The 111591-nt window shown below is 73.2% G+C and carries 105 protein-coding genes and 2 riboswitches (2 of these 107 cut by a window edge); of the genes, 53 read left to right on the plus strand and 52 right to left on the minus strand.

Annotation, left to right across the window (positions count from 1 at the left end):
- From K7472_RS15380 to K7472_RS15395, 4 genes are all read right to left on the minus strand, one after another.
- Positions 1-705: the 5' portion of an NlpC/P60 family protein gene (locus tag K7472_RS15380; RefSeq protein ID WP_222978254.1), read on the minus strand. The gene continues 336 nt to the left of window position 1, outside the view; the window shows 705 of its 1041 coding nt (coding positions 1-705); the start codon lies at positions 703-705; its stop codon lies beyond the left edge, outside the window.
- A gap of 215 nt (positions 706-920) precedes the next feature.
- Positions 921-1928: a C40 family peptidase gene (locus K7472_RS15385; RefSeq protein WP_222978255.1), complete on the minus strand. Its 1008-nt coding sequence runs from the start codon at positions 1926-1928 to the stop codon at positions 921-923.
- 11 nt (positions 1929-1939) lie between these two features.
- A riboswitch (cyclic di-AMP (ydaO/yuaA leader) is annotated at positions 1940-2114 on the minus strand.
- A gap of 366 nt (positions 2115-2480) precedes the next feature.
- Positions 2481-3782 carry an NYN domain-containing protein gene (locus tag K7472_RS15390; RefSeq protein ID WP_222978512.1) on the minus strand — a complete coding sequence of 434 codons (1302 nt, stop codon included), beginning with the start codon at positions 3780-3782 and terminating at the stop codon, positions 2481-2483.
- Between the two features lie 284 nt (positions 3783-4066).
- Positions 4067-4321 carry a hypothetical protein gene (locus tag K7472_RS15395; protein ID WP_222978263.1) on the minus strand — a complete coding sequence of 85 codons (255 nt, stop codon included), beginning with the start codon at positions 4319-4321 and terminating at the stop codon, positions 4067-4069.
- Positions 4322-4483: 162 nt separating this feature from the next.
- Here K7472_RS15395 and K7472_RS15400 point away from each other — a divergent pair, with 162 nt between their 5' ends.
- Both K7472_RS15400 and K7472_RS15405 read left to right on the plus strand, forming a co-directional pair.
- Positions 4484-5350, plus strand: coding sequence for a rhomboid family intramembrane serine protease (locus K7472_RS15400; RefSeq protein ID WP_222978265.1), 867 nt, complete (start codon positions 4484-4486; stop codon positions 5348-5350).
- Positions 5347-5628, plus strand: a complete 282-nt coding sequence (locus K7472_RS15405) for an Lrp/AsnC family transcriptional regulator (protein WP_222978267.1) — start codon at positions 5347-5349, stop codon at positions 5626-5628. The genes K7472_RS15400 and K7472_RS15405 overlap by 4 nt, the downstream gene beginning before the upstream one ends.
- 24 nt (positions 5629-5652) lie before the next feature.
- Here the strand turns inward: K7472_RS15405 and K7472_RS15410 are convergent, their stop codons facing one another.
- The 6 genes from K7472_RS15410 to ctaE all read right to left on the minus strand — a co-directional run bounded on the left by K7472_RS15410 (position 5653) and on the right by ctaE (position 12959).
- A complete protein-coding gene (locus K7472_RS15410; protein WP_222978269.1) occupies positions 5653-7047 on the minus strand; it encodes an aminotransferase class V-fold PLP-dependent enzyme in 1395 nt (464 codons plus the stop codon).
- Positions 7048-7345: 298 nt separating this feature from the next.
- Positions 7346-7462, minus strand: a riboswitch (SAM riboswitch).
- Between the two features lie 50 nt (positions 7463-7512).
- Positions 7513-8577, minus strand: a complete 1065-nt coding sequence (gene trpD, locus K7472_RS15415) for an anthranilate phosphoribosyltransferase (RefSeq protein WP_222978271.1) — start codon at positions 8575-8577, stop codon at positions 7513-7515.
- Between the two features lie 164 nt (positions 8578-8741).
- Complete coding sequence (gene qcrB / locus K7472_RS15420) at positions 8742-10388, minus strand: cytochrome bc1 complex cytochrome b subunit (RefSeq protein ID WP_222978273.1); 1647 nt, start codon at positions 10386-10388, stop codon at positions 8742-8744.
- The gene (qcrA, locus tag K7472_RS15425; protein ID WP_222978275.1) at positions 10385-11455 is read right to left on the minus strand and encodes a cytochrome bc1 complex Rieske iron-sulfur subunit; all 1071 of its coding nucleotides are present in this window, start codon (positions 11453-11455) and stop codon (positions 10385-10387) included. Before qcrA ends, qcrB begins: the two co-directional genes overlap by 4 nt.
- On the minus strand, positions 11452-12258 hold the full coding sequence (qcrC, locus tag K7472_RS15430) for a cytochrome bc1 complex diheme cytochrome c subunit (protein ID WP_222978277.1): 807 nt from the start codon (positions 12256-12258) through the stop codon (positions 11452-11454). Before qcrC ends, qcrA begins: the two co-directional genes overlap by 4 nt.
- Before the next feature lie 80 nt (positions 12259-12338).
- On the minus strand, positions 12339-12959 hold the full coding sequence (gene ctaE, locus K7472_RS15435) for an aa3-type cytochrome oxidase subunit III (RefSeq protein WP_109450595.1): 621 nt from the start codon (positions 12957-12959) through the stop codon (positions 12339-12341).
- A gap of 304 nt (positions 12960-13263) precedes the next feature.
- Between ctaE and K7472_RS15440 the strand changes: the two genes are divergently transcribed.
- Complete coding sequence (locus tag K7472_RS15440) at positions 13264-13671, plus strand: hypothetical protein (protein ID WP_222978279.1); 408 nt, start codon at positions 13264-13266, stop codon at positions 13669-13671.
- A gap of 80 nt (positions 13672-13751) precedes the next feature.
- On the opposite strand, the gene K7472_RS15445 is transcribed toward K7472_RS15440, so the two are convergent.
- From K7472_RS15445 to ctaC, 4 genes are all read right to left on the minus strand, one after another.
- Positions 13752-15026 carry a L,D-transpeptidase gene (locus K7472_RS15445; protein ID WP_222978281.1) on the minus strand — a complete coding sequence of 425 codons (1275 nt, stop codon included), beginning with the start codon at positions 15024-15026 and terminating at the stop codon, positions 13752-13754.
- A 218-nt stretch (positions 15027-15244) separates the two neighbouring features.
- The gene (locus K7472_RS15450) at positions 15245-15643 is read right to left on the minus strand and encodes a cytochrome c oxidase subunit 4 (protein WP_222978283.1); all 399 of its coding nucleotides are present in this window, start codon (positions 15641-15643) and stop codon (positions 15245-15247) included.
- On the minus strand, positions 15640-17370 hold the full coding sequence (gene ctaD / locus K7472_RS15455) for an aa3-type cytochrome oxidase subunit I (protein WP_222978285.1): 1731 nt from the start codon (positions 17368-17370) through the stop codon (positions 15640-15642). Before ctaD ends, K7472_RS15450 begins: the two co-directional genes overlap by 4 nt.
- Entirely contained in the window at positions 17367-18365 is a 999-nt protein-coding gene (gene ctaC, locus K7472_RS15460) for an aa3-type cytochrome oxidase subunit II (RefSeq protein ID WP_222978287.1), read from the minus strand. Before ctaC ends, ctaD begins: the two co-directional genes overlap by 4 nt.
- 245 nt (positions 18366-18610) lie before the next feature.
- On the opposite strand from ctaC, the gene K7472_RS15465 reads away from it, so the two are divergent.
- Positions 18611-19999, plus strand: a complete 1389-nt coding sequence (locus K7472_RS15465; RefSeq protein ID WP_222978289.1) for a cysteine desulfurase/sulfurtransferase TusA family protein — start codon at positions 18611-18613, stop codon at positions 19997-19999.
- Between the two features lie 67 nt (positions 20000-20066).
- Here K7472_RS15465 and K7472_RS15470 read toward each other — a convergent pair whose 3' ends face one another.
- Positions 20067-21041, minus strand: a complete 975-nt coding sequence (locus K7472_RS15470; RefSeq protein WP_222978291.1) for a carbohydrate kinase family protein — start codon at positions 21039-21041, stop codon at positions 20067-20069.
- 278 nt (positions 21042-21319) lie between these two features.
- Between K7472_RS15470 and K7472_RS15475 the strand changes: the two genes are divergently transcribed.
- Together K7472_RS15475 and K7472_RS15480 are read left to right on the plus strand one after the other, a co-directional pair.
- Positions 21320-21598 carry a hypothetical protein gene (locus tag K7472_RS15475; RefSeq protein WP_222978530.1) on the plus strand — a complete coding sequence of 93 codons (279 nt, stop codon included), beginning with the start codon at positions 21320-21322 and terminating at the stop codon, positions 21596-21598.
- Between the two features lie 168 nt (positions 21599-21766).
- On the plus strand, positions 21767-23350 hold the full coding sequence (locus K7472_RS15480; protein WP_222978298.1) for a hypothetical protein: 1584 nt from the start codon (positions 21767-21769) through the stop codon (positions 23348-23350).
- A gap of 100 nt (positions 23351-23450) precedes the next feature.
- Here K7472_RS15480 and K7472_RS15485 read toward each other — a convergent pair whose 3' ends face one another.
- The gene (locus K7472_RS15485) at positions 23451-23816 is read right to left on the minus strand and encodes a HesB/IscA family protein (RefSeq protein WP_109453012.1); all 366 of its coding nucleotides are present in this window, start codon (positions 23814-23816) and stop codon (positions 23451-23453) included.
- 360 nt (positions 23817-24176) lie between these two features.
- On the opposite strand from K7472_RS15485, the gene nadA reads away from it, so the two are divergent.
- On the plus strand, positions 24177-25349 hold the full coding sequence (nadA, locus tag K7472_RS15490) for a quinolinate synthase NadA (protein WP_222978301.1): 1173 nt from the start codon (positions 24177-24179) through the stop codon (positions 25347-25349).
- Between the two features lie 87 nt (positions 25350-25436).
- On the plus strand, positions 25437-26315 hold the full coding sequence (locus tag K7472_RS15495) for a GNAT family N-acetyltransferase (protein ID WP_222978302.1): 879 nt from the start codon (positions 25437-25439) through the stop codon (positions 26313-26315).
- A 21-nt stretch (positions 26316-26336) separates the two neighbouring features.
- On the opposite strand, the gene K7472_RS15500 is transcribed toward K7472_RS15495, so the two are convergent.
- The 4 genes from K7472_RS15500 to K7472_RS15515 form a co-directional block, all read right to left on the minus strand.
- Positions 26337-27041: a response regulator gene (locus K7472_RS15500; RefSeq protein WP_222978305.1), complete on the minus strand. Its 705-nt coding sequence runs from the start codon at positions 27039-27041 to the stop codon at positions 26337-26339.
- On the minus strand, positions 27038-28285 hold the full coding sequence (locus tag K7472_RS15505) for a sensor histidine kinase (protein WP_222978307.1): 1248 nt from the start codon (positions 28283-28285) through the stop codon (positions 27038-27040). The genes K7472_RS15500 and K7472_RS15505 overlap by 4 nt, the downstream gene beginning before the upstream one ends.
- Before the next feature lie 115 nt (positions 28286-28400).
- Entirely contained in the window at positions 28401-28679 is a 279-nt protein-coding gene (gene pspAA / locus K7472_RS15510; protein ID WP_222978309.1) for a PspA-associated protein PspAA, read from the minus strand.
- A gap of 61 nt (positions 28680-28740) precedes the next feature.
- Positions 28741-29544: a PspA/IM30 family protein gene (locus K7472_RS15515; protein ID WP_222978311.1), complete on the minus strand. Its 804-nt coding sequence runs from the start codon at positions 29542-29544 to the stop codon at positions 28741-28743.
- A 327-nt stretch (positions 29545-29871) separates the two neighbouring features.
- On the opposite strand from K7472_RS15515, the gene K7472_RS15520 reads away from it, so the two are divergent.
- The 3 genes from K7472_RS15520 to K7472_RS15530 all read left to right on the plus strand — a co-directional run bounded on the left by K7472_RS15520 (position 29872) and on the right by K7472_RS15530 (position 32494).
- Positions 29872-30465 (plus strand): DUF3043 domain-containing protein, encoded by a 594-nt coding sequence (locus K7472_RS15520; RefSeq protein WP_222978313.1) that lies wholly within the window; start codon positions 29872-29874, stop codon positions 30463-30465.
- Between the two features lie 95 nt (positions 30466-30560).
- Positions 30561-31313, plus strand: a complete 753-nt coding sequence (locus K7472_RS15525) for a class I SAM-dependent methyltransferase (RefSeq protein WP_222978513.1) — start codon at positions 30561-30563, stop codon at positions 31311-31313.
- A gap of 71 nt (positions 31314-31384) precedes the next feature.
- Positions 31385-32494 (plus strand): S1C family serine protease, encoded by a 1110-nt coding sequence (locus tag K7472_RS15530; RefSeq protein WP_222978314.1) that lies wholly within the window; start codon positions 31385-31387, stop codon positions 32492-32494.
- Positions 32495-32647: 153 nt separating this feature from the next.
- On the opposite strand, the gene K7472_RS15535 is transcribed toward K7472_RS15530, so the two are convergent.
- Positions 32648-32854 carry a hypothetical protein gene (locus K7472_RS15535; RefSeq protein WP_222978316.1) on the minus strand — a complete coding sequence of 69 codons (207 nt, stop codon included), beginning with the start codon at positions 32852-32854 and terminating at the stop codon, positions 32648-32650.
- Positions 32855-33027: 173 nt separating this feature from the next.
- Between K7472_RS15535 and K7472_RS15540 the strand changes: the two genes are divergently transcribed.
- The 11 genes from K7472_RS15540 to K7472_RS15590 all read left to right on the plus strand — a co-directional run bounded on the left by K7472_RS15540 (position 33028) and on the right by K7472_RS15590 (position 47439).
- Positions 33028-34233, plus strand: coding sequence for a bifunctional adenosylcobinamide kinase/adenosylcobinamide-phosphate guanylyltransferase (locus K7472_RS15540; RefSeq protein WP_222978318.1), 1206 nt, complete (start codon positions 33028-33030; stop codon positions 34231-34233).
- Between the two features lie 79 nt (positions 34234-34312).
- Positions 34313-35365: a nicotinate-nucleotide--dimethylbenzimidazole phosphoribosyltransferase gene (cobT, locus tag K7472_RS15545; protein WP_222978320.1), complete on the plus strand. Its 1053-nt coding sequence runs from the start codon at positions 34313-34315 to the stop codon at positions 35363-35365.
- Between the two features lie 101 nt (positions 35366-35466).
- Entirely contained in the window at positions 35467-37320 is a 1854-nt protein-coding gene (locus K7472_RS15550; protein WP_222978322.1) for a phosphatidylglycerol lysyltransferase domain-containing protein, read from the plus strand.
- Complete coding sequence (locus K7472_RS15555; RefSeq protein WP_308013929.1) at positions 37317-38039, plus strand: hypothetical protein; 723 nt, start codon at positions 37317-37319, stop codon at positions 38037-38039. Before K7472_RS15550 ends, K7472_RS15555 begins: the two co-directional genes overlap by 4 nt.
- Before the next feature lie 86 nt (positions 38040-38125).
- Positions 38126-38965 carry an adenosylcobinamide-GDP ribazoletransferase gene (locus tag K7472_RS15560; RefSeq protein WP_222978328.1) on the plus strand — a complete coding sequence of 280 codons (840 nt, stop codon included), beginning with the start codon at positions 38126-38128 and terminating at the stop codon, positions 38963-38965.
- Between the two features lie 188 nt (positions 38966-39153).
- The gene (locus K7472_RS15565) at positions 39154-40677 is read left to right on the plus strand and encodes a leucyl aminopeptidase (RefSeq protein WP_222978329.1); all 1524 of its coding nucleotides are present in this window, start codon (positions 39154-39156) and stop codon (positions 40675-40677) included.
- Between the two features lie 343 nt (positions 40678-41020).
- The gene (gene lpdA / locus K7472_RS15570; RefSeq protein WP_222978330.1) at positions 41021-42409 is read left to right on the plus strand and encodes a dihydrolipoyl dehydrogenase; all 1389 of its coding nucleotides are present in this window, start codon (positions 41021-41023) and stop codon (positions 42407-42409) included.
- A 51-nt stretch (positions 42410-42460) separates the two neighbouring features.
- Positions 42461-44287: a 2-oxoglutarate dehydrogenase, E2 component, dihydrolipoamide succinyltransferase gene (gene sucB, locus K7472_RS15575; protein ID WP_222978331.1), complete on the plus strand. Its 1827-nt coding sequence runs from the start codon at positions 42461-42463 to the stop codon at positions 44285-44287.
- Between the two features lie 182 nt (positions 44288-44469).
- On the plus strand, positions 44470-44979 hold the full coding sequence (locus tag K7472_RS15580) for a DUF4240 domain-containing protein (protein WP_222978515.1): 510 nt from the start codon (positions 44470-44472) through the stop codon (positions 44977-44979).
- 89 nt (positions 44980-45068) lie between these two features.
- Entirely contained in the window at positions 45069-45953 is an 885-nt protein-coding gene (locus K7472_RS15585) for a TIGR01777 family oxidoreductase (RefSeq protein ID WP_222978332.1), read from the plus strand.
- 184 nt (positions 45954-46137) lie between these two features.
- Positions 46138-47439, plus strand: coding sequence for an NAD(P)/FAD-dependent oxidoreductase (locus K7472_RS15590; protein WP_308013930.1), 1302 nt, complete (start codon positions 46138-46140; stop codon positions 47437-47439).
- A 41-nt stretch (positions 47440-47480) separates the two neighbouring features.
- On the opposite strand, the gene K7472_RS15595 is transcribed toward K7472_RS15590, so the two are convergent.
- Positions 47481-48944: an NsdA family TPR-like regulatory protein gene (locus K7472_RS15595; RefSeq protein ID WP_222978334.1), complete on the minus strand. Its 1464-nt coding sequence runs from the start codon at positions 48942-48944 to the stop codon at positions 47481-47483.
- A gap of 344 nt (positions 48945-49288) precedes the next feature.
- On the opposite strand from K7472_RS15595, the gene lipB reads away from it, so the two are divergent.
- The 4 genes from lipB to K7472_RS15615 all read left to right on the plus strand — a co-directional run bounded on the left by lipB (position 49289) and on the right by K7472_RS15615 (position 52353).
- Positions 49289-50071: a lipoyl(octanoyl) transferase LipB gene (gene lipB / locus K7472_RS15600; protein ID WP_222978335.1), complete on the plus strand. Its 783-nt coding sequence runs from the start codon at positions 49289-49291 to the stop codon at positions 50069-50071.
- Positions 50072-50245: 174 nt separating this feature from the next.
- On the plus strand, positions 50246-51214 hold the full coding sequence (gene lipA, locus K7472_RS15605) for a lipoyl synthase (RefSeq protein ID WP_222978336.1): 969 nt from the start codon (positions 50246-50248) through the stop codon (positions 51212-51214).
- A gap of 138 nt (positions 51215-51352) precedes the next feature.
- Entirely contained in the window at positions 51353-51613 is a 261-nt protein-coding gene (locus tag K7472_RS15610) for an SCO2195 family GlnR-regulated protein (protein ID WP_222978337.1), read from the plus strand.
- A gap of 47 nt (positions 51614-51660) precedes the next feature.
- Positions 51661-52353: a DUF4191 domain-containing protein gene (locus K7472_RS15615; protein ID WP_222978338.1), complete on the plus strand. Its 693-nt coding sequence runs from the start codon at positions 51661-51663 to the stop codon at positions 52351-52353.
- Between the two features lie 116 nt (positions 52354-52469).
- Here K7472_RS15615 and K7472_RS15620 read toward each other — a convergent pair whose 3' ends face one another.
- On the minus strand, positions 52470-52937 hold the full coding sequence (locus K7472_RS15620; RefSeq protein ID WP_222978339.1) for an RDD family protein: 468 nt from the start codon (positions 52935-52937) through the stop codon (positions 52470-52472).
- Between the two features lie 210 nt (positions 52938-53147).
- On the opposite strand from K7472_RS15620, the gene glnA reads away from it, so the two are divergent.
- From glnA to K7472_RS15635, 3 genes are all read left to right on the plus strand, one after another.
- Positions 53148-54557 carry a type I glutamate--ammonia ligase gene (glnA, locus tag K7472_RS15625; protein ID WP_222978340.1) on the plus strand — a complete coding sequence of 470 codons (1410 nt, stop codon included), beginning with the start codon at positions 53148-53150 and terminating at the stop codon, positions 54555-54557.
- Between the two features lie 295 nt (positions 54558-54852).
- Positions 54853-55110: a type II toxin-antitoxin system Phd/YefM family antitoxin gene (locus K7472_RS15630; protein WP_222978342.1), complete on the plus strand. Its 258-nt coding sequence runs from the start codon at positions 54853-54855 to the stop codon at positions 55108-55110.
- The gene (locus tag K7472_RS15635) at positions 55107-55364 is read left to right on the plus strand and encodes a Txe/YoeB family addiction module toxin (RefSeq protein WP_222978344.1); all 258 of its coding nucleotides are present in this window, start codon (positions 55107-55109) and stop codon (positions 55362-55364) included. The genes K7472_RS15630 and K7472_RS15635 overlap by 4 nt, the downstream gene beginning before the upstream one ends.
- Positions 55365-55400: 36 nt before the next feature.
- On the opposite strand, the gene K7472_RS15640 is transcribed toward K7472_RS15635, so the two are convergent.
- Positions 55401-55829: a MarR family winged helix-turn-helix transcriptional regulator gene (locus tag K7472_RS15640; RefSeq protein WP_222978352.1), complete on the minus strand. Its 429-nt coding sequence runs from the start codon at positions 55827-55829 to the stop codon at positions 55401-55403.
- 103 nt (positions 55830-55932) lie between these two features.
- On the opposite strand from K7472_RS15640, the gene K7472_RS15645 reads away from it, so the two are divergent.
- Positions 55933-56889 (plus strand): quinone oxidoreductase family protein, encoded by a 957-nt coding sequence (locus tag K7472_RS15645; RefSeq protein WP_222978354.1) that lies wholly within the window; start codon positions 55933-55935, stop codon positions 56887-56889.
- A 74-nt stretch (positions 56890-56963) separates the two neighbouring features.
- Here the strand turns inward: K7472_RS15645 and K7472_RS15650 are convergent, their stop codons facing one another.
- From K7472_RS15650 to K7472_RS15685, 8 genes are all read right to left on the minus strand, one after another.
- Positions 56964-58214 (minus strand): MBL fold metallo-hydrolase, encoded by a 1251-nt coding sequence (locus K7472_RS15650; RefSeq protein ID WP_222978356.1) that lies wholly within the window; start codon positions 58212-58214, stop codon positions 56964-56966.
- A complete protein-coding gene (locus K7472_RS15655; RefSeq protein ID WP_222978358.1) occupies positions 58205-59044 on the minus strand; it encodes an HAD family hydrolase in 840 nt (279 codons plus the stop codon). The genes K7472_RS15650 and K7472_RS15655 overlap by 10 nt, the downstream gene beginning before the upstream one ends.
- Complete coding sequence (locus K7472_RS15660; protein ID WP_222978360.1) at positions 59037-59822, minus strand: carbohydrate ABC transporter permease; 786 nt, start codon at positions 59820-59822, stop codon at positions 59037-59039. Before K7472_RS15660 ends, K7472_RS15655 begins: the two co-directional genes overlap by 8 nt.
- Before the next feature lie 206 nt (positions 59823-60028).
- The gene (locus K7472_RS15665) at positions 60029-61342 is read right to left on the minus strand and encodes an extracellular solute-binding protein (RefSeq protein WP_222978362.1); all 1314 of its coding nucleotides are present in this window, start codon (positions 61340-61342) and stop codon (positions 60029-60031) included.
- 110 nt (positions 61343-61452) lie between these two features.
- Positions 61453-62313: a carbohydrate ABC transporter permease gene (locus K7472_RS15670; protein ID WP_222978364.1), complete on the minus strand. Its 861-nt coding sequence runs from the start codon at positions 62311-62313 to the stop codon at positions 61453-61455.
- A gap of 689 nt (positions 62314-63002) precedes the next feature.
- Positions 63003-64367, minus strand: coding sequence for a phenylacetate--CoA ligase PaaK (gene paaK, locus K7472_RS15675; RefSeq protein WP_222978375.1), 1365 nt, complete (start codon positions 64365-64367; stop codon positions 63003-63005).
- Entirely contained in the window at positions 64364-64786 is a 423-nt protein-coding gene (gene paaI / locus K7472_RS15680; RefSeq protein WP_222978376.1) for a hydroxyphenylacetyl-CoA thioesterase PaaI, read from the minus strand. Before paaI ends, paaK begins: the two co-directional genes overlap by 4 nt.
- A 274-nt stretch (positions 64787-65060) precedes the next feature.
- A complete protein-coding gene (locus tag K7472_RS15685) occupies positions 65061-65510 on the minus strand; it encodes an SPW repeat protein (protein WP_222978377.1) in 450 nt (149 codons plus the stop codon).
- Positions 65511-65777: 267 nt separating this feature from the next.
- Between K7472_RS15685 and K7472_RS15690 the strand changes: the two genes are divergently transcribed.
- Positions 65778-66092, plus strand: coding sequence for a putative quinol monooxygenase (locus K7472_RS15690; protein WP_109450518.1), 315 nt, complete (start codon positions 65778-65780; stop codon positions 66090-66092).
- Between the two features lie 46 nt (positions 66093-66138).
- On the opposite strand, the gene K7472_RS15695 is transcribed toward K7472_RS15690, so the two are convergent.
- On the minus strand, positions 66139-67239 hold the full coding sequence (locus K7472_RS15695; protein WP_222978378.1) for a hypothetical protein: 1101 nt from the start codon (positions 67237-67239) through the stop codon (positions 66139-66141).
- 227 nt (positions 67240-67466) lie between these two features.
- Between K7472_RS15695 and K7472_RS15700 the strand changes: the two genes are divergently transcribed.
- From K7472_RS15700 to K7472_RS15710, 3 genes are all read left to right on the plus strand, one after another.
- Positions 67467-69365: a hypothetical protein gene (locus K7472_RS15700; RefSeq protein ID WP_308013931.1), complete on the plus strand. Its 1899-nt coding sequence runs from the start codon at positions 67467-67469 to the stop codon at positions 69363-69365.
- 170 nt (positions 69366-69535) lie between these two features.
- Positions 69536-71215: a glycoside hydrolase family 13 protein gene (locus K7472_RS15705; protein ID WP_222978380.1), complete on the plus strand. Its 1680-nt coding sequence runs from the start codon at positions 69536-69538 to the stop codon at positions 71213-71215.
- Positions 71216-71515: 300 nt separating this feature from the next.
- Positions 71516-72427, plus strand: a complete 912-nt coding sequence (locus K7472_RS15710) for a phosphatase PAP2 family protein (protein WP_222978381.1) — start codon at positions 71516-71518, stop codon at positions 72425-72427.
- A gap of 49 nt (positions 72428-72476) precedes the next feature.
- On the opposite strand, the gene K7472_RS15715 is transcribed toward K7472_RS15710, so the two are convergent.
- Positions 72477-75503, minus strand: coding sequence for a bifunctional [glutamine synthetase] adenylyltransferase/[glutamine synthetase]-adenylyl-L-tyrosine phosphorylase (locus K7472_RS15715; RefSeq protein ID WP_222978382.1), 3027 nt, complete (start codon positions 75501-75503; stop codon positions 72477-72479).
- A gap of 253 nt (positions 75504-75756) precedes the next feature.
- Positions 75757-77118, minus strand: a complete 1362-nt coding sequence (gene glnA2, locus K7472_RS15720; RefSeq protein ID WP_222978387.1) for a gamma-glutamylpolyamine synthetase GlnA2 — start codon at positions 77116-77118, stop codon at positions 75757-75759.
- A gap of 251 nt (positions 77119-77369) precedes the next feature.
- Between glnA2 and K7472_RS15725 the strand changes: the two genes are divergently transcribed.
- The 3 genes from K7472_RS15725 to K7472_RS15735 all read left to right on the plus strand — a co-directional run bounded on the left by K7472_RS15725 (position 77370) and on the right by K7472_RS15735 (position 81453).
- The gene (locus K7472_RS15725; protein ID WP_222978388.1) at positions 77370-77819 is read left to right on the plus strand and encodes a hypothetical protein; all 450 of its coding nucleotides are present in this window, start codon (positions 77370-77372) and stop codon (positions 77817-77819) included.
- Positions 77820-77896: 77 nt separating this feature from the next.
- Entirely contained in the window at positions 77897-79597 is a 1701-nt protein-coding gene (locus K7472_RS15730; protein WP_222978389.1) for a multicopper oxidase family protein, read from the plus strand.
- A gap of 104 nt (positions 79598-79701) precedes the next feature.
- Complete coding sequence (locus K7472_RS15735) at positions 79702-81453, plus strand: NAD+ synthase (RefSeq protein ID WP_222978390.1); 1752 nt, start codon at positions 79702-79704, stop codon at positions 81451-81453.
- 97 nt (positions 81454-81550) lie between these two features.
- On the opposite strand, the gene K7472_RS15740 is transcribed toward K7472_RS15735, so the two are convergent.
- Together K7472_RS15740 and K7472_RS15745 are read right to left on the minus strand one after the other, a co-directional pair.
- Complete coding sequence (locus tag K7472_RS15740; protein ID WP_222978391.1) at positions 81551-82786, minus strand: MFS transporter; 1236 nt, start codon at positions 82784-82786, stop codon at positions 81551-81553.
- Between the two features lie 206 nt (positions 82787-82992).
- Positions 82993-83919, minus strand: a complete 927-nt coding sequence (locus tag K7472_RS15745) for an endonuclease/exonuclease/phosphatase family protein (protein ID WP_372457975.1) — start codon at positions 83917-83919, stop codon at positions 82993-82995.
- Positions 83920-84398: 479 nt separating this feature from the next.
- On the opposite strand from K7472_RS15745, the gene panB reads away from it, so the two are divergent.
- The 6 genes from panB (at position 84399) to K7472_RS15770 (ending at position 88814) form a co-directional block, all read left to right on the plus strand.
- Positions 84399-85265, plus strand: coding sequence for a 3-methyl-2-oxobutanoate hydroxymethyltransferase (gene panB / locus K7472_RS15750; protein ID WP_222978393.1), 867 nt, complete (start codon positions 84399-84401; stop codon positions 85263-85265).
- Between the two features lie 126 nt (positions 85266-85391).
- Complete coding sequence (locus K7472_RS32660; protein WP_252395649.1) at positions 85392-85541, plus strand: hypothetical protein; 150 nt, start codon at positions 85392-85394, stop codon at positions 85539-85541.
- A 58-nt stretch (positions 85542-85599) separates the two neighbouring features.
- Positions 85600-86133, plus strand: coding sequence for a sigma-70 family RNA polymerase sigma factor (locus K7472_RS15755; RefSeq protein ID WP_308013932.1), 534 nt, complete (start codon positions 85600-85602; stop codon positions 86131-86133).
- Positions 86130-86816 carry an anti-sigma factor family protein gene (locus K7472_RS15760; protein WP_308013933.1) on the plus strand — a complete coding sequence of 229 codons (687 nt, stop codon included), beginning with the start codon at positions 86130-86132 and terminating at the stop codon, positions 86814-86816. Before K7472_RS15755 ends, K7472_RS15760 begins: the two co-directional genes overlap by 4 nt.
- Positions 86817-86937: 121 nt before the next feature.
- A complete protein-coding gene (locus K7472_RS15765; RefSeq protein ID WP_222978395.1) occupies positions 86938-87990 on the plus strand; it encodes an ATP-binding cassette domain-containing protein in 1053 nt (350 codons plus the stop codon).
- The gene (locus K7472_RS15770) at positions 87987-88814 is read left to right on the plus strand and encodes an ABC transporter permease (protein ID WP_222978396.1); all 828 of its coding nucleotides are present in this window, start codon (positions 87987-87989) and stop codon (positions 88812-88814) included. The genes K7472_RS15765 and K7472_RS15770 overlap by 4 nt, the downstream gene beginning before the upstream one ends.
- Positions 88815-88837: 23 nt before the next feature.
- Here K7472_RS15770 and K7472_RS15775 read toward each other — a convergent pair whose 3' ends face one another.
- Entirely contained in the window at positions 88838-92248 is a 3411-nt protein-coding gene (locus K7472_RS15775; protein WP_222978397.1) for an AfsR/SARP family transcriptional regulator, read from the minus strand.
- Between the two features lie 84 nt (positions 92249-92332).
- Here K7472_RS15775 and K7472_RS15780 point away from each other — a divergent pair, with 84 nt between their 5' ends.
- Positions 92333-93139, plus strand: a complete 807-nt coding sequence (locus tag K7472_RS15780; RefSeq protein WP_222978398.1) for a site-2 protease family protein — start codon at positions 92333-92335, stop codon at positions 93137-93139.
- A 52-nt stretch (positions 93140-93191) separates the two neighbouring features.
- On the opposite strand, the gene K7472_RS15785 is transcribed toward K7472_RS15780, so the two are convergent.
- The 3 genes from K7472_RS15785 to K7472_RS15795 all read right to left on the minus strand — a co-directional run bounded on the left by K7472_RS15785 (position 93192) and on the right by K7472_RS15795 (position 94524).
- On the minus strand, positions 93192-93374 hold the full coding sequence (locus K7472_RS15785; RefSeq protein ID WP_222978399.1) for a hypothetical protein: 183 nt from the start codon (positions 93372-93374) through the stop codon (positions 93192-93194).
- Positions 93375-93461: 87 nt separating this feature from the next.
- Positions 93462-94193 carry an NADPH-dependent F420 reductase gene (gene npdG / locus K7472_RS15790; protein ID WP_222978401.1) on the minus strand — a complete coding sequence of 244 codons (732 nt, stop codon included), beginning with the start codon at positions 94191-94193 and terminating at the stop codon, positions 93462-93464.
- 136 nt (positions 94194-94329) lie between these two features.
- The gene (locus K7472_RS15795) at positions 94330-94524 is read right to left on the minus strand and encodes a hypothetical protein (protein ID WP_222978403.1); all 195 of its coding nucleotides are present in this window, start codon (positions 94522-94524) and stop codon (positions 94330-94332) included.
- Between the two features lie 94 nt (positions 94525-94618).
- Between K7472_RS15795 and map the strand changes: the two genes are divergently transcribed.
- Positions 94619-95476, plus strand: coding sequence for a type I methionyl aminopeptidase (gene map, locus K7472_RS15800; protein ID WP_222978405.1), 858 nt, complete (start codon positions 94619-94621; stop codon positions 95474-95476).
- A gap of 78 nt (positions 95477-95554) precedes the next feature.
- Positions 95555-96643, plus strand: coding sequence for an SCO2278 family lipoprotein (locus K7472_RS15805; RefSeq protein WP_252395650.1), 1089 nt, complete (start codon positions 95555-95557; stop codon positions 96641-96643).
- 43 nt (positions 96644-96686) lie between these two features.
- On the opposite strand, the gene K7472_RS15810 is transcribed toward K7472_RS15805, so the two are convergent.
- Complete coding sequence (locus K7472_RS15810; RefSeq protein WP_222978406.1) at positions 96687-97403, minus strand: bifunctional DNA primase/polymerase; 717 nt, start codon at positions 97401-97403, stop codon at positions 96687-96689.
- A gap of 325 nt (positions 97404-97728) precedes the next feature.
- Here K7472_RS15810 and ddaH point away from each other — a divergent pair, with 325 nt between their 5' ends.
- Together ddaH and K7472_RS15820 are read left to right on the plus strand one after the other, a co-directional pair.
- On the plus strand, positions 97729-98544 hold the full coding sequence (gene ddaH, locus K7472_RS15815; RefSeq protein WP_372457972.1) for a dimethylargininase: 816 nt from the start codon (positions 97729-97731) through the stop codon (positions 98542-98544).
- A gap of 126 nt (positions 98545-98670) precedes the next feature.
- A complete protein-coding gene (locus tag K7472_RS15820; RefSeq protein ID WP_222978408.1) occupies positions 98671-100218 on the plus strand; it encodes a phytoene desaturase family protein in 1548 nt (515 codons plus the stop codon).
- Here K7472_RS15820 and K7472_RS15825 read toward each other — a convergent pair.
- The 3 genes from K7472_RS15825 to rpmB form a co-directional block, all read right to left on the minus strand.
- The gene (locus K7472_RS15825) at positions 100201-101214 is read right to left on the minus strand and encodes a small ribosomal subunit Rsm22 family protein (RefSeq protein WP_222978409.1); all 1014 of its coding nucleotides are present in this window, start codon (positions 101212-101214) and stop codon (positions 100201-100203) included. The two genes, K7472_RS15820 and K7472_RS15825, sit on opposite strands and share 18 nt — an antisense overlap.
- A gap of 188 nt (positions 101215-101402) precedes the next feature.
- Positions 101403-101708, minus strand: coding sequence for a 30S ribosomal protein S14 (rpsN, locus tag K7472_RS15830; protein ID WP_222978410.1), 306 nt, complete (start codon positions 101706-101708; stop codon positions 101403-101405).
- Positions 101708-101944 (minus strand): 50S ribosomal protein L28, encoded by a 237-nt coding sequence (gene rpmB / locus K7472_RS15835; RefSeq protein WP_222978412.1) that lies wholly within the window; start codon positions 101942-101944, stop codon positions 101708-101710. Before rpmB ends, rpsN begins: the two co-directional genes overlap by 1 nt.
- Before the next feature lie 87 nt (positions 101945-102031).
- Between rpmB and rpmG the strand changes: the two genes are divergently transcribed.
- The 5 genes from rpmG to K7472_RS15860 all read left to right on the plus strand — a co-directional run bounded on the left by rpmG (position 102032) and on the right by K7472_RS15860 (position 104747).
- Entirely contained in the window at positions 102032-102196 is a 165-nt protein-coding gene (gene rpmG, locus K7472_RS15840; protein WP_109450421.1) for a 50S ribosomal protein L33, read from the plus strand.
- On the plus strand, positions 102193-103344 hold the full coding sequence (locus K7472_RS15845) for a CobW family GTP-binding protein (RefSeq protein ID WP_222978414.1): 1152 nt from the start codon (positions 102193-102195) through the stop codon (positions 103342-103344). The genes rpmG and K7472_RS15845 overlap by 4 nt, the downstream gene beginning before the upstream one ends.
- Positions 103345-103411: 67 nt before the next feature.
- Positions 103412-103651: a 30S ribosomal protein S18 gene (rpsR, locus tag K7472_RS15850; RefSeq protein WP_222978416.1), complete on the plus strand. Its 240-nt coding sequence runs from the start codon at positions 103412-103414 to the stop codon at positions 103649-103651.
- 122 nt (positions 103652-103773) lie between these two features.
- Positions 103774-104409 (plus strand): hypothetical protein, encoded by a 636-nt coding sequence (locus K7472_RS15855; RefSeq protein ID WP_222978418.1) that lies wholly within the window; start codon positions 103774-103776, stop codon positions 104407-104409.
- Between the two features lie 71 nt (positions 104410-104480).
- Positions 104481-104747, plus strand: coding sequence for a transcriptional regulator (locus K7472_RS15860; RefSeq protein WP_222978523.1), 267 nt, complete (start codon positions 104481-104483; stop codon positions 104745-104747).
- 103 nt (positions 104748-104850) lie between these two features.
- On the opposite strand, the gene K7472_RS15865 is transcribed toward K7472_RS15860, so the two are convergent.
- The 7 genes from K7472_RS15865 to K7472_RS15895 all read right to left on the minus strand — a co-directional run.
- A complete protein-coding gene (locus K7472_RS15865) occupies positions 104851-105714 on the minus strand; it encodes a metal ABC transporter permease (protein ID WP_222978420.1) in 864 nt (287 codons plus the stop codon).
- Positions 105711-106661, minus strand: a complete 951-nt coding sequence (locus K7472_RS15870) for a metal ABC transporter permease (RefSeq protein ID WP_222978422.1) — start codon at positions 106659-106661, stop codon at positions 105711-105713. The genes K7472_RS15865 and K7472_RS15870 overlap by 4 nt, the downstream gene beginning before the upstream one ends.
- Complete coding sequence (locus K7472_RS15875) at positions 106648-107586, minus strand: metal ABC transporter ATP-binding protein (RefSeq protein WP_222978430.1); 939 nt, start codon at positions 107584-107586, stop codon at positions 106648-106650. The genes K7472_RS15870 and K7472_RS15875 overlap by 14 nt, the downstream gene beginning before the upstream one ends.
- 32 nt (positions 107587-107618) lie before the next feature.
- Positions 107619-108668 (minus strand): metal ABC transporter solute-binding protein, Zn/Mn family, encoded by a 1050-nt coding sequence (locus K7472_RS15880; protein ID WP_222978432.1) that lies wholly within the window; start codon positions 108666-108668, stop codon positions 107619-107621.
- A 79-nt stretch (positions 108669-108747) separates the two neighbouring features.
- Entirely contained in the window at positions 108748-109992 is a 1245-nt protein-coding gene (locus K7472_RS15885) for a serine hydrolase domain-containing protein (protein ID WP_222978434.1), read from the minus strand.
- The gene (locus K7472_RS15890) at positions 109989-111314 is read right to left on the minus strand and encodes a multidrug effflux MFS transporter (protein WP_372457973.1); all 1326 of its coding nucleotides are present in this window, start codon (positions 111312-111314) and stop codon (positions 109989-109991) included. The genes K7472_RS15885 and K7472_RS15890 overlap by 4 nt, the downstream gene beginning before the upstream one ends.
- Before the next feature lie 103 nt (positions 111315-111417).
- Positions 111418-111591: the 3' portion of a 4a-hydroxytetrahydrobiopterin dehydratase gene (locus tag K7472_RS15895; RefSeq protein WP_222978438.1), read on the minus strand. It continues 138 nt past the right edge of the window; the window shows 174 of its 312 coding nt (coding positions 139-312); its start codon lies off the right edge, out of view; it ends in the stop codon at positions 111418-111420.

Below are 111591 nucleotides of genomic sequence, written 5' to 3' on the forward strand. Positions count from 1 at the left end.
GGCCCGCCCGGACGCGGCGGGCAGGTCGGGCAGGTCCGGCACGGCACCGCCGAACGCGGTGCGGCCGTCGTCGGCGCGGCCCAGGCCCACCGACGCCTGCTGGGCGGCGGTCAGGGTGCCCAGCAGGCGTCGGGCCTCGCCGAGCTTGCCCAGCACGGTCCGCTTGTGGGCGCCGAGTTCGGTCCTGGTCCGGGTCAGCTCGGCGAGCTTGCCCGCCGCCTCCCGGCGCTCCTGGTCCAGCACCCGCTGGGCGGCGCGCAGTTGGCGCAGCTGCCCGGCGCGTTCTGAGGCGATGCGGTCGAGGTCTGCGGCGCGGTCGAGGTAGCCGCCGGGGTCCGAGGTGAGCAGCAGGGCGAGGGTGGGGTCGATGCCGCCGTCGCGGTACTGCTCGCCCGCGACCCGGCCGAGGCTGTCGCGCAGGTCGTTGACCTTCTGCTGGGTGCGCGCCGACTCGCCGCGCAGGGCGTCGAGTTCGCCGCGCAGCCGGGCCTCCGCCTCGCGGGCGGCGTCGAACTGCTGGGTGGCCTGCTCGGCCTGCTCGTACAGCCCCTCGACCTTGGACCTGACGTCGGCCGGGCTGTCGTGGGACGCGGCGCCGGCCGGCAGCGCGCTGGTGACGGCGGCGGCGGCCGCGGCGGCGGAGAGCACCGTGACACGGCCGGCCCGGACCAGACCCGGCTGCGGGGGACGGCGATGGGATGCCATGGGGGCGCACCTCCTTACTGTGCGGAGGCGACAGTAGCCGTACGGTCACGCACAGTTCAAAACACCGCGAGCCACCCGTAATCGGCGTGTTCCGGCAATCCCCAGGTCACGGCCCCCGCGCGTCAGCACCCCCCGCCGCACGTCACCCGGACGGCGCACACGCCGACGACCCGCGGCGTTCACGCCACGGGTCGTCGGGGGAAAGTCGGGGGGCGTCAGCCGACGCGCACGCCGAAGTCGAACGGCATGTCGCTGAGCGGCTCGTAGCGCACGGAGGCGCCGGTGTGCGGGGCGTGCAGGATGATGCCGTTGCCCGCGTACAGGCCGACGTGGTCGCCGCCGTACATGATGACCAGGTCGCCCGGCTGCAACTCGCTCTCCGTCAGGTGCTGGCCGACGTCCTCCTGCTCCTGCGAGGTGCGCGGCAGCGAGATGCCGGCCTGTGCGTAGGCCCACTGGGTCAGGCCCGAGCAGTCGAACGAGCCGGGGCCGGTGGCGCCGTAGACGTACGGGTCGCCGATGCGGGTCTTCGCGGCGTCGAGCGCGGCCTGGGCGCGGGCCGAGGCGGCCTTGGAGTCACCGAGGCTGGGGTCGCTGACCGAGCCGCCGTTCTCGATGGAGGCGCGCTGGGAGGCGGTCAGGGTGTTGAGCAGGTTCTGTGCCTTGGACAGCTTGTTCTGGACGTCCTGCTTGTTCTGCTGGAGCGCCTTGCGGGTGCTGTCGAGCTGCGCGAGCTTCGCGGAGGCCTCGGCGCGCTCCTGGTCGAGCACGCGCTTCTGCGCCTCGATCTGCTTCAGCTCGTCGGCCTGGGTGCCGCTGAGCTGGTCGAGCATGGTGGCCTTGTCCAGGTAGCTGTCGGGGTCCGAGGACAGGAACAGCTGGAGGGACGGGTCTATCCCGCCGGTGCGGTACTGCGCGCTGGCGAGTTCGCCGAAGTTGTCGGCCAGCTTGTTGAGGCTCGCCTGCTCGCGGGCCACCTTGTTCTGGAGGTCGTTGACCTGCTGCTGGAGCTGGCTCTGCTTCTCCTGGGCGCCGTCGTACTTCTCGGTGGCCTGCTCGGCCTGCTGGTTGAGGCTGTCCACCTGGGACTTGACGTCGCTGACGCTCGGCTTGGGGTCGGCGTTGGCGGCCTGCGTCGACAGGGCGACGGCAGCGGCGGCGGTCGCGGTCAGGACGGTCACGCGGGTACGACTGGCTGGCTTCGGACGACGGTGGGACGCCACGGGAGGCAAGCTCCTTCTTCCTACGACCGCCTACCGGGTGAGCTGTCGGATTCGGGCCGGAAGAAGCCCTACGGAGTCTCACGCGCCCTGGCCGGCGCGTCCTGACCCCGATTCACCCCGGGAACGTTGGTTCCCCGGCTCCGCGCGTCGGTGCCCCCCATGCTGCTGAACCGGCGCGTCGAACTCGGCGGGAGCCCCCACTGTCATCCGGGCGGACGATCGACTACGCGGGGGTTCGAGGGATGACCCTAGTAACCAACTTGTGATCGGTTCAAATCCTTGCGGGAAAAAAGTTGGCGGGCATGCGAGTTCTTTACGCACACCGCACCACCCGTGACGGTGATTTGACGCTACGTCCACCGAACTCCCCTGCTGGGGGCGCATACCACAGCCCCGTGTGGCGCGTATCACAGTCCGAATCAGTCGCCACTCACGGGCCAACTCGACGGCGGAAAAGGCGCGATGAATCATTCCGGGGAGTAAAACGGACTTCCATGGCGCAATTGGCGGCTACGGGGTGATCATGCCGAAGTCGCCCCGCGCGGCGGGAGTTCAGCCGCGCGACAGCCGCCGCAGCAGCAGCGTCGAGGCGACCGGGCGGGCGCCCGCGCGGGCCACGCCGTCGGCGACCTCGCGGTCCGCGGAGACCACGACCACCGGGCGGCCCGGCGGTTCGGCCCGCACCAGCCGCCGGATCAGCTCGTCGGCGGTCTCCCCCGGCTTGCTGAACAGCACCCGCACCCCGCGCGGCGGCGCCAGCAGCACCGGCGCCGCCAGTTCCGCGCCGTCGAAGACACAGGTGACCTCGGCGCCCGACTGCGCGGCCAGCACCGCGAGCCCGCCGAGCAGCCGCAGCCGCTGCTTCTCCAACGGCATCGTGGGATAGCCGGTCTTGGTCACGTTGTAGCCGTCGACCACCAGGTGCGCCTGGGGCAGCGCCAGCAACTGGTCGAGCAGCGCCGGGTCGTCCTCCGACAGGGCGCGGCGCGCGATGTCCTTGGGGTTGATGGTGCCCGGCGCCACCGCCTCGACCGCGTCGGCGGGCCGCTCGGTCACCGGAGGCAGCGCCAGCTCCCTGCGCAGGCCCTGCGCGGCCTCCAGCACGGTGTCCAGCAGCAGCCGCAGCCGCATGTCCTCCAGGCTGCGTCCCTCCCGCACCGCGCGGCGCCCCGCCTCCAGGGCGGACTCGGACTCCGCGAGCCGGGCCCGCAGCCTGCGCGCCTCGCCCTCGGCGGCGGCCAGTTCCGTGCCGTGCGCGGCCCGTACGCGTTCCAGCTCGGCCTGGAGCTTGCGCACCGCTGCCTCGCCGCGCCGCAGGTCGCTGGTGGCGCTGCGCAGCTTGCGGTGCAGGGAGTCCGACTCCTTGCGGACCGTGTCCAGTTCGGCCCGCGCGGCCTGCGCCTCCTCGTGGGCGGCGGCCCGGACCTGGGTGAGTTCGGCGCGCAGGCGGCCGAGTTCGCGGGCGGTCTCCTCGCCGACCTGGTCGGCGTGGGCGCGCTGGGCCTCCTCGCCGGCGGCGGCCACCAGCTTCGGCCACCCGGCGGGGCGCAGCAGGTACGCGGCGGCCGCCACGTCCAGCGGATCGGCGGCGGGCGGCGGCGTGCCGGCGTCGAGCGCGGCGGTCAGCTCGCCCTGGGTCTCGCGCAGCCGGGCGGCGATGCGCTGCCGGAAGACGGGGTCGGTCTCCAGCGCGGCGGCCAGTGCGTTGGCGGCGAACTTCGCGCGGCGTGACGGGGTGAACCGGGCGTACTGCCGCAACTGGGCGGGAAGTTCCGCGGTCGTCAGCGAGCCGAAGGCGTCGGCCGCGAAGGCGACGACCCGGTGCCGCACCCCTTCGGGCAGCGGGCGGTCCAGGCACTCGCCCTGCGCTGTGGCACCGCTGGCCTCGTCGCCGCCCGCGTCGTCGTCGCCCGCCGCGGCGTCGCCCGCTTCGTCGCCCCGCGCGTCATCGCTGTGCGCGTCGTCGCCGGGCGGTGGATCGGTGGGGTGGTCGGGGCCCTGGTCGAGCGGCGGCTCGTCGGATCCGCCGGCGCCTTCCGGTACCGCCCGCGGATTGCCGTCCGTACGCTCCACCAGTCACTCCCGTCGCTCTCCCCTTGGCCGTCCGTACACCCCCCATTGTCCCCGCCGTACGCGGGTCAGGCCCGCCCAGGTTCCTGGTCCGAACCGGGCCGGTCCACCAGTTCGATCCGGTCCACCGCGTTGCACCAGCGGCAGCGCACCGACTCCACGTCCTCGCTCAGCACCTCGCGCTCCTCCACCTTCGGCTCGCCCGCCAGATCGAGGTGGACGTACTCCACGACCCGCGTCGAGCGCGTCACGTCGAACCGGGTGAGGTTGCCGCACAGTGTGCAGCGCCAACGGGTGGTGTCGGTCGGCTGGGGCACCGGCATCGTGTCGTCCTCGTCCTGTGCGTGGGGCGGCGACGGTGTACGCCGCATGGCCGAAAGGAATCGCATGCGCTCGGTCAACCCTACGGCCTGCCGCGCTCCGCGTGCAGAGGGTGTCCGGCGAGGCAGCCCGGCCGGGCCCGCGCGGTCCGCCATGATCGGCTCATGCCGCCGCCACGCCGTCAGGGGGAGCCCGGGTTCACGTCCCGGCTCAGCACGTATCGCGGGCCGACCGTACGGACCGCGCGCGCCGTCGTCCGGGGCCTGGTCCCGGCGCGGCGCCCCGGGGTCAGGCCGCCGCTGGTCACGTACTGCCTGATCGGCCTGTGCGTCCTGGTCTTCCTGGTCTCGCCGCTGTCCGGCCTCGACCCGGCGTACGGCACCGGCCACGCGCAACTGTGCGCCCAGGCGCGGTACTTCGACCGCTGGGGGGTGATCCCGGTGGAACTGTGGCACGGCACGCTCGCGCCCGCCTCGCTGGGGCTGCCGTCCGGCTGCCCGGTGCCCGCCCGGATGGTGAAGGTGCCGTTCCTGTCGGTGTTGACCTCACTCTTCGTGCACGGAGGGTGGGCGCACCTGCTGGGCAACATGCTCTTCCTGTACGTCTTCGGCGCGGGCGTGGAGGAGCGGATGGGCCGGGCCCGCTTCGCCGTCTTCTACGTGGTGACCGGCTACGTCGCCACCTACGGCTACGCGCTGGGCCACCAGGGCTCGACGCAGACCCTGGTGGGCGCCTCGGGGGCGATCTCCGGGGTGCTGGGCGCGTACCTGTTCCTGCATCCGTCGGCCCGGGTGACCAGCCTCTTCCCGTTCCTGCTCTTCCTGCCGCTGCGCTTCCCGGCGTGGGTGGTGCTGGCGTTCTGGTTCGGGTTGCAGTGGATCGCGGCCCGTACCGAGCAGGCCGGGCCCGCGGTGGCGTACCTGGCGCACGTGACCGGCTTCGTGTTCGGGTTCGCGGTGACGGCGGCGCTCTTCCGGCCGCGGTCTAAGCTGGCCCCGCAAGCCGTGACCCGAGGAGAGGGCCAGCCGTGATCACCGCGATCGTGCTCATCAAGACCGACGTCGACCGGATTCCCGAGATCGCCGAGTCGATCGCGGCGCTGGAGCACGTCAGCGAGGTCTACTCGGTCACCGGGACGTACGACCTGGTCGCCCTGGTCCGGGTGGCCCGGCACGACGACCTCGCGGACGTCATCCCGGGCCGGATCAGCAAGATCCCCGGCGTCGCGCGCACCGACACGCACGTGGCGTTCCGCACCTACTCGCAGCACGACCTGGAGGCGGCGTTCTCCATCGGCCTGGAGGGCTGAGGGCCCCGCAGCCGCGCGGACCGCTCAGCCCCGCGGGCGACCCGAGCGGTCCGGCACGCAACGGCCGTCCTCAGTGCGGTAGTTCCACGCCGCGCCGTCCCGGACCAGTTCGGCGACCGCGGTCAGGAAGCGGTCGACGTGCTCGTCGGGGGTGCCCGCGCCGAAGCTCACCCGGATCGCGTTGAGCGACCGCTCGCCGGGCGCGGCCTCGGGGGCGCCGCACTCCCCCGGCGCGTCCTGCTCGCCGCCGAGCAGCGTGCGCACCAGCGGGTGCGCACAGAACAGCCCGTCGCGCACGCCGATGCCGTACTCGGCCGACAGGGCGGCGGCGAAGTGCGAGCTGTTCCAGCCGTCGACGACGAACGAGATGACGCCGACCCGCTCGGCGTCCTCGCCGAACAGCGACAGCACCCTGACCCCCGGCACCGCGGCCAGCCCGGTCAGCACGCGTCCGACCAGCTCCCGCTCCCGTGCCACGAGCGCCTCGAAGCCCGCCTCGCGCAGCGTCCGGCAGGCCGAGGCGATGGCGTGGACGCCGATGACGTTGGGCGAACCGGCCTCGTGGCGGGCGGCGGTGGTGTGCCACTCGACGTCCACGCCGCCGTCCGCGCGCCGGGCCACGGTACGGCTGGCGCCACCGCCCGCGAGGTACGGTTCGGCGTCGCGCAGCCAGTCCGCGCGTCCGGCCAGCACGCCGGAGCCGAAGGGCGCGTAGAGCTTGTGGCCGGAGAACGCCACGTAGTCCACGTCGAGGTCGGCGATGTCCACCGGGTGGTGCGGGGCGAGCTGGGCGGCGTCCAGCACGATGCGGGCGCCGTGCGCGTGGGCGGCGGCGGCCAGTTCGCGCACCGGCCACAGCTCACCGGTGACGTTGGACGCGCCGGTGACGCACACCAGCGCCTCCCCGTGCCCGTCCCGCCCGGCCAGCGCCTTCTCCAGCGTCTCGACGGCCTGCGCCGGGGTGCGCGGGGCGCTCAGGTAGGTCACCCGGGCGCGGCGCCAGGGCAGCAGCGAGGCGTGGTGCTCGGTCTCGAAGACGAAGACCTCGGTGCCGTCCGGCACGGCCGCGGCCAGCAGGTTCAGCGAGTCGGTGGTGGACCGGGTGAAGACCAGCTGGTCGTCGGGGCGGCAGCCGAGGAAGGCGGCGACCTCGGCGCGGGCGGCCTCGAACAGGTCGGTCGACAGCTGCGACAGGTAGCCCGCGCCCCGGTGCACGCTCCCGTAGTACGGCGCGTACGCGGCCACGTCGTCCCAGACCCGCTGGAGGGCGGGCGCGCTGGCCGCGTAGTCCAGCGCGGCGTAGGTGACCTCGCCGCCGGTGACCAGCGGGACGAGGACGTCGCGGCCGAGGACGGGCAGCGGGGCGGTGCGGCAGGCGGCGGGCTGGTCGCAAGCGGCGGAGGCAGCGGAGGCGGACATGGCGAACTCCCGTGGAAAGGCAGGCGAATTCGGCCTTCGAGCCGAAGCGAGGCCGAAAGGGCGGAAAGCGTGAATAACGTGAAATACGCAGAGACGACGCACGGCGGCGCGTACCGGAGTGAAGCCGGACGGGCGTCGGACGTGGGACGTGCGGGCCGTTGACCGGAACCCGGCGGATCACCGGGCCGCAAAGGCCCGCGATCCGGAAAGCCGGAAAAAGGGAAGGACCGGTCGGCCCTATCGCATTCGCTTGCTCAAGAGAGTCTCCCGCGACAACCAGGACCCCGGGTTCGCGAGGGGTCCGCGCTTGCCATGAGCCTCGCTGCTCACGGCCTGGTCATCACCCGGGGCACCCCGCCACGGACGGAGGGTTGCCGGACAGCGAGCCGGGGCCTTTGCGCTGTCACTCGTGACCTGCCGGTGAGTGTAGCAGGGGACCGCCGGCCCCCTGCCACACCGTCCGCATCACGCGTTGCTGGCCGCCACCCAGCGGTCCAGCACCGCCCGCGCGGCGCCGGAGTCGATGGCCTCGGCCGCCTTCGCCACTCCGGCCGCCAGCTGCTCCTGGAGCGTCCCCTCACCGGGCGCGAGGGCCACCAGCGCGGCGGCGGAGTTGAGCAGCACCGCCTCGCGCACCGGCCCGGTCTCCCCGGCCAGCAGCCGCCGCGCCACCTCGGCGTTGTGCGCCGCGTCGCCACCGCGCAAGGCCTCCACCGGGACCAGGCCGATGCCGATGTCCCGCGGGTCGAACGGGACCTGGTCGACCTTGCCGTCGCGCACCCACCACACCTGCGAGGTCGCGGTGGTGGTCAGCTCGTCCAGGCCGTCGTCGCCGCGGAACACCAGCGCGGACGAGCCGCGTTCGGCCAGCACGCCCGCCATCAGCGGTGCCATGCGCGCGTTGGCCACGCCGGTGGCCTGCGCGGTGACCCGGGCCGGGTTGGTCAGCGGGCCGAGGAAGTTGAAGACGGTGGGGATGCCCAGCTGCGCCCGGGCGTTGGCGACGTGGCGCAGCGCGGGGTGGAACTTCACCGCGAAGCAGAACGTGATCCCGGCCTCGGCGGCCACCTCCGCGACCCGGCGCGGCGTCAGTTCCAGGTTGACCCCGAGCTTCTCCAGCACGTCGGACGCGCCGCTCGCGGAGGAGGAGGCGCGGTTGCCGTGCTTGACGACCCGGGCGCCGGTGCCGGCCACCACGATCGCGGACATGGTGGAGATGTTGACCGTCCTGGCCATGTCGCCGCCGGTGCCGACGATGTCCACGCTGGGTCCGGCCACCTCGATGAGGTTGGCGTGCGCGTACATCGCGCGCACGATCCCGGCCAGTTCCTCCACCGTCTCGCCCTTGGCCCGCAGCGCCACCGCGAAGCCCGCGATCTGCGGGTCGCTGGCCTCGCCGCGCATGACGCGGTCCATCGCCCAGGCGGTGTCGTCCCCGGTCAGGTCCCGGCCCTCCAGCAGCCGGGTGAGGATCTGCGGCCAGCCGCGGGTCGCCACGCCGTCGCCTCCGACTGGGTTCCGCGCGTTCATGGGCCGCTCCTGGGGGTACGTGACATGCCTCGCGGCAAGCCTATCGAGGCGGCGGGCACGCCGAAGGCCCCGTCCGGACTGTGGCGGTCCGTACGGGGCCTTCGGTGACGCGTCGGGCGGGGGCCCGGGGGCTGGGGTGCCCCCGGGACGTACCGCCGCGGGGATCAGTGGTGGCCGTGGCCGCTGGTGATCTCCGCGTGCTCCTCCGCGGTCGGCTTCGGGATCTGGCTTCCCTCGCCGTACATGCCCTGGGAGAGCTTGGACCGCAGCTTGGTGACCGGGCCGGCCTTGCGGCGCACGCCGTTCTCGTCGACCTCTTCGCCGAGTTCGAACGGCTGGTGCTGGACGTGCTGGGTGAGGGTGTACATCTGGCCCTGGTCCAGCGGCGCGTGCACCTCGACGAACTCACCGTGCGGCAGGCGCTTGATGACACCGGTCTCCCGGCCGTGCAGCACCTTGTCCTTGTCGCGGCGTTGCAGGCCCATGCAGATCCGCTTGGTGGCCACGAAGGTCAGGACCGGGATCACGAAGAACGAGATCCGGACGAACCAGGTCACCGCGTTGATCGACAGGTGGAAGTGGGTCGCGGCGATGTCGTTGCCACCACCGAGCAGCAGCACCATGTACCAGGCCACCCACGCGGCGCCGAACGCGGTGCGCGTCGGGGCGTTGCGCGGACGGTCGGCGAGGTGGTGCTCGCTCTTGTCACCGGTGACCCAGGACTCGATGAACGGCCACAGCGCCATGACGGCCAGGACCACACCGAACAGGACCAGCGGGATGAAGACGCCCAGCTGGAGCGTGTGACCCCAGAAGTTGATCTCCCAGCCCGGCATGGCGCGGATCAGGCCCTCGGCCATGCCCATGTACCAGTCGGGCTGCGCACCGGTGGACACCTGGTCCGGACGGTACGGGCCGAACTCCCAGATCGGGTTGATCGAGGCGACCGCGGCGACCGCCGCGATGACACCGAACACCAGGAAGAAGAAGCCGCCGGCCTTCGCCATGTACACCGGCATGAGCGGCATGCCGACGACGTTCTTCTCGGTCCGGCCGGGGCCGGGGAACTGGGTGTGCTTGTGGTAGAAGACCAGGATCAGGTGGGCCACCAGCAGACCGGCCATGATGCCCGGCAGCAGCAGGATGTGGATGGTGTAGAAGCGGGCCACGAAGTCGTGTCCCGGGAACTGGCCGCCGAACAGGAAGAACGACAGGTAGGTACCGACGATCGGCACCGACAGGATCGCGCCTTCCATGAAGCGCACACCGGTACCGGACAGCAGGTCGTCCGGGAGCGAGTAACCGGTGAAGCCGGTGAACATGCCCAGGACGAACAGCAGGAAGCCGAACATCCAGTTGACCTCACGCGGCTTGCGGAACGCGCCGGTGAAGAACACTCGCATCATGTGGACGAACATGCCCGCGATGAAGACGACCGCCGACCAGTGGTGGATCTGGCGGATCAGCAGACCGCCGCGCACCTCGAAGCTGATGTTCATGGTCGAGTTGAACGCTTCGGACATCCGGATGCCCTGGAGCGGCACGTACGGGCCGCTGTAGGTCACCTCGTTCATGCTCGGGTGGAAGAACAGCGTCAGGTAGACACCCGTCATGATGATGATCATGAAGCTGTACAGGCAGATCTCACCCAGCATGAAGGACCAGTGGTCCGGGAAGATCTTGCGCATGTTGGCCTTGGCCAGGCTGTAGACGCCCAGCCTGCCGTCGGCCCAGTCCGCCAGCCGCTCGCCGGCCGGGGCCTTGCCCCGGGGCGCGCTCGCGTCGTCGGTGGCGTGGTTCGTGGTGCTCATCCGCGCTCCCAGAAGCTCGGGCCGACCGGCTCGGTGAAGTCACCGAGTGCTTCGAGGTAGCCCTTGTCGTTCACGCTGATCCGCAGCTGCGGCAGAGCGTGACCGGCCGGACCGAAGATGACCCGGCCGCCGTCGGAAAGGTCGAACGTCGACTGGTGGCACGGGCACAGCACGTGGTGCGTCTGCTGCTCGTACAGGCTGATCGGGCAGCCGACGTGGGTGCAGATCTTGGAGAACGCCACGATGCCCTCGTGGCCCCAGTCCGCCTCCCGCTTGTCCTTGATGTCCTCCGGCTTCAGGCGGACGATCATCAGCGCCGCCTTGGCGATGACGTCGTCGTAGTCGTCGGAGTTGTCGTTCAGACCCGGGGGCTGGGCGAAGGTGAGCGAACCGACGCCGACGTCCTCGGGACGCAGCGGCAGGTTCGTGTTGACGTTGATCAGCTGCATGCCCTTGCGCCAGGCGGTGTGCCGCAGCGACGTGCCCGGCATCGGGCCCAGGTCGCGCAGCAGCACGACGCCGGCGAGCGGCACCATGGCCAGCGCGCCGAACATGGTGTTGCGGATCAGCTTGCGGCGGCCGAACTGGCTCTCCGAGGCGCCCTGCCGGAAGTCGGCCAGCACCTTCTGCTTGACCTCGGGCTCCGCCTCGATCGGGTGCCGCTCCTGCGGCATCTCGACGTCCGACATCAGGGTGCGGGCCCAGTGGACCGCGCCCGCGCCGATGCAGAACAGCGCCACGCCGAGCGACCAGCCCAGCGAGAAGTTCAGGGCGCTGACGTGACCGAACGGGAAGATGTAGACGATCTTGCTCGGCGGGATCAGCGAGTACGCCGCGATGAAGCCGAGGGTGGCCACCATCGACAGCGTGAACATGAACGCGACGGCACGCTCGGAGCGCCGCGCGGCACGCTCGTCGATGTCCTGACGGCGGGGCTGGTGGGGCGGCAGGCCGGGGTCGGCGAACGGGTCCTCGGCGACGGCCACCGCGCCGTCGTGAGCGTCCGACCGCTCACTCGGCAGGTTTTCTTCTGACATGTCCTCGTGGGATCCAGGGTGGCTACTCATGACTTCCTGGCCTTCGTGGTGTGAGCGGCGACCCAGACGGCGACGGCGATCAGGGTGCCGAGACCGAAGATCCAGCCGAACAGGCCCTCGCTCACCGGGCCGAGGCCACCGAGTTCGAGACCGCCCTCGCTCGGCGTCTTACCGCTGTCCACCTCGCCCAGGTAGGCGATGATGTCCTTCTTGTCCTTCTCCGGCATGGTCGTGTCGGGGAAGTTCGGCATGTTCTGCGGGCCGGTCAGCATGGCCTCGTAGATGTGCTTGGGGGTCACGCCCTGCAGCGTGGGGGCGAACTTGCCGTCCGACAGCGCACCGCCCTTGCCGGACGCGTTGTGGCACTGCGAGCAGTTGGTGCGGAAGAGCTGACCGCCGTTGGCGATGTCCGCCCCGCCCGGGCTGTACTGCGCCTTGGTCGGCACGCTGGGACCGGGGCCGAGCGAGGCGATGTAGGCGGCGAGCTGGTCGATCTGCGCCTGGCTGTAGGCCACCTTCTTGGCCGGGATCTGAGCCCCCGGCTGCTGGGCCGGCATCCGGCCGGTGCCGACCTGGAAGTCCACCGCCGCGGAGCCGACGCCCACGAGGCTGGGGCCGGTCTTGGTGCCCTCCCCGGAGGTGCCGTGGCAGGTGGCGCAGCCCACGGAGTAGAGCTTCTTGCCCTCCTCGATGGCGAGGGACTGGGATGAGTCGGCCTGCGCCTTCTCAGCCGGCGCGAACGCGGCGTACAGCCCCCCGGTGGCCGCGAGCGCGAAGAGTAGGACGACGAGTGCCGCCAGCGGGTGGCGCCGTCGTACGGAGAGCTTTTTCACGGATTACCCCGGTGTCAGGATCTTCTGCGTCGATGCTTGGTGTGGTTCCGGTGCGGAACCGGTGTCCGGTGCTAACCGGGTTACTTGATCAGGTAGATCGTGGCGAAGAGGCCGATCCACACGACATCGACGAAGTGCCAGTAGTAGGACACGACGATGGCCGCGGTGGCCTGTTCGTGGGTGAACTTCTTGGCCGCGTACGTCCTGCCCAGGACCAGCAGGAAGGCGATCAGACCGCCCGTCACGTGCAGTCCGTGGAAGCCCGTGGTCAGGTAGAACACCGAGCCGAAGGGGCTGGACTTCAGGGAGATCCCGTCGTCCCGCACCAGGTCGGTGTACTCGTAGATCTGACCGCCGATGAAGATGGCACCCATCACGAACGTGATCATGAACCACATCCGCAGGCGCTTCACGTCACCGCGCTCGGCGGCGAAGACGCCGAGCTGGCAGGTGAGCGAGGAGAGCACCAGGATCGTGGTGTTGCACGAGGCGAACGGCACGTCCAGATGCTGGTTCTGACTGTGCCAGAAGGCCGTCCCCGTCACCGATCGCAGGGTGAAGTACATCGCGAAGAGGGCCGCGAAGAACATCAGCTCGGAACTCAACCAGATGATGGTTCCCACGCTGACGAGGTTCGGCCGGTTGACCGACGGGTGCGCGTGCCCGGTTTCTACTGCTGTTGCTGTCGCCACGACCGACATTATGTCGGTCGCTTATCTCGCGCTCACTCCGGGGGGTGCCGTTCGGTGTGTCAAGGGCTTCCGGGGTACCCGCGTGGCGTAGCGCGGCTGTCCCTCGAAGGAGGGAAGTCCAGGTCGTTCGGGTGCCGTCGCCCTTGCCTCCGACCGGTACTGACGCCATGTCGGGGTCGCCCGCGGCGGGCGGCGCGGAGGATCGGCGGGACGTCCGGGGTCTCCTCGGGCGTGGCGTCGCGGGAGTAGCATCCGCGTGTCCGCGCCGCGGTCACCGGCCGCGCGGCCACCCTCAGCGAGGAGGCACCGCACCATGCAGCAGACCGCCACGGTGCTCGTCTACAGCGACGACGCGAACACCCGCGAGCAGGTACGCCTGGCCGCCGGACGCAGGCCCGCGCCGGACGTACCGCGGATGGAGTACCTGGAGTGCGCCACGTTGCCGGCCGTCCTGTCCGCGCTGGACAAGGGCGGCGTCGACGTGTGCGTGCTGGACGGCGAGGCGGTGCCGGCCGGCGGCATGGGCGTGTGCCGGCAGCTGAAGGACGAGATCTTCCACTGCCCGCCGGTGCTGGTGCTGATCGGGCGGCCGCAGGACGCGTGGCTGGCGACCTGGAGCCGCGCGGACGCCGCCGTCACCCATCCGGTGGACCCGATGGCCCTCGCGGAGGCCCTGGCGGGCCTGCTGCGCGAGCGCAGGCCGGTCAACTCCGGCTCGTAGCGGCGGGACCACGGGACGACGGCACGCGGACGTCCCGGGGCGCGTACGGCACGCGTCCCGGGACGCCCTGGCTCCGGGGGTCAGACCCGGGGCGAGAGGCGGGCCGGGTCGCCGCGGTGCGTGGTGTCGTCCGCCTGGCTGGCGGAGGCCGCCTTGGTGCCCAGCGCGCTGCCCTGGACCCACTTGTCCCACGGCACGTTCCAGTCACCGAAGCCGTTGCCGAACGGCTCCATGTCGTGGCCCTCGCTGTTGACGACCTGGACGACGTCGCCGGGCTCGACCTGGTCGAAGAACCAGTGCGCGTTCTCCGTGCTCATGCCCGTGCAGCCGTGGCTGGTGTTGGCCACCCCCTGCGATCCCACCGACCAGGGCGCCGCGTGCACGTACTCGCCGCTCCAGGTCACCCGGGTGGCCCAGTAGACCGGCAGGTCGTAGGAGTCGGCGCTGCCCGCCGCGATGCCCACCGTGCTGGACTTCATCTGCACGAAGGACTGCTTCTCCAGCACCACCTTGATGCCGTTGCGGGTGGCGAAGCCGGGCTTGCCGGTGGTCACCGGCACCGTGCGCACCGCGTCGCCGTCGCGGTAGAGCGTCAGCTGGTGGGAGGAGGCGTCGGTGAGGGCGACGACCTTGTCGCCGATGTTCATCGTCACCGACTTGGCCGGGCCGCCGTACAGCCCCTTGCTGACCTGCACGCCGTTCAGGCCGCTGGTGACGCTGACGGTGGCGTGCGCGGGCCAGTACTCCTTGGGACGGTAGTGCAGGGTGCGGCTGTCCACCCAGTACCAGGAGCCGGTGACCGAGGGCGTGGAGGTGACGTGCAGGGAGCGTTCCACGACGGCGCGGGCGGCCGGGTCGGTCACCGGCTTGCTGAGCGCCGCGGTGACCGGCTCGCCGACGCCGTAGGTCCCGGAGTCGGGGCCGAAGGTGACGTCGAGGAGGTTGTTGGCGGCCTTGGTGTCGAAGCCGATGGTCTGCAGCCCCGGCGCGCCGTCGTCGTTCTCGGTGCTCACCCGGACCGTGTAGTGGACGCCTGCGGCCAGCGGAGCGGTGCTGTGCCACTTGGTGCCCTTGGCGTCGAGTTCGCCCCGCACGACGCGTCCTGTGCCGTCCGTGGCGGTCACGTCGGTAATCCGGCTGCCGCCCTTGGAGGTCACCTCCAGCGGCTTGTTGGGGTCCACCTGCTTGCTGCCGTCGGTGTCGCTGAACGCGACCTGCTTGGCGGCGTCGTAGGGCGCAGAGGCCAGCGGGTTCCCCGAGCCCTCGCAGGCGGCGAGCGCGACCGCCAGGGGCGCGAGCAGCGCGAGGTACGGGAGGCGGGATATCGCCGTTCGGCGAGGAGATGTCTGACTCATGGTCACAACGTATGAAAAGTCGCGCCGCTCGGCGCGTTGCGTTCCGGCAAATGGGGGCCACCGGGTATAAGCGGCCTCCGCCGGGCCCTCCGTCCGGGTGCCCCGCGGGTACGGCGGTGGGACGCGGCGCGGGAACGCCGAAGGGCCGGGGCCCGGACACCGTGTGTGCGGTGTCCGGGCCCCGGCCCTGTGCGGTGCCTGCCTGCCGGGTCGGCGGGTCAGTAGCGCTGGTCGGCGCCCCGGTAGTACTCGAAGACCCAGCCGAAGATGGCCACCAGGATCACCGGGCTGGCGAAGTACAGCAGCCACCAGCCGAAGATGATGCCGAGGAAGGCCAGCGCGCCGCCGGAGGCCAGCATCAGCGGCTGCCAGCTGTGCGGGCTGAAGAAGCCCAGCTCACCCGCGTCGTCGGCGACGTCGGCGTCCTCCCGGTCCTGCGCGCCGGTGTCCACCCGGCGGGCGGTGAACGACAGGTAGAAGCCGATCATGCCGCTCAGGCCGAAGGTCAGGAACAGCGCGGTGGTACCCGCCGGCTCCTTGGCCCACAGGCCGTAGACGATGGCCGTGGCCAGCAGGAACACCGCCAGGCCGAAGAACATCTTGCCCTGGAGCTTCACTTGCCGGCCTCCTTGCCACCGGTCAGCTGGGCACCGTGGCCGGCCTCCGCCAGCTCCATGGCCACGATCTCCGGGTGGTGGAGGTCGAACGCCGGGGATTCGGAGCGGATGCGCGGCAGGGTGAGGAAGTTGTGCCGCGGCGGCGGGCAGGAGGTCGCCCACTCCAGCGAGCGGCCGTAACCCCACGGGTCGTCGACCTCGACCTTCTTGCCGTACTTGGCGGTCTTCCACACGTTGTAGAAGAACGGCAGGATCGACATGCCGAGCAGGAACGAGCTGATCGACGAGATGGTGTTCAGCGTGGTGAAGCCGTCCGCCGCGAGGTAGTCCGCGTAACGACGCGGCATGCCCTCGGCGCCCAGCCAGTGCTGCACCAGGAACGTGCCGTGGAAGCCCACGAACAGCGTCCAGAAGGTGATCTTGCCGAGCCGCTCGTCCAGCATCTTGCCGGTCATCTTCGGCCACCAGAAGTGGAAGCCGGAGAACATCGCGAACACCACGGTGCCGAAGACCACGTAGTGGAAGTGGGCCACCACGAAGTACGAGTCGGAGACGTGGAAGTCCATCGGCGGCGAGGCCAGGATGACGCCGGTCAGACCACCGAAGGTGAAGGTGATCAGGAAGCCGATCGCCCAGAGCATCGGGGTCTCGAAACTCAGTGACCCCTTCCACATCGTTCCGATCCAGTTGAAGAACTTCACGCCTGTTGGAACGGCGATCAGGAACGTCATGAAGGAGAAGAACGGGAGCAGTACGCCACCGGTGACGTACATGTGGTGCGCCCACACGGTGACCGACAGGCCCGCGATGGCGATGGTCGCCGCGATCAGGCCCAGGTAGCCGAACATCGGCTTGCGGGAGAAGACCGGGATGACCTCACTGATGATGCCGAAGAACGGCAGCGCGATGATGTACACCTCTGGATGCCCGAAGAACCAGAACAGGTGTTGCCACAGCAACGCACCGCCGTTGGCCGCGTCGAACACATGGGCGCCGAACTTGCGGTCCGCCTCCAGCGCCAGCAGCGCGGCGGCCAGGACCGGGAAGGCCAGCAGGGCGAGCACCGAGGTCAGCAGCACGTTCCAGACGAAGATCGGCATCCGGAACATCGTCATGCCGGGGGCGCGCATGCAGATGATGGTGGTGATGAAGTTGACCGCACCGAGGATGGTGCCGAAGCCGGACAGCGCCAGACCCATGATCCACATGTCCGAGCCGACGCCCGGCGAGCGGACCGCGTCGGACAGCGGGGAGTACGCGAACCAGCCGAAGTCGGCCGCGCCCTGCGGGGTGAGGAAGCCACCGACCGCGATCAGCGAGCCGAACAGGTAGAGCCAGTAGGCGAACATGTTCAGCCGCGGGAACGCCACGTCGGGCGCGCCGATCTGCAGCGGCATGATCCAGTTGGTGAAACCGGCGAACAGCGGCGTCGCGAACATCAGCAGCATGATCGTGCCGTGCATCGTGAACGCCTGGTTGAACTGCTCGTTCGACATGATCTGCAGGCCCGGGCGGGCCAGCTCGGCGCGCATGAGCAGCGCCATGATGCCGCCGATGCAGAAGAACGCGAACGACGTCGACAGGTAGAGCGTGCCGATGGTCTTGTGGTCGGTGGTGCTCAGCCAGCTGACCACCACACTGCCGGGCTTACGGCTGCGGACCGGGACCTCGTCGGCGTACGAGTCGTCCGTTTCGGCCGTGCCCTGGGGTTCGTTGAGGATACTCACTGGTTACTCCCGGTCGTGCTGGAACCCGGCTGACCGTTCGTGGTGGCGTTCTCGGTGTTACCCGTGGTCGGGATGCCCGCCGGGACGTAGCCGGTCTGGCCCGCCTTGGCGAGGTCCTTCAGGTGCTGCTGGTACTGCGCGGGGGTGACGACCTTGACGTTGAACAGCATCCGGGAGTGGTCGACACCGCACAGCTCCGCGCACTTGCCGCGGAAGGTGCCCAGCTTGTCCGGCGTGACCTGGAAGACGTTGGTGTGGCCCGGGATGACGTCCATCTTCATCAGGAACGGAATCACCCAGAAGTCGTGGATGACGTCACGCGAGGTGAGGACGAACTTCACCGACTGGCCCTCGGGCAGCCACAGCGTGGGGCCGGGGCTCGGGTTGCCCTTGGTCCACTCGCCGGGGATGCCCGTCTCGTAGACGCCGTTGGCGTCGGCCGGGGCGCCCTCCAGGGCGCTCGCCGGGATGGAGGCGAGTTCGGAGTTCTTCTGGAGGTCCACCGGGGTCGTCGGCGTGCCGGGCACGTGCTCGACGTAGTTGAAGGCCCAGCTCCACTGGTAGCCGACCACGTTGACGATGTGGTCCGGCTTCTTGGAGACCTTCAGCAGGTCGGACTCGTCGCGTGCGGTGAAGTAGAACAGCACCGCGACGATGACGAGGGGGACGACCGTGTACAGCGCCTCGATGGGCATGTTGTAACGGGTCTGCGGAGGAACCTCGACCTTCGTCCGGCTGCGCCGGTGGAAGATGACGCTCCACAGGATCAGGCCCCAGACGAGCACGCCGGTCGCCAGCGCGGCGGCCCAGGAGCCCTGCCAGAGCGAAAGGATCCGCGGTGCCTGTTCCGTGGCGGGGCTGGGCATGCCGAGGCGGGGGAAGTCCTTGTAGGAGCAACCGGTAGCGGTCACCAGGACCAGGCCCGCGGCCAACGCCTGCGGCAACCGCCGCCGCATCGGGCGCCGCGACTTGCGGTCGGAGCCGTTGGGACTCACGTAGCGCCTTCCCGAGAGTCTCGCCCGCGCGTCCGGGATCCCGGCCGTTTGCGTCGGTCGGCGCCCTGGCGCGGGCAGGGTGTGGATGTTTATGCGGACCAAACCCTACTGGACGCTTTTCCAGGCCACGCGGCCAGGGGTACCAACGCGCCGGACGAGGCCGCGTATGGCCCTCGAAGGGGTGGAAACCCCCGGATGGCCCCCGGTTTGACGAGGGGTGGAAACCCGCCGGATAGCGTGCACGGGTGCCGTACTTCGACGCCGCTTCGACCGCCCCCCTCCATCCTGTCGCGCGACAGGCGTTGCTGTCCGCGCTGGACGACGGATGGGCCGACCCCGCCCGCCTGTACCGCGAGGGCCGCCGCGCCCGGGTGTTGCTCGACGCCGCGCGGGAGGCGGCCGCCGAGGCGGTCGGCTGCCGCCCGGACGAACTGAGTTTCACCCCTTCGGGTACCCACGCCGTCCACTCGGCGGTGGCCGGTGCGCTGGCCGGGCGGCGCCGGACGGGTCGTCATCTCGTCACCTCGGCGGTCGAACACTCCTGCGTGCTGCACGCGGCCGAGACGCACCGGGCGGCCGGGGGCACGGTCACCGAGGTGGGCGTCGACCGGGCGGGGAGGGTGACGGCCGAGGCGTACCGGGCGGCCCTGCGGCCCGACACCGCGCTGGCGTGCCTCCAGTCGGCCAACCACGAAGTCGGCACCACCCAGCCGGTCGAGGAGGTGGCGGCCGACTGCGCGCGGGCGGGCGTGCCGCTGCTGGTGGACGCCGCGCAGTCACTGGGCTGGGGCGCGGTGGACGGCGGCTGGTCGCTGCTCGCCTCGAGCGCCCACAAATGGGGCGGACCGCCCGGAGTCGGACTGCTCGTGGTCAGGAAGGGTGTCCGGTTCGCGCCCCAGGGCCCGTCCGACGAGCGGGAACGCGGCCGTGCCCCGGGCTTCGAGAACCTCCCCGCGATCGTGGCGGCGGCGGCCTCGCTGCGCGCGGTGCGTGCCGAGGCGGCGGCGGAACGGGCCCGGCTGAGCGCGCTCGTGGACCGGATCAGGGAGCGGGTGCCGATGCTGCTGGACGACGTGGAGGTGGTCGGCGACCCGGTGCGCCGCCTGCCCCACCTGGTCACGTTCTCCTGCCTGTACGTGGACGGGGAGGCGCTGCTGGGCGAGTTGGACCGGTTGGGGTTCGCCGTGTCGTCCGGATCGTCCTGTACGTCCAGCACTCTGACGCCCAGCCACGTGCTGCGGGCGATGGGCGTGCTGTCGGAGGGGAACGTCCGCGTGTCGCTGCCGCGTGGCACGACCGAGGGGGACGTGGAGGAGTTCCTGCGGGTGCTGCCCGAGGTCGTCACCCGGGTGCGCGGCTCGCTGGACGTGCCGGCCGCGCCGGTGCGCGAGGAACCCACCCTCGATGAGGCCGGTCTCGTGGTGGACGCGCTGGGCCGCCGCTGCCCGATCCCGGTCATCGAACTGGCCAAGGTCATCGGTGACGTGCCGGTCGGCGCGACGGTCACCGTGCTGTCGGACGACGAGGCGGCCCGGCTCGACATCCCCGCGTGGTGCGGGATGCGCGGGCAGGAGTACGTCGGCGAGCGGGAGGCCGCGCGCGGTGTGGCCTACGTGGTGCGGCGGCTGTCGTAGCGGTACCGGACACGGCCGCCCGGGGCGCCGCGCGGGCCCGGGCGGCCGTGTCCCGGCGCGAGGGGGGTTACGACAGGTGGACGCGGACCTCGCCGGCCGCGTCGTCGCCGTAGGTCTTGGCGAAGCGGTCCATGAAGTTGTTGCGGCGCAGCTGGTACTCCTGGGTGCCGACGGTCTCGATGACCAGCGTCGCCAGCATGCAGCCGACCTGCGCGGCCCGCTCGTGGCCGACGCCCCACGCCAGGCCGGACAGGAAGCCCGCCCGGAAGGCGTCGCCGACGCCGGTGGGGTCGGCCTTGCGCTCCTCCTCCGGGCAGCCGACCTCGATGGCCGGCTCGCCGACCCGCTCGATGCGCACGCCGCGCGAGCCGAGGGTGGTGACCCGGGTGCCGACCTTGGCGAGGATCTCCTCGTCGGTCCAGCCGGTCTTGGACTCGATGAGGCCCTTCTCGTACTCGTTGGAGAACAGGTAGGCCGCGTCCTCCAGCAGTATCCGGATGTTGTCGCCGTCCATCCGGGCGATCTGCTGGGAGAAGTCCGCCGCGAACGGGAGGGAGCGCGAGCGGCACTCCTCGGTGTGGCGCAGCATCGCCTCCGGGTCGTCGGCGCCGATCAGCACCAGGTCGAGCCCGCCGACCCGCTGGGCGACCGCCTGGAGTTCGATGAGCCGGGCCTCGCTCATCGCACCGGTGTAGAAGGAGCCGATCTGGTTGTGGTCGGCGTCCGTGGTGCACACGAAGCGGGCGGTGTGCAGGACCTCGGAGATGCGCACCGACGAGGTGTCGACGCCGTGCCGGTCGAGCCAGGCGCGGTACTCGTCGAAGTCGGCTCCGGCCGCGCCCACCAGCAGCGGCCGCACCCCCAGCTGGCCCATGCCGAAGCAGATGTTGGCGGCGACGCCGCCCCGGCGCACGTCGAGGTTGTCGACGAGGAAGGAGAGCGAGACGGTGTGCAACTGGTCGGCGACCAGCTGGTCGGCGAAACGACCGGGGAAGGTCATCAGGTGGTCGGTGGCGATGGAGCCGGTGACAGCGATACGCACGAGGAGTCTGCTTCCTACGGGGTCGATGGCGGTTCGGTGGCGCTGGCTGGTCCGGTACCGGGTACCGCTACCGGACCAGCCCACGCTACCCGCCCGGCCGCGCGGCACGACACAGTGGAGCGCGCCATCCCGCCGCCGTCCGCCGCACGGCGGGGGCGGCCGGGGCGCGACACCGCGAAATTACCGGAACGTACAGGTATCACCCGGCGCGGCGGGTGCCTAGAGTCGGCAGTGTCAGGGTCCGCCGTACGGGCCCGCACGCCCGACCGGGAGCGATGATGAACACCTCAGACCGAGGGTCCGAGCACCCGCAGTCCCGCCCGCCGTCCGCCGCCGAGCCGCCGGAGTTCCCCGACTTCCCCGGCTACCCCGGTCACGACGGCACGGGTTCCGGCTCGGCGGGGGACCTGCTGGGCGACTGCCGCCGGATCGCGCCGCGTTGGGCCACGCCGCGCGCGCACCCGCACGAGCCCGTGCCGCCCTCCCGCATCCACGGCACGACGGTGCCCGAGGCGTCCCGCCACGCGGTCGCCGGAATGCCCGACTACGGCGGCTGATCCCGGCCGGATTCCCGCCCCTCCGCCCCCGGCGCACGACGCCGGGGGCGTTGCCGTTCCACGCCCCCGGCGCGCCGGTGCGGAACCGCAATGCGCCGCGTTCCGTCCAAACCGCGTCAGCATCGGTTCGGACATCGACCGGACGAACGCCGGGCAAGGGAGCGGATCGTGGACGGCGAACGCGAGCGGGCGGCTGAGGACATGGCGCGCGACGAGCGGGGCGGCGGAGTGCCGCCGCGCCGCCGGCGCCGGGCGGCTCTGACGGTGGCGCTGGTGACCGGGGTGGTCCTGGCGGGCGGTGGCGGCTACTGGGCGGCGGCCTCGTCGCACGGCCCGGCCCGCCCGGCCGCGGGACCCACGCCCCGCACCGGCCCCGCGTCCGCCACCGGCGCCGCGGGCTCCGACGGGCAGGGCGACGGCGCCCCGGCGGCGCAGGCCTACCGGCTCACCGGCCGCCTGCCCGCGGGTCCCGCCTCGGCGCACGTCTACCGGCCGGGCGGCGCGGTCTCCCGCGACCAGGTGACGCGGCTGGCGGCGGCGCTGGGCGTGCCGGGCACGGTGACGGCGGCGGACGGCCTGTGGAAGGCGGGCTCCAGCGGTGCGGGGCCGACCCTCCAGGTGGCGCAGGACTCCCCCGGCGGCTGGGCGTTCGCGCGGGCGGGCGCGGGCACCGGCTGCGCGGCGGCCCGGCGCACCGTCTCCGGCGCCGGGGTCTGCTACGGCGCCTCGGGCACCGGCGGGACCTCCGCGCCGGGCGGTCCTGCGGTCGCGCAGGACGTGGCGCGGCGGGACGCGGCCCCGGTGCTGGCGGCGCTGGGGCTCGGCGGGGCGCGGGTGGACGCCTCCGGGACCTCGGCGGCCTCCGGCGGGCTGCGCACGGTGACGGCCGATCCGGTGGTCGGCGGGCTGCCCACGTACGGGTGGCGCACGACGCTGGTGATCGGTCCTGACGGCCGGGTGGTGAGCGGTTCGGGGCGGCTGGCGCCGTTGACGCGGGGGGCCGCGTACCCGGTGACGAGCGCGGCGGTCGCGCTGGACCAGTTGCGGCGCGCGGCGGCGGCGTCCGGGCCCGGGTTGTGCGGCCGGGAGCACCCGGGCGGCGGTACGGGCACGGCGCGCTCCGGGGCGGCGCCGGGGCCGGTCGACCCGGGTGGCCCCCTGCTGCACTCGTCCACGCCGCCCGCCCGGGGCACGGCGTCCACGGCGCCGGTCCGGGGCAGCGCGCCCTGTCTCGCCTCCACGCCGCCGCTGCTGGTGCGCGGCGCGGTCTTCGGCCTGTCGGCGCGGTTCGCCTCCGGGAGCCCCGGGGCCGAGGAGCTGGTGCCGTCGTGGCTGTTCCAGGTGGCCGCGTCCGGGTCGGCGCCGGTGAGCACGGTCGCGCAGTCCGCGCTGGCGCAGGGCGGGGGCACGCCGCCGCCGGCGCCGGGCCCGTCGGCCTCGTCCAGCCCGTCGCCGGGCCCCAGCGCCCCGGCGGCGTCCGGCACGGGGGCGCCGGTGACCTCGTACACCACGGACGGGCGGGCGCTGGTGCTGCGCTTCTGGGGCGGGCTGTGCGCGGACTACGCCGGGAAGGTGACCGGGCAGAGCGGCAGCGCGGTGCGCGTGGCGGTCACGGCGACGCCGAAGCAGCCGCACCGGGTCTGCCCGATGCTGGCCCGGTCGATGAGCGTACGGGTGACCCTCGCCAGGCCGCTGGGTTCCCGCGCCGTCTACGACTCCTCGGACGGCCGCGCGGTGGCCGCCGCCCGCTGACACGACCCGGCGGAAACGCCCGTGGCGGCGCGCCCCGGTGATCCGGGACGCGCCGCCACGGGGCTGACGCGCTGGGGCCCGCCGTGGCGGGCCCTCGGGCTCAGTGGAAGGAGTCGCCGCAGGCGCAGGAGCCGGTGGCGTTCGGGTTGTCGATGGTGAAGCCCTGCTTCTCGATGGTGTCGACGAAGTCGATGGAGGCGCCGCCCAGGTAGGGGGCGCTCATCCGGTCGGTGACGACCTTGACGCCGCCGAAGTCCTTGACGACGTCGCCGTCGAGCGAGCGCTCGTCGAAGAAGAGCTGGTAGCGCAGACCGGAGCAGCCACCGGGCTGCACGGCGACACGCAGCGCGAGGTCGTCGCGGCCTTCCTGGTCGAGCAGCGACTTGACCTTGGACGCGGCGGCGTCGGACAGGATGATGCCGTCGCTCGCGGTCGTGTTCGCGTTGGTCTCGTCCTGAACCGTCATCTGCTTCACTCCCGGTGGTTTCGCGCTTCGGGTCTGCGCTGGACTTCTGCCTTGTGCCGCCGACTGAAAACCGTCGGCGCCCCGGAGATATTCCCGGGCCGGGCGGCGGGCCTGGTCCGGCTTATCCGCTTCCGTCTGACGTTCATGCTCGCACACCCGGCGCGCTACGGTCACGCGCCCGCCGCCGGGCCGGGCCGGGTCACCGGGCGACGTGCCGCCCACCGGCGGCGGCCCGGCCCCCGGGGGCAGCGGGATGCGTCACATCGACACGATGGCCATCGTCAATCTGACGCGAACGGGCTATCATGAATAACGTCAATTAGACGAGAAGTGTGTGCAGAGAGAAAGGGCGCAACGCCCGTGACCACCACAGAACCGCTGGACGTACAGCCCACGCCGCTCGCTCTGCTGCTCCTCGGTCGCGAGGCCGACCCGCGCAGCGAGCGGGGGGTGGAGTGCCCCGGCGACCTGCCCGCGCCCTCCGACCCCGACCTGGTGGAACGGGCCCGCAAGGCCAAGGCGCGGCTCGGCGACCGGGTCTTCGTCCTCGGTCACCACTACCAGCGCGACGAGGTCATCGAGTTCGCCGACGTGACCGGTGACTCCTTCAAGCTGGCCCGGGACGCGGCGGCCCGGCCGCAGGCGGAGTACATCGTCTTCTGCGGTGTGCACTTCATGGCGGAGAGCGCCGACATCCTCACCGGCGACGACCAGCAGGTGATCCTGCCGGACCTGGCCGCGGGCTGCTCGATGGCCGACATGGCCACCGCCGAGCAGGTCGCCGAGTGCTGGGACGTGCTGACCGACGCGGGGATCGCGGACGTGACGGTGCCCGTCTCGTACATGAACTCCTCCGCCGACATCAAGGCGTTCACCGGGCGCCACGGCGGCACCATCTGCACCTCCAGCAACGCCAAGCGCGCCCTGGAGTGGGCCTTCGAGCAGGGGACGAAGGTGCTGTTCCTGCCGGATCAGCACCTCGGGCGCAACACCGCGGTGCGCGACATGGGCTTCTCGCTCGACGACTGCGTGGTCTACAACCCGCACAAGCCGGGCGGCGGCGTGACACCCGAGCAGCTGCGGGCGGCGCGGATGATCCTGTGGCGCGGCCACTGCTCGGTGCACGGCCGCTTCTCGCTGGAGTCGGTGGAGGACGTGCGCGCCCGCATACCCGGCGTCAACGTGCTGGTGCACCCCGAGTGCAAGCACGAGGTGGTCGCCGCCGCCGACCAGGTCGGGTCGACGGAGTACATCATCAAGGCGCTGGACGCCGCGCCCGCCGGTTCCGCCTGGGCGATCGGCACCGAGCTGAACCTGGTGCGCCGCCTGGCCAAGGCCCACCCCGACAAGCAGATCGTCTTCCTCGACAAGACCGTCTGCTTCTGCTCGACCATGAACCGCATCGACCTGCCGCACCTGGTCTGGGCGCTGGAGTCGCTCGCCGACGGCACGGTGGTCAACCGCATCGAGGTCGACAAGGAGACCGAGCACTACGCGAAGCTGGCGCTGGAACGCATGCTGGCGCTCCCGTAGCCCAACACCCTCGGGCCTGCTGCCCGTCGGCCTCCGCGACGCCCCCGGCATGGTGCCGGGGGCGTCGTGCGCGGCAGGATGTGCGGCATGCTGCTGCGCCCGCTCCGCGACACCCTCGACGACGCGAAGGCCGTGACGCAGGTCGCCGACGAGGCGTTCGCCGCGTCGCGCGCCGACCGCGGCCGACCGCCGCGTACCGTCTCCGAGCGGGAGCGGGCGATGGGCCGGGCGCTGTTCCGGCACCTGGCCCGCACGGACGGCGGCGGGTGCTGGACCGCCTGGGACGACGAGGGGACGCCGGTCGGCGCGGTGCTGTCCACCCGGCGCGAGGGCACCTGGGCGCTGTCCCTGATCGCGGTCGTGCCCCGGCTCCAACGGCAGGGCGTGGCACGGGAGTTGCTGGCCGCGGCGATGACGTACGGGCGGTCCTGCCTGCGCGGCATGATCTGCGCCCCGTCGGATCCGCGTCCCGCGGCGATGTACCGCGCGGCGGGCTTCACGCTGCACCCGACGATGCGGCTGTCGGGCCCGGTCGACCGCGACCGGCTGCCCGCCCCGGACGGCCCGGTGCACGAGGGGACGGTCAAGCACCGCGATCTGATGGACTCGGTCGACCGGCGGCTGCGCGGCGGCGCGCACGGACCGGACCACGACGAACTGCTGCGCCACCACGGCCTGTTGGTCGTCGACGACCTGGCCGGCAGCGGCTACGTCTACCTGCACGAGTCCGGCACCGTCGAGTTGCTGGCCGCGACCTCGCGGCGGCTGGCGAGCAGGCTGCTGACGGCGGCGCTGCTGGCCGTGCCGCGCGGGACCGACGCGCGGGTCGGCTTCCTGACGGCGGATCAGCAGTGGGCGGTGGACGTCGGGCTGGCCGCGGGACTGACACCGGCCAACTCCGGCTATCTGTGCCTGCGCGGCATGCGCCCGCCGGCCCCGTACGTCCCGTCCGGCACTTTCCTGTGAGCCGGGTCCCTCCGGGAGTCCTCAGCCCGGCCGGACCAGCCCCGTCTCGTAGGCGATGACCACCAGTTGGGCGCGGTCGCGGGCGTGCAGCTTGGCCATGGCGCGGTTGACGTGGGTCTTGACGGTGAGCGGGCTGACGCCGAGGCGGTCGGCGATCTCCTCGTTGGACAGCCCCGCCGCCACCTCGCCCAGCACCTCCCGCTCGCGCGAGGTCAGCACGTCGAGCCGGGCCGCGGCCAGCGGATCGGGGCCCGCGCCGGTGCCGAGGAACCGGGTGATCAGGGACTTGGTGGCGGCCGGTGACAGCAGCGCCTCACCGGCGGCCACCGTGCGGATCGCGTCCAGCAGCGCGCCCGGCTCGGCGCCCTTGCCGAGGAACCCGGCGGCCCCGGCGCGCAGCGCCTCGATGACGTACTCGTCCGCCTCGAAGGTGGTCAGGATCAGCACGTGGGTGCCGGACAGGTCCGGGTCGGCGGTGATCTCGCGGGTCGCGGCGAGGCCGTCGGTGCCCGGCATGCGGATGTCCATCAGCACCACGTCGGCCCGCTCCCGCCGGGCCACCGCGACCGCCTCGGCACCGTCGGACGCCTCGCCCACCACCGCCATGTCCGGCTCGGACTCCACCAGCACCCGGAACGCGCTGCGCAGCAGGGCCTGGTCGTCGGCGAGCACCACCCGGACCGGATAGCCCCCGGTGTCCCGCTCCCCCGTGCCGTCCCCGTTCACGCCGTCTCCTCCTCGCGTCCGGCAGCCGCGTACCCGGCCGACGGCAAGCGTACGAAGACCCGGAAGCCGCCTTCGGCGCGGGGCCCGGCGTGGCAGATGCCGCCCAGCGCCGCGGCCCGCTCCCGCATGCCCATCAGCCCGTGCCCGCCGCCCGCCGGTACCGCGTCGGCGGTGCGGCCCTCGCCGGTGCCGTCGTCCTCGACGGTGACCTCCAGGCCCGTCGCGTCGCGCACGATGCGCACCTCGGCCCGCGCCCCGGCCCCGGCGTGCTTGTGGACGTTGGTCAGCGACTCCTGGATCACCCGGTACGCGGTCAGGTCGACGGTGGCGGGCAGCACGCCGGCGCCGCTCTCGTCGCGCACCACCTCGACCGCGAGTCCGGCGTGGGTGAAGCCCTCGACGAGGTGGTCGAGGTCGGCGAGCTTGGGCGCCGGTTCCATCGGCGCCTCCGGGTCGCCCGCCTGACGCAGCAGGCCGACGGTGGCGCGCAGTTCGTCCAGGGCCGAGCGGCTGGCCTCCCGGACGTGGGCGAGGGCCTGGCGGGCCTGGTCGGGACGGCGTTCCATGACGTGGGCGGCGACCCCGGCCTGCACGTTGACCAGCGCGATGTGGTGCGCGACGACGTCGTGCAGTTCGCGGGCGATGCGCATGCGCTCCTCGGCGACCCGGCGCCTGGCCTCCTCCTCCCGGGTGCGCTCGGCCCGCACCGCGCGTTCCTCCACGGCGGCCACGTACGCCCGGCGGCTGCGCACCGCGTCACCGCAGGCGGCGGCCAGCCCGGTCCAGGCGAGGACGGCCAGGTGCTCCTGGGCGTACCAGGGCCCGGAGCCGTACCCCATGGTGACCGCGGTCAGCCCGGCGCAGGTCAGCACACCCACCCGCCAGGTCGTCGGCCGGTCGGTGTACGCGGCGAGGGTGAACAGCGCCAGCACCGCGGTCGCCACGACCGGCACCGACCGGGCACCGCTGTCGTGGATGGTGGCGGCCACCGTCAGCGCGCAGGTGACGGCGAGCACCGCGCGCGGCGCCCGTCTGCGGGCCACCAGCGCGGCGCAGGCGGTCACCGCCAGCGCGACGTTGACGGCGGTCGGCCGGAAGGCGTCACTGGCGGGTCCCAGCGCGCCGCTGAGCAGGATCGACACCAGGACGACCGCGGCGATCGCACAGTCCACGGCGAGCGGGGGCACCCGCGGCGCCAGCCTCGGTCCGGCAAGAGGGTTCACGCCACGACACGGTACGGGCATTCCGCCCCGGACAGCGCCGAACCCCGCCTCCCGGTGCGGGGGGCGGGGTTCGCGGGCCGTTGCGCGAGCGATGGACGCGGTGCGCGGTGGTGCCGTGCCTGCGGGCGACTTCAGGTCAGCCGGGGATCAGGCCGTCGTCCCTGAGCATCGCCTTGACCTCCTCCAGGGAGGCCTCGTGGGACGGCAGGATCAGCTCGGACGGCTCCAGGGAGTCGTCCGGCAGCGGCTCGCCCAGCTCGCGCACGGCGTCGAGCAGCACGCCGAGCGTGGTCCTGAAGGCCGCCTCGTCGCTGGCGTGTATGGCGGCGAGCAACTCGTCGTCCAGCTCGTTCAGCCGGGGCAGCTGGCTGTCCGCCAGTCTGACCTGCCCCTCCCCCATGATCCGTACGATCATGACGGTGGTCTCCCTTCGGGGTGCGAAGCGCGGATGTGAGCGGTCTCGTGCGGCGACCGGGTCAGCTCTTGTCGAAACGCGGCTGGTCCTGCGACTGCTGCTGGGACTGACCGTTCGCGCCCGCCTGGCCGCCCTCGATGGCCTGCCGCGAGTCGCCGCTGCCGCCCGCGAGCTCCGCCTTCATCCGCTCCAGCTCCAGTTCGACGTCGGAGCCGCCGGACACCCGGTCCAGCTCGGCCCCGATGTCGTCCTTGGCGAGCCCGCTCGGGTCGTCGAGCGCGCCGGAGGCGAGCAGCTCGTCGATCGCGCCGGCCCGGGCCTGCATCTGCTGGGTCTTGTCCTCGGCCCGCTGGATCGCGAGGCCGACGTCGCCCATCTCCTCGGAGATACCGGAGAAGGCCTCGCCGATCTTGGTCTGCGCCTGGGCGGCGGTGTAGGTGGCCTTGATGGTCTCCTTCTTGGTGCGGAAGGCGTCCACCTTGGCCTGGAGGCGCTGGGCCGCCAGGGTGAGCTTCTCCTCCTCGCCCTGGAGGGTCTGGTGCTGGGTCTCCAGGTCCGTGACCTGCTGCTGGAGCGCGGCACGGCGGGACAGCGCCTCACGGGCCAGGTCCTCACGGCCCAGCGACAGCGCCTTGCGGCCCTGGTCCTCCAGCTTGGCCGACTGCTGCTGCAGCCCGCTCAGCTGGAGCTCCAGCCGCTTGCGGGACGTCGCCACGTCGGCGACCCCGCGTCGCACCTTCTGCAGCAGTTCCAGCTGCTTCTGGTACGAGTAGTCGAGCGTCTCGCGCGGGTCCTCGGCCCTGTCCAGGGCCTTGTTGGCCTTCGCGCGGAAGATCATCCCCATCCGCTTCATGACACCGCTCATGGGCCTCGCGCGCCCCCTTCATCGACTTGCTCCGGCACCTGACGTTGACCCCTACAGTACGGGCCCAGGTTCCATTACCGCACTGTCCGGCGGCGGATGCGCTCATCCTGAGGGACGATCACGGCGGCGCGGGCTCCCGCCCAGGGAGTAGGTGATCGCCGGAGCCGCGCGACGGACCGGGCGGTTCCCCCTCTTCCACGGTACGGCGGCACGACCCCGGCGGGGGCCTCGCCAGGGGCGCCCGGGAGCCCGTCCCGCGTACCGGCCTCATAACGGCCTGCCGCCTCGGTGCCGGGTCCGCCGCCGCAGCACGTACCCTTGGGCCTTGTGTTCCGACGTCGTACCCAGGATGAGCAGCCCGCGGCCCGCACGGTGACCGTGGAGCGCGACCGCGCCCGTGACCCCCAGGCCCCCAAGGGCCGGCCCACGCCGAAGCGCAACGAGGCCCAGACCCAGCGCCGGGCCCAGGCCACCGTGCCGCGGGACCGCAAGACGGCGGCCAAGCAGGCCCGGGAGGCGCGCCGGGTCGACATGGCCAAGCAGCGCGAGGCGCTGGCCAGCGGCGACGAGCGGTACCTGCCGCCGCGGGACAAGGGTCCGGTGCGCAAGCTGAGCCGGAACTTCGTCGACTCCCGCCGCCACGTCGCGGAGCTGTTCCTGCCGCTCGCGGTGATCATCCTGGTGCTCAGCATGATCCCGAACATGCGCTTCAAGGACATCTCCCTCGTCCTGTGGCTGCTGCTGATCGTGCTGATCATCGGCCAGTCCTTCTTCACCGCGATGCGGCTGAAGAAGGCGCTGCGCGAGCGGCTGCCGAACGAGAACCACCGCGGCGCGGTCGCCTACGGGCTGATGCGCACTCTCCAGATGCGCCGGATGCGGCTGCCGAAGCCGCAGGTCAAGCGCGGGGAGAAGGTTTGACGGCGGTCTCCGGCGAGACGGTCGGGAGCCGAACGGCGACCACCGTCCCCGGTTTCGCCGGTGCGGCGGCGGCCTGGCTCGCGAAGCTCGGCGGCCTGCGCGACACGGTCCGCCAGGAACTCGTGGCCCGCCAGGTCGACGAGCAGATCGCGGCGCGCTTCCCCGTGGGCCGCAGGCTGCGGGTGCTGGACGTCGGCCTCGGCCAGGGCACCCAGGCGCTGCGGCTGGCCCGCGGCGGCCACCAGGTCACCGGTCTGGAGAGCGACCCGGCGATGCTGGCCGCGGCGCGCGAGGAGCTGTCCGCCGAGCCCGAGGGCATACGCGAGCGGGTCCGCCTGATCGAGGGCGACGGGCGGGAGACCGGCCGCCACTTCGAGCCCGGCAGCTTCGACGTGGTGCTCTGCCACGGGGTGCTGATGTACGTGTCCGATCCCGACGCGCTGCTGGCCGGGCTGGCCAGAGTGCTGGCGCCGGGCGGACTGCTGTCGCTGCTGGTGCGCAACGCGGACGCGCTGGCGATGCGGCCGGGGCTGGCCGGCGACTTCGGCCGGGCCCTCGACGCGTTCGACACCGACGCGTACACCAACCGGCTGGGGCTGCGCGCCCGCGCCGACCACCGTGAGGTGCTCGCCGAGACGCTGACCGCGATCGGCACCCCGCTGCACGCCTGGTACGGGGTGCGGGTCTTCACCGACACGGCGGCCGACGACACGCCGGTGCCGGACGAGGCGGGGGCGCTGGAGCGGCTGCTGTCCGCGGAGGACCGCGCCGGGCGCACCGACCCGTACCGCGCGGTGGCGGCGCTGACGCACCTGTTCGGGGTGCGCGGGGCGGGTCAGCAGGCCTGAGTCGGCCGACACGCCCGGGGATCACGGTACGGGTCCTTCCCGCACTCCCCCACAAAAGGGACACTCCGGGCATGGACGGAACACGTAACCGCAGATTCCGGGCCGGGCCGCTGCTGCCGGCCGTCGTCACCGTGTGCGCGGGGGCGCTGCTGGCCGGCTGCTCGGGCTCCGCTTCCAAGGACTCCCCCTCGCCCGCGCCGAGTTCGACGACCGTGACGACCGGCGCCGCGCCCTCGGTGAGCAACCAGCTCCAGGACGACTACGAGCAGGTGGTCAAGAACGTCCTGCCCTCGGTCGTGCAGATCACCACCGACTCGGGCCTGGGCTCGGGCATCGTCTACGACACCAAGGGCGACATCGTCACCAACGCGCACGTGGTGGGCGACTCCACGACCTTCAAGGTCACCCTGGCCACCGGCAAGTCGTCCCTGGACGCCTCCCTGGTGGGCACCTACTCGGCCGACGACCTGGCGGTCATCCGGCTCAAGAACCCGCCGGACCACCTCAAGCCGGCCTCCTTCGGCGACTCCTCGAAGGTCGCGGTCGGCCAGATCACGCTGGCCATGGGCAACCCGCTCGGCCTGTCCAGCAGCGTGACGGAGGGCATCGTCTCGGCGGTCGGCCGCACCGTCAACGAGGGCGGCAGCGGCAACAACGGTGGTGGCGGGGGCGGCGCCACGATCTCCGACATGGTGCAGACCTCGGCGTCGATCAACCCGGGCAACAGCGGCGGCGCGCTGGTCAACCTCTCCAGCCAGGTCATCGGCATCCCCACGCTCGCCGCGACCGACCCCGACCTCGGCAACAGCGCGGCGCCGGGCATCGGCTTCGCCATCCCGGTCTCCACGGTCACCGACATCGCGGGCCAGCTCATCCAGAACGGCAAGGTGACCTCGTCCAACCGGGCGGCGCTCGGGGTGACCGTGCGGACCGTGCTGGGCAGCGACTTCCAGCCGACCGGCGTCGCGGTGGTCGCGGTGACACCCGGTCAGGCGGCGGCCGAGGCGGGCCTGAAGCCGGGCGACATCATCACGAAGCTCGACGGCACCGACGTGACCGACACCGCGTCGCTGTCCACCGCGCTGGCCTCGTTCAAGCCGGGCGACAAGACCACGGTGACGTACGAGCGCGACGGCTCGACGAAGACCGCGAACGTGACGCTGAGCCAGTTGCAGGGCTGAGCCGGGACGTTCGCGCGGGGACCGGCCGTGCTCGCGCGGGCATCCGCTGTGTTCGCCTGGGAATCGGCCGTGTTCGCGCGGGCCGTACGGGGCCGCCCCGGGCGACCCGCGCGAACACTCCGTCAAGCCACCGGCGTCAGGCCACCGGCGCGGTCACTCCGCCGCGCTCAGGCCCATCGGCCCGTAGATCCGCGTGTCGTCCTCGAAGAGCGTCACCTGCTCGACGCCGCCCTCCTGCAACTGCCGCCACACCTCGCCGATCCACGACTCCGCGTCGCCCTGCGTGGTGAACTCCTCGGGCTCCACCGCGGGGGCGGTCTCCGTGCCGTCGGCCTTCTCGAAACGCCACGTCCATGCCATGCCGAAGCCCCTTACGTCGTCTGGTCGGCGCCGCTCGCCGCGTGCCCGCCGGGTGAGGGCCGCCTGGCTGCCGTGCGCAGGCTACCGGGCCGCGGGCAGGCGCTCACGCGGATCATTTCCCGGCCAGCGGGGCGGTACACGCGAGGCCGCGGGCGGTAGGCCACGATGTGCTCATGGAGATCACCCTGCTCGGCACCGGCGCGCCGCAGGGCCTGCCGCGCCCCGGCTGCCCCTGCGCGGCCTGTGCCGCCGCGGTCGGGCCCGCGGCTCGCGGCCAGACCTCGTTGCTGGTCGACGGGACGCTGCTGATCGACCTCACCCCGGGCCTGGCGCTGGCCGCCGCCCGGGCGGGGCGTTCGCTGAGCGGGGTGCGGCAGGTGCTGCTGTCGCACCCGCAGGCCGGTCCCGCCGTCGACCTGCCGCCGGGGTTGCCCGCGCCGGGCCGGGTGCCGGACGGCGAACGGCTGGCGCTGCTGACCGGCCACAAGGTGCGGGCGGTGGCGGCCGACTCCCCCGGCACCGGCTACGAGGTCACCGGCCCGGCCGGGGACCGGCTGCTGTACCTGCCCGCGGGCTGCGGCCCGGCGGGGCTGAACGGTTCGGGCGAGCGCGCGGTCCCCTACGACATGGTGCTGCTCGACGTGGTGGGACGGCCGGACGCGCTGGCGAGGCTGCGGGCGGCGGGCGCGGTCGGCCCGACCACCGACGTGATCGCGGTCCACCTGGGCCACGAGGCGCCCGGCGCGCCGGAGACCACGCGCAGGCTCGCGGCGGCCGGGGCGCGCGCGGTGCCGGACGGCCGGTCGCTGACCGTGGGCGCGTACGAGGCGGTGCCGGACGTGCCGCGGCGCACGCTGGTGCTCGGCGGGGCCCGCTCGGGCAAGTCGGTGGAGGCGGAACGACGGCTCGCCTCGTTCCCCGGCGTGGTCTACGTGGCGACCTCCGGCAGCCGGGGCGACGACGAGGAGTGGGCGCACCGGGTGCGCACGCACCGCGAGCGGCGCCCGGCGAGCTGGCGGACGGAGGAGACCCGCGACCTGGTGCCGTTGCTCGCGGCGGACGGTCCGCCGCTGCTCATCGACTGCCTGGCGCTGTGGCTGACGCACGCGATGGACGAGGTGGACGCCTGGGACGACGAGGCGTGGGGACACGGCGGCAGACGTCGACTGACCTCGCGGGTGGAGGAGTTGACGACTGCGTGGCGGGCGACCGGGCGCACGGTGGTCGCCGTCAGCAACGAGGTCGGCTCGGGCGTGGTCCCGGCGACCGCCTCGGGGCGCCGCTTCCGCGACGAACTCGGCTCGCTCAACGCGGCGTTGGCGGCCGAGTCCGACCACGTCCTGCTGGTCGTGGCCGGGCTCGCGGTGCCGCTGCGCTGAGGCGGCGGCGACCGGGCCGGGAAAGCGGGACCGTCCGGGGCGTCCCGTGCGCGGCGGCGCACCGGTAGGGTTCGGACACGTGACCGGTGTTGACCTTGATGAGTTCGCTGCCCTGATCGACCGCCCGGACCCGGGACTGCGCCACGACGCGAAGGAGCGTCGCAAGCGCACCGCGGCCCCCGCCGGGACCCTCGGCAGGCTGGAGGAGCTGGGCGACTGGCTGGCCTCGGTGCAGGGGCAGGTGCCGGTGCGGCCGCTGGAGCGGGCCCGGGTGGTGCTGTTCGCGGGCGACCACGGCATCGCGGAGCGGAACGTCTCGCGGCGCCCGGCCGGCTCGGCGGCCGACCTGGTCCGCTCGGTCCTGGCCGGCGCCGGCCCGGTCAACGTGCTGGCCCAGCAGTTCGGCGCGGGCATCCGCATCGTCGACATGTCGCTGGACTGCGACCCGTCGGAGCTTCCGCAGGACGTCGTACGGCACCGGGTGCGGCGCGGCTCGGGGCTGATCGACGTGGAGGACGCGCTGAGCGCCGAGGAGGCCGAGCGGGCCTTCCTGGCCGGGATGGCCGTCGCGGACGAGGAGGCGGACTCCGGGACCGACCTGGTGCTGCTCGGCGACCTCAGCGTGGGCGGCACGACGCCGGCCGGGGTGCTGATCGCGGCGCTGTGCGGCACGGACGCCTCCGTGGTGACCGGGCGCGGCTCCGGGATCGACGACCTGGCGTGGATGCGCAAGTGCGCGGCGATCCGTGACGGACTGCGGCGGGCCCGGCCGGTGATGGGCGACCAGCTGGCGCTGCTGGCCGCGGTCGGGGGTGCCGACCTGGCGGCGGCGACCGGGTTCCTGCTGCGGTGCGCGGTGCGCAAGCTGCCGGTCGTGCTGGACGGCGTGGTCTCGGCGGCGTGCGCGCTGGTCGCGCAGCGGGTGGCGTTCCGGGCGCCGGACTGGTGGCTCGCGGGGCAGACGGCGGGCGAGCCGGGGCAGGTCAAGGCGCTGGACCGGCTGTCGATGGAACCGCTGCTCGACCACGGGGTCCGGATGGGCGAGGCGACCGGCGCACTGCTGGCGCTGCCGCTGCTGAAGGCGGCGGCAGCGCTGTCGGCCCAGCTGCCGGAGCTCGCGGAGCCGTCCTGACCTGCGGCGGTCCGCCCACACGGCAGGCATGCGATCAGACCGTCTTACAAATCACCCGATATCAAGTGAAACGCCTGATTCACACCATATGATCGCGTTTCATGGGACCGCTGGGACCGCTGGGACCGCCCGCACCGCCCGCCGCGCGCCGTGACGACGTACGCCCTGACGAGGCCTGCCCTGACGGCGCGAGCCGCGCGGACGTCGTGCGGCGCGGCGGTGCCGCGTTCGCCGTCGCGTACCTGCGGGCGGCCGCCTTCCTCAACCTGCTGGCGGGCGTGTGGGCGTCGTTCGGCCAGAGCGTGCGGCGGCACGACGCCGAGGTGCTCTACACCCCGTACCTGCTGACCGCGGGCTTCGCCTCCGGGCTGTTCGCCGCCTTCCTCGCGGTCACCATGCGGCGCGGCAAGCGGGCCGCGTGGATCCTCAACGTGTCGCTCAGCGGTGTCTTCGTGCTGGCGCTCGGGCTCGCGATGGCCTTCCCCGAGGTGCGCGGGCACCCGCAGAACTGGGTCTCCCTCGCCGTCTCCGCGCTCTTCCTGCTGGCGCTGCTCGCCGGCCGCGACGCCTTCCGCGCCCGGGGCGACCGCTCCAACCCGGCGCTGGCCTGCGGCGTCGCGCTGGCCGGGACCGCGGTGTGCGTGGCGGTCGGCACGGCACTGGTCACCGCCACCGGCGCCGCGCGAGGGGCGACGCTCGACGACCGGGTGGCCTACACCCTGATGCGCGTCATCTCGCTGTCCTCCGGCGAGGGCAGTTCGCCCGGCGTCACAACCCCCGGCTGGGTGAATGTCGTCATCAATGGCATGAGCGCGTTGCTGTTCCTCCTGGTGCTGTACGCGGCGTTCCGCGCGCCGCGCGGCAGGGAGCTGCTCGGGCCGCGGGACGAGACGGCGCTGCGGGCACTGCTGGAGCGGCACGGCGGGCGCGATTCGCTGGGGTACTTCGCGCTGCGGCGCGACAAGAGCGTCATGTGGTCCCCGACCGCCAAGGCGGCCATCGCGTACCGCGTGGTCGGCGGGGTCACTCTGGCCTCCGGTGATCCGATCGGGGACCCTGAGGCGTGGCCGGGCGCGATCGAGCCGTGGCTTCGGGAGGCTCGCGAGCACGGCTGGACTCCGGCCGTGATGGGGGCGAGCGAGGAGGGGGGAACGATCTACGCGCGACACGGTCTGGACGCGTTGGAGATCGGGGACGAGGCGGTCGTGGAGACCGCCGCGTTCCACTTGGACGGCCGGGCGATGCGCACCGTACGCCAGGCGTACCACCGGGTGCGCAGGTCCGGGTACACCGTCACGATCCGGCGTCACGAGGACATCACCGAGGACGAGATGGCGGCCGTGCTGGAGCGGGCCGACCGCTGGCGCGGCGGGGAGGGCGAACGCGGCTTCTCCATGGCGCTCGGGCGGCTGGGCGACCCGGCGGACGGCCGCTGCGTGCTGGTCGAGTGCCGGGACGCGCACGGCGCGCCGCGGGCGCTGCTGAGTTTCGTGCCGTGGGGCGAGGACGGCCTCTCGCTCGACCTGATGCGGCGGGAGCGGGCCTGCGACAACGGCCTGATCGAGTTCGCCGTCATCGAACTGGTCCTGCGCTCGGGCGAGTTGGGCGTGGCGAGGCTCTCGCTGAACTTCGCCATGTTCCGCTCGGTCTTCGAGCGCGGGGCGCGGCTGGGGGCGGGGCCGGTGCTGCGGCTGTGGCGCTCGCTGCTGACGTTCTTCTCCCGCTGGTGGCAGATCGAGTCGCTCTACCGCGCCAACGCCAAGTACCGGCCCGCGTGGCAGCCGCGCTACCTGTGCTTCCGCAAGACCAGCGACCTGCCGCGGATCGGCCTGGCCGGAGCGCGCGCCGAGGGGTTCCTCGCCACGCCCCGGCTGCCGGTGCCGCTGCGCCGCGCGGGCCGTCCCGGCGCCCGGGACCGTGACGGCGGCGCGTCGCTCCCCGTCGGCGTCCGGTGAGCGGCCCTGGCCTGCGGACGCGACTGCTTCGGGTCGCGTTCCGCGAGTACGGCGCGCTCGTGGCCGACCTGCGCATCGCGCTGCTGCGCGACCGCTGGCGCGCGATCCCGCTGACGCTGGTGTGCGTGACCCTCATCGCGGTGCTCCAGGCGGTCCAGCACACCGCCTGGGGTGACGCGCTGGTCAACCGCGCCGGGGTGGTCAGTGCCTCGCTGCTGTGGTGGAAGGCGCTGTTGCGGACACCGTTGTCACTGTTCGTCCCGGCGCTCGACCTGCCGGTGTGGGGAGCGCTCGCCCAGGTGCTGCTGGTCTTCGGCATCGCCGAGATCACCCTGGGCCGGGTGCGCACGCTCACCGTCGCGTACGTCTCGACGCTCGCCGGGACGCTGTACGCGCGCTGGGGCGTCGCGCGGGGGCCGCACGCGGTACTGGGGCTGGCGCCGATCGACGCGTTCATCCGGGACACCGGGCCCTCGGCCGCGGTCGTGGCGCTGGCGGTCTGCGTCGCCTGGCGGTACCGGGCGTGGTGGACGGCGGCGCTGGTGGCCGGCTCGATGGCGCTGGAGGCACTGCTGTGGCCGAACCTCGCGGGCTGGGAGCACCTGGCCGCGATCCTCGCCGCGTGCTGCCTGTGCCTGCTGGACGACGCGGTCCGGCGCCACCGCAAGCGCAGGACCGGCCACCGGGTGCGGCACCTGGCGCCGCGGACGCGCTTCTAGCGCCGGCGGCCCGGCCGTTGCCCGCCTCCGGCGCGCCGCGGCCGGGGGCGTGCCCTCGGCGCTGCGGTACCGTTCGGCCGCCGCCCATGACCGCCGTACGTGAGGACCCCCGCGTGGAACCGCCCGCCGCGACCGCCGACGTCCCGCCCCGGGCCACCGCCGCCGAGGGGCTGCGGTTCGCGTTCGGGACGCTGACCGTGCTGCCGGTGCGGGTGGAGCGCTGGGACCGGGCCGCCGGAGCCGCCGGGATGCTGTGCGCCCCGGCGGCGGGCGCGGTGGTGGGGGTGGCCGCCGGAGCACTGGGCGCGGTGGTGGCGTGGCTCGGCGGCGGGCCGCTGCTGGCGTCGGTGGCGACCGTCGCGGTGCCGGCCGCCCTCACCCGCGGTCTGCACCTGGACGGACTCGCCGACACCGCCGACGGCCTCGGCAGCGGCAAACCGGCCGAGGACGCGCTGCGCGTCATGAAGCAGTCGGACATCGGCCCTTTCGGGGTGCTGACGCTGGTCCTCGCGCTGCTCGCGCAGGTCGCCGCGCTCACCGACGGCTACGCGCGCGGGTGGACGCACGGCGTCCTGGCCGCCGTGGTCGCGGCGCTCACCGGGCGGGCCGCGATGACGCTGGCCTGCCGCCGCGGGGTGCCGCCCGCACGCCGCGACGGGCTGGGCGCGGTGGTCGCCGACGCGGTGCCCCGGAACGCCGCCGCGACGGTGACCGCGCTGGTCGTCGTGGTCGCCGGTGCGCTGGGCGCGACCCTCTCGCCGGGCGCGGCCGTCCACCAGGCGGTGGCCGTGCTGCTGGGCCTGACGGCGGCTCACCTGCTGTGCCGCCGCTGCGTGTCCAGGCTGGGCGGGGTCACCGGTGACGTGTTCGGCGCGTTGTGCGAAACGGCGGTCACCGCGGCCCTGCTGGCGCTCGCGCTGGGCTGAGCGCGTACCCGTACCGGCGGCCACCGGTGCGCTCCCCGGGTGGCGGTCGGGCGTAGGCTCGCAGGCGGACAACAGGGGGCGTGGCGGTGCCGCCGCACCGCGGGCCATACGATGCAGCGGGCGCGGGCGGCCCACCCATCGGCCCGACGAGCGCAACAGGACCTCGACGGAAGAGGAACTCCGTAACCGTGACTGCACTGACTCTCAGCACTTCCTCCGCCGCATCGTTGCGCGCGGACGCCGTCGTGGTCGGCGTGGCAAAGGGCCCCAAGGGCCTCGTTGTCGCGTCCGGCGCGGAGGCGGTTGACCAGGCCTTCGACGGCAAGCTGGCCGCCACCCTGGAGACCCTCGGCGCCGCGGGCGGTGAGGGCGAGGTGACCAAGCTGCCGGCACCGGCCGGTGTGAAGGCCGCGGTCGTGCTGGCGGTCGGCCTGGGCGAGGCCCCGGCGGACGGCGGCGGCCACGCCGCCGAGACGCTGCGCCGGGCCGCCGGTGTCGCGGCGCGCACCCTGGCCGGCGCCAAGAAGGCCGCGTTCGCGCTGCCGGTCTCCGGCGCGCAGGACACCGAGGCGGTGGCGACCGGCGCGCTGCTGGGCGCTTACGTCTTCACCTCGTACCGCGGCGGCAAGGAGAAGGCGTCCGGCGCCGTCAAGGAGCCGCTGGCCGAGATCGCGGTGCTCGGCGGCAAGCCGCGCGACAAGGCGTTCAAGGCGGCGGCGGAGCGCGCGGTCACGGTGGCCGAGGAGGTCAACCGGGCCCGCGACCTGATCAACATCCCGTCCAACGACCTGTTCCCGAAGTCCTTCGCGGAGACCGTCCAGGCCGCCGCCAAGGAGCACGGCCTGAAGGTCGAGGTGCTGGACGAGAAGGCGCTGACCAAGGGCGGCTACGGCGGCATCATGGGCGTCGGCCAGGGCTCGGCCAACCCGCCGCGCCTGGTGAAGGTCGCCTACACGGCCGGCCGCAACAAGCCGCATCTGGCCTTCATCGGCAAGGGCATCACCTACGACTCGGGCGGCATCTCGCTCAAGCCGGCCGGTCACAACGAGACCATGAAGTGCGACATGTCCGGTGCCGCCGCGGTCTTCGCCGCCGTGGTCGCCGCCGCCCGCCTGGGCCTGGACGCCAACGTCACCGGCTGGCTCGCGCTCGCCGAGAACATGCCGTCGGGCACCGCCACCCGCCCCGGCGACGTGCTGCGCATGTACTCCGGCAAGACCGTCGAGGTGCTCAACACCGACGCCGAGGGCCGCCTGGTGCTGGCCGACGCGATCACCCGGGCCGGCGAGGAGAAGCCGGACGCCATCATCGACGTCGCCACGCTGACCGGTGCGATGGTGCTGGCGCTGGGCGACCGCACGTTCGGCGTCATGGCCAACGACGACGCCTTCCGCACCGCGATCCACGAGGCCGCGGGCGAGGTCGGCGAGGCGTCCTGGCCGATGCCGCTCCCGGCGGAGCTGCGCAAGGGCCTGGACTCGCCGATCGCCGACATGGCGAACATGGGCGAGCGGATGGGCGGCGGCCTGACCGCCGGCATCTTCCTGAAGGAGTTCGTGGCCGAGGGCATCACCTGGGCCCACCTGGACATCGCGGGCCCGGCCTTCCACGAGGGCGCTCCTTACGGCTACACCCCCAAGGGCGGCACCGGCAGCTCGGTGCGCACCCTGGTCCGGCTGGCGGAGCTGGCCGCCGCGGGCGAGCTGTTCTGAGTCACCCCGCACGTCGCGAACGGCCCCGGGCGGACCACCGCCCGGGGCCGTCCCGCGTTCCCGGGCCCGCCCGGCCCGGAGGCGTCTCGCGGCTCGCACGGTGTGACGAATTTCGCCCTTGACGAAATTCCCATGAGCTACCCACGAGTAGCCCCCGGGAATCCCCGCCGCCACGTCTCACACACCGGCCCCGCGTCCCGGCAGCCGTCAACAAGTGCGAAGATGTTGTACCGGCACGACAGGGCCCCCTTTTTGAACAAACGTTTGAACAAAGCGGCCGAACCTAAAGCCGCCGCCCGGTTACGGAACCGGCTCCGGCGTATCCATGCATGGAGGACGTGACGTGGCGAACGACGCCAGCACCGTTTTCGACCTAGTGATCCTCGGCGGTGGCAGCGGCGGCTACGCCGCGGCCCTGCGCGCGGCTCAGCTGGGCCTGGACGTCGCCCTGATCGAGAAGGACAAGCTCGGCGGCACCTGTCTGCACCGCGGCTGCATCCCCACGAAGGCTCTGCTGCACGCGGGCGAGATCGCCGACCAGGCCCGCGAGGGCTCCCAGTTCGGCGTCAAGTCCTCCTTCGAGGGCATCGACATCGCCGGGGTGCACAAGTACAAGGACGACGTGATCTCGGGCCTGTACAAGGGCCTGCAGGGTCTGGTGGCCAGCCGCAAGGTCACCTACGTCACCGGCGAGGGCCGGCTGTCCTCCCCCACCACCGTCGACGTGAACGGCGAGCGCTACACCGGCCGCCACGTCCTGCTGGCGACCGGCTCGGTGCCCAAGTCGCTGCCGGGCCTGACCATCGACGGCGACCGCGTCATCTCCTCGGACCACGCGCTGGTCCTGGACCGCGTGCCGAAGTCCGCGGTGGTCCTGGGCGGCGGCGTCATCGGCGTCGAGTTCGCCTCCGCGTGGAAGTCCTTCGGCACCGACGTCACCATCGTCGAGGCCCTGCCGCACCTCGTGCCGGTCGAGGACGAGAACAGCTCCAAGCTGCTGGAGCGCGCCTTCCGCAAGCGCGGCATCGCCTTCTCCCTCGGCTCCCGCTTCTCCGGTGTCGAGTACACCGCGGACGGCGTGAAGGTCTCGCTGGAGAACGGCAAGACCTTCGAGGCCGAGCTGCTGCTCGTCGCCGTCGGCCGCGGCCCGGTCTCGCAGGGCCTGGGCTACGAGGAGGCCGGCGTCGCGATGGACCGCGGCTACGTGCTGGTCGACGAGTACATGCAGACCAACGTGCCGACCGTTTCGGCCGTCGGTGACCTGGTCCCCACCCTCCAGCTCGCGCACGTCGGCTTCGCGGAGGGCATCCTGGTGGCGGAGCGCCTCGCGGGCCTCAAGCCCGTGCCGATCGACTACGACGGCGTGCCCCGGGTGACGTACTGCCACCCCGAGGTCGCCTCGGTCGGTATCTCCGAGGCCAAGGCCAAGGAGATCTACGGCGCGGACAAGGTCGTCACCCTCAAGTACAACCTCGGTGGCAACGGCAAGAGCAAGATCCTCAAGACCGCGGGCGAGATCAAGCTCGTCCAGGTCCGCGACGGTGCCGTCGTCGGCGTCCACATGGTCGGTGACCGGATGGGCGAGCAGGTCGGCGAAGCCCAGCTGATCTACAACTGGGAGGCGCTGCCCGCCGAGGTCGCGCAGCTCATCCACGCGCACCCGACGCAGAACGAGGCGCTCGGCGAGGCCCACCTGGCCCTCGCGGGCAAGCCGCTGCACTCGCACGACTGACCCCTCAGACACGCCCGTAATCCGCAAAGATCGTTAGGAGCAACCGAAACCATGGCGGTTTCCGTAACCCTGCCGGCGCTCGGCGAGAGCGTGTCCGAGGGCACCGTCACCCGCTGGCTCAAGGCCGAGGGTGAGCGCGTCGAGGCCGACGAGCCGCTGCTCGAGGTCTCCACCGACAAGGTCGACACCGAGATCCCCTCGCCCGCGTCCGGCGTCCTGTCGTCCATCAAGGTGGCCGAGGACGAGACGGTCGAGGTCGGCGCCGAGCTGGCCGTCATCGACGACGGCAGCGGCGCCCCGGCCGCCGAGCCGGCCCCCGCCGCCGAGGCCCAGGCCGCACCGGCCGAGCCCGCACCGGCGCAGGCCGCGCCCGCCGCCGAGACCCCGGCTCCGGCCCAGGCCCAGGAGGCCCCGGCCGCCGAGGCCGCCCCCGCCGCCCCGTCCGGTGGCGCCGAGGGCACCGACGTCGTGCTGCCCGCGCTGGGCGAGTCGGTCACCGAGGGCACCGTGACCCGCTGGCTGAAGGCGGTCGGCGAGACCGTCGAGGCCGACGAGCCGCTGCTCGAGGTCTCCACCGACAAGGTCGACACCGAGATCCCGTCGCCCGCGGCGGGCACCCTGCTGGAGATCCTCGTCAACGAGGACGAGACCGCCGAGGTGGGCGCCAAGCTCGCCGTCATCGGCTCGGCCTCCGCCGCCCCGGCCCCGGCCGCCGCTGAGGCTCCGGCCGCCCCGGCCGCCGAGACCCCGGCCCCGGCTCCGGCTCAGGCCGAGGCGCCCGCTCCGGCCCAGGCGCCGGCTCCGGCCGCCCCGCAGGCCCCGGCCGCTCCGGCTCCCGCGCCCGCCCCGGCCGCGCCCGCCCCGCAGGCTCCGGCCACCCCGGCTCCGGCCGCTGCGGCCCCGGCGCCCGCCGCTCCGGCCCAGGCCCCGGCCGCCCCGGCCGCCGGTGGTGCCGACGCCAACGGCGCGTACGTCACACCGCTGGTGCGCAAGCTCGCCGCCGAGAACGGTGTCGACCTCGGTGCGGTCAAGGGCACCGGCGTCGGCGGCCGCGTCCGCAAGCAGGACGTCCTGGCCGCCGCCGAGGCCGCCAAGGCCGCGACCCCGGCGGCCTCCGCCGCCCCGGCCGCGTCCAAGGCCCCGGCCGCCACCTCCCCGCTGCGCGGGCAGACGGTGAAGATGACCCGCATCCGCAAGGTCATCGCCGAGAACATGATGAAGGCGCTGCACAGCCAGGCGCAGCTGTCCACCGTGGTCGAGGTCGACGTCACGAAGATCATGCGGCTGCGCGCCCGGGCCAAGGAGTCCTTCGCGGCCCGCGAGGGCGTCAAGCTCTCCCCGATGCCGTTCTTCGTCAAGGCCGCCGCCGAGGCGCTCAAGGCGCACCCCTCGGTCAACGCCAAGATCAACGACGACGGCACCGTGACCTACCACGACGTCGAGAACATCGGCATCGCGGTCGACTCGGAGCAGGGCCTGATGGTCCCGGTCATCAAGGGCGCGGGCGACCTCAACATCGCCGGTATCGCCAAGAAGACCGCCGAGCTGGCCGGCAAGGTCCGCAACAAGAAGATCAGCCCGGACGACCTGTCCGGCGGCACGTTCACGATCAGCAACACCGGTTCGCGCGGTGCGCTGTTCGACACGATCATCGTGAACTACCCGCAGGTCGCCGAGCTGGGCATCGGCGCCACCGTGCGCCGCCCGGTCGTCATCGACCACCCGGAGCTGGGCGAGACCATCGCGATCCGCGACGTGGCCTACCTGACCCTCTCCTACGACCACCAGCTGGTCGACGGCGCCGACGCCGCCCGTTACCTGGGCGACGTCAAGGCGCGCCTGGAGGCGGGCGAGTTCGAGGGCGACCTCGGCCTCTAAGCGGTCCGCTTCGTGCGCGGGCGTGGTCCCGGTGTCCCCGCGAGGGGCCCGGGACCACGCCCGTTTCCGCGCCGGGACGAGGAGCCCGGACCGCACGCCGGGTTCCGGCTGCGTAACGACACGGGCGCGGACGGTCCACTCCGGGTGCAACGCGGCCCGCGAGCCAGGATCCTGGTGGCGTGATGGACGAGACGGAGTTCTGGGAGATCGTCGACCGGGCACGCCAGGACGCGGACGGCGACCCGGAGGAGCACGCCGACCTGGTGGTCGAACGGCTGACCCAGCTGGACCCGGACGCCGTGCTGGACTTCGCCCGCCACTTCGACTCCCGCGTCAACCGCGCCTACACCTGGGAGCTGTGGGGCGCCGCCGCGCTGCTGCTGGGCGACCCGGGCGAGGACGCGTTCGAGGACTTCCGCTGCTGGCTGGTCGGCCAGGGGCGGCACGTGTACGAGGGCGCCGTGCACCATCCGGACGACCTCCCCTCGCTGGTGGACTTCGAGACCGGCCCGGACGGCGACGGCGAGGAGCTGGGGTACGCCGCCGACGAGGCGTACGAGCAGCTGACCGGCGTCCGCCTGCCCGACCTCGGCATGCGGCCCCCGTCGGAGCCGGAGGGCGAGGCGCTGGACCTGACCGACGCGGACGCGATGCGCGAGCGGTACCCGACGCTTTGGGAGCGCTACGGCTGACGGTGGGGCGTGGCGGCACACGGCCGCCCGAGGGTCCTTCCCGGTGTCCCTCCGCCGTGATCCGAGCGCGCTGCGGGCAGGATGACCCCATGCGCATCGTGGTCACCGGCTCGGCCGGTCTCATCGGCTCCGCACTCGTCCGCTCGCTGACCGCGGACGGCCACCAGGTGACCCGGCTGGTCCGCCGGGAGCCCACCGCCCCGGACGAGGCCCGCTGGGACCCGGCGCGGCGCGAGGTGGCCCCGGGCTCGCTGGAGGGCTGCGACGCGGTCGTCAACATGGCCGCCGCCGGGGTCGGCGACCAGCGCTGGACGGACGCGTACAAGCGCGAGATCCACGACAGCCGGGTGAACGCCACCGCGACCATCGCCGAGGCGGTCGCCGCGCTGCCGCAGCCGCCCAAGGTCCTGGTCTGCGGCACCGCGATCGGCTTCTACGGCGACACCGGCGAGCGCGAGGTCGACGAGTCCGCGCCGCCCGCGGACGACTTCCTGGCGCGCGTCTGCGTGGACTGGGAGGCCGCCGCCGCGCCCGCCGCGGACGCGGGCGTCCGTACCGTCTTCGCCAGGACCGGCCTGGTCGTGGCCCGCGAGGGCGGCGCGTGGGCCAAGCTCTTCCCGGTGTTCAACGCGGGCATCGGCGGCCGGATGGGCAGCGGGCGGCAGTTCTGGAGCTTCATCGCGCTGCACGACCACATCGCCGCCCTGCGCCACCTCATCGACACCCCCGAGCTGTCCGGCCCGGTCAACCTCACCGGCCCGCGTCCGGTCCGCAACCGCGAGGTCGCGGCGGCGATGGGCCGCGTGCTGCGCCGCCCGGCGCTGGCCGTGGTCCCGGCGCCGGTGCTGCGGCTGGCCCTCGGCGAGTTCTCGGGCAACGTGCTGGGCTCCCAGCGCGTCCTGCCCCGGCGCCTGGAGGAGACCGGCTTCCGCTTCGCGTTCCCCGGCATCGACGAGGCGATCCGCGCCGCCTGACACTCCGTCACCACCTCTCCCCCGGCACCTTTCCGCACCGCATAACGGAGCGCGCGCACCGCGTAACAGGACCGCCAAGTCAGCGTGAATCAGGCGGTATCGGCGGGCGTCGATGCGGGCATGACCCTTCCAGCGCACGAGCACTCGTCAGCGGGGGAAACGAAGGACCTCGGGGAGGGGCACCGTGTCGTCTCACGCACGACAAGCGCACCCGCGTCACACCGACGTGGTCATCGTGGGTGCGGGGCTGGCGGGACTGTCCGCCGCCCACCATCTGATCAACGCGGGCGTCACGGTCACCGTCGTCGAAGCCGCGTCGCGGGTCGGCGGCCGCATGGTCACCGACACCGTGGAGGGCTTCCGCCTGGACCGCGGCAGCCAGCTGCTGTGCACGTCGTACCCGGAGCTGGGCCGCACCCCTGGGCTGTCCGCGCTGCGGCTGCTGCCGCTCACCCCGAGCGGCCCGGCCCCGGCGGGCGCGCGCCGCGGCCACCGGGGGGTCGATCCGCGCGCGGTGTGGGACCGGGCCCGGCTCGGCGCCGCCCTCGGCAGGCTGGCGTCGACGCCCACCGGGCGCCTGCTGGCCCGCCCGGAGACCACCACGGCCACGGCGCTCGCCACCCGCAGCTTCCCGCCCCGCGCGGTCGACTCGCTGCTGCGCCCGCTGCTGGCCTCGCTGCTGCACGACCCGGGCCTTGGCAGTTCCAGCCTCTGCGCGGACCTGGTGCTGCGCGGCTACGCCAAGGGCCGGATCGCGGTGCCCGCGGGCGGCGCCGGGGTGCTGCCGGAGCTGCTGGCCGCCGCGCTGCCGCCGGGGACGGTACGGCTCGGGGTGCGGGCCACCTCCGTCGCGGCGAACACCGTCGGCACCGACCGGGGCGGCCCGATCCCGTGCCGCGCGGCGGTCGTGGCCACCGGGGCCCGCGACGCCTGCGCGCTGCTGCCGGGCCTGCGGCTGCCGGCCTTCCATCCGGTGACCGTCCTGCACCACGAGGCGCCGGAACCGCCGCTGCGCGAGTCGCTGCTGGTCCTCGGCGGCGACCGGGGCGAGCGGGCCCACGCCCTCCCGGCAGGCGGGCGTGGCGGCCCGGTGGCGCACACCATGGTCGCCAGCGCGGTCGACCCGTCACGCGCCCCGGCCGACCGGACACTGGTCACCTCGACGGTGCTGGGCCCCCTCACCGACCAGTTGGAGCCCCGGGTGCGCGCCCACCTCGCCGAGCTGTACGGCACCGACACCTCGCGCTGGCGGCTGCTGGCCGCCCACCACGACCCGGACGCGGTCCCCGCGATGCCGCCGCCGCACGACGTACGACGGCGGGTGCGGGTGCTGTGGGGGCTGTACGTCTGCGGCGACCACCGCGACACCAGCACGGCACAGGGCGCGATGTTCTCCGGGCGGCGGGCGGCCCACCACGTCATGCGGGACTTCGGCATCCGCCCGGGGTACGGCGACACCGCGCGGGAGCTGCCCGCGGTGGCCTGACGCGGTGTCGGGCCAGGGCCACGCGGTGGCCTGACGCGGCGCTACCCCAGGGCCACCCCCACCGCCGCCGCCTTCTCGAAGAAGCCGCGCACCGCGGGCGCCTCGCGGTGGGGGTCGACTCGGCGGGCGAAGTCCCGTACGTACTCCACCGCGCGCAGCGACCGCATCTCGGAGGCCTGCTGGACCGATTCGCAGGCCAGGGCGCACGCCTGGTCCAGCTCGCCCAGGCCCAGCCGGGCGGTGGCCAGCACGACGCGGCAGAACAGCCGGCTGCGGGCGTAGGCCGGGCCGCGCAGTTCCAGCGAGCGTTCGGCGTGCTGGGCGGCGGTCCGGTACTGCTGGAGGTCGCGGTGGCAGTGCCCGAACTCGTCGGCGAGCTGAGCCTCGTCGAAGAACTTCGCCCAGTACGGCGTCTCGTCGCCGGGCCTGGCCGCCTCCAGGGCGCGTTCGGCGCGGGCCAGCGCGGCCACGCACGGGCGGGCCTCCCCCAGTACCCCGTGGCCGCGGGCCTCCGCGGCGTGCAGGAGCGCCTGGACGACCGGCGGGGCGCCCGGGCCCACGCCCTGCTGCGCGACTCTGGCCAGCTGCACCGCCTCGCGGCCGTGGCCGAGGTAGACGGCCTGACGGCTCATGGTGACCAGGACGTAGCCGCCGTAGACCCGGTCGCCCGCCGCCTGCGACAGCCGCAGCGCCTGCACGAAGTACCGCTGGGCCAGGCCGTGGGCGCCGATGTCGTAGGAGGTCCATCCGGCCAGCCTCGTCAGGTCGGCCACCGAGGCGAAGAGCCTGCGGCCCAGCGACTCGCCGTAGGAGCCGCGCAGCATCGGTTCCGACTCGTGTTCCAGGTAGCGCACGAGCGCCTGCCGGGCGTGGCCGCCGCCGTACGCGTTGTCCAGCGAGCGGAACAGCTCGCCGACCGAGCGCAGCGCGTGCACGTCGCCGGCGCTGACCCGGCGGCCCGGCCCGCCGCCCGGCTGCCCGGCGCCGTGCTGCCCGCCGCCCCTCCCGCGGCTCTGCGGCGGTACCCGGGGCGGTGGTTCGGGGGCCGGGCCGCGGGCCACCTGTTCGTCGGCGCGGCCGATGAGCCAGTCGCGGCTGGGCACGACCAGCCCGGCCGGGGTGAAGGCGATGCGGCGCAGTTCCGCCGTACTGCCGGTGTCCTTGCGCCACAGGCCGCCCACGATGTCCACCGCCTCCTGCGGGGTGGCCGCGAACTCCAGGCCCGCGTAGACCGGCGCGCAGGCGTCCAGGCCGACGTCCTGGGCGGACAGCCTGCGGCCGAGGCGGCGGGTGAAGACCTCGGCGATCAGGGCGGGGGTGGTGCCGCGTGGCTGCTGGCCGCGCAGCCACCGGGTGACCGAGGTCTTGTCGTACCGCAGGTCGAGGCCGTGTTCGACGCCGAGCTGGTCGACGCGGCGGGCGAGTCCCGCGTTGGAGAAGCCGGCTTCGGCGATCAGTGAGGCGAGTTGGCGGTTGGGCGTGCGCTGCGAGGTTCGTTCCGTCATGTGTGGTGCGGTCCCCTCCCCGGGAGGGCGGCGGTCGGTGCGGGTGGCTCTGGGTCGCTCGGGAGCGGCTGTCGGCCGCTCGGGGTGGCTGGTGGGCCTCGGTGTCCGGCGGGGGTGCGTCGTGCCCGGTAGGCGGCCGGGAACGGCGCGAATGTAGTCGTAAGCTCCGCCGCGATCATCCGGTGAGACGCGCATTCGCCGGAACGGGTGAACCACCTTCCGCGCCGCGACGGAACGCCCCCTTCCGCCGGGGAGCGCGTGGTATCGCGGCGGCCGCCTCCGGAACGCGCCGGTCCGCGCCGTACAGTGGATCCGGCGTGAGAGCTGAGACCCAAGGAGCCGCCGTGAGTGACCTGCGCTTCGTCCACCTCGGATTCGGGCCGGATGCGGTCGAGTACACGGCGGCCTGGCAGGAGCAGCGCCGGGTGCACGCCGCGCGCTTCGCCGACGAGGTGCCGGACACCGTCCTGATGCTGGAGCACCCGCCGGTCTACACCGCGGGCCGCCGCACCGAGGACAGCGAGCGCCCGCTGGACGGCACGCCGGTCGTCGACGTGGACCGCGGCGGCAAGATCACCTGGCACGGCCCGGGCCAGCTGGTCGGCTACCCGATCCTGAAGCTGCCCCGCCCGGTGGACGTGATCGCGCACGTGCGGCGGCTGGAGGAGGCGCTGATCCTGACCTGCGCGGAGTTCGGCCTGGAGACCACCCGGATCGAGGGCCGCAGCGGCGTGTGGGTGCTGGGCGACCCGGTGGAGTCCCGCCCCGCGATCCCCGGCCTCACCCTGGACTTCGACCCGCGACTTCAGGACGAGGAGTTCGACCCGCGGCTGAACGGTCCCGAGTACGCCCCGTCCAACGCGGGCCAGCGGCGCGAGGACCGCAAGCTGGCGGCGATCGGCATCCGGATCGCCAAGGGCGTCTCGATGCACGGCTTCGCGATCAACTGCGACCCGGACAACACCTGGTTCGACCGCATCGTGCCGTGCGGCATCCGCGACGCGGGCGTCACCTCGCTCTCAGGCGAGCTGGGCCGCGCCGTCGGCGTGGCGGAGGTGCTGCCGGTGGTGGAGAAGCACCTGCGGGCGGTCCTGGAGTCGACGGAGCCGCTGCCGCGCGCGGTCTGAGGCCCACCGGCCCCCGGGAGGCCGTCGTCGCGTCGCACGTCCCCCGGCTCACCCGTTCGGGGGAATGCCTCCGCGATCCGGTGGGTTGGCTCGGAGGAAGAGCACGCAAAACATCGGGCGTACGCTGGTCTACGCCGAAGAATCGAATGCCCCGCCAAGCAAGGAGTGCCGGACGTGTCCGCTGTCGCACCCGACGGCCGCAAGCTGTTGCGTCTTGAGGTCCGGAACAGCCAGACCCCCATCGAGCGCAAGCCCGAGTGGATCAAGACCAGGGCGAAGATGGGGCCCGAGTACCGCGAGCTGAGCGGACTCGTCAAGCGCGAGGGCCTGCACACCGTCTGCCAGGAAGCGGGCTGCCCCAACATCTACGAGTGCTGGGAGGACCGCGAGGCGACGTTCCTCATCGGCGGCGACCAGTGCACCCGGCGGTGCGACTTCTGCCAGATCGACACCGGCAAGCCGGCCGCGCTCGACCGTGACGAGCCGCGCCGCGTCGGCGAGTCCGTCGTCACGATGGACCTCAACTACGCCACCATCACCGGCGTCGCCCGCGACGACCTGGAGGACGGCGGCGCCTGGCTGTACGCGGAGACGGTGCGGCAGATCCACGCGATGACGGCGGGCCGCGACGGCGGGCACACCAAGGTCGAGCTGCTCATCCCGGACTTCAACGCGGTGCCCGAGCAGCTGGCCGAGGTCTTCTCCTCGCGCCCCGAGGTGCTCGCGCACAACGTCGAGACGGTCCCGCGCATCTTCAAGCGCATCCGCCCCGGCTTCCGCTACGAGCGCTCCCTGGAGGTCATCACCCGCGCGCGCGAGGCGGGCCTGGTCACCAAGTCCAACCTGATCCTCGGCATGGGTGAGACCCGCGAGGAGATCAGCGAGGCGCTCCAGGACCTGTACGACGCGGGCTGCGAGCTGATCACCATCACGCAGTACCTGCGCCCGAGCGTGCGGCACCACCCGGTGGAGCGCTGGGTGAAGCCGCAGGAGTTCGTCGAGCTGAAGGAAGAGGCCGAGGAGATCGGCTACGCGGGCGTCATGTCGGGCCCGCTGGTGCGCTCCTCGTACCGCGCGGGGCGGCTCTTCCAGCAGGCGGTCGAGGCCCGCGAGGCGGCCGCCGCGACGCCGCAGGCGGTCTGAGGACGAGCCTTCGGGCGACCGGATCGCGACAGCGTTTCATCAGCGTTTGACCGGCCGGTCACCGACTGGTAACACAATGTGGTGATTATGGGTATGCACACGGCTCACGCGTTCCATCCGGCCTGAGGGAGACCCGCCATGCAGGCGCACCCCGCCTACGCACGCCCCGCCACCCGCACCGCCGCCCCCGCGGGCGTCGCCGCGCCCGTCTCGGTCGGCGGCGCCCTGCGCGCGGTCGAGGCGTTCCTGATGCGCGGCGGCCAGCGCACGGCCCGCCGCAACGCCTGGAGCGCGGTCCTGGAGGACCGCAGGCGGGCGGAGGACCGTCGCGTGGCGCAGCACGTCCTGGAGACGCTGGACGACGCCCCGGCACCGGCCTGGCGGCTCCCGCGGCCGTAGCCCGCCTGGTGGAGCCCCGGCGGTCCGGGGCACGTATCCTGTGCGGCATGGCGAGGAAGGAAACACCCGAGAATCCTGGACGGCTCAAGCAGATCGTCCAGACGTACAAGATGACCCGGCAGATCGACCCCAAGGTCGGCCTCGTCGTAGCGGCAGTGGGCATCGTCACCTTCGGTGTGATCCTCGCCATCGGTTTCGTGATCGGCCACCCCGTCTACGCGGGCATCCTCGGCCTTCTGCTGGGCTTCCTCGCGGCGGCGATCATCTTCGGCCGCAGGGCGGAGAAGGCCGCGTTCGGGCAGATGGAGGGCCAGCCGGGGGCCGCGGCGGCGGTGCTGGACAACGTGCGCGGCTGGACGGTGACGCCGGCCGTGGCGATGACCCGCAACCAGGACGTCGTGCACCGCGCGGTCGGCAAGGCCGGCATCGTGCTGGTCGGCGAGGGCAACCCGAACCGGGTCAAGGGCCTGCTGGCCCAGGAGAAGCGGCGGATGGCCCGGGTCGCGGTGGACGCGCCGGTCACCGACATCATCGTGGGCTCCGACGAGGGCCAGGTCCCGCTGAACAAGATCCGCACCACGCTGCTGAAGCTGCCGCGCGTGCTGGCGGGCCCGAAGGTCACCGAGGTCAACGACCGCCTCAAGGCGCTGGGCGACCTGATGAGCAACATGCCGATCCCCAAGGGCCCGATGCCGCGCAGCGCGCGGATGCCCAAGGGCGGCGGCGGCCGGACGCGCTGAGCGGCGTTTCCGCGTGAGCGTTTCCGCGTGAGCGTTTCCGCGTGACGCGAGAGGGGTGGCGGGGCCGCACGGCCCCGCCACCCCTCTCACTCTTGCGCATCACACGCGGGGTGCCCTCACATCCGGACCTGGACCGCGCCCACCGCCTTGTCGTGCAGGCCGCGGGTGTCGCGGTCCCAGACGGCGGCGGGGACGACCAGGAGCAGCAGGACGGTGCGCACGACGACGGCGAGCGGCCCGAGGCGCTGCCCGTCCACCCGTACCAGCCGCAGCCGCATGATGCGCTTGCCGGGCGTGCAGGCCACCGTGGCGAGGGTCAGCACGCTGACCACGCCGAAGATCGCGAAGGTCCAGTTGTTGGCCGCGGTCGTGCTGCCGTGCGACAGCAGGCCGTAGGCGATCAGCAGGCACAGCGCCCAGTCGATGAAGAGCGCGGCCACCCGCCGCCCGACCGGGGCGACCGACCCCGGCCCCTCCTTCGGAAGGCCGAGGCGCTCACCGCGGTAACCGAAGTCGGCGCCCATCTGCTCGGCCGCCGCGCGCGGTCCGGAGATCCACGATCCCAAAGCTTCCCGTTTGTCCACCCGACAACGGTACTGCGACGGCTCCGGGCCACTCCCCCGGCCCCCGGTCATCATTCGCACGGTCTCCCGCGTGCCCGGTTAACGTCTGCGAAACAAATGGGTCATGCTTGGGAAATGCCCGCTTCCTAGGGTCGGCACCACAGGGCGCCACCGCACTGGCCGCGCTGCCGAGCAACCCCGTGCCGCACGGCCCGGGCGAGGAGGAGTTGGATGTTCCAGAACGCCGACGAGGCCAACAAGTTCCTGCGGGACGAGGACGTGAAGTTCGTCGACGTCCGCTTCTGCGACCTGCCGGGCGTGATGCAGCACTTCACCGTGCCGGTCGAGGCCTTCGACCCGACCGAGGACCTCGCCTTCGACGGCTCCTCGATCCGCGGCTTCCAGGCCATCCACGAGTCCGACATGGCTCTGCGCGCCGACCTGTCGACCGCCCGGGTGGACCCGTTCCGCAAGGACAAGACGGTCAACATCAACTTCTTCATCCACGACCCGATCACCGGCGAGCAGTACAGCCGTGACCCGCGGAACGTGGCGAAGAAGGCGGAGGCCTACCTCGCCTCCACCGGCATCGCCGACACCGCGTACTTCGGCCCCGAGGCCGAGTTCTACGTCTTCGACAGCGTGCGGTTCGACACCAAGTCCAACGAGTCGTTCTACGCCATCGACTCCGAGGCGGGCGCCTGGAACACCGGCGCGCTGGAGGACAACCGCGGCTACAAGGTCCGCTACAAGGGCGGCTACTTCCCGGCCCCGCCGGTCGACCACTTCGCCGACCTGCGCGCGGAGATCTCCCTGGAGCTGGACAAGGCCGGCCTGAAGGTCGAGCGCCAGCACCACGAGGTCGGCACCGCGGGCCAGGCGGAGATCAACTACAAGTTCAACACGCTGCTGGCCGCCGCGGACGACCTGATGCTCTTCAAGTACATCGTGAAGAACGTCGCCTGGCGCAACGGCAAGACCGCCACCTTCATGCCCAAGCCGATCTTCGGCGACAACGGCTCCGGCATGCACTGCCACCAGTCGCTGTGGCAGGGCGGCTCCCCGCTCTTCTACGACGAGCAGGGCTACGCGGGCCTGTCCGACACCGCCCGCTTCTACATCGGCGGCATCCTCAAGCACGCCCCGTCGCTGCTGGCGTTCACCAACCCGACGGTGAACTCCTACCACCGCCTGGTCCCCGGCTTCGAGGCCCCGGTCAACCTGGTCTACTCGCAGCGCAACCGCTCGGCCGCGATCCGCATCCCGATCACCGGTGCCAACCCGAAGGCCAAGCGCATCGAGTTCCGCGCCCCGGACCCGTCCTCCAACCCGTACCTGGCCTTCTCGGCCCTGCTGCTGGCGGGTCTGGACGGCATCAAGAACAAGATCGAGCCCGCCGAGCCGGTCGACAAGGACCTCTACGAGCTGGCCCCCGAGGAGCACGCGGGCGTCCCGCAGGTCCCGACCTCCCTCCCCGCGGTCCTCGACGCCCTCGAGGCGGACCACGAGTACCTGCTCCAGGGCGGCGTCTTCACCCAGGACCTGATCGAGACCTGGGTCGACTACAAGCGCGTCAACGAAATCGCCCCGATGCAGCTGCGCCCGCACCCGCACGAGTTCGAGCTGTACTTCGACATCTAGGATCGCCGCGGGTCGGAGCGGGCATCCGCTCCGACCCGCCGCCGTTCGTGGGCCGTGGGCCGTGCTCCTCCGAGGTGGGGGGCACGGCCCACGGCCGTCTCATTGCCCGGCTCAGCGCTTCAGTGTGGAGGTGAAGTCGCCGAAGAGCCTGCCGGTCAGCCGTACCGCCGAGACGGGCCTGCCCTCGGTGATCAGCTCACACCTGACCACGCCGCGATCAGGGCCCGCGGCGGCAGCGCTTGCGGCTCGGTCACCACTTGCGCACAGTTTCTTGTACAAGAGAGGGGGGCGCGTCATGAAGACGATGACCTATTCCGAGTCCCGTGCGCGCTACGCCGAGGTACTCAACTCCGTCAATGACGACCGCGAAGAAGTCGTCATCACCAGGGCCGGACACGATCCCGTCGTCATCGTCTCGCTGGCCGACTACGAGTCCCTCAAGGAGACGGCCTACCTCCTGCGGAGCCCCGCGAACGCCCGTCGGCTGCTCGCATCCATCGAGGAGCTGGAGAACGGCGGCGGCACGGTGCGCGACCTGGCGACCGAGGAGTGAAGATCACGTTCGCCTCCCGGGCGTGGGAGGACTACCTGTGGTGGCAGCTCCAGGACCGCAAGGTCCTCAAGCGGATCAACACCCTGGTCGCGGACATCGCCCGGAACGGCAACGAGGGCATCGGCAAACCGGAGCCGCTCGAGCACGGGTTCCAGGGCTATTGGTCGCGCCGCATCACTGATGAGCACCGACTGGCCTACAAGGCCACCGAGGACACCGTTCTCATCGCGCAATGCCGCTACCACCACGAGTGACGGAGGGCGGACAGCGAGGCCGGGCCGACGATCCGGTCAGGCGTCCTCCGGGGTCGGGAGCAACGCGTCCAGGAGTGGGATGAGTTGATGCTGGGCGGCGGGTGGGAGGGGGCTTGTCAGGGTTGCCATGCGGGCCGCGATCGTTTCGCGGAAGGCGGCTTCGACTCTGCGGCCCTCCGGGGTGAGTTCGATGCGCGTCGCCCGCCGGTCGCCTGGGGTGGGGACCCTGCGGACCAGGCCCCTGCGTTCGGCTCGGTCGATCAGGCCCGTCAGGCTGGACTTCTCCACGCCCAGCAGCCTCGCCAGCTCCGCCATCAACGGGGTGCGGCCCTGGAGGACGCCCAGGAGTCTGGCCTGGGCGGGGGCCGTGTCGTGGTCCGCGCAGGCGCGGTCGAAGACGGACTGGATCAGGAACGACAACGGGACCAGGCGGTCGGCCAGAGCCCGGGCCTGCGAGGGCGTCATACGTGAGGGCTCCGTTCGCGCGGGCGCACACTTGCGTAAAGTTCGTTACACGAACAGTATGGGTGACGTACTAACGCGATGCAAACGCCCTAGGAGTCCCGCCATGCATGCCGCCGTCGTCCACGCCTACGGGGAAGCGCCCCGTTACGAGTCCCTTCCCGACCCCGAGGCCGCCCCCGGCGAGGTGATCGTCGACGTGGTGGCCGCGGGGCTGCATCCGCTGGTGCGGTCGGTGGCCTCGGGCAGGCACTACACCAGCGACGGCGCCCTGCCGTTGGTGCCGGGCTTCGACGGGGTCGGGCGCACCCCGGACGGCACACTCGCCTACTTCGCGGGCCGCTCCGGCGGCAACGGCAGCATGGCCGAGCGCGTCGCCGTTCCCGAACGCGCCCTCGTCCCGCTTCCGGACGGGCTCGACCCGGTCGCCGTCGCCGCGTTGATGAACCCGGCGATGTCCGCGTGGCTGGCGCTGCGCGACCGTGCGGGCCTGCGGGCAGGCGAGTCGGTCCTGGTGCTGGGCGCGACCGGCAGCGCGGGCCGCATGGCCGTCCAGCTCGCCCGGCACCTCGGCGCCGCCGAGGTGGTCGCCGCGGGCCGCGACGCCGACGCCCTCGGCCGGCTCACCGCGATCGGCGCCGACCGCACCGTCTCCCTGTCCGCCCCCGACGACGACCTCACCGCCGCCGTGGCGAAGGCCGCCGCCGACGTCGACGTGGTCGTCGACTACGTCTGGGGCCGCCCCGCCGAACTCGCCCTCGCCGCCCTCACCTCCGCCCGCCGCGACAGCGCCCACCCCCTGCGCTGGGTGCACGTCGGCGCCACCGCGGGGCCCACCATCACGCTGCCGGCCGCGACCCTGCGCAAGACCGCCGTGGAGTTCCGGGGCAGCGGCCTCGGCTCGGTCGCACCGGACCGGATGGACGCCGCGCTGCGCGAACTGGTCGCACTGCTGCCGTCCGCCGGCCTCCACGCGGCCACCGCCACCGCGCCCCTGTCCGACGTCCAGCGCGCGTGGGACGCCGAACTGCCCAGCGGGACACGGCTCGTGCTGCTGCCCTGAGGGGACGCCAGGGCGCGCCCCGGACCGCGGCACGGACGGCGCCCGGCCGCCCCGACCCCCGGAGGGGCCCCGCCTCAGACCTCCCGGCCGTCCATGCCGTACGCCACCCCGTACTGCGCGATCACCCGCGTCGTCCCGGTCGGCGGGTGCAGCCGGGTCGGGGCCGTGGTGTGGATGGGGAACAGCACCTGCGGACGGGTGCGCTCCAGCAGGACGTGCAGGTCGTCCTGGGTGGCGTGGCCGGAGCAGCCGATCTGCCGCAGCGGGACCGACAGCGCCGCGAGCCAGTCGGTGAACGGCGCCCAGCGCGGCTCGAAGGGGCCGAGCGGTTCGCCGTTGGCGTGCACGAAGACGCTGTCCGGCCGCCCGGGGCCGACCGGCAGGTCGAGCAGCGCGGGCAGGTCGTCCGGGTCGGGCACGACCACGTAGCCGCCGGGGTCGCCCTGCGGCAGCCCTTCCGCCACGTCGGCCACCCCCAACTCCCGCAGGAACGCGGCGACTCGGGCAGGCCACAGCACCGTGCGCCCGGCGTCCTTCGCCAGCGCCAGGAACTCGTGGACGCGTTCGACGTCACGCGGGTAGAGCGAGAGCAGGACCAGCCCGGGGGTCTCTGCCAGCGCCGCGGCGAAGTCGCGTGCCACGTCGTCCTCGGTCCGTACCGGCCCGGTCATGTCCCAGCCCAGCGTGGTGCCCTCGGTCACCAGCACGTCGCACGCGGCGGCGCGGTCGGCGAACGCCCAGGAACGCTCCGGGTGCCGCCCGTGGAAGCGGATGTCGCCGGTGAACGCGAGCGTGCCGCCGCTGGTGTGCACGAGGTAGCCGGACGCGCCGGGCACGTCGTGGTCGACCGGCACGCACTCCACCCGCATCGGGCCCACGGTGACCTGCTCCCCCGCCGTCAGCCGCCGCCAGTCGGGGTCGCCGCCGGGCAGCCCCTGGCCCGAGGCGTCCAGCGCGCGCAGCACGTCCACGGCGTCGGTGTGCGCGTACACCGGGGTCTCGGGGCGCACCCAGCCCGCGAGGCCGACGTGGTCGATGTGCGGGTGGCTGACGAAGACGGAGGTGGGTTCGGCGGGCGCGGCCAGCGGGTCGCCCTCCGCCAGCACGGCGGGGTCGAAGAGTCCCGGCACGCGCGGCGCCGCCCCCATCCGCAGCCGGTCCGCCAACTCCCGTCCCGGGCGCGGCCGTACGGGCAGCCGGAACAGGTCGGCGCCGGACGGGATGTCCATGCCGATGTCGAGCATCACCCGGTGGCCGCCGTCGCGGATGGTGATCTTGCTTCCGCCGATGACGCCGAGTCCGCCCCAGAACTCGATCAGGACCATGGGGTCAGCTCCTTCGTGGTGTTCCGCGACGCGGACGTGGTGTCCAGACCCGCCCAGGCGCGCAGTGCGGGCAGCAGGCCCTCGATGTCGGGCGCGATCGCGGTGGCCGGGCCGTCCGCGCGGCCGAAGCGGTCGATGTAGCCGGTGGGGACGTCGAGTTCGGCCGCGGGCTCGATGTCGTTGGTCCAGTGGTCGCCGACGGCGAAGAGCGCGCCGGGCTCCCGGGTGGGGTGGTTCTCGCCGACCGCGCCGGACGCGGGGCCGCCGTCGACGCCCGGGCCCAACTCGGCCCGCAGCAGCCTGCGCAGGCCCTCCGGCTTGGCGGTGGAGGAGACGACCATGCTCAGCAACGGGCGCAGTTCCAGCCGGTCGAGCAGCGTGTCCAGGCCCGCGGCCGGACTGTTGGTCGCCAGCACCACCCGCACCCCCCCGCCGCGCAGTGCGGTCAGCAGGTCGCGGTAGCCGCCGGGCACCTCGAGATCGCACGCGTCCGTCGCCATGTGGACGCGGGTGGCGTCGAACGCGGCGTTCAGCGTGTCCAACGTCAACGCGTGCACGCGCAGGCCGAGTTGGGCGACCACGTCCCAGCCGTCGATGGCCCGGCGCAGCACGTCCGCCTCGGCCGGGTTCGCCGAACGCAGCGCGGCGGTCGGCGAACCCAGCTCCAGGTAGCGGTCGACCGCGGCGAGCATGGCGGTGCGGGCGGTCGCCGGCAGGGCGCGGGCGGCGTGGGCCGCGTAGTGGCGGATGGGCGCGTCGCCGCGGTAGAGGGTGCCGTCGAAGTCGGTCACCAGGACGAGCGACGCGGCCTGCGGACGGGGTTCAGCCACGGACGCCTCCGGCGGTGGACATGGCGCCGGTGATGAACTGGCGCTGCAGGACGAGGAAGAAGGCCAGCACCGGCACCGTGGTGAACACCACCGCCGCCGACAGACCGGTGTAGTCGGTGCCGTCGGTCCCGGCGAACGCCGCGAGGCCGACCTCCACCGGCTGCACACCGGGACTGCTGGTCATCAGGAACGGCCACAGGAAGGAGTTCCAGGTGGCGAGGAAGACGTTGATGAGGATGATCACGATCGCCGGGCGGACCAGCGGGACGCCGATCGACCAGAACATCCGCAGCCGCGAGGCGCCGTCCAGCTCGGCGGCGTCGAAGATCTCCTCGGGCAGCCCGGCGAAGAACTGCCGGACCAGGAAGATCCCGAAGACGCTCGCGCCCCACGGGACGATCTGGATCCAGTAGGTGTCCAGCCAGTGGATGTCCTTGGCGATCAGGTAGTCGGGGATGATCAGTACCGTACCGGGGATCATCAGCACCGCCATGACCAGCCCGAACAGCATGTTCCTGCCCCGGAACCGCATCAGCCCGAAGGCGAATCCGGCCAGCAGCGAGGTGGCGAGCGCCAGCGCGGCGGTGGCGCTCGCGATCAGCAGCGTGTTGAGGAACAGCCGCATCCACGGCGCCGCGTCCCACGCCCTGCGGTAGTTGTCGAAGTGCCAGTGCGGCAGCAGGATCGCGGCGAGCGAGCCGTTGTCACTGGCCCGGTTCAGCGAGGCGACGGCCACGTAGTAGAACGGCAGCAGGAACACCAGCGAGACGACCACCACGAGCGCGCTCCGCAGGACCCGGCGGCTCCGGCGGTCTCCGGGACGCGCGGGAAAGCGGACAGGGCGGGGGGCGCGGGAGGCTCGGACGGCGCGCGGGGCGCGGACGGCGCGCGGGGCGCGGACGGCGCGGGCCGTGCTCGGGCCGGGGCGCCCGGCGGCGCGCGCGGTGGGCGCGCCGCCGCCGGATCCGCCGTTCGCCGGGGTCGTCATCCCGCCGCCTTCGCGGCCTGCGCGGTGCGCTGCGCGTCGGCCAGCGCGCTCGCCGGGTCCGCGCCCTTGTCCACCACGTCCTGGATCGCGACGGCCAGCGCGCCCTCCGACTTCTCGATCCAGCCGTACGGCGGCTCGGACTTGGCGTACTGCAACGCGCTCACGGCGCCGGTCACCCACGGGTTCTTGGACACGTACGCGGACATGTCCGGCAGCGCCTTCGCGGTGACGGGCAGGTAGCCGGTGCCCGCGGCCCACGTCGCCTGCTGGGCGGGCTCGGTGAGGTACTGCATGTACTTCCACGCGGCGTTCTGCTGCGCCTTCGACGCGCTCGCGAACATCGTCAGGTCGGTGCCGGTGAGGATGTTGGCCTTGCCCGCGGGGCCGGCCGGCAGGTCCTGGGTGCCCAGGGCGAACTTGCCGCCGACCGCCTGGCCCTCGTAGTAGTAGCCCGCGCTGGTGGACACGTCGAACGCGCCCTTCTTCGCGGCGAGCGCGGTCTCCCCCGGGTAGTCGGTGCCCAGCGCCAGCGCGCCGGACTTCTTCAGGCCCGCGAGGTAGCCGAGTGCCTTGACCATGGTCGGGGCGGTGAACTGCGGCGAGCCGTCCTTGGCGAACGGCGCCCCGCCGTACGCGTAGTCGAGCGTCTCCAGCCAGGTGGTGCCCGCGCCGGGGCCGGACGCGGTGCCCGGGTCGACGGATATCGCGGTGACACCGCCGCCGGAGACCTTCTGCGCGACGGTGGCGAACTGGTCCCACGTCGTCGGGTACGACAGCCCCTTGGCCTTCAGCAGCGCCGGGTTGTCGAACATCACCTCGACGCTCTTGTTGAACGGCCACAGCCACAGCTTGCCGTCCGGCAGGTACAGCTCGTTCTTCACGCCCGCGTAGAAGCCGGACAGCTGCGCGGGGGTGGAGCTGCCCGCGAAGGAACTGACCGGCAGGATCACCTGGCTCTTGGCGAACGTGGCGGCCCAGTCGGGGTAGACCTGCCCGATGGTGGGCGCGTTCCCGGCGGAGACGGCGGCGGTCTCCTTCGCGTAGAGCGTCGCGTAGTCCGGCTCGACCTCCAGCTTCACCTTGATCTTGGGGTTGGCCTTCTCGAAGGCGCTGGTGAGCTGTTCCAAGGTGGTCTTCTGGGTGCTGGCGGCCATCGTCTCCATGAACGTGATGGTCGTGGTGCCGTCGGCGGAGGTGCCGCCCTGGCCGGAGGAACCGCAGCCGGCCACGGTGAACGTGGCGGCCAGCGCGGTCCCCGCGGCGAGCAACGTGGTGGTGGTACGGCGGCGACGTGAGGCGTGGGAGCGCATGGGTGGGCCTTTCTCACGGGGGACGTACGGAGGGTGGGCGTACGGCGAAGGGGTGGGCGCCGTACGGGGATCGGGGGTGCGCGCGGGTGGCATGGGGGCCGCCCGCGCGGTCAGGCCGCCGCGGCGATGCGGCTGGTGGTGCGGCGTTGCAGCAGCGTGAACCCGGCGATCACCACGAACAGCACCAGCGCCAGCGCGGCCCCGTAGCCGGTGTCGAAGAAGACGAACGCCTCCTGGTAGACGAGATAGCTCAAGGTGGTCGTGGCGTAGACCGGACCGCCCTGGCTCATCTCGTAGAACTGGGTGAACGCCTGCAACGACGTGATGCTGGTGATGATCACCACGAACGCGGTGACCGGGCGCAGTTGGGGCCAGGTGACGTGCCAGAACTCCTGCCAGGCGGTCGCGCCGTCGACGCGGGCCGCCTCGCCGAGTTCGGGTGAGATGACGGCGAGTCCGCCGAGGAACAGCACGACGGTGAAGCCGACTTCGTGCCACAGGCTGTAGACGATCACCGAGGGCATCGCCCAGGACGCCGACTGGAGCCACAGCGGCTGCGGCAGGTGCGCGGCTTTCAGCACGGCGTCCGCCAGGCCGAACTGCGGGTTGAAGATCCAGACCCAGGCGAGCGAGGTGGCCACCACGGGCGTCGCGTAGGGCGCGAAGATCGCCACCCGGGACGCGCTCATCAGCCGCCCGCCGCGTTGCAGCAGCAGCGCGAGCGCCAGCGACAGGGCGGTGCCGCCGATGACCGTGCCCGCGGTGAAGTAGAGCGAGTGCCAGGCGCCGGTCAGGAAGCTCGGGGTGCTGTGGCCGAGCAGGCTGCGGTAGTTGGCGAGCCCGATGTAGCGGGACATCGCCGCGTTGAGCGTGTTCCAGTGGAAGAAGCTGATGTAGAGGGTGTACGCGGTGGGGCCGATGGTGAACACGGCGAAGACGGCGAGCGCCGGGGCCGTGTAGAGCCACCCCATCGGACTCTCCCGCACACGACGGACGCGACGCACGCGACGCACGCGCTTGCCGCGGACCCAGGGGCTCGGGCGGTCGGGACTGACGGCGACGTCGGCGGAGGTCCGGCTGCTCGCGGCGTCGGGGTGTTCGGACGCGTCGGCGGGGTCGGGGTGGGCGGAGCCTTCGGCAGGACCCGTGGCCTCGGCGCGTTCGGCTCCGGCCGCTCCGGCCGCTCCGTCCTCGCCGGGAGCCCCGCCCCGGCGGGCCTGCGCCGAAGCCTTCCCGGGGGGCACGGCCGCGCGGCCGTGCCCCCTCCGTTCCGGGGGCGTTGACGCTCCGGATCCGGTCGTCGTCGCTTCCTGTGACATGCCTGGACACTCCACACGCTGGGCTGCGCTCGCGGACGACCGCGCCTCGTGGCGGTCGCGAGTAGCTAAACGCGCGTAGATATCAGCGAGGCAACCATCCAGCTAACATTCCATGACGCGCTGGAAATTCGGTGGACTCATATGAAATCCTGAAAGGCTGCCCAACTCCCGCCCTTCTGGCGGCAGTCGGGGGCATGGCGGAAAGCGACGGACCGCGCTGGTCGGCACCGGCTCGGCGCGCGGCCCCATGCGGGCCACCCAACTGCGAACCACTGCGGGCCGCTGCGGGCCACCCAACTTCCGCATGACTAAGCGGACTTGGTCTGCCCGACCGTGAACGCCTAAGCCTGCGTCCTCAGATCGACGATGCGGCGGATCTTGCCGACCGAACGCTCCAGGGACTCCGGGTCCTCCACGACGACCTCCACGCTCACCCCGACGCCGTCCTTGACCGCCCTGGCTATCTCGCGTGCCGCGTCCGCACGCCGGTCCGCGGCGCAGCCGGGCCGCGCCTCGACGCGTACGGTCAGGTGGTCCAGCCGGCCGTGCCGGATCAGCCGGAGCTGGAAGTGCGGGGCGACCCCGGGGGTGCGCAGCACGATCTCCTCGATCTGGCTGGGGAAGACGTTGACACCGCGCAGGATGATCATGTCGTCGCTGCGGCCGGTGACCTTCTCCATCCGGCGGAACGCGGGCCGCGCCGTGCCGGGCAGCAGCCGTGTCAGATCACGGGTGCGGTAGCGGATGACGGGCATCGCCTCCTTGGTGAGCGTGGTGAGCACCAGCTCGCCGGAGTCGCCGTCCGCCAGCACCTGGTCCGTCACCGGGTCGACCACCTCGGGCAGGAAGTGGTCCTCCCAGATGTGCAGGCCGTCCTTGGTCTCCACGCACTCCTGGGCGACGCCCGGGCCCATCACCTCGGACAGCCCGTAGATGTCGACCGCGTGCAGGCCGACACGGTCCTCCAGTTCGCGCCGCATCCGCTCGGTCCACGGCTCGGCGCCGAAGATGCCGACGCGCAGCGAACTGTCGCGCGGGTCCACGCCCTGGCGCTCGAACTCGTCCAGCAGCGTGAGCATGTAGGAGGGCGTGACCATGATGATCTCGGGCTCGAAGTCCCGGATGAGCTGCACCTGGCGCGCGGTCATGCCGCCGGAGGCCGGGATGACCGTGCAACCCGCGCGCTCGGCGCCGTAGTGCGCGCCGAGGCCGCCGGTGAACAGGCCGTATCCGTAGGCGACATGGACCTTGTGGCCGGGGCGCCCGCCCGCCGCGCGGATGCTGCGGGCCACCAGGTCGGCCCAGCGCGACAGGTCGCCGTCGGTGTAGCCGACGACGGTGGGGCGGCCGGTGGTGCCGGAGGACGCGTGGATGCGGCGGACGTCGGCCATCGGCACGGCGAAGGTGCCGAACGGGTAGTGGTCGCGCAGGTCCGCCTTGGTGGTGAACGGGAAGCGGGCCAGGTCCTCCGGCGTCCGCAGGTCGTCGGGCGTGACCCCTGCGGCGTCGAACTTGCGCCGGTACATCTCCACGTTGTCGTACGCGTGGCGCAACGTGGCCCGCAGGCGCTCCCGTTGGAGGGCGCGCAGCTCGTCGCGGGTGAGGCGCTCGCCGTCGTCGAGCAGGTCGGCGGGGAGGGGGTCGCCGAGCGGCCGGGGCGCGGGGGCGTCCTCGGGGGCCGCGGTCGTCGGTCCGGTGCTGGTCATCGTGGTTCGCCACCCCTGATCGCACGGCTGCGGCCGCGGAACTCGGCGATCACCTCGTCGCCGCGTGTCACGCTCACGTCGTAGATGCCGCTGCGGCCGGACCGGGTGCGCTCCCGGGCGGTGGCCAGCAGCTCGTCGCCGAGTCTCGCGGGGGCGACGAAGTCGATGTCCGCGGCGGCGGCCACGGTGACCGGGCCGTGGCTGTTGCAGGCGCAGGCGAAGGCGGTGTCCGCGAGGAGGAAGAGGTAGCCGCCGTGGGCGATGCCGTGCCCGTTGACCATGGCGGGGCCTATGGTCATGCGCAGCGTGGCCTCGCCGGCCGCCGCGGTCAGCAGCTCGATCCCCAGCCCGCGCGACGCCTCGTCGGCGTCGAACATCGCCCTGACGGGCCCGGCTTCGGGGTCCACGGCTCGCGTCATGCGTCTCACCACCCTCGCGCAGCGTGCACGGCACACCGACCGACCATTCGGTCTGCCTTCGCGAGATCAAGTAATCCAGCCCCGCGAGCGGCTGTCAAGGCCTGTGGACAACGCGGGTGAGCCACCCCGGAGGGGCACGACCCCAGAACGCGCCGACCGCGCGCCGCCCCCGGACATGCGTCGCCCCCGAACGCGCCGGACGGGCACCACCCCCCGGACGTGCGCCGCCCGCGCACCCCAGTCGCATGTGCGCGGGCGGGCGGTTCGGGGGCGGTCAGGTGCCGGTCGTGCGGCTGTTGCGCATCACCGTCACCGCGGCGGCCATGCCCAGCAGGCAGATGACCGCGCCGATCACCACGTTGTTCCAGATGATCCCCTTGTCCGGGAACCTGGTGACCGTCCACGGCGAGATGATCAGCCAGACCCCCATCGCGGCGGTCGCCCAGCTCAGCCCTCGCATGCGATCGGGCGCCATGCTCAGGCCGACGCCGATCAGGGCCACCGCGAGGCCGATGACGAGGTTGTTGATCATGAGGTCGGGACGGGAGCTGGAGAAGTGGACCGTCCACGCCGATATGGCGCAGTACAGACCGGCCAGGACCACCAGCCCGTCGACGGCCACCTCACCCCGGCTGCTGACCACGCGGGCATACCGTTCCCGCATCTCCGACACGTCGGGATGGCTCGTGATGTCACCTGCGTGGTGCGAGACGTCGCCGGCCATACGACTCATCTCCTTCACATGCGCACTTGGTTGACCGCGTCACGGGGGACGCGGGGCCGCACCACCATTGTGCGCTTATCCGGTCATTACGGGAATAGCTGTATTCTCCCGTTTTTCCCGGCGCACGCCGGAGCGTGCGGGCTCAATTGGCGCGCCGAAGGGGAAAGAGGGCGCCACTACCCGCGACGTGGGGCGGGATCGGCCGTAACGTCCTGGTGTGGGAGGCAGCCAGCGCCGCGCACGGCCGAAGCCGAAGAGGGGCTCTCGATGATCGTCGAGTACATCCGCTACCGCATACCGGACCACGAGCGCCGCATCGCCTTCGAGAAGGCGTGCGACGCGGCGGCCGAACAGCTCGACCTGGCACCGCAGTGCCTCGGCTACGAGCTGACGCGCGGCGTCGAGGAACCGGACCGCTACACGTTGCGCGTCGGGTGGGCGTCGGTGGAGGACCACGAGCAGGGCTTCAGGGGCGGCCCGTACTTCCGCGCGTACCTGGCGGAACTGCGCCCGTACCTCGGCGACATCGAGGACGTGGGCCAGTACGAGCCCACCTCCGTACTCTCCCGCAGACGTTTCTGAGACATCGGCCCCGGCACCACGCCCACCGCGGCCGGTCGGGCACGGCTCACTCCGCCCGCACCGTCAACTGCCGCCCGTCCCTCGGGAACAGGCGGGAGGCGGCTCGGGGTTCGTCCTCGGCGGCGTAGCCCAGGTCGTAGGCGGCGAAGGGGACGCCCGCCGCCCGGGCCACCCTGGCGACCGCCTGCCAGTCGTCCAGGACGCGGCTCACCGTGCCCAGACGGCGGCCGTCGGCGTCGAGGAACAGGACCTCCGTGTCGCGTCCCCGCCAGTGGTAGGGCGTCGGGGTGCGGGTGGCGACCGCGTTGTGCTGCTCGTCGTACCAGACGACCTCGGCGACCGGCCGGGGCAGCGGCTCGCCCGGCAGCACGTCGTCGCGCGGCGCGACCGGCAGGCGCACCGGATCGTGGCCCTGGTGGTGGAGCGTCAACGTCGCGCCGTTCCAGCGCAGTTCGACGCCTCGGGAGGTGGAGTCGCGACTCAGCCGCACCGAGACCGGGATGAGGCTCGGGCCCCGGCGGCCGTCGTCCTCGCCGAGCGGTTCCGGTCGGCCCACCGCGCCCCGGTCGGGATCGAACGGCACCGGGCGCGGGTAACGGCCGGGGGACGCCAGGGCCTCGGCGGCGCGGGCGCGGCGCACCGCGTGCCGCAGCGGCGCCGGCCACAGCCGCCACACCAGCGGGTCCAGCAGCCCGGGCAGCGGCGACAGGCACAGCAGCCACACACCGGTGGTCCCGGCGTGTGACGCGTAACGGCTGTACTGCTCCCAGACGGTGAGCGGGACGTCGGAGTCCGCCTTCCAGGTGCAGTACGCGTTCGTCAGCAGCGCGAGGCAGGCGCCGAGCAGCAGCAGCGCCGACAGCCGCCAGCACACCCTGCGGTGCCTGCGCCGGAAGCGCAGCACGTCGGGCAGGCCGCGTTCCGGCGCTCGCCACAGCGACAGGGTGAGCGCCAGCCACCAGACGGGCAGCGCCGCCGCGAGCCAGAGGTTGGCGATGTCGGCGTCGAGGCTCTCGTCGGTGCCGGGGGCGAAGACCACCGCGCCGACCACCACGAGCACGATCCTGGGCAGCACGCGCAGCAGCCGCTTCCAGCCCCGACGCGACGCCATGACGGTCACGGCCGTCGCCTGCTTCGAACCCGGCATCCGCCCCTCCCCCGTGGTACCGCACCGGACACGGTCGCGCCCGGGACGCCGGTGAGTATGGCAGCGGGACCCGTGTCCCGGCCCAAGGGGGCGCGTCCTCACGTGCTTCCGCGCGCCCCCGGCCGTTGTCCGGCGCGGGGTGACCATCGCATGAACCACTCGTTTGACGCGGTGTGGACACGCAAGCGACCTCTGCCCCCGCAGCCGACGTGACCTCGCTTCCGCCAGTGGAGGTGGACGACGCCGAGGCGGCGCTCGTCGAGCACTATCCGCGCCTGGTGCGGATCGCGTACCTGACGCTGTCCGCGCGGCTCGGACGGCACCGTCGTGTCCTGCTCGCCCACCGCGTAGCCCAGCGTTCCCTGCCGCGCGGGCGGCGGGTGCCCGAGGTGGTGGAGGCGGGCACCGACCCGGCGTACGCGGTCGTCCGGCTGGCGACGCTGCGCGGCGCGCTGGCCCGCGCGGACCGGGTCGACGGCTGGCGCCGGTGGGCCCGTTCGGCGGGCAACGCCGTGCCGGTGCCGCCACGGGTGATCGGGCTGCGGCTGTTTCCCAGGGCGGGCGGCTCGGAGGAACTGGCGCTGGACCGCGCGCTGGCCAGGCTGGACGCGCCCGCCCGCGCCGCGTTCGCGCTGCGCGGCGTCGAGGGGCTGGACGAGGAGAGCACCGCGCGGCTGCTGGCGTCGGCCGGGGTGGCGGCGCCCAGGAGGGCGGTGCGCGACGCGGCGATGTCCGGGGTGAACGCCTCGCTGCTGGTCTCCGGCGAGTTCGACCCCTGCGTGCTCCAGGCCCGGCCCACCGATCTGGTGCGCAGGCGGCAGCACGTGCGCGCGGGCGTCGGGGCCGCGCTGGCGGTGGTGGTCGCCGCCGCGCTGCTCGGGGTGCCGGGGAGCGACGGGGGCACGGAGGCCTCCGGCCCGCCCGGCTCCGCGCAGGCCGCCCTGGCGCAGGCGCTGGATCCGGCCTCGCTGCTGCGCGCCGACGCGACCGCCTGGCAGCGCGCCGACCGCCTGGACTTCGCCTCCTGGCCCGCGCGCGGCGACCGCACCGGCGACCAGGCGCTGCTCGGCCGCGCGCTCTCCGCCTGGGGGCGGCCCGGCGCCTCGGTGCACGTCTCGGCGACCGCCGGCACCCCGAGCACGCCGCCGGCCGCCCCGCCCCGGCTGCTGTTCGCAGGCGACGTGGACGGCGCCGCGATCGTGCTGCTCTACGACGGGGTGCGCCTGGTGCGGTACGCGGAGCCGCTGGACGGCGGCAGCGGTACGGCGCTGGACTTCGCCCGGGTGGACGGCGCGCTGGGGGCGTCCGCGTCGGCGGTGGTGCTCGCCCGTTCCGACGGCAACGCCAGCTATCTGACCGCCCCTTGGATCTCCGGGGTCTCCCTGCGCGATCTGCTGTCCCCCTCGGCCGCCCCTCAGGCGATCCACCGTGCCGCCGACGGCGTGACGGACCCGGTGCCCTCGGCGCAGGCGGCGACCGACGCCAACTGCGGCACGGCGGGCGCCACTTGGCCCGCGATCCGGCTCACCCCGAGGGCCGGGGTGCCGGGACTCGCGCCGTTCGTCCTCACCGACCTCGGCGACCTCGCCCCCGCCCACCTCACGTACGCCACGGGTCGCGGCGCGGTGCCCGCCGAGGCGACGAGCGCCGACGCGACGGCCGCCTGGGCGCACTCCGCGTGCCGTCTGGCCTCGGTGCGCGGTGAGGGCGTCCGTACGGTGAACACCTGGGCCTTCGCCGACCAGCCGTTGCCGGACGGCGCGGGCACCGCGCAGTGGCTGTGCACCCGCGCCGACGACTGGTCGGGCGACGACCACGTCCTCGTGCAGTTCCTGCCGCCGGGCTCGGCGCCGGACACCCCCGCCGCGGTCTCGGCGAGCGCCCGGTCCACCGCCGCGTGCGGCCCGCTCCAGCCCGGCGTGCTGTCGGGCGTGCTGTGGAAGGCGCGCGACGGGCGCTGGTACCTGCTGGGCGCGGGCAGCCCCGAGGTCGCCTCGCTCACCGCGACCGGCGGTCCGCGCTCCACCTCGCCGACCCGTACCCTGGTCGTTCCGGCCCGGCAGACCACCCAAGCGGAGCTCACCGGGCGGCTGACGACGGGCGGCACGCTCGACGCGCTGAAGTGACGCCCGGCGCGCCGCGGTGAGGCACAGCCCGCCGGCGCGACGGGCGACGACGCCCACGGGCCGCGCCACGTCCCCGGTGACGCGGCCGCCCGCCTTCGTACTGCCACGCCACGGACCGCCCGGACACGACAGCCGCGGCGGCCACGACGGACCACGACGGACAGGACGACATGACCGGTCACCACCTCGCCCACGTCCCCTCCCCCGCCGACCAGGAACGCGATGCCGCGCGACGCGCCGACTGGTGGCGGGACGCGGTGATCTACCAGGTCTATCCGCGCAGCTTCGCCGACTCCGACGGCGACGGCATGGGCGACCTGCCCGGCGTGCGCGACCGGCTGCCCTACCTGCGGCGGCTGGGTGTCGACGCGGTGTGGCTCTCGCCGTTCTACGCCTCGCCGCAGGCCGACGCGGGCTACGACGTGGCGGACTACCGCGCGGTGGACCCGATGTTCGGCACCCTCGCCGACGCGGACGAGCTGATCCGCGAGGCGCACGCGCTGGGGCTGCGGGTGATCGTGGACCTGGTGCCGAACCACTGCTCCGACCGGCACGAGTGGTTCCGCCGGGCGCTCGCCGAGGGCCCGGGGTCTCCGATGCGTGAGCGGTTCCACTTCCGGCCGGGCAAGGGCGCCGGGGGCGAACTGCCGCCCAACGACTGGGAGTCGCTCTTCGGCGGCCCGGCGTGGACCCGGGTGACCGAACCGGACGGCTCGGCGGGCGAGTGGTACCTGCACCTGTTCGCCGCCGAGCAGCCCGACTTCGACTGGGAGCACGAGGCGGTGCGCGAGGAGTTCCGTTCCGTCCTGCGCTTCTGGCTCGATCTGGGTGTGGACGGCTTCCGCGTCGACGTGGCGCACGGCCTGGTGAAGGCGGCCGGCCTGCCCGACATCGGGCACAGCGAGCAGCTGAAGCTGCTGGGCACCAAGCCGCTGCCGTTCTTCGACCAGGACGGGGTGCACGAGATCTACCGCGACTGGCGGCGGATCCTCGACGGTTACGAGGGCGAGCGGATCGCCGTCGCCGAGGCGTGGACGCCGACCGTCGAGCGCAGCGCCCTGTACCTGCGCCCGGACGAGCTGCACCAGGCGTTCAACTTCGCCTATCTGACCACCGATTGGGACGCGACCGCGCTGCGCGAGGTGATCGACCACTCGCTCGGGGCGATGGCCGAGGTGGGGGCGCCCGCGACGTGGGTGCTGTCCAACCACGACGTCGTACGGCACCCCACCCGGCTCGGCGGCGGCGACCCGGCACTGGGCCTGCGGAGGGCGCGGGCGGCGACCCTGCTGATGCTGGCGCTGCCGGGGTCGGCCTACCTCTACCAGGGCGAGGAGCTGGGACTGCCCGAGGTCACCGAGCTGCCGGACGAGGCGCGGCAGGACCCGGCGTTCTTCCGCGGCGCGGGCCAGGACGGCCTGCGGGACGGCTGCCGAGTGCCGCTGCCGTGGTCCGGCGAGCGGCCCCCGTACGGTTTCGGGCCGAGGCCGGGCGGGCCGAGCTGGCTGCCGCAGCCGGAGGGCTGGGTGAAGCTCACGGTGGCCGCGCAGAGCGGCGACCCGGATTCCACGCTGGAGTTCTACCGGGCGGCGCTGGCGCACCGGCGAGCCCACCCGGCGCTCGGCGCGGGCTCGTCGGTGACCTGGCTGGACGCCCCCGCGGGGGTGCTGGCCTTCCGCAGGGACGCGACGGACGGCTCGTTCGTCTGCGCGGTCAACGTGACGGGGGCGCCGCTGCGGGTGCCCTCGTACGGGAAGGTGCTGCTGGCCAGCGCGTACCTGGAGGAGGCGGGGGACGCCGGGGAGGGGTTCGTGCTCCCGGCGGACACCACGGTGTGGTGGTCCGTCTGAGAGGGTGGCCGGCCTGAGGGGGTGGCCTGCCTGAGGGGCGGTCGGCCTGAGGCGGGCCGTCGGCCTGGGAGGGCCGCCGATTCACCCGTTCAGCGGTACCGCTGAACTCTGCGGCCACACTCGTCTCCCGGCTGCCGTGAAGGGGCGTCCGAGGACGGCCGGGGCGCTCCCGGCCCGTCACCACCGTGCCGCGGCCTCGCCGATCCCGACCTCGAGCCGGCCTGGAGGAGTACTCGGGATGTCGAAGACCCGACCGGGGGATGATCGGGGCGGCGGGGCCATCTGGCAGACTGTTCTCCTATGGGGGAACCGACGAAGATCCTGGAAGGCCGCACGACCGTCCCTCCGCGTTCGTCCGGTTCCATCGACGTCGATGGAACCGATCAGACCGAGCGTGAGGGCAGCCGCGCCGGGCAGGGACGTGTCTTCGTCTCCTGGGTCCGCAGGCCGCGCAGACCGCGCCTGTGGTTCGAGATCCTCCTGATCGGCGTCAGCTACTGGGTCTACTCCCTGGTCCGCAACGCCGTTCCCGAGCAGGCCGCCGCCGCGATGCGCCACGCGCACCAGGTGTGGAACCTGGAGACCCACCTCGGCATCAACGTCGAGGACAGCATCAACCACGCGATGAACTCGGTGACGTGGCTGATCGTGGGGATGAACTACTACTACGCCACCTTGCACTTCATCATGACGATAGGTGTGCTGGTCTGGCTGTTCCGCAAGCATCCCGGCCGGTACGCGTCGGCCCGCCTCACCATCTTCGTCACCACCGGATTCGCCCTGGTCGGCTTCTACTTCTTCCCGCTGGCCCCGCCGCGGCTGATGACCGGCGGCGACTTCGTCGACACCGTCGCCGTCCACCACACGTGGGGCTCGATGGCGTCGGGCGACTTGTCCCACGTGTCCAACCAGTACGCGGCGATGCCGTCGATGCACATCGGCTGGTCACTGTGGTGCGGCATCACCATCGCGATGCTGGCGAAGCCGCTGTGGGCGAAGGTGCTCGGCCTGTTGTACCCGGTGGCCACCCTGGTCGTGATCATCTCCACCGCCAACCATTTCTGGCTGGACGCCTGTGGCGGCGTCGTCTGCCTCGCGGTCGGCTTCGGGGTCTCCTACCTGGTCTACGGGAGGCTGACCTACCGGCTGCCCCAGCAGGTGCCGCAGGGCGACGAACCCCGGCGCGAGCGACGGGCCAAGGCAGCCGCGTAAGCCCTCGCCGCGCCTCGGCAGGCAGGTCGCCACGCCTCCTCGTCGCCCCCTACGCCTCGTACTCGTAGAACAGCCGCTCCACGACCGCGCGTGCCCTGCGGGTGGTGCGGCGGTAGTCGTCCAGCATCTCCCCGACCCGGCCCGGGCCGTAGCCGAGGTGACGGCCGACGGCGGCCAGTTCGCGCCCGTCGCCGGGGAAGGTGTCGCCGGGGCGACCGCGCACCAGCATCACCGCGTTGCGCACCCGGGTGGCCAGCACCCACGCCTCGTCCAGCGTCGCCGCGTCCTCGGCGTCGACCAGGCCCGCCTCGTGCGCGGCGGCCAGCGCCTGGCGGGTACGGGTGGTGCGCAGGCCGGTGATCTCGCGGCCGTGCCGCATCTGGAGCAGCTGCACCGTCCACTCGACGTCGGACAGCCCGCCGCGGCCCAGCTTGGTGTGGGTGGTCGGGTCGGCGCCGCGCGGCAGCCGTTCCGCCTCCATGCGGGCCTTCAGACGGCGGATCTCACGCACCGCCTCGTCGGTGAGGCCGTCCGCCGGGTAGCGCAGCGGGTCGACCAGCTCCAGGAAGCGCGCCGCCAGCTCCTCGTCGCCCGCGGCGGGCTCGGCACGCAGCAGCGCCTGGCTCTCCCACCCCAGCGACCAGCGCCGGTAGTACGCGGCGTAGGAGGCGAGGGAACGCACCAGGGGGCCGCTCTTGCCCTCGGGGCGCAGGTCGGCGTCGATGATCAGCGGCGGGTCGGCGGTCGGGATCTGCAACAGCCTGCGCAGTTCGTTGACGACCTTCAGCGCGACCCGGGAGGCGTCGGGCTCGGCCACGCCGTCGAGCGGTTCGTGGACGAAGAGCACGTCGGCGTCGGAGCCGTAGCCCAGCTCGTGACCGCCGAAGCGGCCCATGCCGATGACCGCGATCCGGGTGGGCAGCGGATCGCCCCCGCCGACCGCGTGGACGGCCGCCTGGAGGGCTCCGGCGACGGTGGCGGTGGTCAGGTCGGACACCGCCGTCCCGACCGCGTCCACGGCCGCTCCGGGGTCCTGCTCGGGGTGGAACGCGCCGGTGAGGTCGGCTGCGGCGGTACGGAACAGCTCCCTGCGCCGCACCCCGCGCACCGCGGTCACCGCGGCCTCGGCGTCACCGGCGCGGCTGACGGCGGCGCGGACCTCCTGGCACAGCGCGGTCAGGCCGCGCGGGCGCAGGCCCTCGGGGTCGCCGAGCAGCGCGACCGCCTCGGGGGCGCGCAGCAGCAGGTCGGGGGCGAGCCGCCCGGCGGACAGCACCCGGGCCAGGTTCTCCGCGGCGGCGCCCTCGTCGCGCAGCAGCCGCAGGTACCAGGGGGTGCGGCCGAGAGCGTCGGAGACCTTGCGGAAGCCCAGCAGCCCCGCGTCGGGGTCGGCGGAGTCGGCGAACCAGCCGAGCATCACCGGCAGCAACGTGCGCTGGATGGCGGCCTTGCGGCTGACGCCGGACGCCAGCGCCTCCAGGTGGCGCAGCGCGGCGGCCGGGTCCTGGTAGCCGAGGGCCTCCAGGCGCTGGCGGGCGGCGTCGGGGCTCAGCCGTACCGCGCCGGGCTCCAGCTGGGCGAAGGCGTCCAGCAGCGGGCGGTAGAACAGCTTCTCGTGCAGCCGCCGCACCTCCCTCGCGTGCCGACGCCATTCCCGGCCCAGCCGCTCGACGGGGTCCACGCCGCGGCCCCAGCCGCAGACCCGGGCCAGCGACCGGCCGAGCCGCCGCAGGTCGGCCTCGTCCTCGGGCACGAGGTGGGTGCGGCGCAGCCGGTACAGCTGGATGCGGTGCTCCATCGAGCGCAGGAAGCGGTAGGCGGCGTCCAGCGAGGCGGCGTCGGCCCGTCCCACGTAGCCGCCCTCGGCGAGCTGCCGCAGCGCGGTCAGCGTGGTGCCGCTGCGCAGTGAGGCGTCGGTGCGGCCGTGCACCAGCTGGAGCAATTGCACCGCGAACTCCACGTCGCGCAGACCACCGGGGCCCAGCTTCAGTTCCCGGTCCACGTGCGCGGCGGGAATGTTGTCCACGACCCGGCGGCGCATCTCCTGCACGTCCGTGACGAAGTGCTCGCGGTCGGCGGCCTGCCAGACCATCGGGGTGACCGCGTCCAGGTAGGCGGCGCCGAGTTCGTCGTCGCCCGCGACCGGGCGTGCCTTGAGCAGCGCCTGGAACTCCCAGGTCTTGGCCCAGCGCCGGTAGTAGGCGAGGTGGCTGGTCAGGGTGCGCACCAGCGGGCCGTTCTTGCCCTCGGGGCGCAGGTTGGCGTCGACGTCCCAGATCCGGCCCTCGGCGGTGGTCTCCGAGCAGACCCGCATCATGCGGGCGGCCAGCCGGGTGGCGGCCTGGAGCGCGGCGGGCTCCTCCACGCCGTCGGGGGTCTCGGCCACGAAGATGACGTCCACGTCGGAGACGTAGTTCAGCTCGTGGCCGCCGGCCTTGCCCATGGCGATGACGGCGAGGCGGCAGGCGGCGGCGTCCGCGGGGGCCTCCTCCGTCGCGATGGCGAGCGCGGCGCGCAGGGTGGCGGTGGCGAGGTCGGCCAGCTCGCCCGCGGTCTCGGCCAGTCCGCTGGTGCCGCACACGTCACGGGCGGCGATCGCCAGCAGGCAGCGGCGGTAGGCGGCGCGCAGCGCGTTCTGCGCGGTGGCGCCCGTCTGCCGCGTCACGGCGGCCATGCCGTCGCGCAGCGCGAGTTCGAAGTCCGTGACGCCCGGGTGCAGGTCGGTGGACTCGTAGGTGACCAGGGAGTGCCAGTCGCGCGGGTGCCGGGCGAGGTGGTCGCCGAGGGCCTCCGAGGCTCCCAGCACGCCCAGCAGCCGGTCGCGCAGCGGCTTGGCGGTGATCAGGGTGTCCAGCAGGGTGTGCCGCTCGGCGTCGTCCAGCGCCTCCGCGAGCCGGACCAGGCCGAGCAGGGCGAGGTCGGGGTCCGCGGTGGCGCCGAGCGCCTCCAGCAGGACGAGGTCGTTGCGCACGCCCGTCAGTTGCGGGCTGTCCAGCAGCCGTTCGGCCGCGGCCGGATCGGTGAACCCGTGCCGCAGCAGCCTGCTGAACGTGCTGCTGCGCCGCCCTTCGAGCATGGGCCCGCCCTCCTCGTGGTCCCGGCCGCGGGGGCGATCCCCCGCGGCCGGCCTCCGCTGCCTGCCGTACCCGTGATCGCCTGCGGCGAGCCTAACCGGGACGGGCGTGCGCCGGTATGCCGCGCGCGGCGCGCACCGGCCGGGCACGCCCCCCCCCCCCGCGGGCCGGTCCCGCGTCAGGATCCGGTCAGGGGTCGGAGGACAGGATTCAGCCACGGGTCACAGGACAGGATCCGGTCACGGCCAGCACGGGTCAGAGGATGGGCAGCATCTTCGTCAGCTCGAACTTGGTGACCTCGGAGCGGTACTCCTCCCACTCCTGCTTCTTGTTGCGCAGGAAGAAGTCGAAGACGTGCTCCCCGAGGGTCTCGGCGACCAGTTCGCTGCGCTCCATCAGGGTGATCGCCTCGCCGAGGTTCTGCGGCAGCGGCTCGATGCCCAGGGCGCGGCGTTCCGCGTCGGACAGCGCCCACACGTCGTCGTCGGCGCCGGGCGGCAGCTCGTAGCCCTCCTCGATGCCCTTCAGGCCCGCGGAGAGCAGGACGGCGTAGGTCAGGTACGGGTTGGCGCCGGAGTCGATGGAGCGGACCTCGACCCGGGTGGAGACGGTCTTGCCCGGCTTGTACATCGGCACCCGGATGAGGGCGGAGCGGTTGTTGTGGCCCCAGCAGATGTACGACGGCGCCTCGCCGCCCGCGCCCGCGGTGCGCTGGGAGCCGCCCCAGATGCGCTTGTAGGAGTTGACCCACTGGTTGGTGACCGCGGAGATCTCGCCCGCGTGGTGCAGCAGTCCGGCGATGAACGACCGCCCGACCTTGGAGAGTTGGTACTCCGCGCCGGACTCGTGGAACGCGTTGCGGTCGCCCTCGAACAGCGACAGGTGGGTGTGCATGCCGGAGCCGGGGAACTCGGAGAACGGCTTGGGCATGAAGGTGGCCTGGACGCCCTGCTCCAGCGCGACCTGCTTCATCACCAGACGGAACGTCATGACGTTGTCCGCGGTGGACAGCGCGTCCGCGTAGCGCAGGTCGATCTCCTGCTGGCCGGGGGCGCCCTCGTGGTGGGAGAACTCCACCGAGATGCCCATCGACTCCAGCATGGTGATGGCCTGTCGGCGGAAGTCCTGGCCGACGTGCTGCGGGGTGTGGTCGAAGTAGCCGGAGGAGTCCGCCGGGGTGGGCCGGGTGCCGTCCACCGGCTTGTCCTTGAGCAGGAAGAACTCGATCTCGGGGTGGGTGTAGAAGGTGAACCCGAGGTCGGAGGCGCGCGAGAGGGTGCGCTTGAGCACGTAGCGCGGGTCGGCGTAGGAGGGCGAGCCGTCCGGCATCAGGATGTCGCAGAACATCCGGGCGGTGCCGGGGGACTCGGCGCGCCACGGGAGGATCTGGAAGGTGCCGGGGTCCGGCTTGGCCAGCATGTCGGACTCGTAGACCCGGGCGAACCCCTCGATGGCCGAGCCGTCGAAGCCGATGCCCTCGTCGAACGCCTGCTCAAGCTCGGCGGGGGCCACGGCGACGGACTTGAGGAAGCCCAGCACATCGGTGAACCACAGCCGTACGAAGCGGATGTCCCGCTCCTCCAGGGTCCGGAGGACGAATTCCTGCTGCTTGTCCATGGTCCTCATATCCTCGCAGGTCAGACGGCTTGATCAGCGGTCACGGGGCACCGTAGGGCAACGGTGGAGGGCACAGCCAGTATCACTGTCGCGGGTTTCCTGTGCGTAACGCTGCGCGCGCTCTCCGCCATTGTGGAACACGAGCGCGGATTCGCGCCCACGGGGCCGGAGGGGGTGTCAGTGGGCCCGGGTAGGGTTTCCCTCGGTGGTCCCGGTTGGGGTGGGTTGCGATACCGGAGGGGGGTGTCACGATGGTCCGCCGTCTGCTGCTGGTCGCCGCGCTGGTGCTCGGGGTCGCGGCGATGCACTCGTTCGGGCACCCGATGGCGCCGACGGGGACGATGACGGCCACGAGGTCGATGACGGCCACGACGCCGATGACCTCGATGAGCCCGATGACCCCGATGACGTCCACGGCGGTGACGGCGCACGCGTCCTCCGTGACGGGTCATCAGGACGTGGGCCGGACCGCCGATGCCGCGCACGGCTCGCGTTCCCTGCCCGCGATGGACCCGATGGACGTCTGCCTCGCCGTGCTCGGCTCCTGGGCGGTCGCCCTGCTCCTGCTGCTGGGGGTCGCGGTGCTGCGGCGTCCCGGCGTCCTGGCGGCGGCTCGGGCACTGCGGCTCGGGCGGGTCCGGTGGCCGCAGCCGCCCCCGTTGTCCACCGCTCTCGTACGGCAGTCGGTTTTGCGCATATAGGCCGCGGTTCCCTCACCGCCGCCATCACACGTGCGTCACGCGCACGTGCCCACCGACACCACGAGGGTGCCTCCACCATGCGCGAACACCGACGACGCGCCGTACTCGGCGCGGCTCTCGGGCTGGCCGCCGCCGGTCCGCTCACCGCCTGCTCGGCCTCCGGCCCCCGCTCCGGTTCCGGCTCGCCCGCGGCGGCCGGATACGTCTCCCCTGACGGCCCCGAGGTCGCCGCGGCCGAACGCCGCCGCCACGGCGGCGCGGTCCACCGGGTCCGGCTGACGGCGACCGCGTCCACCGCCGACCTGGGCGGGCCGTCCGTCCGCACCTGGACGTACGGCGGCCAGCTGCCGGGGCAGGAGATCCGGACGACCGCGGGCGGCACGCTGGAAGCCGTCCTCGCCAACCACCTCCCGCAGCCCACCACCGTGCACTGGCACGGGCTGGCCCTGCGCGACGACATGGACGGCGTGCCCGACCTCACCCAGCGCGCGGTGCCGCCGGGCGCCGGGTTCACGTACCGCTTCGCCGTGCCGGAGCCCGGCACGTACTGGCTGCACCCGCACGTCGGCGTGCAGGCGGACCGCGGCCTGTACGCGCCGCTCGTCGTGGAGGACCCGCGGGAGCCGCTGGCCTACGACCACGAATGGGTGGTCGTGCTGGACGACTGGCTGGACGGGGTGGACGGCTCGACCCCGGACGCGGTGCTGGCCGAACTGTCCCGGGGCATGGGCGGCATGGGCGGCATGGGCGGCATGGGCGGGTCCGCCGACCCGAGCGCGTCGAGCGGCGACGGCGGCGGGATGCCGGGCATGGACGGCATGGCAGGCATGGACATGGCCGCGCCCGCCGCCTCCGGCAAGCCCATGGCATCCACATCCGGCAAGCCCATGCCCTCCGACTCCGGCATGCCCATGCCGAGCGCCTCCGCCGCTCCCTCCCCCTCCGGCCCCGACCGCATGCTCATGAGTGCCCGAAGCGCTCTGCTGGGCGGCGACGCCGGGGACGTGGCGTACCCGTACTACCTGGTCAACGGGCGGGTCGCGACGGCGCCGACGTCGTTCACGGCGCGACCGGGCGACCGGATCCGGCTGCGGATCGTCAACGCGGGCGGCGACACGGCGTTCCGCGTGGCGCTGGGCGGTCACCGGATGACGGTCACCCACACCGACGGGCGTCCGGTGGCGCACGAGACGGTGGACGCGCTGCTGCTCGGCATGGGCGAGCGCTACGACGTGCTGGTCACCGCGGGCGACGGGGTGTTCCCGCTGGTCGCGCTCGCCGAGGGGAAGGGCGCGAGCGGGCTGGCCGTGCTGCGCACCGGTTCCGGCGCCGCCCCGGACGCGCGCACCCGCCCCGCCGAGCTGGACGGGCGGCTGCTCACGGCGGACCGGCTGCGCGCCGCCGCCTCCGTCGCGCTGCCCGCCCGCGCCCCGGACGTCACCGTGCCGCTGAAGCTCACCGGTGGCATGGCCTCGTACGACTGGGGCATCGACGGGAAGGCGTACGATCCGGCACGGCGGGTGGCGGTCACGGCGGGGCAGCGGGTCCGGCTGACGTTCCGCAACGCCACGGACATGTGGCACCCGATGCACCTGCACGGCCACAGCTTCGCGCTGCCGGACGGCGGCCCGCGCAAGGACACCGTGATCGTGCTGCCCGGGCGCACGGTGTCGGTGGACTTCGACGCGGACAACCCGGGGTTGTGGATGCTGCACTGCCACAACGTCTACCACGCGCAGAGCGGCATGATGACGGTCCTCGGCTACCGGCAGCGGTGACGCGGGGCGCCCGGCGATGACCACAGGCCCCCGGGGGACGACCCGGACTGTTTCCGGCCGTCCCCCGGGGGACATCGCGTCGATCGGACGATTACGCTGGGCCCGTGCCTCAACTTCGACTCGCCCTCAGTCAGATCGACTCATGCGTCGGTGACATCGCCGGAAACTTCGAATCGATCGTGCGCTGGACCCGGCACGCGGCCGACCAGGGCGCGCATTTCGTGGCGTTCCCCGAGATGGCGCTGACCGGTTACCCGGTGGAGGACCTGGCGCTGCGCTCCTCGTTCGTCGAGGCGTCGCGCTCGGCGCTCACCTCGCTGGCCTCCCGGCTCGCCGCCGAGGGCCTGGGCGAGGTGCCGGTGCTCGTCGGCTACCTCGACCGCAGCGAGAAGGCCGAGCCGCGCTACGGCCAGCCCGCCGGCGCTCCGCAGAACGCGGCGGCGGTGCTGCACGGCGGCGAGGTCGTGCTGCGCTTCGCCAAGCACCACCTGCCGAACTACGGGGTCTTCGACGAGTTCCGCTACTTCGTGCCGGGCGACACGCTGCCGGTGGTGCGGGTGCGCGGTGTCGACATCGCGCTCGCCATCTGCGAGGACCTGTGGCAGGACGGCGGCCGGGTGCCGGCCACCCGCAGCGCGGGCGCCGGGCTGCTGGTGTCGGTGAACGCGTCGCCGTACGAGATGTCCAAGGACGACACGCGTCTCGATCTGGTGCGCAAGCGGGCCCAGGAGGCGGGCTGCACGCTGGCGTACCTGGCGATGATCGGCGGCCAGGACGACCTGGTCTTCGACGGCGACTCCATCGTGGTCTCGGCCGGGGGCGAGGTGATCGCGCGCGCGCCGCAGTTCGAGGAGGGGTGCGTGCTGGTCGACCTGGACCTGCCCGCGGCCGGTGAGGTGCCGTCAGGCACGGTGGACGACGGCCTGGTCATCGAGCACCGGACGGTCTCCGCCGAGCCGCTGCCCGCGTACGAGCCGCAGGTGCCGGGCGAGCTGGCGCCGCGCCTGGACGACGACGAGGAGGTCTACACGGCGCTGGTCGTGGGCCTGCGCGCGTACCTCGCGAAGAACGGCTTCCACAGCGTGCTGCTGGGGCTGTCCGGCGGCATCGACTCGGCGCTGGTCGCGGCGATCGCCTGCGACGCGATCGGGCCGCGCAACGTGTACGCGGTCTCGATGCCGTCGCGCTACTCCTCCGACCACTCGCGCGGCGACGCGGCCGAGATGGCGCGGCGTACCGGGCTGAACTACCGCACGGTGGAGATCGGCCCGATGTTCGACGCGTACATGTCGTCGCTTCAGCTGACCGGTCTCGCCGAGGAGAACCTCCAGGCCCGGCTGCGCGGCACGACGCTGATGGGCATCTCCAACCAGGAAGGCCACCTGGTCCTCGCCACCGGCAACAAGTCCGAGCTGGCGTGCGGCTATTCGACGCTCTACGGCGACGCGGTGGGCGGCTTCGCGCCCATCAAGGACGTGCTGAAGACCAAGGTCTGGGACCTGTCCCGGTGGCGCAACGAGGCGGCCCGCAAGCGCGGCCAGGTGCCGCCGATCCCGGAGAACTCCATCTCCAAGCCGCCCAGCGCGGAGCTGCGCCCCGGCCAGGTGGACACCGACTCGCTGCCGGACTACGCGATCCTGGACGAGATCCTGGACCTGTACGTCGAGCAGGACCAGGGCCGCGCGGCGATCGTGGCGGCCGGGTTCGACGAGGCGCTGGTCACCCGCATCCTGCGGCTGGTCGACACGGCCGAGTACAAGCGGCGCCAGTACCCGCCGGGCACGAAGATCACCGCGAAGGGCTTCGGCAAGGACCGCCGCCTGCCGATCACCAACCGCTGGCGCGAGGGCTTCTAGCCCGCCCGGCCCGCTACGGCCGCCCCCGCTACGGCCGCCCGCCGCGGCCGTTCGGCGCGGCCGTTCGGCGCGGCCGTTCGGCGCGACGGCCGGAGGCTCAGCAGGGGGACGCGGACGACTCGCGTACCGCGTCCTCCCGCGCCTCCTCCCGCGACGAGGCGATCACCCGCGTGCCCGTCGCCTCGTCCCCCGCGCCGAGCCGTCCGCCCAGCACGGCGACCGCGAGTCCGACGGCCGCCAGCCCGGCGCCCGCCCACGCGGGCGAGGTCCAGCCGAGGCCGGCCGCGATCGTGGCGCCGCCGACCCAGGCGCCGCCCGCGTTGGCGAGGTTGAAGGCGGCCTGGTTGGACGCGGAGGCGAGCGTCGGCGCGTGCCGGGCGTGCCGCATCACGATCATCTGGAGCGGCGTGGTGGTCGCGAAGCCGACGAGCCCCAGCAGCACGACCGCCACCAGCGCGGTCGCCGTGTGCCGCATCGCGTACGGGAAGAGCGCCAGGACGACCGCGAGGGCGCCCAGGGCGCCGTAGAGCGTGGGGCGCGGGGCGCGGTCGGTGAGCGGCCCGGCGATCAGCGCGCCCAGCGTCATGCCGACGCCGAACAGCGCGAGCACCACGGTCACCATCGCGGCGGAGACACCGGTGACCCGGGTCAGCATCGAGGCCAGGTAGCTGTAGACCGCGAAGACGCCGGCGAAGCCCAGGACGGTGGTCAGCAGGCCGAGGACCACCCGGCGGTCGCCCAGCGCCCCGACCTCGGCGCGCAGGCCGCCCGAGTGCCGCCGTTCCGCGGGCAGTTCGGGCAGCAGGACGACGAGCGCGGCCATCGCGGCCAGCCCGATCACGGCGACGACGGCGAAGGTGGCGCGCCAGCCGAGGTGCTGGCCGAGCAGGGTGGCGACGGGGACGCCGACGACGTTGGCGACGGTCAGGCCGAGGAACATCCGGGCGACCGCGCGGGCGCCGCGTCCCTCGTCGACCAGGCGCGCGGCGACGACCGCGCCGACGCCGAAGAACGCGCCGTGCGGCAGCCCGGCCAGGAAGCGGGCGGCGAGCAGCGTGCCGTAGCCGGGCGCGAGGGCGGAGGCCAGGTTGCCGACCGTGAAGACCGCCATCAGCACCACCAGCATCCGGCGGCGCGGCAGCCGGGAGCCGACGGCGGTGAGCAGCGGCGCGCCGACGACGACGCCGAGCGCGTAGGCGGAGACCAGGTAACCGGCCGTGGGCACCGAGGTGTGGAGGTCCGCCGCCACGTTGGGCAGCAGGCCCATCATCACGAACTCGGTCGTGCCGATGCCGAAAGCGCTGATGGCCAGAGCGAGCAGGGCCAGGGGCATGGGGCGGGAGCCTTCCATCGTCTCGGGGGCGGTGCGGGAGGTGCGTCAACACGAGCTTGTTCCGTTACGGAACAAAGTCTGCCCCACGCAGTATTCCAGCGCGTAACCGAAAGGTGTCGAGCCCGCTACGAACGGCCTCCGCGACGCCTGGACGCCCCCTGTCCCGCTGTCCCGCTGTCCCGCTGTCCCGCTGTCCCGCTGTCCCGCTACGAGCCGAGCTTCAGCGTCGCCGCCACCGGCAGGTGGTCGCTGCCCGTCCTCGGCAGCACCCACGAGCGTGTCGGGGTCATGCCCTTGACCATGATCTGGTCGATCCGCGCCATCGGGAACGACGCCGGCCAGCTGAAGCCGAAGCCGTCGCCCGCCGCGCCCTGCGCCGAGCGCATCTGCGCGGTGATCGGGGACAGGCTGCGGTCGTTCATCGTGCCGTTGAGGTCGCCGAGCAGCAGGACGTCCTTGAGCGGCTCGGCGGCGATCGCGTCGCCGAGCGCCGCGGCGCTGGTGTCACGCTGGTCGGCGGTGAAGCCGCCCTGGAGGTGGACCCGCACCGACGGCATGTGGGCCACGTAGACCGCGATGTCGCCCTCGGGCGTGCTGGCCGTGGTGCGCAGCGCGCGGGTCCAGCCCAGCCGGATGTCGACCGGCCGGGTGCCGCTGAGCGGGTACTTGCTCCACAGCGCGACCGTGCCCTCGACCGCGCGGTACGGGTAGGCCGCCGCCATGCCCTGCTCGTAGACCGGCAGGGCCTTGGGCGACAGCTCCTCCAGGGCCACCATGCCCGCGCCGGAGGCGACGATGTCCTTGGCGGTGCCGGCCGGGTCGGGGTTGGCGGCGTCCACGTTGTGGGTGACGACGGTCAGGTCACCGCCCGGCACCGCCTTGTCGCTCAGCAGCCCGCCGAACAGGCTCCCCCACACCGCCACCGGCAGCACCAGCGCCGCCACCGCGGTCGCCGAGCGCCGCAGCAGGGCCCACAGCAGCAGGAGCGGCACGGCCACCATGCCCACCCAGGGCAGGAACGTCTCCAGCAGGGAGCCCAGGTTGCCGACGGTGTTGGGCACGTCGGCGTGGAAGAGCATCAGCGCCGCGACGGCCAGCGCCAGCGCCGCCGGGACCTTGCCGCGCCGCCACATCCCGCCGTCGCGCCACCGCGCCCGTTCCCGGCGCCCCCGGCCGTCCGGTCCGGGACCGTCCATGGTCTCGTCCGTCCTGTACGCCTGCGCCATGGGCCGACCTCACTCGTTCGTACTCGCTGCGCTCTCCGTGCTGCCTCACGCTCCCGTCCGCCGGACCGACCCTAGACGGTCGGCGCCCCGGCGGCCGGTGCGCGTTCCTCCCGTGGGACGAGGCGTCCGGAAGGACCAGTTCCCCGGTATCGGCCCTGATCAGCGCTTCGTGACAGGATGCGCATACGGCCGTCGCGGAGCCCGCACATCAGCCGGGCGGACGCACCTGATCGGGGACCGCGTCCAGGGCCGCCCGGGCCCTGGCGGGCCACCGCGAGATGGACGTTACGTCTCCGTGGACTTCCGGCGACCGCCGTGCCGTGCCAGCATGGAAGGCGATCCGGGGACGCCGTCAGGGCGCCTCGAGACACGAAGGAGCCGTTGCCATGACGCACGTCGAGCCTGCCCAGAAATCCTCCGACGGCAGCAAGGCGCTGTACGGCGGCACGAGCACTCGCCGTATCACCGTCCGCGACATAGCCGCCGCCAAGGAACGCGGCGAGAAGTGGCCCATGCTCACCGCCTACGACGCCATGACCGCCTCCGTCTTCGACGACGCGGGCATCCCGGTGCTGCTGGTCGGTGACTCGATGGGCAACTGTCACCTCGGCTACGACAGCACCGTCCCGGTGACCATGGACGAGATCGCCATCCTGTCGGCGGCCGTCGTACGGGGCACCAAGCGCGCGCTGATCGTCGCCGACCTGCCCTTCGGCTCGTACCAGGAGGGCGCCACCCAGGCGCTGCGCAACGCCACCCGGCTGATGAAGGACTCCGGGGTCGGCGCGATCAAGCTGGAGGGCGGCGAGCGCTCCGCCCACCAGATCGAGCTGCTGGTGCAGTCCGGCATCCCGGTCATGGCGCACGTCGGCCTGACCCCGCAGTCCGTCAACGCCTTCGGCGGCTACCCGGTGCAGGGGCGCGGCGAGGAGGCGGCCCAGCAGCTGCTGCGGGACGCCAAGGCGGTGCAGGACGCGGGCGCCTTCGCGGTCGTGCTGGAGGTCGTGCCGGCCGAGCTGGCCGCCGAGGTCACCACCGCCTTGCACATCCCCACCGTCGGCATCGGCGCGGGGCCCGAGTGCGACGCGCAGGTGCTGGTGTGGACCGACATGGCGGGCATGACCGGCGGCCGGGTGCCGCGGTTCGTCAAGCAGTACGCGCAGCTGCGCGAGGTGCTGGGCGGCGCGGCGCGGTCGTTCGCCGACGAGGTGGTCGGCGGCGTCTACCCGGCGGCGGAGCACAGCTTCCACTGATCTCGCGGTGACCTCATGGTGACCGGGCGCGGCGTCCGCTGGAGTCGGTGCCGCGCGCGTTGAGCAATACCCCGGCTCCTTCCGTATGACCAGGTGAAGGCCCCTGGACATACGGAAGGAGCCACCATGTCCCCCCACAGCAAGCGCTTCGCCGACCCTCCAGGGCCGGTCCGCCGTACCGATGTGCCGGCGGCCTCGCCGGAGGAGCCGCAGGCATCCCCCGGCGTCCCGAGTACCCCCAGCACCCCGAGCGGGTCCGGTGGCGACGGCTACTGAGACCGCGGGAGCCGAGGAGCGGGTGGGACGGGAGCCGGGCGTGCGCGAGGATGTGGGTGTGGACCGACGTCACCCTCCGGAGCAGGGGCCGGAGGAGGAGCTGATGCGGGCGCTGTACCGCGAGCACGCGGGCCCGTTGCTGGCCTACGTGATGCGGCTGGTCGCCGGTGACCGCCATCTGGCCGAGGACGTCGTGCAGGAGACGCTGCTGCGTGCCTGGCGCAGCGCCTCCCGGCTGGACCCGGCCGCCCGGTCGCTGCGTCCCTGGCTGGTGACGGTCGCCCGCCGGGTGGTGATCGACGGCCACCGCGGCCGGATGACCCGCCCGCCCGAGACCGGCCCGGCCGCGCTGGAGCAGCTGCCCGCCGAGGACGAACTCGACCGCGCCCTGCGGATGATGACCATCACCGACGCGTTGGACGACCTCACCGAGTCGCACCGTCAGGTACTGATAGAGACGTACTTCAAGGGCCGCAGCACCACCGAGGCGGCGGCCCGCCTGGGGGTGCCGCCCGGCACGGTGCGTTCACGCGTCTTCTACGCGCTGCGCAGCCTGCGGATCGCACTGGAGGAGAGAGGGGTGACCTCGTGACCGGTTTCGAACCGTTCGACCCGCACGTCGATGTCGGCGCCTATGTGCTGGGCGTGCTGGACGAGTCCGACATGGACCGGTTCGAACAGCACCTCGCGGTGTGCGGTACGTGTTCCGCCCGGCTGGAGGAGCTGAGTGGCCTGGTGCCGATCCTGGCCGAGATCGGCCAGGACGGTCCGCCCCGGCCTCCGGACGGCGCCCTGCTGGACCGGCTGCTCGCCGAGGTGGCCGGTGAGCGCCGCACGAAGCGGCGGTGGCGCAGGCTGATGGCGGTGGCCGCCGCGGCGCTGATCGTCGCGGGGCCCACCGCGGCCGTGGTGAGCATGGAGACGACCAGCAGCCCGCCCGCCGCCGGCCAGTCGTTCGCCCACAGCTACACCGCCACGGACGCCGGCACCGGGGTGTCCGCCACGATCGGGCTGACCGCACGCCAGTGGGGCACCCAGATCGACATGCGGCTGTCCGACGTCGGCGGCCCCCGCACCTGCCACCTGGTCGTCGTCGGCACCCACGGGCAGCAGGAGACGGTCGCGAACTGGACGGTGCCACCGGGCGGCTACGCGTCGGGCGGCAAGCCGCGGCCGATCAGCGTCTCCGGGGCCACCGCCATGTCCCCCTCCGACATCGCCCGTTTCGACGTGATCACCACGCAGGGCCAGAAGCTGGTCTCGGTGCCGGCCTGACCTGCGGCGCCGACGTGCCGGGGCCGCCTCGGCGGGGGTTCGTCGGGGCGCTGTCAGGGCCCGGGCGGCGCTGTCAGCGGGCTGTCGGCGGCCTGTCGGCGAGGTGGGTCACCGTAGAGGCATGACAAGCATCAAGCAGACCAGTGGCGGCGGCAACGCCGTGGAAGTACGGGGCCTGGTCAAGCACTACGGCCCGACGAAAGCCCTCGACGGAGTGGACCTGGACGTGCGCCAGGGCACGGTGCTCGGAGTGCTCGGGCCGAACGGCGCGGGCAAGACCACGCTCGTGCGGGTCCTGTCCACGCTGATCCGCCCGGATGCCGGAAGCGCCCGGGTCGCCGGGTACGACGTCCTCACCCAGCCGCGCCAGCTGCGCCGGGTGATCGGGCTCACCGGGCAGTACGCGTCCGTCGACGAGAAGCTCTCCGGACGCGAGAACCTCTACATGATCGGGCGGCTGCTCGACCTGTCCCGCAAGGACGCCAAGGGGCGCGCCGACGAGATGCTGGAGCGCTTCTCGCTCACCGACGCGGCCAAGCGGCCCGCCGGGCAGTACTCCGGTGGCATGCGCCGCCGCCTCGACCTGGCGGCGAGCATGATCGGCCGCCCCTCGGTGCTCTACCTGGACGAGCCGACCACCGGCCTGGACCCGCGCACCCGCAACGAGGTGTGGGAGGAGGTGCAGCGCATGGTCGCCGACGGCGCGACGGTGCTGCTCACCACCCAGTACATGGAGGAGGCCGAGCAGCTCGCCGACGAGCTGACCGTCTTCGACCGCGGCCGGGTGATCGCGGAGGGCCGGGTCGAGGAGCTGAAGGCGAAGGTCGGCGGCCGCACCCTGCAGATCCGCCCGGCGGCCCGGGGCGACCTGCGCGCGATGGCGGACACGCTGTCCCGCTCCGGCCTCGACGGGGTCGGCGGCGCCGTGGTCGACGAGGCCGAGGGCCTGGTCAACGTGGCGATCATCAGCGACGAGCAACTGACCGCGATCGTCGGCCTGCTGGGCGAGCGGTCGTTCCGCATCGCCGGTATCAGCACCCATCTGCCCAGCCTGGACGAGGTGTTCCTCGCCATCACCGGCCAGAAGGCCTCGGCCCCGGCCGACGACGACACCGCGTCCGGCACCCCGTCCGGTTCTGCGTCCGACGAGACCCTTGAGGAGGTGGCGGCATGAGTGCGGCCACGATCAGCGCGCCCCCGGCCGGACGTTCAGCGGAAGGCCGCATCGGCCTGCGGGCCAACCTGCGCCACATCGGCGCCCTGGTGCGGCGCAACGCGTTGCAGATCAAGCAGGACCCGGAGTCGATGTTCGACGCCCTGCTGATGCCCGTCATCTTCACCCTGCTGTTCGTGTACGTCTTCGGCGGCGCGATCTCCGGCAAGGGCAACCAGCACGAGTACGTCAACTACGTGGTCCCCGGCCTGATGGCGATGATGGGCATGAACATCGCCCAGGCGGTCGGCAGCGGCATCAACGACGACTTCAAGAAGGGGGTGATGGACCGGTTCAGGACCATGCCGATAGCGCGGTCCTCGGTCCTCATCGCCAAGATCGTCGTGGAGATCGGCCGCATGCTGCTGGCCACCTCGATCCTGCTGGGCATGGGCTTCGCGCTCGGCCTGACCATTCACACCTCGGTGCTGCACCTGCTGGCCGCCGTGCTGCTCGCGCTGGTCTTCGGCGCCTCGCTGATGTGGATCTTCATCCTGCTGGGTCTGACCATGAAGACGGCGCAGGCCGTCCAGGGGATCGGAATGCTGGTGCTGATGCCGCTGCAGTTCGGAAGCTCCATCTTCGCCCCGACCTCCACCATGCCGGGCTGGCTTGAGGCGTTCACCAAGGCCAACCCGCTGTCCAACCTCGCGGACGCCTCCCGTGCGCTGATCAACGGCGGCGCGGTGGCCCACTCGGTGTGGATCACGCTGGCCTGGACGGTGGGCATCACCGCGGTGACCGCGCCGCTGGCGGTGGCGAAGTTCCGCAACAAGTCCGCCTAGCGGATGGGGGGTTCGCGGGCCGGTCAGGCCCGGCCCACCACCGCGCGCAGCAGGGCGACGGCCTCCTGGGGGGAGAGTCCGTCGCCCTCGGCGCACGCCGCCTCGTACGCCTCGTCGCCCAGCACGTCGTGCAACCGCCGGGTGGTGGCGGCCAGCTCCTCACGGTCCACCAGCGGATCGACCATCGGCCGCATCGCGCGGGCCGCGCCCAGCAGCACCGCGCCGGCCCGCGCGGGATCGGGCACGTCCGCCCCGGCCCCCGCCGCGGGGGCGGCACCGGTGGGCGCGCCGGACCCGTCCGCCACGAGGCGGCCCAGCACCGAGGATCCCATCGCGGCGACCATGCCGGCCAGGCGCGGCAGGATGACCTCCGCGTAGTCGTGCGAGGTCACCGCCTCGACGCCCTCGCCCACCTGCTGAAGGCCCCGCGCCGGATCGCCCGCGACCGCGGTCAGCCAGCCCTTGAGGCACAGCAGCATGCCGCCCATCAGCTCCCTCACGGCGGGCCTGCCTTCACCGAGCATGTCGTCGACCAGCCGCATCGCGGCGTCGGTCTCGCCGCGCAGGCCCAGCAGTCCGGCGAGCGTCATCCGGCCGTGGTAGGCGGCGCCGTGGGCCCCCGGGCCCTGCCGCAGGCCCTCCGCGATGCCCTCGCGCAGCAGCCGCTCCCCCTCGGCCGGGTTGCCGCCGTTGACCAGCGCCTCGCCGAGCCGCACCGTCAGCTCGGGGACCTGCTGGTGCGCGCCGAGTTCGGTGGCCAGCGCGATCGCCTCCCGGCAGCAGCCCGCGGTGCGCTCCCAGTCGCCGCGGAAGGCCGTCGCCTCGGCCTCCGCGGACAGCGTCTCGGCCATGCCCCACCGGTCGCCCACCCGGGCGAACAGCTCCCGGCCCTCGCGCACGTCGTCCATCGCCCCGCGGTCGCCGGGCATCTCGTTGTCCATCCTGGCCCGCAGTTGCAGCGCGTACGCCAGCTCCCACACCCTGCCGTGCGCCCGGCAGCTTTCGACCAGGGCGTCCACCATGCCCTCCATCGCGTCGAAGTCGTGGGTGACGAACGCGGTGAACGGCACGGCCAGCGCCTGGCGGAGGCTGGCCTGCGGCAGGTGCGGGGGGTAGGCGTCGCGGATCGCCCGGCCGAGCGCCTCCAGGTCGCCGCCGAGCAGGTCGAGGTCCTCGTCCAGCACGCTGAGCGGCACCATCCGCACCCAGCGCCGTGCCTCGTCGAGCTGCGCGGGCGGCAGCGGCAGCGGCACCTCGATGGGGGTGCGGTCCAACGGCACGACGGGGGCGGGCGGTTCGGCGAACGGGTCGGGGCCGAGCGCGGCCACCGCGCGCGGCCACTCGCTCAGCTCGGTGCGGTAGTTGCGCATCGTCCAGAACCACAGGCAGGAGAGCACCAGGTGCAGCGCTTCCTGCTCGGCGCCGGAGTCCACCGCCCGGCGCAGCGCGGAGCGTACGTTGTCGTGGTCGCGCTCCAGCTTCTCCAGCCACTCCAACTGCTCGGGCCCGCGCAGCTTCGGGTCGGCGCGGCGGGCGAACTCCCGGAAGCAGTCGATGTGCCGGGCCTCGGCCGCCGCGCGTTCGCCGGACTCGGTGAGGCGTTCCGCCGCGTACTGCCCGATGGTCTCCAGCATCCGGTAGCGGGCGGTCCTCGCCCCGAAGTCCGCGATCACCAGCGACCTGTCGACCAGCGAGCCGAGCAGGCCCGCGATGTCACGCGCCTCGACGCCGTCGCCCGCGCACACCTCCTCGGCCGCGGTCAGCTCGCAGCCGCCGGAGAAGACCGACAGCCTGCGCAGCAGCGCCCGTTCGGCCGGATCGAGCAGTTCCCAGCTCCAGTCGACGACCGCGCGCAGCGTCTGCTGCCGGGGCAGGACGGTACGGCTGCCGCCGGTCAGCAGGCGGAAGCGGTCGTCCAGCCGTCCCGCTATCTGGCGTGGCGTCAGGCTGCGCAGCCGGGCCGCGGCCAGCTCGATGGCGAGCGGCAGGCCGTCCAGCCGCCGGCAGATCTCGGCGCACGCCTGAAGGTCCTCGGCCGGGTCGAACCCGGGCCGGGCGGCGGCTCCCCGGTCGGCCAGCAGCCGCAGCGCGGTCGGCTCCGGCAGCGGATCCACCGGCCGCGTCAACTCCCCCGGCACGCCCAGCGGTTCACGACTGGTCGCCAGCACGCTCAGGCCCGGGCACTCGGTCAGCAGCCGTTCGGTGAGCCCGGCGCAGGCGTCGATGACGTGCTCGCAGTTGTCCAGCACCAGCAGCAGCTCACGCCGCGCGCAGTACTCCGCCAGCACCCGCACCGGGTCCTGCCCACGGGCCTCCGCGAGCGTCTTGTCGGCCGAGCCGTGCAACGCGATCTCCCGCAGCCCCAGCGCGGTCAGCACCGCCTCGGGCACGGCGCGCGGGTCGGCGAGCGGGGCCAGCTCCACCAGCCACACCCCGTCCCGCCACTGCGGCCCGTAACGCCGTCCGGCCTCCAGCGACAACCGGGTCTTGCCGGAGCCGCCGGGCCCGAGGAGGGTGACCAGCCGGGCGGCGGCCAGGTCGTCGCGCACTCCCTCCAGATCGGCGTCCCGCCCGACGAAGCTGGTCAGCACCGCCTTCAGCGTCCCGCGCCCGGGTGGCGCTTCCCGCGCGGGTGGTGCGGGGGCGGCGGGGTGCGACGCGGCGGCGGGCGCGTCCGGCGCGGTGGGGGTGGCCCGGGCGGTGGGCGTCGCGGGCGCCGGTGCCAGCAACTCGGCGTGCAGCGCCCGCAGTTCGGGGCCCGGGTCGGCGCCCAGCCGGTCGGCGATGGCGGCGCGCACCCGCTCGTACGCCTGGAGCGCGTCGGCGCCGCGTCCGGCGTCCCGCAGCGCCCGGATGTGCAGCGTCTGCACCTGCTCGTTGAGCGGCTGCGCGGCGGCGAGCGCGGACAGCTCCGGCAGGACGCGCTCCGCGCCGCCGAGGCCGAGTTCCGCGGTGAGCCGCAGCCGTACCGCGTCCTCGTGCAGCGCCTCGTAGCGCGCGGCGTACGCGATCCGGCCGGGCAGGTCGGCGAGCGGCGCGCCGCCCCACAGCGCGAGCGCGTCGGTGAGCAGCCCGGCGGCCTTGGCCGGGTCGCCCTCGCCCAGCGCCCGCCCGCCGTCCGCCACCAGCCGCTCGAAACGGTGCAGGTCCACGTCCTCGGCGGTGGCGCACAGCCGGTAGCCGCCGTCCACGGAGTCCACCGCGGCGTGCCCGACCGCCCTGCGCAGCCGGGCCACTAGCGCCTGGAGCGCGCCGGCCGCCTCGGCGGGCGGGTCGCCGTCCCACACGTCGTCGATGAGGACCGGCGCGGGCAGCGCCCGGCCGGGCCGCAGCGCGAGCGCGGCGAGCAGGGCGCGCAGCCGCGCCCCGCCGAGGGGTACGGCGGTGCCGTCCGGCCGGTGGGCCCGCGTGGACCCCAGGATGCTGTAGCGCACGGCTCCATTCTGGTGGACGTCGCGGCGGGACACGGCCCGGCACCCGTCAGCGGCCCGTCGCGGGCCGGTGCTAACGTCCGGCGCATGACGACGACCGTTTCCGCACGTGGCCGGGACCGCCGCATCAGCCCCGTCTTCCTGGGCCTGGTCGCCATCATGCTGGTCTCCGGCTGGGCCGTCTGGCAGGGCCTGTCGAACAACCCGGGCTTCGCGGTCTTCCTCTTCGTCGTCTCCGGCTGGATCGTCTCGCTGTGCCTGCACGAGTACGCGCACGCCCGCACGGCGCTGCACGGCGGCGACATCTCGGTGGGCGCCAAGGGCTACCTGACGCTGAACCCGCTGAAGTACACCCACACCGCGCTGAGCATCGTGCTTCCGGTGGTCTTCGTCATCCTGGGCGGCATCGGCCTGCCCGGCGGCGCGGTCTTCATCGAGCGCGGCCGCATCACGGGCCGCTGGCGGCACAGCCTGATCTCAGCGGCGGGACCGCTGGTCAACGCGGTCTGCGCGCTCCTGCTGATGCTGCCGTTCGCGATCGGCGGACAGGCATGGGGCCCGGCGCCGTTCATGAGCGCGGTGGCCTTCCTCGCGGAGCTCCAGGTCACGGCGGCGATCCTGAACTTCCTGCCGGTGCCGGGCCTGGACGGCTACGGGGTGGTCGAGCCGTGGCTGTCGTACACGGTGCGCCGCCAGGTGGAGCCGTTCGCGCCGTTCGGGCTGATCGCGGTCTTCGGCTGCCTGTGGATCCCGGAGGTGAACACCTACTTCTGGGAGTTCATCGACGCCGTGATGCGCGCGTTCGGCGTGCAGGACTGGTACACCGCGACCGGCTACGAGACGTTCCGCCTCTGGAAGGACTGGGGCGCGGGCGGCGGCCAGGGCACCGGCTGACGCGCGATCCTCTCCCGCGGCCGTTCAGCCGGTCGTCGTGCGGCTTGAGTCCTCAGCCCGTCGTCGTGCGGCGCTCGGCGCGGGCCCGGCGCACGTAGAACCAGGCCATGTTGCTGGAGACGCCCGCCAGCAGGATCCACACCACGCCCAGGAAGCTGCCCTGCGCGAAGGAGACCCCGGCGGCGGCCAGGGCGAGCGCGCACACGACGACGGCGAACAGGGCGATGCGGGGCATGGGTCCTCGGCTCCTGGGTGGTACGGCTTGTGGCACCGCCCATTGTCCCCCACGCCCCGCGCGGCCCGCCGCACGCCCCGCGCCGGATCACACGTCGGTGAGCCGCAGTCCCGCGTGCGCCTTGTAGCGGCGGTTGACGGAGATCAGGTTGGCCACCAGCGACTCGACCTGGTGGGCGTTGCGCAGCCGCCCCGCGAAGACGCCGCGCATGCCCGGGATCAGCGCGGCCAGCGCCTGCACCACGTCGGTGTCCGCGCGGCTCTCGCCCAGCACCATCACGTCGGTCTCGATGCGCTCGACGGCCGGGTCCTGGAGCAGCACCGCGGACAGGTGGTGGAACGCGGCGGCCACCCGGGAGTCCGGCAGCAGGGCCGCGGCCTGCTCGGCGGCGCTGCCCTCCTCCGGGACCAGGGCGTACGCGCCCTTCTTGTCGAAGCCCAGCGGGTTGACGCAGTCCACCACCAGCTTGCCCGCCAGCTCCTCGCGCAGCGCCTGGAGCGTCTTGGCGTGGCCCTCCCACGGCACCGCGACGATCACCACGTCGCTCTCCCGCGCGCACGCGGCGTTCTCCAGGCCCCGCACGCCGTGGCCGATCTCCTCGGCGGCGGTGGCGGCGCGCCCCGCGTCGCGGGAGCCGACGATCACCCGCTGTCCGGCCCGCGCGAGCCGGTAGGCCAGCCCGCGGCCCTGGTCGCCGGTGCCGCCGAGCACGCCGACCACCAGCCCGGAGACGTCCGGCAGGTCCCAGGGGTCCTTGGCCGGAGCCTTCGCGGCAGCCGGGGGGTTCGCGTCGGCCGGGGGGTTCGCATCAGTAGTCATACGGCGATCCTGCCAGCCGTCCGCCCGGTGATCGGTCAATTGCGTTGCGGAACCGATCACACCGCGCACAGCGGACGCCCGGTCGCGCGCGTCCGAGCGTGCGCGCCTACGCGCCTACGCGTGCGTGCCTACGCGCCTAGTCGCGCGCGTCCCACTCCTCGTTGCGCTCCTCGGCGGTCTCCATCGCGTGCTCCGCCGCCTGACGGCTGGTGTAGGGGCCCATGCGGTTGCGGCCCGCGCAGACCATGCCCTCCTCGGCCGTGCGGTGCTTGAGGCAGTAGTACCACTCGCCCGGCTTGACGGCTTCCTTCTTCGCCTTGAACAGCGCCATCGTTCTCGCTCCTTCGTGCTCTCGCGTCGTGCCGCGGCCCGCGGCCTCCCCTGTCCGCCATCGTGCCCGGTGTACCGCCGATACACTCGCTGGCATGTCTGGCCAGTCACTCCTCGTCCCCGGCACGCTGTCGCCGACCCGCCGCGTCCCCGCGTCCATCCCGCGCCCCGAGTACGTCGGCAAGCCCGCGCCGACCCCGTACACCGGGCCCGAGGTGCAGGACGCCGAGACCATCGAGAAGATGCGCGTCGCCTCCCGTATCGCCGCCCGGGCGATGGAGGAGGCGGCCAAGGCCATCAAGCCGGGCACCACCACGGACGAACTCGACCGCATCGCGCACGAGTACATGTGCGACCACCGGGCCTACCCGTCCGACCTGGGCTACCGCGGCTTCCCCAAGTCGATCTGCACCTCGCTCAACGAGGTCATCTGCCACGGCATCCCGGACTCCACCGAGCTGCGCGACGGCGACATCGTCAACCTGGACGTGACCGCGTACATCGACGGCGTGCACGGCGACACCAACGCCACCTACCTGTGCGGCGAGGTGGACGAGGAGTCGCGGCTGCTGGTCGAGCGCACCCACGAGTCGCTGGCCCGCGCCATCAAGGCGGTCAAGCCGGGCCGCCGGATCAACGTCATCGGCCGCGTCATCGAGTCGTACGCCAAGCGCTTCGGCTACGGCGTGGTCCGGGACTTCACCGGCCACGGCATCAACACCTCGTTCCACTCCGGCCTGATCGTGCCGCACTACGACAGCCCGCACGCGACGACCGAGATCAAGGTGGGCATGACGTTCACCATCGAGCCGATGCTCACCCTCGGCACGTACGAGTACGACGTGTGGGAGGACGGCTGGACGGTCGTCACCAAGGACCGCAAGCGCACGGCCCAGTTCGAGCACACGCTCGTGGTGACCGACACCGGCGCCGAGGTGCTGACGCTGCCCTGACCCGGGACCCGGGACGAACACACGGGCGGGCCCGGTAATGTGTGCGCGTTTCCGCCACCCCGAAGGAGCCCGCCCCCGATGAAGGCGCCGTCCGCAGCGCAACCGCCGCAGTCCGTACGGGCGTTGGCCGAGCCGTCGCCCGCCGCGCGTCCGGCCCGCCGCGGTCCCGACGGCTCCGGCGGCGGCCCGTCGAGGGTGCGGCGGACGTTGGTGTGGCTGGCCGCGACCGGTCTGCTGGCGGCCGGCGCGACGGGCTGCGTGACGGTGCACGGCGAGCGCGCCCTCGTCCCCTCCGTCCAGCGGGCCGACGCGACCAAGGCGCTGGAGCGCTTCGTACGCCTCACCAACGAGGCCAACACCCAGCTCGATCCGTCGGTGAACACGCAGGCCGAGACCGGCGCGCTGGGTGCCATCGACGGCGCGGGGATCAAGGCCCGGCACGTCGGCTCCCCGGCCGGGAACCCCGGCTACAAGCCGCTGGTGCTCACCGATTCGCGCCTGGTCGTACCCCGGCAGCGCGGCTGGCCCAAGTGGTTCGTGGTCGACACGGCCGACAACCGCGACAAGGACCGCTGGCTGCTGGTCTTCACCCGCGACAGCGTGGCCGAGCAGTGGAAGGCGTCGTACCTGCTGGTCGTCACGCCGGGCGCGGATCCCCGGTTCGCCACCGACACCAAGGGGTACGCCGAGCCGGTGCCCGTGACCGGTTCCGGTCTGCTGCTCCAGCCGGGTGGCCTGGGCCCCGCCTACGCGGCCTACCTCCAGCGCGGCGACGCCGGTTCCCCCGACTTCGCGGCCGGGCCGGACACCACGGTCCTGCGTCAGCAGCGGCGCACCCAGTACGCGCCGACCCCGCAGGTCGTCACCCAGTTCGCCGACGCGGGCGCCGATCCGGTGCGCTACCCCCCGGTGGCGCTGCGGCTGGCGGACGGCGGTGCGCTGGTCTTCTTCACCACCCAGCACACCATGAAGCAGACGGTGGCCAAGGGCCCGGTGCGCGTGCAGGACCCCACCGTCAACGCCCTGCTGACCGGCACCCCGAGCAGGTCGGTGACGCTGACCTACGTCTCGGAGCAGGTCGCGACGGTACCGTCGGCCGCCACCGGCGGCGGCGAGGTGGTCTTCGTCGACCGCATCGCGGGCCTGGTCTCCGCCACCGGTCAGTGAGTCGGTGAGTCGGTGAGTCGGTGAGAGGCCCGCCCCGCCGGGCTCAGCGGCTCGGCCAGCCGCCCGCGGCCTCCGGCTCCGGCACCTCGGGGACCTGACCGCAGGCGTCGGTGAGCACCGCGAGCAGCGGCAGCGGGTCCGGCAACGGCAGGTCCGCCGGGCGCAGCCAGGTGACCGCGGAACCGTCCGGCAGCCGGGACGGCGGCAGCAGCACGTAGCTGCCCCGGCAGTGCCAGCGCAGCCCCGGGTGCTCGTCGAGGGTCTCGGGGTGGCAGTCCAGCTCGCACGGCCACCACTCGTCCTCGTCGTCCGGGGTGCCGCGGGAGGCGGTGAAGAACAGCATCCGGTCGTCGCCGTACATGGCGACCGGTCCGGTGCCGGAGCCCTCGGTCTCCAGCCGGGCGAGCGCGATCCGGCCGGCTTGCGCGGGCACGTCGAGCACGTCGTGACCGGCGCCGGTGGCGGTGATGAAGTTGGCGGGCGGATCGGCCAGCAGCCAGCGGGTGATCTGCGCGGCGTCGGTCGTCGCCTCGGTCTGCCAGGCGAACGAGACCGGGTGCATGCCCGGCGTGGGACAGCCCACCCGGTCGCAGGAGCACCCGAAGCCGGACGGATGAGCGGCCGGGGCGACGGGGAAGGAGGCGGCCGCCGCGCCCAGCAGGAGGGCCTCCCGGTCGGCCGCGGCCACGCCCCCTCGGGCCGTACCCGGGGCACCCGGGCGACGCCGCAGCCACTCCGCCAGCCTGCTCCTGCGTTCCATGGAGCCCCTCTCATCAGCGCGCTCACCGCACCCGGGGTGGTCACGACCCGGGCGCACCCTCCATCCTGCTCCTCACGCGTGCGATGTGTGAACGCGGGGTGGCCTCCGACCGGCCGGTCGGCCCAGCTTGGCCGAATCTCCTTCGGTCGCGCGTTCGAGTGATCTCGTGGGACCTGCGGCAACGCCCGTGGCGGGTGAGCCCGCCCGCCGGGTCACGGTTCGGCGAACCACTCGAAAGGAGCGTGCGCCGCCGGCCGCGTGAGGTGGACCATGCGTACACGGACGCAACCCGCGTGCACGGAGCCTCAACGGTGAGGAGCCCTCATTGCCCACACAACGCGTCGCCACCCCCCGGCGCTATCTGATGTGCCCCCCGACCCACTTCCGGGTCACCTACTCCATCAACCCCTGGATGGACCCGGACAAGCCCGTCGACAGCGCGCTCGCCCTGTTGCAGTGGGAGGACCTGCGCGACCGCTACCGTGCGCTCGGTCACACCGTCGACGTGCTGGAGCCGGTGCCCGGCCTGCCGGACATGGTCTTCGCGGCCAACGGCGCCACCGTGGTGGACGGCCGGGTCTTCGGCGCCAAGTTCGCCAACGCCGAGCGGCGCGGCGAGGCGCCCGCGCACCTGGCGTGGTTCCGTGAGCACGGCTACCGCCGGGTCCACGAACCGGAGCACATCAACGAGGGCGAGGGCGACTTCACCCCCACCGCCTCCTGGGTGCTGGCGGGGGCGGGCTTCCGCAGCAGCCCGTCGGCGCGCGCCGAGGCCCAGGAGTTCTTCGGCCGCCCGGTGATCGGCCTGGAACTGGTCGATCCCCGCTACTACCACCTGGACACCGCGCTCGCCGTGCTCGACGGCGACGAGGTCGTGTACTACCCGCAGGCCTTCTCCCCCGGCAGCCAGGACGTGCTCGCCCGGCTCTTCCCCGACGCGTTGCTGGCCGCCGAGGACGACGCGGCGGCACTCGGCCTCAACGCGGTCAGCGACGGCCGGAACGTCATCCTGCCGGTCGGTGCCTCCGGTCTGTTCGAGCCGTTGCGCAGGCGCGGTTTCGAGCCGATCGGCGTCGACCTGTCGGAACTGCACAAGGCGGGCGGCAGCGTGAAGTGCTGCACGCTGGAGCTGCGCGACTGACGCGGCCCCGGTGGCGGGGCGGACCGCGATCCGGCCGCCCCGCCCCCGTTCCCTCCCGCGGGGGTGCGCGGCGCGCCCCGGCCGGATAGCGTCCGGGGGTCGGACGGCCACGGTGGAGGGAGCCCCATGCCCGAGCGCACCCGGTACGACGTCGTGGTGGTCGGAGGCGGTCACAACGGACTGGTCGCCGCCGCCTACCTGGCCCGCGCGGGCCGCTCCGTGCTGGTCCTCGAACGGCTCCCGGTCACCGGCGGCGCGGCGGTCTCCACCCGCGCGTTCAGCGGCGTCGACGCCCGCCTCTCGCGCTACTCGTACCTGGTCAGCCTGCTGCCCCGGAAGATCGTGGACGACCTCGGGCTGCGCTTCGCGGTGCGCCGCCGCCGCATCTCCTCCTACACGCCGACGACGTCAGGGCCCGGCCTGCTGGTCGACACCGCCGACCCGGCCCGCACCCGGGAGGGCTTCGCCCGACTCACCGGCTCCGACCGGGAGTTCGACGCGTGGCAGCGGTTCTACGCGATGACCGGCCGGGTGGCCCGCGCCGTCTTCCCCACGCTCACCGAACCGCTGCCCACCCGCGCCGAGTTGGCGTCCCGGATCGGCGAACCGGCCGCCTGGGAGGCCCTGTTCGAGCGCCCGCTCGGCGAGGCGGTCGAGGCGGCCTTCGGTCACGACCTGGTGCGCGGGGTGGTGCTGACCGACGCCCTGATCGGCACGTTCAGCCACGCGCACGACCCGTCGCTGCGGCAGAACCGCTGCTTCCTCTACCACGTCATCGGGGGCGGCACCGGTGACTGGGACGTCCCTGTGGGCGGGATGGGCGCCTTCACCGACGCGCTCGCGGCCGCGGCGCGCGCGGCGGGCGCCGAGATCCGCACCGGCCGGGAGGTCACCGGCATCGAGACGGACGGCGTACGGGCGCGGGTGACCCACCGCGACGACAGCGCGTCGGAGTCGGTGGAGGCCGGTCACGTCCTGGTCAACGCCGCGCCCCGCACCCTCGCGGGGCTGCTGGGCGAGGCGGATCCGTCCGGCGGGCCCGAGGGCGCCCAGCTGAAGGTCAACATGCTGCTGCGCCGCCTGCCCCGGCTGCGGGACGCGGCGGTCGACCCCCGGGAGGCGTTCTCCGGCACGTTCCATGTCGGCGAGTCCTACGGGGAGTTGGCGACCGCGTACGCGCAGGCCTCGTCCGGCACGCTGCCCACGGCGCCGCCCTCGGAGATCTACTGCCACTCCCTGACCGACCCGTCGATCCTGTCCCCCGCGCTGACCGAACGCGGCTGCCACACCCTCACCCTCTTCGGCCTGCACGCCCCCGCGCGGCTGTTCGCCGACGACCCCGAGGGTGCCAGGGAGACCCTGCTGAAGTCGACGCTGGCCCGTCTGGACGCGGTCCTCGCCGAGCCCCTGGAGGACTGCCTCGCGCGCGACACGGACGGCCGCCCCTGCGTGGAGGCGAAGTCCCCGCTCGACCTGGAACGCGAGATCGGCCTGCCCGGCGGCCACATCTTCCACCGCGACCTGTCCTGGCCGTACGCGGACGAGGCGACCGGCCGCTGGGGCGTGGAGACCGACCACCGCAACGTGCTGCTGTGCGGCGCGGGCGCGGTGCGCGGCGGCGGGGTCAGCGGCGTCCCCGGCCACAACGCGGCGATGTCAGTCCTCGGACGCTGACCTCGGCGGCCACACGTCGCCCCACTCGGCGTCCCGCGCGGCGCGGTACAGCTCGCCCTGCCGCTTGGAGACGGTGACCCGCCGCAGCCCCTCGTCGCGGGTGCACAGGTCGAGCAGCACCTGCCCCTTGCGCGTCTGCGGGTGCCGCACGACCCGGGCCCGTGCCTCCCCCGGCTCGCCCTCCCGCACGGCGGCGACGTAGCTGAATTTCTCGTCCTCGTACGGCAGCGAACCGCCCTTGACCTGCCGGTGCAACGAGGAACGGCTCACCCGGGCCGCGAAGTGGCACCAGTCGGCGCCCTCCTCGATCGGGCAGGCGGCGTCGTGCGGGCAGGGCGCGAGCACCGTGAACCCGGCCTCGATCAGCCGCGCCCTCGCCTCGATGACGCGGGCGTAGCCGGGCGGGGTACCGGGCTCCACGACGACCACCGCCCGTCCCGCGCGGGCCGCCTCGGCGACGACCGCCGCCCGGTCGCGTCCGGTCAGTTCGCCCAGCACGTAGCTGACGGTCACCAGGTCGGCGTCCGGGAGGTCGAGCGCGGGGCCGATGGGTTCGCGGCGCCATGCGGCGGTGCGCAGGGCGGGGTGCGAGGCGTCGCGGGCGAGGGCGCGGCCGAGGTCGAGCGCGGGCTGCGCCCAGTCCACGACGGTCGTCTCGTGCGCGCCGTCGGGCCACGCGGCGGCGACGGCCCAGGTGGCGGCGCCCGTTCCGCCGCCGACGTCGACGTGACGGCCCGGCGTCCAGGCACCGGCCCGGGCGCGAAACGCGTCGAGCGCGGCGCGTACCGCTTCGAAGGTCGCGGGCATGCGGTACGCGGCGTAGGCGGCGACGTCGGCCGCGTCACGCAGGACGGGTGCGTCGGTGGGGGTCCGCCCCCGGTAGTTGGCGATCAGGCGCTCGACGGCCTGGGTCGCCTGGCGGGGGGTGAGGTCGTCGAGCCGGGCACGCAGGGCGTCGCGCAGTTCGGCGTCGAGAGCGGGGGCGGGGGCGTTCACCTCTTCACCCTATGCGGTGCGGGGCGGTGCTCCGGGCGGCCGGGAGGGGCGGGCTCGCGTGCGCCCGGGGGCGGGTTCCCGTGCTTCGACGGGTGGGGGGGCGGTGGGTGTCTCCGGAATCGCTTGTCACCCCCTTGTCTCCGACAAGCAATTCGCCCGCCCCTCACCTCCGCCCGACGCCGCCGCCGCTACCAGCTCGCCTTGCGCACCCCCGGCAGGTGTCCCGCGTGCGCCAGTTCCCGCAGCCGGACCCGTGAGACGCCGAAGGTGCCCACGTAGCCCCGGGGCCGTCCGTCGACCGCGTCCCGGTTGCGTACGCGCGTGGCGCTCGCGTCGCGCGGCTGGCGGCTCAACTCCCGTTGCGCCGCCTCCCGTTCGGCCGTGCCCGTGAGCGGGCTCGCGATCACCGCCTTCAGCGCCGCGCGCCGGGCCGCGTACCGTGCGACGACCAGTTTGCGCCGCTCGTTCTTCGCGATCTTGCTCTTCTTCGCCATCAGACCTTCCCTCCCCGGGCGCGGATGCGCGCGACCGCCGCCTCGACGCCGATCGCGTCGACGGTCCTGATCCCCTTCGCGCTCAACGTCAGCCGCACGTGGCGTCCTTCGCTGGGCAGCCAGTAGCGCTTGCGCTGGATGTTGGGGTCGAAGCGGCGGCGGGTGCGCCGGTGGGAGTGGGACACGGCGTTGCCGAATCCCGGTTCCCTGCCGGTGAGTTGGCAGTGGGCGGACATGAGGGTTTCCCCTTTCGTCTCGTCGGTGACGGGCTCACACCGTACCGTAGATGAAAATGAAAACCACTTCTGTATAGACTGTGGCGCATGGCCCGCAACGAACTGCGTCCGATCGTCAAGCTCCGGTCCACGGCGGGGACCGGGTACACCTACGTGACGCGCAAGAACCGCCGCAATGACCCCGACCGGCTCACCCTGCGCAAGTACGACCCGGTCGTCCGCCGCCACGTCGACTTCCGGGAGGAGCGATGACCGCGGCGGACGCCGGGACGCTGGACGTCGCGATCGTCGGCGGTCTGCACGCGGACGCCCGCAGGGAGGCCGTCGAGACGATCCTGCGCACCGTCGCGGGCGCGGTCGTCCTGCACCACGATCTGTCCGCCGCGACCGAGGGCTCCGTGCGCAGGACCGTGCGCGACGCGGACGGCCTCCTCGGCACCGGCGACGCGCCCCTGGTCAACGACTGCGCCTGCTGCGCGCTGCGCGAGGACCTCGTCCCCGAGCTGCTGCGCCTGGCCGAGGCGGGCGGTCACCGGCTGGCCGTGGTGGAGCTGTGGGATTCCGTCGAGCCGCAGGCGATGGCCGCCGTGATCGACGCCGCCGGCGCGCCGTTGCGGCTGGCGGCCGTGGCGACCGCGGTCGATCCCGCGCTCGTGGTGCCGTACCTCGCCACCGGCGACGACCTCGACGAGGTCGGCCTGGCCGCCGCGCCGACCGACCGACGCACCGTCGCCGACACCTTCGCCCGGCAACTGGAGTACCCGACCCTGCTGCTGCTCACCGCCCCCGGCGACGACGCCGACCGCGAACTGGTCGCCCAACTCCACCCGACCGCACGGAAATTGGTGCTGGACCAGGACCCGCTGGGCCCGGCGCTCGCCGCCGGGTTCGACCTGCGGGCCGCCACCGCGCGCATGCATCCGGCCAGCGCCCTGCTGCCACAGGAGGCCGACGCGCACGGGATCCGCACGATGGTCTGGCGCCGCGACCGCCCCTTCCACCCGCAACGGCTGTACGCGGCACTGGAGGACCTGGCGTGCGCGGCGGCGCGCAGTCGCGGCCGGTTCTGGCTGGCCGACCGCCCGGACACCCTGCTGTCGTGGGACGCGGCGGGCGGCGCGCTGTGCGTGGAGCCCTCCGGACCCTGGCTGGCCGCACTGCCGGACGCCGCCTGGGAGATGGTCCCCGCGGAACGCCGGGTGGCCGCCGCCCTCGACTGGCACCCCCGGCACGGCGACCGCAGGCAGTACCTGACGTTCACCTCGCCCGGACTCGACGACGACGGGCTGCGCGTGCTGCTGGACTCCTGCCTGCTCACCGACGCCGAGTACCGCGCGGGCCCGCCCGCCTGGGAACGCCTGCCGCACGCCTTCGACGGGCTGCTCGACCCGGTCTCCTGAGATCTCCTCCCCTCCACCGCCGCCTCCGGTCGGCCCGGCGCCGGCCCCCACCGAAAGGACTTCCGCGATGGCACGCCGTCCCGTCAAGGGCACCGAGCAGCACCGCAAGCGGCCCAACCCGCTGGACGCCGCGGGCATCACGTACGTCGATTACAAGGACACCGACCTGCTGCGGAAGTTCATCTCCGACCGCGGCAAGATCCGCAGCCGGCGGGTGACCAGGGTGACCGCACAGCAGCAGCGGCAGCTCGCCCGCGCCATCAAGAACGCGCGGGAGATGGCCCTGATCCCGTACAGCGGACGGTAGTTGACCACCATCACCCGAAGGGGTTCACCAGGCGAAAGGACTTTCGCACCACAAAAGTGAGTGCCATGATGGGAGTGCGGCCACCGCGGGGGCGGCCGCACTCCTCAGTCATGGAGATCACCATGTCCGACGAACGGGACCCCTGGTCCGACGAACGGAACGCCGGGGCTGACGAACAAACCGCCAGGTCCGATGTCCAGAACGACCCGACTAACCGGGCCGACAGCATGGCCACCGCGAACGACGGGACCGACCGGGTCGACGGGGTCGACGGGATCGCTGCCGCGGACGACCGGGGGACCGCCGCGCACGACGCGGAGGCCGCCCTGCGCGCGGTGGACCGCGCCCGCGCCACCTCCAACCTCTTCACGCCGTGGCCGCGTTGGTGCGGGCCCGTGGCGGGCGCCTGCGAAGTCGTGGGCGTCGCCCTGTTCTTCGGGTCATGGTCGCACCGGATGTTCGACGCCGTGCCGAGCACGTTGCTGGGGCTCGCGCTGCTGGCGGTCTTTCCCGCCCTCTGCGTGCTGCGGGCCCGGCGCGCGAGGGTCGCGACGCTGCCGCCGGGGACGAAACGACAGCGGATGGCGACCGAGTTCGCCTCGATACTGCCGCTGCCCGCGGCCGCCCTGGTCTACCTGGCGGGCGGCTGGGACGCGGCCGTGCTCACCGGGGCGATACTCAGCGGCGCCGGCCTGTGGTGGCGCTGCGCCCGGCACAACCACCTCGCGGCCGAGGCCCGTGCGAGGCTGGCCGCGTGAGCGCGCGCATATCGGACGAGCCGACGCCCCCGGCGCTGGACGAGGTCATCCACCACCCCACCCGGCTGACGATGATGGCGTTCCTGGCGGGCTGCCTGGAGGCGGAGTTCGCCGCCGTGCGCGACTACCTCCAGGTCTCCGACGCCAGCGTCAGCCGGATCGCCTCCGCGCTGGAGGAGGCGGGATACGTGAAGGTGCGCAAGGGATACGTGGGACGGCGGCCGCGCACCTGGCTGTCGCTGACCCGCGACGGGCGCGTGGCGCTCACCCGGCATCTGGCGGCGCTCCAGGCCATCGTGGACGCCGCCCGCGAGGCGGGGACGCGGACACGGGACTGATCCGTCGCTCGCCCGGCGCCCCTGCGGAACGGCTGGCTCGCGGGACGGCAGGCTCGCGCCCCCCGGGAACGGTCCCGTGCGCGCCCGGGGCGGGGCGGCCCGCTCAGGCCAACGCCCGCACCGCGCGCCCGCGTCGGCCGGAGGGCCTGGGCAGGAAGGTGAGCCCGTAGACCACCGTGGCCGCCGCCATGATGCCGAAGCTGGGCGGCACGCTGGGCACCGCGTAGCCGAGGGCCAGCCCCGCCCACATCTCGCCGAGCGCCAGCACCGCCGACAACGCCAGCGCGCGGTAGGGGGAGTCGGTGAGCCGCTGCGCCGCCCCGGCCGGTGCCGCGAGCAGGCCGAGCAGCAGCAGTGAGCCGACCGCCTGCGTGGCCTCCGCCGCGCACGCCCCGACCAGGGCGAGGAACGCCAGCCCCAGCAGGCGCACCGGCAGTCCGCGGGCCGCCGCCACCGCCTCGTCCAGCGAGGCGAACAGCAGCGGCCGGGCCAGCGCGAGCACCGCGGCGCACACCACCAGGGCGATCAGCACGGCGGTCCAGGCCGCCGACGCCGACAGACCGAAGATGGAGCCGAACAGCACACTGACGCCCGCGTTGCCGTTGGCCGTGGAACGGGTCGTCGTGTAGAGGGTGAGGAAGAAGACGCCGAGGCCGAGGATCCAGGAGAAGGCGCTGCCGATCGTCACGTCGTCGGCGCGGCTGCGGCGGCCCAGCACGCCCAGCAGCAGCGCGACCCCGATGGTGGCGGCGAACAGCCCGATCCGCAGGTCCCAGCCGAGGGCCAGCGCCGCCAGCGCGCCGGTGAAGGCGGTGTGGCTGAGCGCGTCGCCGGTGAAGATCTGGGCGCGCAACACCAGGAAGTACCCGGTCAGTCCGGCGGCCACGGCGATCGCGCCGCCCGCGAGGACCGCGTGCAGGAAGAAGGGGTGGTCGAGGGCGGCGAGGCCGACGCTGCTCCAGCTCATGCGGCGGCCCTCCCGGCGGGGGCGGCGGGACGTTCGGCCGCCGGACGCGGACGGGACTCGCCGGCGGCCGCCCGGGAGGACCGGGCGGTGCGCGCGGAGCGCCACAGCCGGGCGAGGACGTAGGTGCCGAAGGCGAAGGAGGTCACGTAGAAGCCCACCGGATAGGGCGAGAAGTAGGCGGCGGTCAGGCCCAGCCAGCTGACCGCGACACCGATCAGCATCCCCAGCGGCAGGCTCACCACCGGCCGGGCGCTGAGGAGTTGGGCGGTCGCGGCGGGCATCACCAGCAGGGCGAAGACCAGCAGCGAGCCGGTGATCTGGCTGGCCTCCGCGGTCGCCGCGCCGAGCAGCACGAGGAAGACGGTGGACAGCGCCCGCACCGGGACGCCGCGCGCCGCGGCCACCGAGGTGTCGACGGAGGCGAACAGCAGGGGACGGCCGACCGCCGCCAGCGCGGCGAGCACGACGGCGGCGACCACCGCGAGCAGGGCCACCTGCCCGTCGCTGATGCCGAGGAAGGAGCCGAACAGCAGCGCGTTCACCCCGCCGAGGAAGCCCTTGTAGAGGGCGACGAACAGGAAGCCGCAGGCCAGCAGGAACGCCTGGACGGTGCCGGTCAGCGCGGACTCCTCGCCGCGGCCCTGCCCGGCGCCCGGGATCAGCGCGATGACGACGGCCGCCGCGAGGCAGAACGCGAAGTAGCCGTAGCCCGCGGCGACCCCGACGAGCACGGCACCGGACGCACCGGGGAAACCCACCACGGCGAGGGTGTGCGCGGCGAAGGTCTGCCGTCGCAGCACCACGAACCAGCCGACCGCGGCGGCCAGTACGGCGATGACCGCGCCGGCCCGGAAGGCGTTGACCATGAAGGGGTAGGACCACATCAGCTGGACGTCGGTCAGCGGGTTCCACGACCAGGGCGCGGTGGCGGCGTCAGCGAGCGGCATGCGCGCTCCCCTCGGGCGCCCGGTCATCCGCGTGCCCGGCCTCGGCGCGCCGGTCGTCCTCGTGGCGGTCGGTGTGAAGGGCCGGGGCCTCCGGGCCGCCGACGACGACCAGGCGGCCGTCGGAGGTCCGCAGCACCTCGACGGGTGTGCCGTATAGCTTCGTCAGCGTCTCGGAGGTGATGACCTCGCGGGGGGTGCCGGTGGCCGCGCCGCCCTCGGCCAGGTACACCACGCGGTCGAGGTAGGACAGGATCGGGTTGACGTCGTGGGCGACCATCACCACCGAGACGCATTCCTCGCAGCAGATCCGCCCGATCAGCCGGGCGACGGCGGCCTGGTTGGGCAGGTCGAGGCTGTCGAGGGGTTCGTCCAGCAGCAGGACGTCGGGCCTGCGGCACAGCGCCTGGGCGATCAGCAGCCGCTGCTGCTCGCCGCCGGAGCACTGGCCGATGGGCCGGTCCGCGTAGGCGGAGGCGCCGACGAGTTCGATGACCTCGGCGATCCGGCGCTGGGCGGCGCGGCGCCGGGCGCTGAAGCGAGCGGGCACCGGCAGCGGGACTCCCCAACGGTCGCCGTCGAGCCCGAGGCCCACGATGTCGCGGCCCCGGATGCGCAGCGACGGGTCGAAGCTGCGGCGCTGCGGCAGGTAGCCGACGGCGCGCCCGGCCTGCCCGGGCGGGGCACCGAGCACCCGGATCTCACCGGACGCCAGGGACTGGAGGCCCAGCACGGCCTTGAGCAGGGTGGACTTGCCGACGCCGTTGGGGCCGAGGACGGCGGTGAACTCGCCGGGGCCGATGGCCAGGTCGACGCCGGACCACAGGGTGCGGCCGCCGACGCGTACGGCCGCGTCGCGCAGTTCGAGCACGGGGGCGTCGCCGCGGGTGGGATCGCGCCGTTGCTGGGTGGGGAGGGAGACGTTCATCCGGTCACCGCCTGCTCTCGTTCCGACCACCGTCACTTGCCGGTCGCCTTGGCCAGCGCCTGCTCGATGCCCTTGAGCTCCCGCACCTGCCAGTCCTGGAACGAGGCGCCCGCCGGGGTGAGCGTCTCGGTCACCGTGGTCACCGGGATCCCGGCCGCCTTGGCCTCGTCGACCTGGGCCTGGACGTCGGGGGTGGAGTTCTGGCTGTTGTAGACGTAGATCTTGATCTGCTTGGACTTGATCTGCTGGTCGATCTCCGCCTTGTCGTGCGCGGTCGGGTCGGAGCCTTCGCTGATGGCGTCGAGGAACGACTCGGGCGTGAGCATCTTCAGGCCCAGGCCTTCGGCGAGCGGGGTCACGATGGACTCCGACGCGCCGATCGGGGTGCCCGCGTACTTGGCCTTGATCTGGTCGATGAGCTGGTTGTAGGGGGCCAGGGTGGTGTTCTCGAACGCGGTCTTGCGGGCGTCGAAGTAGGCGGCGTCGGCCGGGTCGATCTTCTTGTAGTCGGCGGTGATCCGCTCGATGACCTGGTGGACGTTGGTGGGCGAGTACCAGCGGTGCGGGTTGCCGCCGGGCTTGATGCCGACCAGGTCGCCGACCTTCAGCTCGGTGCGGTCGCCGGACGGGTTGGCGGACAGCAGCTTGTCGGACCAGGCGTCGTAGCCGATGCCGTTGACGATGGCGAACTGCGCCCCGGCGACGGTGCGGGCGTCGGCGGCGGTGGGCTCGTAGTCGTGCGGGTCGGTGGCCGGGTTGGTGATGATGCTGGTCACCTTGGCGTGGTCGCCGCCGAGCTGGGCGGCGATGCTGCCCCAGAAGTTCTCGGCGGCGACGACCTGGACGACCTTGCCGGAGCCGGAGGACGAGGAGCCGGAGGACGGCGATCCGGAGGAGGCGTTCGGGGAGGAGGTGGCGCAGGCGGTCGCGGTCACCGCCAGCGCGGCCACCGTCACCGCGCCCAGGCCCACCCGCGTCGTGCGGCGCGCGGCGCGGGACGTGGTCGCGTGGGAGGCGCGGGAGAGCGCGGCACGGGCGGCGCGGGATATCGCGGGGCGGTCGGTACGGCGGGCGGCACTCATCTGCGCGGGACTCCTCGATCGTTCGGTATGACCCCACGCTAAGTGGAAACGATTTTCACCACCAGCCCCATCCGGCCCGTTATGACAATCGTTGCCAACTCTTGACCCATCCGGCCAGCCGGTCGGCAACGGCCAGGCGCGGCGCGTTCCCCCGCCGCCAGGTGCGGACCGGGTGCACGGCGTTGGCCAGCAGGATCACGTAGACGCCGGAGACCGGGTCGATCACCAGGCTGGTGCCGGTGAAACCGGTGTGGCTCACGGTGCGCGGGCCGGACAGCCCGCCCGTCAGCCACGGCTGGCCGAGGTCGAAGCCCAGGCCGTGCGGGCGGCCCGGCACACCGTGGTCGGCGAACATCTCCGCGACGGACTCCGGCCGCAGCACCCCGCGCCCGCCGTCCAGCAGCGCCGCGCAGAGCCGCCCGAGGTCGGCGGCGGTGGCGAAGAGCCCGGCGTGCCCGGCGACACCGCCGAAGGCGAACGCGTTCTCGTCGTGCGCCGTGCCGTGCACCGTCCCGCGCTCCAGCCGCCCCCAGGGCCCGCGCTGGTCCTCGGTCGCCGCGATCCTCGGCAGCCACGCGGACGGCGGCGCGAACCGGGTGTCCCGCATGCCCAGCGGACCGGTGATGCCGTCGCGCACGAGCGTGTCCAGCGGGCGGCCGGTCACCCGTTCCAGCAGGAACTGCGCGGCGAGGAAGTTGAGGTCGGAGTAGAGGTACGCGGTCCCCGGCGCCGTCAACGGCTCCTCGTGCCACAGCAGTTCACGCCGCGCCCTCGCGGTCGGCTCCGCCCAGAACGCCAGCTCCGACCGCAACCCCGAGGTGTGCGCGAGCAGTTGACGCACCGTCACATCCTGCTTGCGGTGCGCGCCGAACTCCGGGAGATGCCGGGCCACCGGCGCGTCCAGCTCCAGCGTGCCGCGTTCCGCCTCCCGCATGACGGCGATCGCGGTGAACAGCTTGGTCAGCGACGCGAGGTCGAAGACGGTGTCCGGGCGGGCCGGAAGCCAGCGCTCGCGCGGCAGTTCCACGCCCCGGTCGGTCGTCTCGTCGTACGAGGCGTAGCGCAGCGCCCAGCCCGCGGCCTCGCGGCACAGGAGGTCGTCGCCGCGACCGGCGAGGGCGACGGCGCCGGAACACCACGGGTGCGCCCGCTCGGTGCCGGACGGCGGTGGGACGGCGACCGCGTCGGCGAGGTCACCCCGGACCAGCCGGGCGAGAGCGCCCGCGCCGGGCGTCTCCTGCGCCGGCCCGCCGCCCGCCAGACCCTCCCCCGCGGCGCCGTCGTCCCCCGCGCCCGTCCCCGGCCCGTCCTCCCGCGTCCTCATACCGCCGACGCTAGCCGCCACGGCCTGCACATGCCCGCGAAGGCGCCCAGTGCCACCACCGCGCAGCTCACCTGGACCAGCGCCATCGGCACCGCGGTCCCGCTGCCCGCCACGCCGACCAGCGGCGAGGCCACCGCGCCGACCAGGAACTGGCCCGCGCCCAGCAGCGCCGAGGCGGAACCGGCGGCGTGCGGCGTGCGCATCAGCGCCTGCGCGTTGGTGTTGGGCATCGCCAGCCCCATCGCCGACATCAGCACGAAGAGCGAGGCCGCGACCGGCGGCAGCCCGACGTGCCCGAACACACCGCAGGTCAGCGCCAGCAGGCAGCACGCGGCCAGCAGGATCACGCTCAGCCCGACGGCGAGCGCGCGGTCCAGCGGGACGCGGCCGACCAGCACCTTGCCGTTGAGCTGCCCGATCCCCACCAGCCCGATCGAGTTGAGCGCGAACAGCAGGCTGAAGGTCTGCGGCGAGGCCCCGTAGATGTCCTGGACGACGAAGGACGAGCCGGAGACGTACGCGAACAGCGCGGCGAAGGCGAAGCTTCCGGCGAGCATGTACCCGGCGAAGACCCGGTCGGCCATCAGCGAACGCATGGTGCGCACCGCGTGGCGCAGGCCGCCGTCGTGCCGTCGCTCGGCCGGGAGCGTCTCGGGCAGCACGCGCATCGCCAGCAGCGTCAGCAGCGCGCCGATGACGGTGAGGACGACGAAGACCCCGCGCCAGTCGGTGAAGCGGAGGATCTGACCGCCGATGACGGGCGCCACGACGGGGGCGACGCCGGAGATCAGCATGAGGGTGGAGAAGAACCGTGCCATCGCCACGCCGTCGTACAGGTCGCGCACCACGGCACGCGCGATGACGATGCCCGCCGCGCCGGCCAGGCCCTGCACCAGGCGGAAGCCGATGAGGAGTTCGACGTCGGGGGCGAACGCGCAGACGGCGGTGGCGAGCGCGTAGACCGTCATGCCGATCAGCAGCGGGCGGCGGCGCCCCCACTTGTCGCTCATCGGGCCGACGACCAGTTGCCCGAGGGCCATGCCGAGCAGGCAGGCGGTCAGGGTGAGCTGGACGGTCGCTGCCGGGCTGCGCAGCGCGGTGGTGACCGCGGGCAGCGAGGGGAGGTACATGTCCATGGACAGCGGGGGCAGCGCGGTCAGGCCGCCCAGCACGAACGTGACCAGCATTCTGCGGCCCGCAGGGCGCTCGGGCGACGATGCGGAATGTCCGGAACGCTCCGGGTCTCCCGATATGCGGTCAGGTATTCGGCCGTCCGCAGGCACGGCGTTGTCCGCGGGCGTGGCGGGGCCGGGCTCCGTCATCCTGGTCTCCATGGGTCGTTGCAACGGCCATCAGTCTCTCAGGATTCCGGCGCCCGCCGCCCCGCCGATGCGCGACGCGGCTCAGGGAGTCAGGGAATGCGGATCAGGCGGCCCCGTGCGTCGGGGCGAGGTCGCCGATGCGCTGCGCGAGGTCGAAGTCCTTCGCGGTGAGTCCGCCGCCGCCCTCGTGCGTGGTGATCGACACCGCGAGGGTGTCGTAGCCGAGGGCCAGGTCGGAGTGGTGGTTCAGCTCGTCCTGGACGCCCGCGATGTGCAG

It is taken from the genome of Streptantibioticus parmotrematis (assembly GCF_019890615.1).
Taxonomy (GTDB): domain Bacteria; phylum Actinomycetota; class Actinomycetes; order Streptomycetales; family Streptomycetaceae; genus Streptantibioticus_D; species Streptantibioticus_D parmotrematis.

Coding starts and splice junctions, on each gene's coding strand:
- K7472_RS15395 (WP_222978263.1), bottom strand. CDS start 4,321: ATGCCGGTGCCCCAGCCGACCGACACCACCCGTTGGCGCTGCACACTG.
- K7472_RS15400 (WP_222978265.1), top strand. CDS start 4,484: ATGCCGCCGCCACGCCGTCAGGGGGAGCCCGGGTTCACGTCCCGGCTC.
- K7472_RS15410 (WP_222978269.1), bottom strand. CDS start 7,047: ATGTCCGCCTCCGCTGCCTCCGCCGCTTGCGACCAGCCCGCCGCCTGC.
- trpD (WP_222978271.1), bottom strand. CDS start 8,577: ATGAACGCGCGGAACCCAGTCGGAGGCGACGGCGTGGCGACCCGCGGC.
- qcrB (WP_222978273.1), bottom strand. CDS start 10,388: ATGAGCACCACGAACCACGCCACCGACGACGCGAGCGCGCCCCGGGGC.
- qcrA (WP_222978275.1), bottom strand. CDS start 11,455: ATGAGTAGCCACCCTGGATCCCACGAGGACATGTCAGAAGAAAACCTG.
- ctaE (WP_109450595.1), bottom strand. CDS start 12,959: ATGTCGGTCGTGGCGACAGCAACAGCAGTAGAAACCGGGCACGCGCAC.
- K7472_RS15440 (WP_222978279.1), top strand. CDS start 13,264: ATGCAGCAGACCGCCACGGTGCTCGTCTACAGCGACGACGCGAACACC.
- K7472_RS15445 (WP_222978281.1), bottom strand. CDS start 15,026: ATGAGTCAGACATCTCCTCGCCGAACGGCGATATCCCGCCTCCCGTAC.
- K7472_RS15475 (WP_222978530.1), top strand. CDS start 21,320: ATGAACACCTCAGACCGAGGGTCCGAGCACCCGCAGTCCCGCCCGCCG.
- K7472_RS15485 (WP_109453012.1), bottom strand. CDS start 23,816: ATGACGGTTCAGGACGAGACCAACGCGAACACGACCGCGAGCGACGGC.
- K7472_RS15495 (WP_222978302.1), top strand. CDS start 25,437: ATGCTGCTGCGCCCGCTCCGCGACACCCTCGACGACGCGAAGGCCGTG.
- K7472_RS15505 (WP_222978307.1), bottom strand. CDS start 28,285: ATGCCCGTACCGTGTCGTGGCGTGAACCCTCTTGCCGGACCGAGGCTG.
- pspAA (WP_222978309.1), bottom strand. CDS start 28,679: ATGATCGTACGGATCATGGGGGAGGGGCAGGTCAGACTGGCGGACAGC.
- K7472_RS15515 (WP_222978311.1), bottom strand. CDS start 29,544: ATGAGCGGTGTCATGAAGCGGATGGGGATGATCTTCCGCGCGAAGGCC.
- K7472_RS15530 (WP_222978314.1), top strand. CDS start 31,385: ATGGACGGAACACGTAACCGCAGATTCCGGGCCGGGCCGCTGCTGCCG.
- K7472_RS15535 (WP_222978316.1), bottom strand. CDS start 32,854: ATGGCATGGACGTGGCGTTTCGAGAAGGCCGACGGCACGGAGACCGCC.
- K7472_RS15540 (WP_222978318.1), top strand. CDS start 33,028: ATGGAGATCACCCTGCTCGGCACCGGCGCGCCGCAGGGCCTGCCGCGC.
- K7472_RS15550 (WP_222978322.1), top strand. CDS start 35,467: ATGGGACCGCTGGGACCGCTGGGACCGCCCGCACCGCCCGCCGCGCGC.
- K7472_RS15560 (WP_222978328.1), top strand. CDS start 38,126: ATGACCGCCGTACGTGAGGACCCCCGCGTGGAACCGCCCGCCGCGACC.
- sucB (WP_222978331.1), top strand. CDS start 42,461: ATGGCGGTTTCCGTAACCCTGCCGGCGCTCGGCGAGAGCGTGTCCGAG.
- K7472_RS15580 (WP_222978515.1), top strand. CDS start 44,470: ATGGACGAGACGGAGTTCTGGGAGATCGTCGACCGGGCACGCCAGGAC.
- K7472_RS15585 (WP_222978332.1), top strand. CDS start 45,069: ATGCGCATCGTGGTCACCGGCTCGGCCGGTCTCATCGGCTCCGCACTC.
- K7472_RS15595 (WP_222978334.1), bottom strand. CDS start 48,944: ATGACGGAACGAACCTCGCAGCGCACGCCCAACCGCCAACTCGCCTCA.
- K7472_RS15610 (WP_222978337.1), top strand. CDS start 51,353: ATGCAGGCGCACCCCGCCTACGCACGCCCCGCCACCCGCACCGCCGCC.
- K7472_RS15615 (WP_222978338.1), top strand. CDS start 51,661: ATGGCGAGGAAGGAAACACCCGAGAATCCTGGACGGCTCAAGCAGATC.
- glnA (WP_222978340.1), top strand. CDS start 53,148: ATGTTCCAGAACGCCGACGAGGCCAACAAGTTCCTGCGGGACGAGGAC.
- K7472_RS15630 (WP_222978342.1), top strand. CDS start 54,853: ATGAAGACGATGACCTATTCCGAGTCCCGTGCGCGCTACGCCGAGGTA.
- K7472_RS15640 (WP_222978352.1), bottom strand. CDS start 55,829: ATGACGCCCTCGCAGGCCCGGGCTCTGGCCGACCGCCTGGTCCCGTTG.
- K7472_RS15645 (WP_222978354.1), top strand. CDS start 55,933: ATGCATGCCGCCGTCGTCCACGCCTACGGGGAAGCGCCCCGTTACGAG.
- K7472_RS15650 (WP_222978356.1), bottom strand. CDS start 58,214: ATGGTCCTGATCGAGTTCTGGGGCGGACTCGGCGTCATCGGCGGAAGC.
- K7472_RS15665 (WP_222978362.1), bottom strand. CDS start 61,342: ATGCGCTCCCACGCCTCACGTCGCCGCCGTACCACCACCACGTTGCTC.
- K7472_RS15670 (WP_222978364.1), bottom strand. CDS start 62,313: ATGGGGTGGCTCTACACGGCCCCGGCGCTCGCCGTCTTCGCCGTGTTC.
- paaK (WP_222978375.1), bottom strand. CDS start 64,367: ATGACCAGCACCGGACCGACGACCGCGGCCCCCGAGGACGCCCCCGCG.
- paaI (WP_222978376.1), bottom strand. CDS start 64,786: ATGACGCGAGCCGTGGACCCCGAAGCCGGGCCCGTCAGGGCGATGTTC.
- K7472_RS15685 (WP_222978377.1), bottom strand. CDS start 65,510: ATGGCCGGCGACGTCTCGCACCACGCAGGTGACATCACGAGCCATCCC.
- K7472_RS15690 (WP_109450518.1), top strand. CDS start 65,778: ATGATCGTCGAGTACATCCGCTACCGCATACCGGACCACGAGCGCCGC.
- K7472_RS15695 (WP_222978378.1), bottom strand. CDS start 67,239: ATGCCGGGTTCGAAGCAGGCGACGGCCGTGACCGTCATGGCGTCGCGT.
- K7472_RS15705 (WP_222978380.1), top strand. CDS start 69,536: ATGACCGGTCACCACCTCGCCCACGTCCCCTCCCCCGCCGACCAGGAA.
- K7472_RS15710 (WP_222978381.1), top strand. CDS start 71,516: ATGGGGGAACCGACGAAGATCCTGGAAGGCCGCACGACCGTCCCTCCG.
- K7472_RS15715 (WP_222978382.1), bottom strand. CDS start 75,503: ATGCTCGAAGGGCGGCGCAGCAGCACGTTCAGCAGGCTGCTGCGGCAC.
- glnA2 (WP_222978387.1), bottom strand. CDS start 77,118: ATGGACAAGCAGCAGGAATTCGTCCTCCGGACCCTGGAGGAGCGGGAC.
- K7472_RS15725 (WP_222978388.1), top strand. CDS start 77,370: ATGGTCCGCCGTCTGCTGCTGGTCGCCGCGCTGGTGCTCGGGGTCGCG.
- K7472_RS15730 (WP_222978389.1), top strand. CDS start 77,897: ATGCGCGAACACCGACGACGCGCCGTACTCGGCGCGGCTCTCGGGCTG.
- K7472_RS15740 (WP_222978391.1), bottom strand. CDS start 82,786: ATGCCCCTGGCCCTGCTCGCTCTGGCCATCAGCGCTTTCGGCATCGGC.
- K7472_RS15745 (WP_372457975.1), bottom strand. CDS start 83,919: ATGTGGCGGCGCGGCAAGGTCCCGGCGGCGCTGGCGCTGGCCGTCGCG.
- panB (WP_222978393.1), top strand. CDS start 84,399: ATGACGCACGTCGAGCCTGCCCAGAAATCCTCCGACGGCAGCAAGGCG.
- K7472_RS32660 (WP_252395649.1), top strand. CDS start 85,392: ATGTCCCCCCACAGCAAGCGCTTCGCCGACCCTCCAGGGCCGGTCCGC.
- K7472_RS15765 (WP_222978395.1), top strand. CDS start 86,938: ATGACAAGCATCAAGCAGACCAGTGGCGGCGGCAACGCCGTGGAAGTA.
- K7472_RS15770 (WP_222978396.1), top strand. CDS start 87,987: ATGAGTGCGGCCACGATCAGCGCGCCCCCGGCCGGACGTTCAGCGGAA.
- K7472_RS15780 (WP_222978398.1), top strand. CDS start 92,333: ATGACGACGACCGTTTCCGCACGTGGCCGGGACCGCCGCATCAGCCCC.
- K7472_RS15785 (WP_222978399.1), bottom strand. CDS start 93,374: ATGCCCCGCATCGCCCTGTTCGCCGTCGTCGTGTGCGCGCTCGCCCTG.
- npdG (WP_222978401.1), bottom strand. CDS start 94,193: ATGACTACTGATGCGAACCCCCCGGCCGACGCGAACCCCCCGGCTGCC.
- K7472_RS15795 (WP_222978403.1), bottom strand. CDS start 94,524: ATGGCGCTGTTCAAGGCGAAGAAGGAAGCCGTCAAGCCGGGCGAGTGG.
- map (WP_222978405.1), top strand. CDS start 94,619: ATGTCTGGCCAGTCACTCCTCGTCCCCGGCACGCTGTCGCCGACCCGC.
- K7472_RS15805 (WP_252395650.1), top strand. CDS start 95,555: ATGAAGGCGCCGTCCGCAGCGCAACCGCCGCAGTCCGTACGGGCGTTG.
- K7472_RS15810 (WP_222978406.1), bottom strand. CDS start 97,403: ATGGAACGCAGGAGCAGGCTGGCGGAGTGGCTGCGGCGTCGCCCGGGT.
- K7472_RS15820 (WP_222978408.1), top strand. CDS start 98,671: ATGCCCGAGCGCACCCGGTACGACGTCGTGGTGGTCGGAGGCGGTCAC.
- rpsN (WP_222978410.1), bottom strand. CDS start 101,708: ATGGCGAAGAAGAGCAAGATCGCGAAGAACGAGCGGCGCAAACTGGTC.
- rpmB (WP_222978412.1), bottom strand. CDS start 101,944: ATGTCCGCCCACTGCCAACTCACCGGCAGGGAACCGGGATTCGGCAAC.
- rpmG (WP_109450421.1), top strand. CDS start 102,032: ATGGCCCGCAACGAACTGCGTCCGATCGTCAAGCTCCGGTCCACGGCG.
- K7472_RS15845 (WP_222978414.1), top strand. CDS start 102,193: ATGACCGCGGCGGACGCCGGGACGCTGGACGTCGCGATCGTCGGCGGT.
- rpsR (WP_222978416.1), top strand. CDS start 103,412: ATGGCACGCCGTCCCGTCAAGGGCACCGAGCAGCACCGCAAGCGGCCC.
- K7472_RS15855 (WP_222978418.1), top strand. CDS start 103,774: ATGTCCGACGAACGGGACCCCTGGTCCGACGAACGGAACGCCGGGGCT.
- K7472_RS15860 (WP_222978523.1), top strand. CDS start 104,481: ATGATGGCGTTCCTGGCGGGCTGCCTGGAGGCGGAGTTCGCCGCCGTG.
- K7472_RS15865 (WP_222978420.1), bottom strand. CDS start 105,714: ATGAGCTGGAGCAGCGTCGGCCTCGCCGCCCTCGACCACCCCTTCTTC.
- K7472_RS15870 (WP_222978422.1), bottom strand. CDS start 106,661: ATGCCGCTCGCTGACGCCGCCACCGCGCCCTGGTCGTGGAACCCGCTG.
- K7472_RS15875 (WP_222978430.1), bottom strand. CDS start 107,586: ATGAACGTCTCCCTCCCCACCCAGCAACGGCGCGATCCCACCCGCGGC.
- K7472_RS15880 (WP_222978432.1), bottom strand. CDS start 108,668: ATGAGTGCCGCCCGCCGTACCGACCGCCCCGCGATATCCCGCGCCGCC.
- K7472_RS15885 (WP_222978434.1), bottom strand. CDS start 109,992: ATGAGGACGCGGGAGGACGGGCCGGGGACGGGCGCGGGGGACGACGGC.
- K7472_RS15890 (WP_372457973.1), bottom strand. CDS start 111,314: ATGACGGAGCCCGGCCCCGCCACGCCCGCGGACAACGCCGTGCCTGCG.